87 protein-coding genes, 1 tRNA gene and 2 pseudogenes (1 of these 90 cut by a window edge) are annotated in these 98,605 nt (G+C 70.2%); 50 read left to right on the forward strand and 40 right to left on the reverse strand.

Annotated elements, in window-relative coordinates; translation table 11 throughout:
• Window positions 1–691 carry the 3' portion of a cytochrome P450 gene (locus tag K4B79_RS20500; RefSeq protein WP_232028241.1) on the forward strand. 551 nt of this gene lie to the left of the window's left edge, so only the last 691 of its 1,242 coding nucleotides appear in the window; the start codon falls outside the window, past its left edge; its stop codon occupies window positions 689–691.
• 37 nt (window positions 692–728) lie between these two features.
• Here K4B79_RS20500 and K4B79_RS20505 read toward each other — a convergent pair whose 3' ends face one another.
• The 5 genes from K4B79_RS20505 to K4B79_RS20525 form a co-directional block, all read right to left on the reverse strand.
• Window positions 729–1,085 (reverse strand): hypothetical protein, encoded by a 357-nt coding sequence (locus K4B79_RS20505; RefSeq protein WP_232028242.1) that lies wholly within the window; start codon window positions 1,083–1,085, stop codon window positions 729–731.
• Window positions 1,086–1,393: 308 nt separating this feature from the next.
• On the reverse strand, window positions 1,394–4,042 hold the full coding sequence (locus K4B79_RS20510; RefSeq protein ID WP_232028243.1) for an RICIN domain-containing protein: 2,649 nt from the start codon (window positions 4,040–4,042) through the stop codon (window positions 1,394–1,396).
• Window positions 4,043–4,113: 71 nt separating this feature from the next.
• On the reverse strand, window positions 4,114–6,546 hold the full coding sequence (locus K4B79_RS20515) for a non-reducing end alpha-L-arabinofuranosidase family hydrolase (RefSeq protein WP_232028244.1): 2,433 nt from the start codon (window positions 6,544–6,546) through the stop codon (window positions 4,114–4,116).
• 235 nt (window positions 6,547–6,781) lie between these two features.
• On the reverse strand, window positions 6,782–8,329 hold the full coding sequence (locus K4B79_RS20520) for a sigma-70 family RNA polymerase sigma factor (RefSeq protein WP_232028245.1): 1,548 nt from the start codon (window positions 8,327–8,329) through the stop codon (window positions 6,782–6,784).
• A gap of 125 nt (window positions 8,330–8,454) precedes the next feature.
• Window positions 8,455–8,757 (reverse strand): helix-turn-helix domain-containing protein, encoded by a 303-nt coding sequence (locus K4B79_RS20525; RefSeq protein WP_232028246.1) that lies wholly within the window; start codon window positions 8,755–8,757, stop codon window positions 8,455–8,457.
• Window positions 8,758–9,072: 315 nt separating this feature from the next.
• Here K4B79_RS20525 and K4B79_RS20530 point away from each other — a divergent pair, with 315 nt between their 5' ends.
• The 9 genes from K4B79_RS20530 (at window position 9,073) to K4B79_RS20570 (ending at window position 20,316) form a co-directional block, all read left to right on the forward strand.
• Window positions 9,073–10,368 carry a heparan-alpha-glucosaminide N-acetyltransferase domain-containing protein gene (locus K4B79_RS20530; RefSeq protein ID WP_232028247.1) on the forward strand — a complete coding sequence of 432 codons (1,296 nt, stop codon included), beginning with the start codon at window positions 9,073–9,075 and terminating at the stop codon, window positions 10,366–10,368.
• A gap of 143 nt (window positions 10,369–10,511) precedes the next feature.
• Window positions 10,512–12,428 carry an ArnT family glycosyltransferase gene (locus K4B79_RS20535; RefSeq protein ID WP_232028248.1) on the forward strand — a complete coding sequence of 639 codons (1,917 nt, stop codon included), beginning with the start codon at window positions 10,512–10,514 and terminating at the stop codon, window positions 12,426–12,428.
• Window positions 12,429–12,752: 324 nt separating this feature from the next.
• Window positions 12,753–15,032, forward strand: a complete 2,280-nt coding sequence (locus K4B79_RS20540) for a HAMP domain-containing protein (protein WP_232028249.1) — start codon at window positions 12,753–12,755, stop codon at window positions 15,030–15,032.
• 6 nt (window positions 15,033–15,038) lie between these two features.
• The gene (pgsB, locus tag K4B79_RS20545) at window positions 15,039–16,310 is read left to right on the forward strand and encodes a poly-gamma-glutamate synthase PgsB (RefSeq protein WP_232028250.1); all 1,272 of its coding nucleotides are present in this window, start codon (window positions 15,039–15,041) and stop codon (window positions 16,308–16,310) included.
• The gene (locus K4B79_RS20550; protein ID WP_232028251.1) at window positions 16,307–16,789 is read left to right on the forward strand and encodes a poly-gamma-glutamate biosynthesis protein PgsC/CapC; all 483 of its coding nucleotides are present in this window, start codon (window positions 16,307–16,309) and stop codon (window positions 16,787–16,789) included. Before pgsB ends, K4B79_RS20550 begins: the two co-directional genes overlap by 4 nt.
• A gap of 69 nt (window positions 16,790–16,858) precedes the next feature.
• Window positions 16,859–17,962: an NlpC/P60 family protein gene (locus K4B79_RS20555; RefSeq protein WP_232028252.1), complete on the forward strand. Its 1,104-nt coding sequence runs from the start codon at window positions 16,859–16,861 to the stop codon at window positions 17,960–17,962.
• Between the two features lie 99 nt (window positions 17,963–18,061).
• Window positions 18,062–18,250 carry a hypothetical protein gene (locus tag K4B79_RS20560; protein ID WP_232028253.1) on the forward strand — a complete coding sequence of 63 codons (189 nt, stop codon included), beginning with the start codon at window positions 18,062–18,064 and terminating at the stop codon, window positions 18,248–18,250.
• A gap of 90 nt (window positions 18,251–18,340) precedes the next feature.
• The gene (locus K4B79_RS20565) at window positions 18,341–20,146 is read left to right on the forward strand and encodes an ABC transporter ATP-binding protein (RefSeq protein WP_232028254.1); all 1,806 of its coding nucleotides are present in this window, start codon (window positions 18,341–18,343) and stop codon (window positions 20,144–20,146) included.
• A gap of 26 nt (window positions 20,147–20,172) precedes the next feature.
• A complete protein-coding gene (locus tag K4B79_RS20570; RefSeq protein WP_232028255.1) occupies window positions 20,173–20,316 on the forward strand; it encodes a hypothetical protein in 144 nt (47 codons plus the stop codon).
• Window positions 20,317–20,991: 675 nt separating this feature from the next.
• On the opposite strand, the gene K4B79_RS20575 is transcribed toward K4B79_RS20570, so the two are convergent.
• Together K4B79_RS20575 and K4B79_RS20580 are read right to left on the reverse strand one after the other, a co-directional pair.
• Window positions 20,992–22,281: a DUF418 domain-containing protein gene (locus tag K4B79_RS20575; protein ID WP_232028256.1), complete on the reverse strand. Its 1,290-nt coding sequence runs from the start codon at window positions 22,279–22,281 to the stop codon at window positions 20,992–20,994.
• Between the two features lie 142 nt (window positions 22,282–22,423).
• Entirely contained in the window at window positions 22,424–22,951 is a 528-nt protein-coding gene (locus tag K4B79_RS20580) for a hypothetical protein (protein ID WP_232028257.1), read from the reverse strand.
• Window positions 22,952–23,289: 338 nt separating this feature from the next.
• Between K4B79_RS20580 and K4B79_RS20585 the strand changes: the two genes are divergently transcribed.
• The 4 genes from K4B79_RS20585 (at window position 23,290) to K4B79_RS20600 (ending at window position 26,126) form a co-directional block, all read left to right on the forward strand.
• The gene (locus tag K4B79_RS20585) at window positions 23,290–23,961 is read left to right on the forward strand and encodes a response regulator (RefSeq protein WP_232028360.1); all 672 of its coding nucleotides are present in this window, start codon (window positions 23,290–23,292) and stop codon (window positions 23,959–23,961) included.
• Window positions 23,958–25,094 (forward strand): sensor histidine kinase, encoded by a 1,137-nt coding sequence (locus K4B79_RS20590; RefSeq protein WP_232028258.1) that lies wholly within the window; start codon window positions 23,958–23,960, stop codon window positions 25,092–25,094. Before K4B79_RS20585 ends, K4B79_RS20590 begins: the two co-directional genes overlap by 4 nt.
• A gap of 403 nt (window positions 25,095–25,497) precedes the next feature.
• Window positions 25,498–25,719: a type II toxin-antitoxin system VapB family antitoxin gene (locus K4B79_RS20595; RefSeq protein ID WP_172629543.1), complete on the forward strand. Its 222-nt coding sequence runs from the start codon at window positions 25,498–25,500 to the stop codon at window positions 25,717–25,719.
• Window positions 25,716–26,126: a PIN domain-containing protein gene (locus K4B79_RS20600; protein ID WP_232028259.1), complete on the forward strand. Its 411-nt coding sequence runs from the start codon at window positions 25,716–25,718 to the stop codon at window positions 26,124–26,126. Before K4B79_RS20595 ends, K4B79_RS20600 begins: the two co-directional genes overlap by 4 nt.
• A 396-nt stretch (window positions 26,127–26,522) precedes the next feature.
• On the opposite strand, the gene K4B79_RS20605 is transcribed toward K4B79_RS20600, so the two are convergent.
• Window positions 26,523–26,708, reverse strand: a complete 186-nt coding sequence (locus K4B79_RS20605) for a hypothetical protein (protein WP_232028260.1) — start codon at window positions 26,706–26,708, stop codon at window positions 26,523–26,525.
• A gap of 119 nt (window positions 26,709–26,827) precedes the next feature.
• On the opposite strand from K4B79_RS20605, the gene K4B79_RS20610 reads away from it, so the two are divergent.
• A complete protein-coding gene (locus K4B79_RS20610; protein WP_232028261.1) occupies window positions 26,828–27,166 on the forward strand; it encodes an IclR family transcriptional regulator domain-containing protein in 339 nt (112 codons plus the stop codon).
• On the opposite strand, the pseudogene K4B79_RS48645 reads toward K4B79_RS20610, so the two are convergent.
• Window positions 27,111–27,292 (reverse strand): annotated as a pseudogene (locus K4B79_RS48645) (arsenite S-adenosylmethyltransferase); the annotation flags it as partial. The gene K4B79_RS20610 and the pseudogene K4B79_RS48645 sit on opposite strands and share 56 nt — an antisense overlap.
• A 332-nt stretch (window positions 27,293–27,624) precedes the next feature.
• Between K4B79_RS48645 and K4B79_RS20620 the strand changes: the two are divergent.
• The gene (locus K4B79_RS20620) at window positions 27,625–28,515 is read left to right on the forward strand and encodes a nitrite reductase (NAD(P)H) small subunit (protein WP_232028262.1); all 891 of its coding nucleotides are present in this window, start codon (window positions 27,625–27,627) and stop codon (window positions 28,513–28,515) included.
• Window positions 28,516–28,605: 90 nt separating this feature from the next.
• On the opposite strand, the gene K4B79_RS20625 is transcribed toward K4B79_RS20620, so the two are convergent.
• Both K4B79_RS20625 and K4B79_RS20630 read right to left on the reverse strand, forming a co-directional pair.
• A complete protein-coding gene (locus K4B79_RS20625) occupies window positions 28,606–32,304 on the reverse strand; it encodes an nSTAND1 domain-containing NTPase (RefSeq protein WP_445276263.1) in 3,699 nt (1,232 codons plus the stop codon).
• A gap of 299 nt (window positions 32,305–32,603) precedes the next feature.
• Entirely contained in the window at window positions 32,604–32,801 is a 198-nt protein-coding gene (locus K4B79_RS20630) for a hypothetical protein (protein WP_232028264.1), read from the reverse strand.
• Between the two features lie 328 nt (window positions 32,802–33,129).
• On the opposite strand from K4B79_RS20630, the gene K4B79_RS20635 reads away from it, so the two are divergent.
• The 4 genes from K4B79_RS20635 to K4B79_RS20650 all read left to right on the forward strand — a co-directional run bounded on the left by K4B79_RS20635 (window position 33,130) and on the right by K4B79_RS20650 (window position 38,016).
• Complete coding sequence (locus K4B79_RS20635) at window positions 33,130–33,390, forward strand: hypothetical protein (protein ID WP_232028265.1); 261 nt, start codon at window positions 33,130–33,132, stop codon at window positions 33,388–33,390.
• Window positions 33,391–33,486: 96 nt separating this feature from the next.
• On the forward strand, window positions 33,487–34,143 hold the full coding sequence (locus K4B79_RS20640; RefSeq protein ID WP_232028266.1) for a PadR family transcriptional regulator: 657 nt from the start codon (window positions 33,487–33,489) through the stop codon (window positions 34,141–34,143).
• A gap of 271 nt (window positions 34,144–34,414) precedes the next feature.
• Window positions 34,415–35,152, forward strand: coding sequence for an ABC transporter ATP-binding protein (locus K4B79_RS20645; protein WP_232028267.1), 738 nt, complete (start codon window positions 34,415–34,417; stop codon window positions 35,150–35,152).
• Complete coding sequence (locus tag K4B79_RS20650) at window positions 35,149–38,016, forward strand: ABC transporter permease (RefSeq protein ID WP_232028268.1); 2,868 nt, start codon at window positions 35,149–35,151, stop codon at window positions 38,014–38,016. The genes K4B79_RS20645 and K4B79_RS20650 overlap by 4 nt, the downstream gene beginning before the upstream one ends.
• Before the next feature lie 257 nt (window positions 38,017–38,273).
• On the opposite strand, the gene K4B79_RS20655 is transcribed toward K4B79_RS20650, so the two are convergent.
• Window positions 38,274–38,347 (reverse strand) — tRNA-Gly (locus K4B79_RS20655).
• Between the two features lie 521 nt (window positions 38,348–38,868).
• On the opposite strand from K4B79_RS20655, the gene dcd reads away from it, so the two are divergent.
• The 4 genes from dcd (at window position 38,869) to secD (ending at window position 43,069) form a co-directional block, all read left to right on the forward strand.
• Window positions 38,869–39,444: a dCTP deaminase gene (dcd, locus tag K4B79_RS20660; RefSeq protein WP_059194168.1), complete on the forward strand. Its 576-nt coding sequence runs from the start codon at window positions 38,869–38,871 to the stop codon at window positions 39,442–39,444.
• 5 nt (window positions 39,445–39,449) lie between these two features.
• Entirely contained in the window at window positions 39,450–39,959 is a 510-nt protein-coding gene (locus tag K4B79_RS20665; protein ID WP_232028269.1) for a phosphoribosyltransferase, read from the forward strand.
• 168 nt (window positions 39,960–40,127) lie between these two features.
• Window positions 40,128–40,550, forward strand: a complete 423-nt coding sequence (locus K4B79_RS20670; protein ID WP_232028270.1) for a hypothetical protein — start codon at window positions 40,128–40,130, stop codon at window positions 40,548–40,550.
• A gap of 122 nt (window positions 40,551–40,672) precedes the next feature.
• Window positions 40,673–43,069: a protein translocase subunit SecD gene (gene secD, locus K4B79_RS20675; protein WP_232028271.1), complete on the forward strand. Its 2,397-nt coding sequence runs from the start codon at window positions 40,673–40,675 to the stop codon at window positions 43,067–43,069.
• Window positions 43,070–43,184: 115 nt separating this feature from the next.
• Here the strand turns inward: secD and K4B79_RS20680 are convergent, their stop codons facing one another.
• Both K4B79_RS20680 and K4B79_RS20685 read right to left on the reverse strand, forming a co-directional pair.
• Window positions 43,185–44,231 carry a Yip1 family protein gene (locus K4B79_RS20680; protein ID WP_232028272.1) on the reverse strand — a complete coding sequence of 349 codons (1,047 nt, stop codon included), beginning with the start codon at window positions 44,229–44,231 and terminating at the stop codon, window positions 43,185–43,187.
• An 85-nt stretch (window positions 44,232–44,316) separates the two neighbouring features.
• Entirely contained in the window at window positions 44,317–45,792 is a 1,476-nt protein-coding gene (locus K4B79_RS20685) for a VCBS repeat-containing protein (RefSeq protein WP_232028273.1), read from the reverse strand.
• A gap of 145 nt (window positions 45,793–45,937) precedes the next feature.
• On the opposite strand from K4B79_RS20685, the gene K4B79_RS20690 reads away from it, so the two are divergent.
• Window positions 45,938–46,429, forward strand: a complete 492-nt coding sequence (locus tag K4B79_RS20690; protein ID WP_232028274.1) for a nucleotidyltransferase domain-containing protein — start codon at window positions 45,938–45,940, stop codon at window positions 46,427–46,429.
• Window positions 46,430–46,488: 59 nt separating this feature from the next.
• Here the strand turns inward: K4B79_RS20690 and K4B79_RS20695 are convergent, their stop codons facing one another.
• On the reverse strand, window positions 46,489–48,771 hold the full coding sequence (locus K4B79_RS20695; RefSeq protein WP_232028275.1) for a heterodisulfide reductase-related iron-sulfur binding cluster: 2,283 nt from the start codon (window positions 48,769–48,771) through the stop codon (window positions 46,489–46,491).
• Between the two features lie 215 nt (window positions 48,772–48,986).
• Here K4B79_RS20695 and K4B79_RS20700 point away from each other — a divergent pair, with 215 nt between their 5' ends.
• The 5 genes from K4B79_RS20700 to K4B79_RS20720 all read left to right on the forward strand — a co-directional run bounded on the left by K4B79_RS20700 (window position 48,987) and on the right by K4B79_RS20720 (window position 54,316).
• Window positions 48,987–50,030, forward strand: a complete 1,044-nt coding sequence (locus K4B79_RS20700) for an undecaprenyl/decaprenyl-phosphate alpha-N-acetylglucosaminyl 1-phosphate transferase (protein ID WP_232028276.1) — start codon at window positions 48,987–48,989, stop codon at window positions 50,028–50,030.
• Between the two features lie 94 nt (window positions 50,031–50,124).
• A complete protein-coding gene (dnaK, locus tag K4B79_RS20705) occupies window positions 50,125–51,975 on the forward strand; it encodes a molecular chaperone DnaK (RefSeq protein ID WP_232028277.1) in 1,851 nt (616 codons plus the stop codon).
• The gene (grpE, locus tag K4B79_RS20710) at window positions 51,972–52,640 is read left to right on the forward strand and encodes a nucleotide exchange factor GrpE (RefSeq protein WP_232028278.1); all 669 of its coding nucleotides are present in this window, start codon (window positions 51,972–51,974) and stop codon (window positions 52,638–52,640) included. The genes dnaK and grpE overlap by 4 nt, the downstream gene beginning before the upstream one ends.
• 45 nt (window positions 52,641–52,685) lie before the next feature.
• Window positions 52,686–53,864 carry a molecular chaperone DnaJ gene (gene dnaJ, locus K4B79_RS20715; protein ID WP_232028279.1) on the forward strand — a complete coding sequence of 393 codons (1,179 nt, stop codon included), beginning with the start codon at window positions 52,686–52,688 and terminating at the stop codon, window positions 53,862–53,864.
• A gap of 5 nt (window positions 53,865–53,869) precedes the next feature.
• On the forward strand, window positions 53,870–54,316 hold the full coding sequence (locus K4B79_RS20720; protein WP_232028280.1) for a heat shock protein transcriptional repressor HspR: 447 nt from the start codon (window positions 53,870–53,872) through the stop codon (window positions 54,314–54,316).
• 53 nt (window positions 54,317–54,369) lie between these two features.
• On the opposite strand, the gene K4B79_RS20725 is transcribed toward K4B79_RS20720, so the two are convergent.
• The 4 genes from K4B79_RS20725 to K4B79_RS20740 form a co-directional block, all read right to left on the reverse strand.
• Window positions 54,370–56,028: a fibronectin type III domain-containing protein gene (locus tag K4B79_RS20725; RefSeq protein WP_232028281.1), complete on the reverse strand. Its 1,659-nt coding sequence runs from the start codon at window positions 56,026–56,028 to the stop codon at window positions 54,370–54,372.
• A gap of 4 nt (window positions 56,029–56,032) precedes the next feature.
• Entirely contained in the window at window positions 56,033–58,069 is a 2,037-nt protein-coding gene (locus K4B79_RS20730; protein WP_232028282.1) for a fibronectin type III domain-containing protein, read from the reverse strand.
• Between the two features lie 105 nt (window positions 58,070–58,174).
• Entirely contained in the window at window positions 58,175–58,354 is a 180-nt protein-coding gene (locus K4B79_RS20735) for a DUF397 domain-containing protein (protein ID WP_232028283.1), read from the reverse strand.
• Between the two features lie 10 nt (window positions 58,355–58,364).
• Entirely contained in the window at window positions 58,365–59,246 is an 882-nt protein-coding gene (locus K4B79_RS20740) for a helix-turn-helix domain-containing protein (RefSeq protein WP_232028284.1), read from the reverse strand.
• 236 nt (window positions 59,247–59,482) lie between these two features.
• Here K4B79_RS20740 and K4B79_RS20745 point away from each other — a divergent pair, with 236 nt between their 5' ends.
• A complete protein-coding gene (locus tag K4B79_RS20745; protein ID WP_232028285.1) occupies window positions 59,483–59,950 on the forward strand; it encodes an ATP-binding protein in 468 nt (155 codons plus the stop codon).
• 137 nt (window positions 59,951–60,087) lie between these two features.
• Window positions 60,088–60,708 carry a Uma2 family endonuclease gene (locus K4B79_RS20750; protein WP_232028286.1) on the forward strand — a complete coding sequence of 207 codons (621 nt, stop codon included), beginning with the start codon at window positions 60,088–60,090 and terminating at the stop codon, window positions 60,706–60,708.
• A 30-nt stretch (window positions 60,709–60,738) separates the two neighbouring features.
• Here K4B79_RS20750 and K4B79_RS20755 read toward each other — a convergent pair whose 3' ends face one another.
• Entirely contained in the window at window positions 60,739–62,460 is a 1,722-nt protein-coding gene (locus tag K4B79_RS20755; RefSeq protein WP_232028287.1) for a fibronectin type III domain-containing protein, read from the reverse strand.
• A 56-nt stretch (window positions 62,461–62,516) separates the two neighbouring features.
• Entirely contained in the window at window positions 62,517–64,547 is a 2,031-nt protein-coding gene (locus K4B79_RS20760; protein ID WP_232028288.1) for a PA14 domain-containing protein, read from the reverse strand.
• A 309-nt stretch (window positions 64,548–64,856) separates the two neighbouring features.
• Between K4B79_RS20760 and K4B79_RS20765 the strand changes: the two genes are divergently transcribed.
• Together K4B79_RS20765 and K4B79_RS20770 are read left to right on the forward strand one after the other, a co-directional pair.
• Window positions 64,857–65,924 (forward strand): sugar ABC transporter substrate-binding protein, encoded by a 1,068-nt coding sequence (locus K4B79_RS20765; protein WP_232028289.1) that lies wholly within the window; start codon window positions 64,857–64,859, stop codon window positions 65,922–65,924.
• A 90-nt stretch (window positions 65,925–66,014) separates the two neighbouring features.
• Window positions 66,015–66,434, forward strand: coding sequence for an SRPBCC family protein (locus K4B79_RS20770; RefSeq protein WP_232028290.1), 420 nt, complete (start codon window positions 66,015–66,017; stop codon window positions 66,432–66,434).
• Here K4B79_RS20770 and K4B79_RS20775 read toward each other — a convergent pair.
• The 7 genes from K4B79_RS20775 to K4B79_RS20805 form a co-directional block, all read right to left on the reverse strand.
• The gene (locus tag K4B79_RS20775) at window positions 66,418–67,260 is read right to left on the reverse strand and encodes a transglutaminase family protein (RefSeq protein ID WP_232028291.1); all 843 of its coding nucleotides are present in this window, start codon (window positions 67,258–67,260) and stop codon (window positions 66,418–66,420) included. The genes K4B79_RS20770 and K4B79_RS20775 overlap by 17 nt on opposite strands.
• A 1-nt stretch (window position 67,261) precedes the next feature.
• Entirely contained in the window at window positions 67,262–68,194 is a 933-nt protein-coding gene (locus tag K4B79_RS20780; protein WP_232028292.1) for an alpha-E domain-containing protein, read from the reverse strand.
• Window positions 68,191–69,741, reverse strand: coding sequence for a circularly permuted type 2 ATP-grasp protein (locus K4B79_RS20785; RefSeq protein ID WP_232028293.1), 1,551 nt, complete (start codon window positions 69,739–69,741; stop codon window positions 68,191–68,193). The genes K4B79_RS20780 and K4B79_RS20785 overlap by 4 nt, the downstream gene beginning before the upstream one ends.
• A 68-nt stretch (window positions 69,742–69,809) precedes the next feature.
• On the reverse strand, window positions 69,810–70,991 hold the full coding sequence (locus K4B79_RS20790) for a DUF418 domain-containing protein (protein ID WP_232028294.1): 1,182 nt from the start codon (window positions 70,989–70,991) through the stop codon (window positions 69,810–69,812).
• A 29-nt stretch (window positions 70,992–71,020) separates the two neighbouring features.
• On the reverse strand, window positions 71,021–71,275 hold the full coding sequence (locus K4B79_RS20795; RefSeq protein WP_232028295.1) for a type II toxin-antitoxin system RelE family toxin: 255 nt from the start codon (window positions 71,273–71,275) through the stop codon (window positions 71,021–71,023).
• The gene (locus tag K4B79_RS20800; protein WP_232028296.1) at window positions 71,272–71,619 is read right to left on the reverse strand and encodes a hypothetical protein; all 348 of its coding nucleotides are present in this window, start codon (window positions 71,617–71,619) and stop codon (window positions 71,272–71,274) included. Before K4B79_RS20800 ends, K4B79_RS20795 begins: the two co-directional genes overlap by 4 nt.
• Window positions 71,620–71,683: 64 nt before the next feature.
• Window positions 71,684–72,130 (reverse strand): ATP-binding protein, encoded by a 447-nt coding sequence (locus tag K4B79_RS20805; protein WP_232028297.1) that lies wholly within the window; start codon window positions 72,128–72,130, stop codon window positions 71,684–71,686.
• A gap of 264 nt (window positions 72,131–72,394) precedes the next feature.
• Between K4B79_RS20805 and K4B79_RS20810 the strand changes: the two genes are divergently transcribed.
• Window positions 72,395–73,276, forward strand: a complete 882-nt coding sequence (locus K4B79_RS20810) for a helix-turn-helix domain-containing protein (protein ID WP_232028298.1) — start codon at window positions 72,395–72,397, stop codon at window positions 73,274–73,276.
• A 4-nt stretch (window positions 73,277–73,280) separates the two neighbouring features.
• Window positions 73,281–73,466 (forward strand): DUF397 domain-containing protein, encoded by a 186-nt coding sequence (locus K4B79_RS20815; RefSeq protein ID WP_232028299.1) that lies wholly within the window; start codon window positions 73,281–73,283, stop codon window positions 73,464–73,466.
• A gap of 21 nt (window positions 73,467–73,487) precedes the next feature.
• Here K4B79_RS20815 and K4B79_RS20820 read toward each other — a convergent pair.
• The 7 genes and pseudogenes from K4B79_RS20820 to K4B79_RS20850 all read right to left on the reverse strand — a co-directional run bounded on the left by K4B79_RS20820 (window position 73,488) and on the right by K4B79_RS20850 (window position 78,495).
• A pseudogene (locus K4B79_RS20820) lies at window positions 73,488–74,363 on the reverse strand (IS5 family transposase).
• 133 nt (window positions 74,364–74,496) lie between these two features.
• Window positions 74,497–74,916, reverse strand: a complete 420-nt coding sequence (locus K4B79_RS20825; RefSeq protein WP_308280451.1) for a Clp protease N-terminal domain-containing protein — start codon at window positions 74,914–74,916, stop codon at window positions 74,497–74,499.
• Window positions 74,917–74,986: 70 nt separating this feature from the next.
• Entirely contained in the window at window positions 74,987–75,613 is a 627-nt protein-coding gene (locus K4B79_RS20830) for a hypothetical protein (protein ID WP_232028301.1), read from the reverse strand.
• A complete protein-coding gene (locus K4B79_RS20835; RefSeq protein WP_232028302.1) occupies window positions 75,610–76,875 on the reverse strand; it encodes a hypothetical protein in 1,266 nt (421 codons plus the stop codon). Before K4B79_RS20835 ends, K4B79_RS20830 begins: the two co-directional genes overlap by 4 nt.
• Entirely contained in the window at window positions 76,872–77,651 is a 780-nt protein-coding gene (locus tag K4B79_RS20840; RefSeq protein ID WP_232028303.1) for an ATP-binding cassette domain-containing protein, read from the reverse strand. The genes K4B79_RS20835 and K4B79_RS20840 overlap by 4 nt, the downstream gene beginning before the upstream one ends.
• A 27-nt stretch (window positions 77,652–77,678) precedes the next feature.
• A complete protein-coding gene (locus K4B79_RS20845) occupies window positions 77,679–78,089 on the reverse strand; it encodes a hypothetical protein (protein ID WP_232028304.1) in 411 nt (136 codons plus the stop codon).
• A gap of 10 nt (window positions 78,090–78,099) precedes the next feature.
• On the reverse strand, window positions 78,100–78,495 hold the full coding sequence (locus K4B79_RS20850) for a hypothetical protein (RefSeq protein ID WP_232028305.1): 396 nt from the start codon (window positions 78,493–78,495) through the stop codon (window positions 78,100–78,102).
• Between the two features lie 378 nt (window positions 78,496–78,873).
• Between K4B79_RS20850 and K4B79_RS20855 the strand changes: the two genes are divergently transcribed.
• Window positions 78,874–79,917: a helix-turn-helix transcriptional regulator gene (locus K4B79_RS20855; RefSeq protein WP_232028361.1), complete on the forward strand. Its 1,044-nt coding sequence runs from the start codon at window positions 78,874–78,876 to the stop codon at window positions 79,915–79,917.
• Here K4B79_RS20855 and K4B79_RS20860 read toward each other — a convergent pair.
• The 3 genes from K4B79_RS20860 to K4B79_RS20870 are packed head-to-tail and all read right to left on the reverse strand — an operon-like array spanning window position 79,880 to window position 82,927.
• Complete coding sequence (locus K4B79_RS20860; RefSeq protein ID WP_232028306.1) at window positions 79,880–80,866, reverse strand: helix-turn-helix transcriptional regulator; 987 nt, start codon at window positions 80,864–80,866, stop codon at window positions 79,880–79,882. The genes K4B79_RS20855 and K4B79_RS20860 overlap by 38 nt on opposite strands.
• A 29-nt stretch (window positions 80,867–80,895) precedes the next feature.
• Entirely contained in the window at window positions 80,896–81,888 is a 993-nt protein-coding gene (locus tag K4B79_RS20865) for a helix-turn-helix transcriptional regulator (protein WP_232028307.1), read from the reverse strand.
• A 28-nt stretch (window positions 81,889–81,916) separates the two neighbouring features.
• The gene (locus K4B79_RS20870) at window positions 81,917–82,927 is read right to left on the reverse strand and encodes a helix-turn-helix transcriptional regulator (protein ID WP_232028308.1); all 1,011 of its coding nucleotides are present in this window, start codon (window positions 82,925–82,927) and stop codon (window positions 81,917–81,919) included.
• A gap of 104 nt (window positions 82,928–83,031) precedes the next feature.
• Here K4B79_RS20870 and K4B79_RS20875 point away from each other — a divergent pair, with 104 nt between their 5' ends.
• Window positions 83,032–83,223, forward strand: a complete 192-nt coding sequence (locus K4B79_RS20875) for a hypothetical protein (protein WP_232028309.1) — start codon at window positions 83,032–83,034, stop codon at window positions 83,221–83,223.
• Between the two features lie 4 nt (window positions 83,224–83,227).
• Window positions 83,228–83,560 (forward strand): hypothetical protein, encoded by a 333-nt coding sequence (locus tag K4B79_RS20880; protein ID WP_232028310.1) that lies wholly within the window; start codon window positions 83,228–83,230, stop codon window positions 83,558–83,560.
• A gap of 251 nt (window positions 83,561–83,811) precedes the next feature.
• On the opposite strand, the gene K4B79_RS20885 is transcribed toward K4B79_RS20880, so the two are convergent.
• Window positions 83,812–84,225, reverse strand: a complete 414-nt coding sequence (locus tag K4B79_RS20885; RefSeq protein WP_232028311.1) for a pyridoxamine 5'-phosphate oxidase family protein — start codon at window positions 84,223–84,225, stop codon at window positions 83,812–83,814.
• Between the two features lie 146 nt (window positions 84,226–84,371).
• On the opposite strand from K4B79_RS20885, the gene clpB reads away from it, so the two are divergent.
• The 3 genes from clpB to K4B79_RS20900 all read left to right on the forward strand — a co-directional run bounded on the left by clpB (window position 84,372) and on the right by K4B79_RS20900 (window position 88,526).
• On the forward strand, window positions 84,372–86,969 hold the full coding sequence (clpB, locus tag K4B79_RS20890) for an ATP-dependent chaperone ClpB (RefSeq protein ID WP_232028312.1): 2,598 nt from the start codon (window positions 84,372–84,374) through the stop codon (window positions 86,967–86,969).
• 358 nt (window positions 86,970–87,327) lie between these two features.
• Complete coding sequence (locus tag K4B79_RS20895) at window positions 87,328–87,855, forward strand: hypothetical protein (RefSeq protein WP_232028313.1); 528 nt, start codon at window positions 87,328–87,330, stop codon at window positions 87,853–87,855.
• Between the two features lie 134 nt (window positions 87,856–87,989).
• Window positions 87,990–88,526: a YbjN domain-containing protein gene (locus tag K4B79_RS20900; RefSeq protein ID WP_067437049.1), complete on the forward strand. Its 537-nt coding sequence runs from the start codon at window positions 87,990–87,992 to the stop codon at window positions 88,524–88,526.
• Between the two features lie 146 nt (window positions 88,527–88,672).
• Here K4B79_RS20900 and K4B79_RS20905 read toward each other — a convergent pair whose 3' ends face one another.
• A complete protein-coding gene (locus K4B79_RS20905) occupies window positions 88,673–89,875 on the reverse strand; it encodes a pyridoxal phosphate-dependent aminotransferase (protein WP_232028314.1) in 1,203 nt (400 codons plus the stop codon).
• A gap of 190 nt (window positions 89,876–90,065) precedes the next feature.
• On the opposite strand from K4B79_RS20905, the gene K4B79_RS20910 reads away from it, so the two are divergent.
• The 8 genes from K4B79_RS20910 to K4B79_RS20945 all read left to right on the forward strand — a co-directional run bounded on the left by K4B79_RS20910 (window position 90,066) and on the right by K4B79_RS20945 (window position 98,365).
• Complete coding sequence (locus K4B79_RS20910; protein WP_232028315.1) at window positions 90,066–90,353, forward strand: hypothetical protein; 288 nt, start codon at window positions 90,066–90,068, stop codon at window positions 90,351–90,353.
• Window positions 90,354–90,889: 536 nt separating this feature from the next.
• Window positions 90,890–91,447 carry a DUF2617 family protein gene (locus tag K4B79_RS20915; protein WP_232028316.1) on the forward strand — a complete coding sequence of 186 codons (558 nt, stop codon included), beginning with the start codon at window positions 90,890–90,892 and terminating at the stop codon, window positions 91,445–91,447.
• Window positions 91,448–91,607: 160 nt separating this feature from the next.
• Complete coding sequence (locus K4B79_RS20920) at window positions 91,608–93,209, forward strand: polyamine aminopropyltransferase (protein ID WP_232028317.1); 1,602 nt, start codon at window positions 91,608–91,610, stop codon at window positions 93,207–93,209.
• Window positions 93,210–93,396: 187 nt separating this feature from the next.
• The gene (locus tag K4B79_RS20925; protein ID WP_232028318.1) at window positions 93,397–94,197 is read left to right on the forward strand and encodes an SRPBCC domain-containing protein; all 801 of its coding nucleotides are present in this window, start codon (window positions 93,397–93,399) and stop codon (window positions 94,195–94,197) included.
• A gap of 73 nt (window positions 94,198–94,270) precedes the next feature.
• A complete protein-coding gene (locus K4B79_RS20930; RefSeq protein ID WP_232028319.1) occupies window positions 94,271–95,056 on the forward strand; it encodes an aldose epimerase family protein in 786 nt (261 codons plus the stop codon).
• Between the two features lie 19 nt (window positions 95,057–95,075).
• Window positions 95,076–95,624: an orotate phosphoribosyltransferase gene (pyrE, locus tag K4B79_RS20935; protein WP_232028320.1), complete on the forward strand. Its 549-nt coding sequence runs from the start codon at window positions 95,076–95,078 to the stop codon at window positions 95,622–95,624.
• Between the two features lie 156 nt (window positions 95,625–95,780).
• Window positions 95,781–96,812 (forward strand): class II fructose-bisphosphate aldolase, encoded by a 1,032-nt coding sequence (gene fbaA / locus K4B79_RS20940; protein ID WP_232028321.1) that lies wholly within the window; start codon window positions 95,781–95,783, stop codon window positions 96,810–96,812.
• Window positions 96,813–96,898: 86 nt separating this feature from the next.
• Window positions 96,899–98,365, forward strand: coding sequence for an MFS transporter (locus K4B79_RS20945; RefSeq protein WP_232028322.1), 1,467 nt, complete (start codon window positions 96,899–96,901; stop codon window positions 98,363–98,365).
• Window positions 98,366–98,605: the final 240 nt, after the last annotated feature.

The raw sequence follows: 98,605 nt of genomic DNA on the forward strand, positions 1-98,605 counted from the left end.
CGGCCACGAGCCGAGCCCCGACGGCACCGCGGCCTACGCCCAGCTACGAGCCGCGGTGGAGGCCACCATCGCCGCCCCGACCGGCACCTCGCTGCTGGCCTCCGCCGCAGGACGCCTGACACCGCCCGAGGTGGCGTCCAACGCCGCGGTCATGATGTTCGGAGGCATCGAGACCGTAGAAGCAATGATCACCAACGCCCTACTCCACCTACTGCAAAACCCCACCCAACTCGCCCTGCTCCAGCCCGACTTCGCCCTCCTGGACACCGCGATCGAGGAGTCCCTACGCCTGGAACCCGGCGCCGCCGTCGTAGACCGCTACGCCACCCGCGACACGGCCCTGGGCCCGGCCACCATCCACAAGGGCGACCTCGTCACCGTCTCCCTAGCAGCCGCCAACCGCGACCCGGCCACCTTCCCCGACCCCGACCGCTTCAACATCCACCGCGAAAACCCCCACCTCCACCTCACCTTCGCCCACGGCCCCCACCACTGCATCGCCGCCCACCTGGCCCGCCTCGAAACCCGCATAGCCCTCCACCGCCTGATCGACCGCCTCCCCACCCTCCGCCTCGACCCAACCCACCCCTCCACACCCCACGGCCTGATCTTCCGCAAGCCACCGACTCTGCACGTGCTGTGGGACAGCTCCACGCCTACGCCGAACAGCGAGTTGTCCGGGCCCAGTTGACGACCCAGACGTCGTCGTCCAAGGCCAGGGCTCGGTTTCATTCTTTGCAGGGGCGCAGTGGGCCATTGAACAGATGGCCGACGTTGTTCCACATGAAGCCCTCCCGCCAGTCAGCTCTTCCTGCCGCCCAGCCAAGGAGTGCCTGCAGGACTTTCTCCTGCGAGACCGTCTGTGTCTGGTAGTGCTCGGCGGCGACGCCGTCCCGGTACTCCAACTGGTAGGTGTTGTTGTCGCGGAGCAGGACCTGGATGTACCAGTCGCCCTCGCGGTCTTCGTTCTGTCGCTCAAGCACCATGTGCTCATTGCCTCGCCCCAGGTTGGCGAGCATGGTTCCGATCCGCGGTTTCGAGGGGCGCTTCACAGCCTGGCCTCGGGCGGTTGTCGCGATCAGCATGGGCAGATTCTGGTGGGTGGGTCTGACAGTCAGGTGGGGCGCTCGGGCGCGAGCTTCCAGAGCCCGGGGTTCTACGCGGGACGCGGTGACTGATCTCCCTGGCACAACCAAGAGGCCCAGATCCCTGACCTGGGCCTTCAGTATGGAGCGGGGTGACGAGAGTCGAACTCGCGCTCTCAGCTTGGGATGCGACGGCGCTGGACTGGCCCAGCTGCCTCTGACCTGACGCAGAGTTTCCCCCTGCCTTGGCGGGGCCGCAGGCCACAGTCCTGAGTTCTAGTGGGCTGCGGCCCCGCTCGGGCGTCAGGTCACGACGGGTCGCCGTACTGGAGGCCGCGTCCGTTGGTGCCGATGTAGACGCGGCCGTAGGTGTCGGGGTCGCCGGTGATGACGCCGGTGCCGCTGATGTTGCCCCACTGGTGGGCGTCGTCGTTGACGCGGAGCCAGGTGGCGCCCTTGTCGGTGGAGCGGAAGACGCCGGTGACGTCCTTGACGGTGCCGATCAGGTAGAGGGCCTGGTAGGAGGTGCCCGGCTTGGGCTTGCCGAGGCCGAGGGCGGAGGCGGACTTCACCGAGTTGAGCGTGGTGAAGGTGCGGCCGCCGTCGGTGGAGTGCAGGAGCCCCTTGTCGGCGCCGGCGATCCACAGGTCACCGGCGATGCCGGGGACGGCGGTGAGCCGTCCGGTGGGGAGGTTGCGGGCGCGGGCGGTGAAGGTCGCGCCGCCGTCGGTGCTGGCGTGGAGTGTGCCGCCGGACAGGGAGTAGAAGGTCCTGGCCGAGGAGCGGTCGGCGACGACTGCGGCGTCGTTGCCCAGGCCGCCCACCCTCGACCAGCTCGCCCCGTTGTCGGTCGAGCGGTACGGGGCCTGGCCGGCCTCGGTCCAGACGATGGTGGAGCCGTCCGCAGAGAGCGCGATACGGCCGTCCCGGGCACCGGCCACCGGCTCCGACTTGAAGCCGGTCCAGGTGCTGCCGCCGTCGGTGGAGTAGGCGCCGTCCTGCTCGCCGCCACGGCCGACGCGGACCATCATCGAGGGCTTGGACTGGGCGAAGTCGATGTCGGTGCTGTTGGCCATCAACGGGTTCTTCAGCCGCCCGGAGGGCACCTTGGTCAGGTCGTCGTGCCGGAAGCCGCCCTGGTCGCCCATGGAGGTGATGACGGTGGCGCCGCCGGGCGGGGCGATCGCGTCCAGAATCGCGGTCTCCTCCAGTCCCCGGGCGCCCATGGCCCAGTGGCTGGTGCCGCCGCTGTCGGAGGCGCCCGCGTCCTTGCTGCGCAGGATGCCGTTGCCGGTGCCGTACAGCACGTGCCCGGAGTCGAAGGGATCGATGGCCAGGGCGGTCATCCAGTGCCCGGTGTGGGTGCCGACGTAAGGAGCGGCGGAGGCGCTGCGCACCGACTTGTCGGCCAGTGCCTTCCAGGTCGTACCGCTGTCGGTGCTGCGGTAGATCTCGTCCTCGGGCCACCAGCGGCCGAGGGTGGTGACCATCACCGTGGACGGCTTGCGCGGGTCGACGGCCAGACCGGAGAAGCCGTAACCGCCCTGGGACGGGGAGACGTTCTTCCACGCCCCGCTGCCCGGCGTGTACTTCCACACCGAACCCCCGGTCACGCCGTTGGGTCCGAGGTTGTCGGTGTACGTCAGGTACAGCGAGCCGTCACCGGAGAGCACGCCGTGCTGCGGCATCTGGCCGGTGGGCTGCCCGGCGACGGCCTGCCAGGTGCCGCCGCCGTCGGTGGAGCGGTACAGGGAGGTGGACCTGTCGCCGACACCTACGTAGACGGTCTTGCTGCCGGCCTTGCCGTACGTCACGAAGGAGATGCCGCCGCCGCTGCTCGCCCCGTTCTTGACGGGGAACGAGGAGACCTGACTCCAGGTGACGCCGTGGTCGGTGCTGCGCCACAGGCCGTTCTTGCGGGTGCCGAGGAGCAGGTTGGCGTTGTTCGCGGGGTCGACCACCAGCCGCTCGCCCGCCCCGCGGCCGTCCTCGTTGGCGCCCAGCTTGAAGGGCAGGTCGGTCCGCTTGAAGGTGCGGCCCTTGTCGGTGGAGCGCAGGATCGCGCCGTTGCCGGCCCAGTCGTTGGTGTAGGTGCCCGCTCCGAGGTAGAGCCGGTTGGGGTCGACGGGGTCGGTCGCCAGCGAGTCGATGCCCAGCAGGTTCCAGTCCTTCTCGCCGACCCAGTCGGTCAGCGGGATCCACTGCTCGGCCGCGGGGTCCCAGCGGTAGGCGCCGCCCATGTCGGTACGGGCGTACAGCAGGCCCTTCTCCTTCTGGTTGAACACCAGGCCGGTGACGTAACCACCGCCCACCACCTGGGCGTTCTTCCACCGGTACGGTCCGGACGCGGTCGTGGTCTGCGCCGCGCCGGTCCCGGCCGCCGGGGCCTCGGCCGTCTTCACCAGCTTCCACTGCTGGTTGGTGCCGCCGTGGCCGGGATACTGCTGGACTGCCGCGCCCGCGGCCGTGGAGCCGCCGGAGACGTCCAGGACCAGGCCGCTTCTGCGGGACGTGAGGGTGACGGCGCCGCCGCTCACCTCGTCGATCCGCCACTCCTGGGAGGTGGAGGAGCTGTCGGTCTGCTGCTCGGCGGGGGCCTTCGCGGCGGTCGAACCGCCCGCTATGCCCAGCACCTTGCCGCTGTTGCGGTTCACCAGCTCGTAGTAGCCGTTGCCGGTGGCCTTCAGCTTCCACTGCTGGTTGGCGGTGTCCTGGTCGGTGTACTGCTGGATGCGGGTGCCGTCGGCGGTGGAGAAGCTGCTGACGTCCAGCACCTTGCCGCTGCGCACGGAGACCAACTGGTAGTAGGCGCCCGCGTCGACCGTCGCGGCCTGCGAGTCCTCCTGTACGAACAGGAAGTACGGCACGACGATGGCGGGTACGCCGAGCACCAGGCCGGTGGCGGTCCAGCGACGGCGATGACGCCCGCGGCGCCCGCCGTTCGTGGGGTTGTTCATGGGGGTGAGGTTCTCCTTGTGTGTCGCCGTGTCACCGTGGCGTGTCACCGTGGATCGGGCAGGTCAGCGCTTCAGCGCTTCAGGGTGAGGACACCCGGCCGGTACGGCAGCTTCACGTAGTCGGTGCCGTCCGAGGCGGGGTCCCTGCCCTGGTAGAGGAACTGCAGGTTGCAGGGGTCGACCGTCATGGTCTGGTCGGGGTTGGTGCGGACCAGGTCACCGTGGCTGATGTCGTTGGTCCAGGTGGCACCGCTGTTGGCCTTGCCCGCGAAGGGGCTGGACTCGCTGCCGGCCTGCTCGGCCCACGGGCCGTTCAGGCTGGAGGCCGTGAACGAGCGGAAGTAGCGTCCGCCCGCACCCATCGCCTCGACGATCATGAGGTACTGGTTCCGGCCCTGGACCTTGTAGACCTCCGGCGCCTCGAACAGCCTCGCCTTCGTGTCGCTCATGACCGTGGTGTACGAGGAGCCGAAGCTGCCCGGGAAGTTCCCCAGCGGCATGACCGACTTGTAGATCTTGCCGTTGTCATCGGCGAAGAACAGGTACATGTTCTGGCCGTCGGCGATCACGGTCGGGTCGATCGGGCCGCCTTCCGAGCCGGCGGGGAGGCTGCCGGTGAACAGCTCCTTCGGTGCGGACCAACTGCCCGGGTCGGTGGGGTCGTTGGACGTGCGGTAGCTGAAGGGCCAGGCGGTACCCCACCCGTTCGAGACCAGCACCCAGATCTTCTTGGGCGCGAAGTAGAACAGTTTGGGCGCCACCGCGGACCCGCTGATCCTGGTCTGGCCGGCCGTCGCCATGTCCGACCAGTTCGTGAACGGACGGAAGGTCATCGCGCCCCACGACGATCCGTCGGAGGTGGTCGCGTAGACCAGGTGCTTGCCGTTGTACGTCACGGTGGTGAAGTCCTTCAGCGCGACCGCCCCGTTCGCCGGCTGCGCCAGTGGGCCCGTCGAGGTCCACTTGTACGTCGACGGAAGCGCGCACGTGGCGCCGCCTGACGCGGACGACGCGGGCGACGCGGACGACCCGCTCGACCCGGACGACCCGGACGGGGCGGTCCACTTCTGGTTGTCGACGGACGCGCAGGAGTACAGCTGGATCTTGGTGCCGTTGGCCTTGGCCGCGCCCACGGCGTCGAGGCACAGCCCGGACTGTACGCCGGTGATCGTGCCGTCGGTGTTGATGTTCCACTGCTGGTTGGCGCCGCCGTTGCAGTCCCAGATGACCACCGCGGTGCCGTTGGCGGTGCCCTTGTTCTTGGCGTCCAGGCACTTGTCGCCGTAGATCTTCAGCTGCTTGCCGGAGGTGTGGGTCCAGCGCTGGTTGGTCTGTCCGTTGCAGTTCCACAGCTGCGCCTGGGTGCCGTTGGCGGTGGTGGAGTTGTTGATGTCGATGCAACGGCCGGAGGCAAGGCCCTTGATCTCCCCGGTACCGGTCCCGCCGGTCGTCCCGCCGGTCGTCCCGCCGGTGGTGGCAGCGGGGGCGGCGGCCTTGAAGGCGTCGACGACGGCGGTGTAGGCGGCCTTGGGCTTGCCGTTGTTGTCGAACAGCAGCGGGTTCTCGCCGGTGCGCCAGGAGTCGCTGTCCCGCACGCCCCACACCGTGATGCCGGTGCACCGGGCCACGGACAGACAGGCCTTGACCGCGTCGGCGTACTGGGTGGGCGATGCCTGGGCGATGTCCAGCTCGGTGATCTGGACGTCCACGCCCAGGGCGGCGAAGTTGGACAAGGTGGTCCGGAAGCCGGCCGGCGGGCCGCCGGTGCCGAAGTGGCTCTGGAACCCGACGCAGTCGATCGGCACGCCACGGGACTTGAAGTCCTTGACCATCCTGTAGACGCCCTGGGTCTTGGCGTCCGACCAGTTCTCGATGTTGTAGTCGTTGTAGCAGAGCTTGGCCGAGGAGTCGGCCGCGCGGGCCGTGCGGAACGCTTCCTCGATGAAGCCGTTGCCCAGCACCTTCTGGAACACCGAGCCGCGGAGCTGACCGCCGGGGCCGTCGGCGAACGCCTCGTTGACCACGTCCCAGGCGTAGACCTTGCCCTTGAAGTGGGTCATGGTGGTGGTGATGTGGCCGTTCATCACGCTGCGCAGCGTGTTCGCGTCGCCGATCGAGGAGACCCAGGACGGCAGCTGCGAGTGCCAGACCGTGGTGTGGCCGCGCACGCGCTGGCCGTTCGCCCTCGCACGGTCGACGATCCGGTCGGCGGCGCCGAAGGTGAAGTTGCCGCGGGACGGCTCGACGGCGTCCCACTTCATCTCGTTCTCCGGGGTGATCATGTTGAACTCCCGGTCGGCGATCGCGGTGTACGCCGAGTCGCCGAGCCTGCCTGCGGCCACAGCGGTGCCGAAGTACCGGCCCGAGGGGGCCGCCTCCGTACCCAGCGACGCGGCTCCGGCGGAGTTCGGGAGGACCGTCACGACACCGGCGACCACCGCCGCGGCCGAGAGTCCTGTCGCCCAGGTCCGGCGACGCCGGCCGAGCCGGTGCAGGCCCTTCATGAATCACCTCGAGGTTCGTGCGTGTGTCGCGTCATCAGAGGGGCTTTCTTCGGGGATACGTCAAAGGGGGAAGGGGAACCTGCCACGCGCCGGCACGTCATGTGAGCGGCGGGAAGAGCACCCCACGCATAGGAGGCCGCCGAAGGCGCGGCCTCGTAACGGAAAAGTCGCGCCGTCCGGCCGATCGCGAGGTGAGGCATCTCTCAGGCGAAAAGCGTTATGAGCGGGGCGGCAGTCAGGCCCAGGCCCTGCGCACGATGAAGGAGGCCTGGCCGGCGAAGGCCTTCGTGCCGTCGGAGCCGTCGAGGAAGATGCCACCGTCGCGGTGACGGATGACCGATCCGGGATAGTTGTGCGCGTGCAGGGTCACCGACCCGGCGGCCGCCCCGGGGCGCGCGCAGAAGGTGGCGTCCTCGCGGAACAGTTCGCTGCCGTCGTCGGTGCTCAGCCGTAGCCGCAGGTAGTGATGGCGCAGATAACGGCCGTCGGCGGCGCGGAAGGTGACGCACCGGGTGTCGGCCAGCCCCCGGACGACCGTGAAGGTGACCCGCTGCCGTGCCTGCGCACTGCTGGACGAGGAGACCGGGCCGAGCGTCGCGAAGTCGCCGGCATACGTGACGTACAGGGCGGGCTGATCCACGGACTCCAGCGCATGCGCGCCCAGCGGAACAGCGGCGGCGGTGGCGGACGGACTCGCCGGGGACGGCCCGGCCGGGGTGGTGCGCGACGGGGTGGGCGTGGAGTGGCCGGCCGTGGGAGCGGCGGTGACGCCGGGCACCCGGGGCGCCGGTTCGGGCCAGGCCACGTAGGAGGCGCCGCCGGCGATGAGCACGGCGCCGGTGGTGAGGCCCGCCACCGGGTGAGCAGCCGCCGCGTAGAGCTTGCCGATCAGCGAGGTGTGCACACCGGCTGCCTCCGTCGCCGTGCCGACGGCGACAGAGGCCATGGCCGGCCCGGCGGTGCTCGCGGCCGTACCCGACAGCAGGCCCTTGGCGGCCAGCGCGGAGATGAGTGCGGCAGGGACGGCCAGCGGTGTGAGGCTCACGAGCAGCCGTTCGGACGGAACCCGTTCCGCCGCCGTCGCCGTGCAGAGCGGGCAGTCGCGGGTGTGCCGTGCGATCCGCTTGCGCCACACCGATGCAGGCAGACCGTCCCAGCCGACGACGGTCTCGTCCAGTTGCGGACAGCGCGGGTCGGTCTCCAGCGCGGCGACGATCGTCCGGCTCACTTCCAGCTGCTCGCGCATGCGCTGCAGGCGGACTCCGACGTGGGCGACCGTGAGCCCCGTCGCGGCGGCGATGTCGGCGCGGCTCAGCGAGCCGGCGCATTCCTGCCACCACAGCGACAGCAGCATCCGATGATCCGGGTCGAGCCACCGGGCGGCTTCGACGGCCTGACGGCGCTCGTCCGACACATGCAGACGCAGGATCGTCACGTCCTCGGGTTCGGCGCGGAGATCCGGTATCTGGCGCGCCTCGTCGATGACCGTGGTCCGGTCGGCGAAGGTGCGTTGCCGGTGCCAGTGGGTGTTGATCTGGCGAAGCGTGATCGACACCAGCCAGGACCGGAAGCTCTCCGGGGCACGCAGCGCGGGCAGGTCGCGCACCACGCGCAACAGGGTTTCCTGGACCACGTCATCGACGTCGGCATGACCGCTCAGCGCCCGCCCGACGATGTTGTAGAGCAGCGGCAGGTACGCGGCGATCAGCTCCTCGCGCGCCCGATCGTCCCCGGCCTGCGCCGCGACGACCAGCCCCGCGTGGTCCCCATCCATGAACGCCATTCCACTTCCCTCTGAGGAAACGATCCGCCGAGCGCGGCGCCTCACCCTGACGTCGGCGAAATATGCGGACAAAGCCTGCGTCTCGGGTCGACGGCCGGCCCCGCTCCCTTGTCGCCACAGGCCCCTCACAGGGTTGCCTTGAACGCGGTGATGTCGTGCGGCAGATCGTTGCGCACAGGCGCGAGCGCGCCGGTGACGCTCGGCTGGGACTCGTCCTTGGCCCGCTCCCACACCTCACGCAGCGGCCTCGGGTCGCGCCCGGCCGCCTGGCACAGCGCGACCACTGTCGGCCAAGGCGGAACGGCCTGCCCGGAGAAGTACCGCGACAACGAGGAACTGCTCGCGCGCACATCACGGGCCAGTTCTCGCAGACTACGCCCGGTCAGATCACGCAACTGCCGTAACTGCCCCGCGAATTCCTCACGCACGCTTGCCAGCCCCCTCCAGCTTCACGCGAACGTCAGCTCGATCTTAGGGCGGGTGAACTTGATCTGCTGTGGCCGACATCCGAGATGAGGGCCCGGCCCCGGGAAGATGCCCATCATGGAGAGCAGGGGAAAGAAGAAGCCTCGCTGTGGCGCGGCCACCTGCGGAAGGCAGGCGCCTGAAAGCGTGGACGGAGCCGGACAGTCATCGAGGTGATCGTCCCCCGCCGGTCGGAGGGGGTCGGTCGGCCGACCGGCGGGGCACCTCCCGAAGTCCGGCGGATGGTCGACCGCCCCCGCCTCGGCGAGGTTGTTCCGGTGACCGAGAGCGACAGCGCCGAGAAGACGCCTCCCCAGCCCTTACCCTCACCCGAGTCCGCCACGGCGACGGAACGCCCTTCGTCGACGGCGCGGCTGGTCGGGGTGGACCTCGCCCGTGCACTGGCGGTGTTCGGAATGTTCGCCGTGCACACCGGCCCCTTCAACCCCTTCCCGACGTCCGGCAGCGGCGTTGGCGACTGGCTCGTCTGGCTGGCGAGCGGCCGGGCCTCGGCGCTGTTCGCCACCCTTGCCGGGTTCTCGTTGGTGCTGATCGCCGGCCGCCTGGAGCCGAAGACCGGACTGGCCGGCCGGCAGGCGAAGGCCAGGATCGTGATCCGGGCCGTGATCCTGCTCGTGGTGGGCACCGCGTTGACGATGACCGACTTCGGCGGCGCCACGATCCTCAACTTCTACGCGGTGTACTTCCTGCTGTCCCTGCCCCTGCTGCGGCTGCGGGCCAGGACGCTCGCGCTCATCGCGGTCGCGCTCGCGGTCGTCACGCCGCAGCTGGCGTACGCCCTTCGAGCGCTGCTCAGTGAGTCGATCGTGAACACCATCGACTCGTACGACCCGATCGCGCGCCTCTCCGGCGTGGGCGTGCTCGACTTCCTGCTCACCGGCTTCTATCCGGCGATCACCTGGATGACGTTCGTGGTCACCGGCATGGCGCTCGGCCGGCTGGACCTCGTCTCAGGCGCGGTGCGGCGGCGGCTGGCCGTGGTCGGTCCCGCGCTGATCGCGTTCGGATACGGCGTCTCGTGGCTGGCGCTCCGGTTGACCGGCGGCGCGGAGAAGATCATGGCCGGGATGCCTGACATGAAGGACTTCGGTGCCATGAAGGACCCCTCGGCCATGAAGGATCCCGGCATGGCAGCGGGATCCTTCGACCTGCCGGTCGGCAGTGGGCTGTGGGGGTCCGACGCATGGGGGCTGCTGGCGGCCGAACCGCACAGCGGTTCCACGTTCGACCTCGTCGGCTGCCTGGGGATCGCGATCACCGTGATCCTGGGCGCGACGGTGGCGTTGGACCGACTGCCGTGGCTGCGCCGGCCGGCAGCGCCGGTCATCGCCGTCGGCACCATGTCCCTGACCCTCTACGTGGGCCACATCCTGGCAATCCTCGCCCTGCCCGGCGAAGCAGCCACCCCGCCGCAGTCCGCCTCTTTCGGGCTGCTGCTCTGCTTCATCGTCGGGGCCACCGTGTTCGCGGCGGTCTGGTCCCGCTTCTTCCGCCGCGGCCCCCTGGAGCACCTGCTCAACGACGCCACGAAACTGGCACGTCGCGTCCGATGAGCCTCGGGTGGGCACCCCGGGAGGTCCGGGCGTGAGTCGGCCTCCGGCGGGCGGTCGCCGGAGGCCGTAGCCCTGCGGCTCCCGTGCAGCCGTCCGCCTCTCACCTGCCGTTTCGTCTGACTCTGACTCCAAGGACCTTCGCCGTGGCTGTCATCCCCACCGCCCGGAGTACCGGCTCCCATGGCCTACGCCAGGAGGCGCACCGCCTTGCCGACCGGCCCGAAGCTCCGGCGCGCTGGGAACGCCCGGCGCTGGCCGCGGTGCTGGGCGTCGCCGCACTGCTGTACGCCTGGGGCATGGGGCACGCCGCGATCCACCCCTACTACAGCTCGGCGGTACGGTCGATGGCCACCAGTTGGCGGGCCTTCTTCTTCGGCGGTCTCGACACCAGCGGTGCGATTACCCTGGACAAGTTGCCCGGCGCCTTCTGGCCCGATGCCGTCTCCGTATGGATCTTCGGGCCGCACACGTGGGCGGCCGCGCTGCCCCATGTGATCGAGGGTGTGCTCGCCGTATGGCTGCTGCACCGGATCGTACGGGCCTGGGCCGGGCCGTTCGCCGCCCTGATCGCCGCGCTGACGCTCACCTTCACTCCGGTCACCGTGGTACTGAACAGGGCCACCATCCCGGACACCGCCCTCACTCTCCTGCTGGTGGCGGCCGCCGGAGCCCTGCAGAAGGCGGCACGGACCGGGCGGCTGCTCCCGCTCATCACGTGTGGCGTCTGGGTCGGGCTCGCCTTCCAGACGAAGATGCTGCAGGCCTGGCTCGTCCTGCCGGTCTTCGCCGTGGTGTATCAACTCACCGCGCCCAACCCGCCGTTGCGGCGGGCTCTGCGCCTGCTGCTGAGTGGTGCGGTCACGCTGGCCGTCTCCTGCTCGTGGGCGCTCATCGCGTGGGCGACTCCCGCGGCCAACCGCCCGTATGTCGACGCCACGTCGAACAACAACCCCTTCAGCCTGGTCTTCGGCTACAACGGCCTGAGCCGCTTCAGCGACGACGACACCGCGTTCGGCGCCGTCCCGGCCACCGCAGCCAGCCGTCTGACCGGAAACACCGGCTGGGGGATGCTCGTCAACGACACCGTCGGCCCGCAGATCGCCTGGTTCCTGCCGCTCGCCGTGCTCACCGTCGTCACGGCCCTGGTCTGGCGCGCCCGTGAGCCGCGGACCGACCCGCTGCGTGCGGGTTTCCTCCTCTGGGGCGGTTGGCTCGCCGTCCATGCCGTGGTGTTCAGCGTCTCCAACGGCAATCACGTCTACTACACGGCCGTGCTGGCACCGGCGATCGCCGCGCTGGCCGGAGGCGGTCTCGCGCTCTTCCGCTCCGCGTACGAGGCGGGCGGCCGGCGACGGCTGTGGCTGCCGTCGGCGATCGTGCTGACGGTGGCCTGGGCGCTCGTACTCGACAGGCCGACCTGGTTCGCCTCCCGGCTGCTGGTGTTCGCCGTGATCTTCGCGGTGTGCGCGGCGTTCGGCCTGTGGCCCAGCGGGTCACGCGCCTCCCGGCGGCTGGTGCAGGGCTCTCTGGCCGCCGGAATCGCGGCCACTCTGCTCGTACCCGCCGCCTGGGCCGTCTCGTCCCTCGACCCGCGCTACGCGGGCGCCTCCACGTCCCCGACGGCCGGTCCGGTCGGCGAGTTCCACCACAGGGCTCTCCACCAACCGCGCGCCCTGCGCCGGGCCGAGCTCGGCCGGCCCAGCGCCCGCGACACCGCCCTGCTGGACTACCTCGTCGCGCACCGCAAGGGCGAGAAGTACCTGCTCGCGACCCAGGCCGCCTACCCCGCGGAACGTCTGCTGCGCGCTCAGGCCCAACCCGTGCTCGTCATGGGCGGATTCACCGGGAAGACCCCCTTCCCCAGCGCCCCGCAGCTCGGCAACCTGATCGCCACCCGCCAACTCCGCTACGTGCTGCTCACCCACCTGCGGCCCACCACCCCCGCCACGACGTGGGTGAAGTCCCACTGCGAGCGCATCCGCTCCGGGGCCTACGGCTGGCGCACCAGGGGCAACTTCGGCCTCTACGACTGCCGCACCCCCGCCGATCGGCGGGGGTGAAACAGCCGACTGCGGGATGGGCACGGCAGAATAAATGCAAAATAATCCCCGCGGGTAATTGTCGTCCCGTTCGCGGGGTGGTCCATCGCAATTGTTCGCATTTCGTGAAGCTTAAATTCACCATGCTCGCAGGTGTGTAAACCAGCAGGTCATGCAGGCTGTGGCATTCTTTAGGTGAGTACCGTCACACCTCGCCGATAAACCGGCGAAGCATTCCCGCCGTCAGACAGGTCGAGAACTTCTTTTTGAGCCTGGAAAGGATTCTTCTTGACCACCACTCGACCCCCGATATCCACGCAGCGCCCGCCGAGGCGTCGGGCGGACATGGCCGTGTTAGGAGGTGTGCGGCCGCCACTGGCGGCCCTGCCGGTTCTGTTGGCGCTCGTCGCGGGCCTGACGGTGTTCGCCGTCGGGGGCGATGCCGAACGCGGCGTTCCCGAGGCCGTCCTCAGCTCCCAGCAGCACATCGCCGAGGACGGGGCGGTCGCGCTGCAGGGCGCCGTCGACCAGAGCGTCACCGATCTGCGGACAGCGGCCGCGGACTTCGCGGGCTCCAAGTCCGTACCGGCGGACGGAATGCTGACCCGCCTCAACCGGACCTACCCCAAGTGGCGCGGTACCGCCGTCGTCGACCAGTCCACCGGCCGGCTGCTCGCCGCGCAGGGCGAGGCACTGCCGCTCGGGAAGGTGAACCTTCGGGGACTGCCGGCGAACCCGCCACCGAGACTGGTGCGGGACGACTCGGGCGTCACCCGGCTGCTGGCCTTCGCGACGCTGTCCCGAGGCGGCAGGCAGGAGGTGCTCGTCGCCTCCCAGAGCGTGAAGCTGCCGGGCATCTCCGTCGGCAGGAAACACACGCTCAACGTCGTGGACCGTGCCGGGGCCACCCTCACCTCGGCCGGGCCGGGTTCCGGCACCGACCGGGCCAAGGCGCTGGCCGGCACCGCCGCCCGCGAGGCGCAGACCAAGGCACCGTCGGACACCGCCGCCACCGGCGGCTTCGACGGTCCGAGCGGCAGTCTTGTCCGGGCAGCGGACGGCGACACCCGTACCGCCGTCGGATACGCCGCAGTCGCCCGAGGAACTGCCGCGAAGGAGAGTCCGAGCAGCGGACTCGGACTGACGGTCGTCACGACGGTGCAGACCGAGCGTCATGGGGCCGGGACCGGTCACCTTCGTCTCGCCCTGCTCGCCGCGGCCGTGCTCCTGGCCCTCGCGGCCGGGGCCACCGCCGCCCTGCACCTGCTGGTGCAGCGGCCTGTGCTGCGGTTGTATCGCGAAGCGAAGAGGCTCGGCTCGGGTGACCTCACTGCTCCGGTCCGCGTGCCCCGCTTCGGGGAACCCGCCCGGGTCGGCGCCGCGCTGGAGGCACTGCGCCTTCAACTCCGCGGCAGGGGCGGGTCGTCGCAGGAGACGGTCGCGCGGCCGGCGGCCAAGGGGCGTGTTCCGCGCGGGACGGTCAGGGGCCGGCGCCGGCTCGGACTGCGCACCGTCCTCGTGGTGTGCGCGTTCGCTCTGCTGGCCTGGCCCGCGTCGATGCTGCTGACGCTCGGCAGCACCCTGCCGCGCGCGGCCGCGGTCGTACCGCGGGTGATCTCCGACGATCAGCGGCAACGCACCGAGACGACGGCGGATCGCATGCGCAGGGGGATCAACGACGGATACGCCGATCTCGCCCGTCTCGCCACCGTGATCGACGCTTCCCGGTCGGAGGAGGCGCGCAAGGTCCTCGACCGTTCCCTGGAGCAGCACGGCCGGTATCGGTCGCTGTACGTCGTCGACGGCACCGGCAGGATCCTGGCCCGCGCCGGTGGTGAACCCCGTACGCCGGACAAGGCCCGTGTCAGGACCGGGGTCACGCAGACGAACACCTCCGGCAGGGAACCGGTGCTGGCCGCCGTGGCCGCCCAGCCGGTCAAGGGTGCGCCGGCGAAGGCCGGACGCCACTATGTCGTGGGTGAGTTCAAGGTCCAGTACCTGACCGGCATCCTCAACCGGCCCGGTCTCGGCTCGGTGTGGCTGGTGGACTCCGCGCATCGGGTCATCGCGTCCAACAAGGGGTTCGTGGCCTTCGGGCGGGTCTCCGACAGCCGGCTGCGGGCCCAGATGAAGGACGACCGCACGACCAAGGGCTCCGCCGAACTGCTGCTCGGCTGGAGGAACCCGGCGGTCGCCGCGGTGGCACCGTTCAACGCCAGGCTGGGCGTCGCGGGAGCACTCGGCTGGAAGGTCGCCTCCATCAAGCCGGTGTTCTGGATCGGGCTGCCCGAGTACGAGGCACAGCGGCGGATCATGCTCGTCGGTCTGCTGGGGCTGACGGCGGGCGCCCTCTGCGTCGGCTGGCTGTATCTCGTCGTCGTACGTCCGCTGCGTGACGTCGCCCAGGGCGCCGAGGCGTTGGCAGCCGGGGACCGCACCACGGTGCTCTACCCGCGCTACCACGACGAGGTGGGAGCCGTCGCCCGCGGCCTGGAACTGATCCGACAGCGACTCCCGCGCACCGGCGCACCGCACGCGCCCAATTCCCCGGACAGCGCGCCCGGTTCCCCGGACAGCGCGCCCACCTTCTCCACTTCCCCTTCCGGCCCCGGTCCCAGGAGCTGACCCGCCGTGCTCTTCCTGTACTGCGTCCTCGCGACGTGCTGCGCGGGCCTGCTCGTCGCAGGCATCGTCGAACAGCGCCGCCATGACGCGAATCTGTCCGCCATACCCACCCGAGTGCTGGTCAACGGCATTCGCGGCAAGTCCTCCATCACCCGGCTGTGCGCGGGCGCGCTGCGCGGCAGCGGCCTGGTGACCGTCGCCAAGACCACGGGCACCGCGGCCCGGTTCATCCACCCCGACGCCACCGAGGAGCCCGTCTACCGCAAGTTCGGCATCGCCAACGTCGTGGAGCAGATCGGCATCGTCCGGCGGGCCGCCGCCTACCGGCCCGATGTCCTGGTCATGGAGTGCATGGCCGTCATGCCGGCGCTCCAGGAGATCAACCAGTCCAAGCTGATCCGCTCCACCATCGGCGTGCTCTGCAACGTCCGCGAGGACCATCTCGCCGAGATGGGCCCGACGCTGGACGACGTGGCCCGCTCCCTGTGCCGGTCCCTGCCGGAGGGCGGCATCTGTGTCACCGCGGAGAAGGAGCGCTTCCACATCCTCCAGGAGGAGGCCGCCGCCCGGAACTGCCGGCTGGTCTACGCCGACCCGGAAACCGTCACCGACGAGGAACTGCGCGGCTTCAGCTGGTTCACCTTCAAGGAGAACGTCGCCATCGCACTCGCGGTCGCCGAACTGCTCGGCGTCGACCGTGCGGCCGCGCTGAAGGGCATGTACGAGGCGCCGCCGGACCCGGGTGTGCTGTCCGTCGAGCGGTACCGCGCGCCGGACGGAAAGCGGCTGCGCTTCGCGAACGTCTTCGCCGCCAACGACCCCGAGTCGACGCTGATGAACATCAATCAGCTGCTCGAACTGGGCGCGATCCACCGCCCGTTGCACGTCGTCGTCAACTGCCGTCCCGACCGCGTGGAGCGCAACGGGCAGATGGGCGCACTCATCCCCCAGCTCGACCCGGAGACGGTGTTCCTCATCGGCCACCCCACCAAGTCGGCCGCCGACGCCATACCCGCCCACTGGACCGGGAACGTCGTCGATCTCGGCGGCGACCGCCGCGACCCCGACCAGCTCACCACGGAGCTGCTGGCTCACCTGGGGCCCGACTCCTCGCTCGTCGCCATCGGCAACATCCACGGCCAGGGCGAACTCTTCCTGGAGCGGCTCGCGGCACTCACGCCCGACCACCGCGACGCCGCCGCCGACCCCGCCAACCCGAGCGACGCCCCCACCTCACTCGTCGCCCACCACAACTCCTCGCATGGAGAATCCCGTTGATCCCCGCAGTAGTCACACCCCAGATCGCGGCCATCGGCATCGCCCTCGGTCTGGTCTTCTCCCTCCTGTGCTACCTGACCACGAACCTCTCACCGGGCGGAATGATCACCCCCGGCTGGCTCGCCCTCACTCTCGTCGAGGATCTGCGGCGCGCCGCCATAGTCGCGGCCGTGGCAGGCCTGACCTACCTGCTGACCAAGCTGCTGCAGCGCTTCGTCATCCTCTACGGCAAGCGGCTGTTCGCCTCCGTCGTGCTCATCGGCGTCCTGCTCCAGGCCGGACTCTCCCTCGTGCTCCAACAGCAGTTCCCCACGCTGTTCGCCCATCAGGCCCTCGGGTTCATCGTCCCCGGTCTCATCGCCTACCAGTTGGAGAGGCAGCCCAAGACAGCGACGGTCCTCTCCACCGGCGCGGTCACTTTCGCCACCTACGTGATCTTGGTGTCCGGGCTGCTGCTGGGCGCCCTGCCCACGACATGAGCCGCCCTCTCACCGACCTGCGGCGCCATCTCTCCTTCCCCTCATCGGAGTTGACCAGTGAAACGCCTCTTGCCCAGAACCCGTAGGTTCTCCCTGACCAGGAACGCGGTCCTGTTCCTGGTGACAGCTGTCCTGCTCGCGGCGAGCTGCGCGCTGTCCCTGCAGCTCAGGCACCTTATCGACAAGCCGACGGCAGCGCCGGTACCGCCCGTGTCACAGGTGTCACGGGCATCACTGGCGTCACCGGGTGCCGAAATCCGGGTCAGGAGCGGCCTGCTGCGCTTCGAGCGGATCGACAACCCCGCCCGCACGGTCGCCCGCGACCCGCGCGGCACCGTCATAGCCACGTTCACCGACGGCGCCCGTACGGCCGTACTGACAGGGCCCGGCAGGACCTTCGCGGAGCCGCGTACGGCGGGTGCCGAGGTCGTCACCAAGAGCTGGGTGCGGCTGCTGCCCAAGCCATGGGCCCGTGGCGCGGAGAAGAGCGGCTGGTTCAAGACCTGGCTCGGGCCCCGGCTCGGCAGCCGCGCCCCCGACATCCTCGCCACGGCCTTCGACTACGTCGCCGGTGCCCCGGTCCGGACGACGGCAGCGGGAGTCACATACAGCGGTGCCGCCCGCTACACACCCGACACCGCCGGCGATGCCAGGCGTGCCGCGCGAGGGAAGCCGAAACCGCGCACGGGCTCGGACTTCTACGACTACCTGGGCATCCCCTGGACCTTCCCCGACACGGTCACCCGCCGCCCCGAGAAGGACCGCGCGCGCTCCGTCGACAGCTCCGGCTATGTCCGGCTGGTGTACGGATACCGCTCGGGGTTCCCGCTGAACAGCAGGGACAGCGCGGCGGGCAACGGGCTGCAGCGGACCCCCGACGCGATCGCCCGCGGGCGGCTCGGCGTACCCGTGATCCCCCTCACCGACCGCCGCCCCGCTGTCATCCAGCAGCTCCAGCCCGGCGACCTGGTCTTCTTCAGAACAAAGGAACTGCCCGGCGGACGGATCGGCCACATCGGTATCTACCTCGGCCAGGACACCGCCGACCACCCGCGCTTCATCTCCAGCCGGAAGAACGCGGGCGGCCCCACCATGGGCGACAAGGGCGGCACCTCACGGCTCGACGGTGACGGCTACTACGCACAGGGGCTGCGAGGGGCCCGACGCCTCTGACCCGCCGCCCCTCATGCGGGCGGCTCCAGCCACTCGGCGGGGGTGCACCCGACGATCGCCGGATGGCCGACGGCAGGCCGGGGCTTCCAGGCTGGTGGCATGACACAGCGTGCGCATGAGAGGGAGCTCGCGGGCCGTGGTGACGCCGGGCGACGCAGGAGCGAGCTCCGGGAGTTCCTCGGCTTGGCGTTGGTGGCGGGCGGCCTCTGTCTGGCCGTCGTACGCCCAGAACTCGGCGACGAAGTTGTGCACACGCTCGCCACGAGGGCCGTCGAACTGTCCCGTTGAGCCGCCCCCCAAGGCCCCCGCGCGGGCCGGCGCCCGCATTCGCCGACGCGGTGCGCGGCCGACCACGTAGACACCCGGGAAAGGAATCCTGTGAACACCGCATCCGCCCCAGAGGCGACGGATGTCGAGTCCCTGCGCGCCCGCGAGACGCTCAAGGCGTTGTACGGGTACGTCCGTCCGCACCGGTGGGCCGTCGCGCTCGGTCTGCTGTTGTCGCTGGTCGGGGCCGCCGGGGGGCTGCTGCAGCCGCTGGCGACGAAGACGCTGGTCGACCGGCTCTCGTCCGGTGGCACGATCGGCACCATCCTGCTGGCCATGACCGTTCTGGTCCTGCTGAGCATGGTGGCCGAGGCGTTCGGTGCCTATGTGCTGGAGCGGACGGCGGAGTCGGTGGTGCTCGCCGCCCGCCGCAGCCTCATCGGACGGTTGCTGCGGCTGCGCCTCACGGAGGTGGACCGGATGCAGCCGGGCGATCTGATGTCCCGGGTGACCTCCGACACCACGCTGTTGCGGGCGGTCAGCACCCAGGCGGTGGTCTCCGCGGCGACGGGGGCGGTGACGCTGGTCGCGGCGGTCGTGGTGATGGCGTTCCTCGATGCCGTCCTGCTGGGCGTCACGCTGGGCGTGGTCGCGGTCGTCGGTGTGGCTGCCGTCCTGGTGCTGCCGAGGATCGGGCAGGCCGCCGAGCGCGCGCAGGCGGCTGTCGGGGAGATGTCCACGGGCCTGGAGCGGGTCTTCGGCGCGTTCCGTACGGTGAAGGCGTCCGGCGCCGAGCAGCGGGAGACCGCTCGCGTCGAGGCGGCGGCCCGCAGGGCGTGGCGCCACGGCGTGCGCGGCGCGAAGTGGGAGGCCGTGCTGGGTTCGGCGGACGACCTCGCCGTCGAGCTGGCGTTCCTCGCGGTACTCGCCGTCGGCGGGGCTCGCGTGGCGTCCGGGGACATGCCCGTGTCCACGTTGATCGCGTTCCTGCTGTACCTCTTCTTCCTGATGGAGCCGGTGTACAAGCTGGTCGAGGCAGCGTCCCACTACCAGGAGGGCGCGGCCGCGATCGCCCGGATCGCGCAGGTGGACGGCCTGGCGACGGAGCCGCAGGACCGGCACCGGTCGGTGCGGCCCGCGGCGACCCCGGTGGTGCGGCCGCGTCCGGCGTCGGTTCGCTTCGAGGAGGTGTCCTTCCGCTACGGGCCCGGGTTGCCGGACATCCACCGGCGGGTGGACTTCGAGGTGCCGGGCGGCGGGATGACGGCGTTCGTCGGTCCCTCCGGCGCGGGCAAGTCGACGGTCTTCGCGCTCGTCGAGCGGTTCCACGAAGCGACGGGCGGCCGCGTCCTGGTCGACGGCAAGGACGTGACCGAGTGGCCGCTGTCCGAGCTGCGGTCCGTCATCGGGTACGTCGAGCAGGACGCGCCGGTGCTGGCCGGCACGTTGCGGGAGAACCTGGTCTTCGCCGCGCCCGGCGCGACCGACGACGACATACGCGAGGTCCTCGCCCGGACCAGGCTCGACGCCCTCGTCGAGCGTCTCCCGCACGGCCTGGACACCCCGGTCGGGCATCGCGGCACGAAACTGTCCGGCGGCGAGCGCCAGCGCATCGCGATCGCCCGCGCGCTGCTGCGCAGGCCCCGGCTGCTGCTCCTGGACGAGGCGACCTCGCAGCTCGACGCCGTCAACGAGCTGGCACTGCGGGACGTCATCGCCGAGACGGCACGCGAGACCACCGTGCTGGTGGTGGCCCACCGCCTGTCGACCGTCACGGACGCCGACCGCATCGTCGTCATGGACGCGGGCAAGGTCCGCGCGGTCGGCACCCACGAGGAGCTGGTGGCCGAGGACGAGCTGTACGCGCAGCTCGCGGCGACGCAGCTCCTGACCTCGGCGGGACGCCCCCGCGGGTGAGACGGGCCTGACCTGTGGGCTCGCCGGTGCCGTCGGCCGTCATCCACCGGCTGCCCCCGCCGCGCAGCCGGCAGCCGGCCGGCTGCGGCGGTTCGCTGCCCGCCCAGTCCGTCCCTCACCCGGGAGTCCCCATGCCCGTGCTCATGGCCAAGGGCGAGCGGGCCCGCTGAGCAGGCCGGACGTCCGCCCGCTCGACCTGATGCGCACGGCATCGGCCGGCAGCCCACTCCGCGCGCCCCGGTACGCCCTTCCGACCGCGGGCTCCCACGGCGCTGACCATGGCGGCGGTGACCGCGCAGCCGACGCGTGGATCACGACGGTCATCGGGGAACCGGCGACCCGCACCACCTTCGCGGACCTCCGCCAGGCCAGCGAGCGCCATGCCTGAGCACGCGCGCACGATCCCCGCACCACTCGGCGCCGCCGACACCCGGCACACCGGCCAACGGGTCACAGCACACGAGGATTTCGGGGAGTACGCACGCCTGCGCCGCGACGCCCTGGCCGCGGCCCGATACCCACAGGGCAGCCCCCGGCCGCGCACGGACGGGAGTCTGCGGGTGTCCCGACTGCCGATTCACGTTCGCCTGGGCGTTCGCTTGTGGAGCTCCCCTGGACGGCTGGTCATCCACCGCACCGCGTCCGAGGCCGGTCGCCTTTTGAACAGGCCCACGCATGTCCCGCAGCTGTCCGGACCGCGTCCGTGGACGACCGGTTGGCGCCAGGCGGAGCTGGGATCAGTCGGCCAGGGACCACAGCCGAGGCCCGCAAGGGTGGTCCCCTTGCGGGCCTCGGACGGCCGACCGGGCCGGGATGGGCAGGAAGCGGGCCGCCCCGGCCTGACCTCACCGGATGTACTTGGCGGGCTTGGTGGCTGCGTTGAGCAGGTACTCCAGGGGGCCGCGGCGGAAGAAGCGGGACCAGATCGCGGCGAACACGATCGCCCCCAGGATGTACGTGAGCACGGGCACCCAGGACGTCGTGGTGCCGGCGCCGGAAGCGGGCCACGCGGACTGTGCGAGGAAGTGGCCGACGTAGGCCGTCAGGGACATCGTGCCCACGGCGATGACCGGTTTCGCCAGGCGGCGCAGTCGCGGCAGGCGGTCGATCGCCACCGTCGCGCCCACGATCACGAGGATCGCGACACCCAGGCAGCCGATGGTGTCGAGGGTGGTGCCGGTGTGCGACACGGCACCCAGCAGGTCCGAGGCCGACTGCACGGGCCCGCCGGACCCGCTGCCCATGGACCCGCTGCCCATGGACCCTGCCCCGGGACCGCTGCCCATGGACCCCGCTCCGGAGCCACTGGGCGGCCCTTTGCCTCCCCCGAAACTCAACACCGCGCTCGTGCCCCCCAGCAGCGCGGCCAGGCCGTAGGCGCCCGCGGTGAGGCTTGCACCGAGCGCCGCCAGGCGCCGCTGGACGGTGGCGGCGGTCAGGTCGAGGCGGGCCAGCGCCATGCCGGCGATCACGAACGCCATCCACGTGATCGTCGGGTAGAGGCCCGTGAGCAGCAGATCGAGCACTCCCACGGTGCTGAGCTTCTCGAGCGGGTCGTGGGCGTTGATGCTCTGCTGGACGGAGTCGCTCAGCCACATCTTCACCACGAACGCGAGCTGCGGCATGACGAGCGCGATCCCCGCCGCGATGATCGCCAGCGTCTTGGCGCTCAGTCGTACCAGGAGCAGCGCGAGGAGGAAGTAGACGCCGTAGTAGGCGAGGATGATGATGTCCCCGTACTCCATCGCCAGCACGGTGCCCAGCGCCAGCAGGATCACGGCGCGGATGGCGATCCGGGCCTTCGCCTGCCGGCCCGCCAGGCCGGTCCTGGGCTCGAGGCGGCCGGCGATCAGCATCAGCGAGAACCCGGCGAGAGTGGCGAACAGGGCCGACGAGCGCCCCTCCGCCAGGGAGTACACCCAGCTGCCGAGGTCGTTCCCGGCCGACGGCATCGGGGCGATGTGCACGATGTACATGCCGAACACCGCCAGCGCGCGGGCCAGATCCAACCCGACCAGGCGTCCCATCGAGGGGCCGGCCGAGACCTGCCCGGCGGACTCGGACGAGGTTCGGGGCCGTGGAGGCGAGTTCTCCTGCCGAGCCGGTGTCTCCTGGGGCGGCTGTATCTGTGTCATACGGAAGATGCTTCGGTGCCGCCGCGCGGCGGACCATCCGGCAGGCTTCGGTGACACCCCCGCCGACCGGCCGGGACCGCCCCGCCGACCGGCGGAACAGCCCCGTGTGGGCCGGTCGGCGGGCCCCGGACGGTCAACTGCCCTACTTGATGAGGGCGTTGGCCACCACGACCGCGAGTCCGAGCAACGCGTCCACCGTGCCGATCTTCAAGGCGGAGCCCCACGTGCGACCGGCGGCGCGGGCCGCGAGCAGGCCCCAGGCGAACAGCAGCACCACGTTCACGGCGAAGGCCACGTACTCGATGCCGGCCGAGGGCCACCACCCCCAGCCCGCGCCGAGCAGCAGGAGCAGTGTCGGCACCGTCGCCACCACCAACGGCCACTCGGACAGCAACAGCCGCAACCCGTCGCGCACACCGTGACGGGTCCGGTCGCCGCGCAGGGCGATCAGATGTGCGTAACCGTGTGCCAAGGCCGATGCGACGGCCGTGACCAGGAGCCACTGGGCGCTGCTGAACCGGTCGGCGGGCGCCGTCTCACCCTGTTCCGTCAGGGCGGCCACCATGGAGCTGGCCAGTACCGCCCCGTACACGCCCCCGAACAGCACATGGGGCCGCGCCGCACAGCGGCGCAGAGCACGGACAGGCTGACGAAGGTACAACTCGGGCATGGCTGGGTGATCCTCGAACGGTTCGGAAATGCACTGTGGCCGGCAGACCCGGTCGGGCCCACGGACCGATCCCACCGGACGAGAACCACGGACACCATCCGCCGAGCCACGCTCACCAGCCCGCCGATGGGCCGGAGCGCTCCCCCCGACCGGCTGGAACCGGCCTGCCGGGTGGTGGGAGTCCACAGCGGCCGCACCGTCGCGCGCCCGGCCGCACATACTGTCGACAGCGAGCGATCACCGTACGAGAACGTGGACGCCCCGATGCGGGGCGTACGGGTCGCCGAGAAGCTGGACAGAGCAGACGAGTGTGAGGCGGAACGCCGGTGATCCGGGTAGTGGTGGTGGACGACGAGGCGCTGGTGCGGTCCGGGTTCGAGCTGATCCTGAACGCCTCCGAAGACATCCAGGTCGTGGCGACCGCGGAGGGAGCACGGGCCATCGACGCCATCCGGCGCGAGCGTCCGGACGTCGTGCTCCTCGACATCCGCATGCCGGACGTGGACGGCCTGACCGTCCTCAGTCAGATCCAGACGCTGCCCGAGCCGCCGACGGTGGCCATGCTGACCACGTTCGACACCGACGAGTACATCCTGACCGCGCTGCGCTCGGGAGCCGCGGGCTTCCTGCTCAAGGACACCGAGCCCGAACAACTCGCCCAGCTCGTCCGCACCCTGGCCGCGGGCGGGGTGGTGATGTCCCCGAAAGCCTCGCGGACGCTGCTGCGCGGCCATCCGGGGGCGGACGCGCCCGAGGTCGCGGAGGACGTGGCGCGCGTGAACCTGCTCACCGACCGCGAACGTGACGTCCTCGTCCTGATCGCGGAAGGACTGTCCAACGCCGACATCGGCACCCGCATCCATCTGAGCGCGGGCACCGTCAAGGACCACGTCAGCTCGATCCTGACCAAGCTCCGGGTCGCCGGCCGAGTCCAGGCGGCGCTCCTCGCGGAGCGGGCCGGACTGCTCGGCGTCGACGGCGCCGACACGGCCCGGGGCAACGCGGGATGAGTGCGGGTCGGGCACTGTGGCGGCGGGTGCCGTCCTGGGCCGTCGACGCGGGCCTCGTCGTGCTCGCCGCGCTCGACGCCTGGATCAACCTCGACGACGAGGCGACACCCCTCATGTGGGCCTGCGCCGCCCTCGGCAGCGCCGGACTGCTCCTGCGCAGGCGCTTTCCGCTCGCCGTCTTCCTGCTGACACTGCCCATGCTGCTGTTCATGGACGTGGGAGTCGCGCCGATCGCCGCGCTGTACACACTGGCCGCGCACACCCGCAACCGCCCGCTGCTGGCCGGCAGCGCCCTGCTGAACGCGGCGGCGACCACCCTCGCCTGGCCCCTGTCCGACACGTTTTCCGGCGACCCGTTTCCCGGCGACCGGACCTGGACGCTCATCGAGTTCGTCTACACGCTGGCCATGGCCTTCGCTCCGATCCTGTGCGGCCAGCTCGTGCAGGCCAGACGCGACGTGGCCCGCCAACTCGTCGAGGTCCAGGTGGCCCGCGAACACGAACGCGCCCTGTACGCCCAGTCCGTCCTCGCCCGCGAACGCGCCCAACTGGCCCGCGAGATGCACGACGTCGTCTCCCACCAGGTCAGCCTCATCGCCGTACAGGCCGGAGCCCTGCAGGTCGCCGCCAAGGACCCCGATGCCCGCGACGCCGCCCGCACCATCCGCACCCTGAGCGTGAACACCCTCGACGAACTCCGTCACATGGTCACCCTGCTGCGCGCCTCCGGCGGCAAGGAAACCGAACTCACCCCCCAGCCCACCCTCGCCGACCTCCAGCAGCTGATCGCCAACAGCGGCATCGAGACCACCCTGACCGGGGAGCTCCCGCCCGGCATCAGCACAACCGCCCAACGCACCGTCTACCGCACGGTCCAAGAAGCCCTGACGAACGTCCGCAAGCACGCCCCGGGCGCCCGCGCCGAGGTACGCCTGTGGCACGACACACAGCACTTCGGCGTCACCGTCACCAACACCGCCCCCACCCGCCCGACCGTCGCCCTGCCCAGCGCCCGGCACGGCCTGATCGGCCTGAGAGAACGCGCCGAACTGCTGGGCGGCACCCTCACCGCCGAACCCACCCCACAGGGCGGATACGAGATCGAACTACGGGCCTCCACCCGGCCCGCCTGAGCACAACCCGCCCGACACGGACCGGCGCTCCTTCGCGGAACGCGACTTGGCCCCGTACCTCTCGGCCAAGGCGCTGACGCTGGTCACGGCCCACGGACAGCAAAAAGGCCCGGGTCTCTGACCTGCACAGATGTCCTTCTTCAGGAGCGGTCGTGAGGGTGGGGTCGCGCCGTTGTTGACCGTGGTTGTCCGCTCTTACGGGCACGCTGTGGGCACGGATGCCACCAGCAGCCGGCCATGCGTTCGCGCGACGCCTGCGCCGACCGGACCGCATCGCCTCTGAGGCTGATCTGGAATGTCCGTCGCGACTGCACATGCCGGGAGCCGACACTCCGCCGTGGACCCGGGAATGTTGGTGACGTATTCTTCTACATACATCACCAACATTGAGAGGAGGTGTCGTATGTCTGTGACCCAGATCGACATCGACGACGACGCCCTGGAACGCGCCATGGCTCTGTCCAAGGTCAGGACCAAGAAGGAGGCCGTCAATCTCGCTCTGCACTTCTACGCCGAGCAGCAGGAGCGCGCGGCGCGCATCAGCCGTCACTTCGAGCGCGCGCGTGAGTGGGGTGCCGTCGAGGACGCCGAGCGTCTGCACAGGGCGGAGAAGCACAGCAGGTGATCTACTTGCTCGACACGTCCGGCCTGGTCCGGCTGCTCCGGGACCCAGAACTGCAATCGGCCTGGTATGACGCGATCGACGCCGGGGCCATCGCATCCTGTTACGTGCAGCGAGCCGAGTTCCTGTACAGCGCCCGGAACGGCCGTGAGTACGACGAGATCGCGGAGATGTTCACCGACCTTTGTCCCGATGCGGCGGTGCCGAAGAACGCGGGGCGTTGGATCAGCGCGGTGCAGCACCGTATGGCCCAGGCTGGGGCGCATCGCAGCGCCTCGGCGGTGGACCTCGTCATCGCCGCCACCGCCGCCCACCACGGCCTGGCTGTCCTCCACGACGATGCCGACTACCGTGCCATTGCCCGGCACGCATCCGACCTGCTCGAGCACAACGTCCACGACATCGCCTGAGGTGCTTTCCCCACTCCACTTGTTGACCGTGGTTGTCCCCTCTGAAGGGCACGCTATGGGCACGGCGCTCGACGACGGGCGGGTGCCGCGCTGAAGTGGCCCACTTTCCGCACGGGGTCGGTCCGTGCCGGTACCGACTGCGCGGAGCCGTTGCGTGTGCACATGGATGGCTGACCCCCGCCATACCTGGGAGCGACGCCGACTCCGCAGCCCGCCGACGGCTCGGCCGGCCGCTACTGACCTTGTTCAAGCAGCATGTCGACCATCGTCCGGCTCACACCACCGGTCTCGTCGGCGGCACCGGTGATCGGGACGGGATCGCGCTCCGGCATCAAGGTGTCCTCTGTCTGGCGGAAGTGGGACGGCTGTTCGGAAAGCCCAGGCGGCGCCTGCGCGTCAGCCCGGCAGCTGGTTCATCTTGCGGATCTGCTTGTCGAAGACCCCGGTGGGAGCGAGACGGCGCAGTACGCGTGCGCGCCCGGCCCGGGCGGCTTCGCCCTCGGCCGCTGCGCGGCCCGCCTGTGTGTCCCCGCACCTGCCGCCGGCCGCCCGCGCCGTCCTGGACCACCTTCGGGCCCGCATCCGCTGGGGTGTGCATCTGGCGTCCTTCACCACCGACCGCCCGCTGATGACCGACCCGGACCCCGACCACCCACCCTCCGAGGAAGCCCTCCTCGCCCGATCTCCCACGCCTCCGCGCTGTGCAAGCTCCTCCTGCCGACCAGCACGACTGGCACGCCCTCACCCACGACCTGCGCCGCTTCACCCCGTCCACGATCACCGACGGCGCCGAACTGACCGCCGAACTCAAGCAGATCGCCGAGACCGGCCCCGCCCGCCAGCGCGACCAACTCCGTGCGGACCGAGGCTGCCTCGCCGTACCCATCCGCCACCCCGCCACCGGCATCGTGGTCGCCGGCCTCGCCCTGTCCGGCCCACCGGCCCGAGTGGCCCAGCCGAACACCGAGCACGGCTGGCACCCCTACTGGCCTGAGCGGCGTCGGCGAGGGCGAGGGCCGGGGTGGTCTCGACGTCGGTGAAGCCCGCGGCCTCCAGACCCGCCGGTACTCGGTGAACGACAGCGCGCCGGCGATGCAGCCGGCGCAGTCACCGCGCGCGGCCCGCTGCCCCGGCGTGAAGGCGTCGTCCGCGACCATGTCCCGAACGGCCGCCGTTCGCACGGCAGTTCGTGAGGGTGACGACGCCGGCAGCCGCCAGGAGGCGCTCGCTGCTGGCCGGGCGCTGCTCGCCGTCGCTTCCGCATCCCGCCTGAAACAGGATCGACGGCCGGAGTACGTCCCGCCGACCTGTGCGCGGGGTTGTTTGCCCTGGTGGAGGGGGGTGCCGAACAACACTCGGGCGGCCAGCCTTGGTCATGCTGTCGGGCTGACGTCCCGCGACCACGGGATTTCGAGCACCGTCGCGGCGCCTACGGAGACGACCGCACAGCCCGCCCGGCAGCAGCCACCTGACCAACGGTCATCGAAGAAAGTCCTCCATGAAGAGCAACAGAAAACTGGTGCAGGCCTCCCTCTCCCTGATCGCCACGGGCCTGCTCGTCGGCGCGTCGGCCTTCACCGCGAACGCGGCATCGAATTCCGGGGCGTCGTTCCCGAAGCAGGATCCGGCGCAGTGCACGGCTTTCGGCAAGAAGGCCGACGCGCGGAAGGCGGCCGACACCGGCCAGGAGGTGATCGGGCTGTGGACCGACATCTTCGACATGCCCGAAGCCCAGAAGCTGTACGAGACCTACCTCACTCCTGGCCCGGTGACGCACGAGCGGACCAAGGTCGGCGGCAAGCAGGTCCTCGCCGACTTCCGGAACGCCGACGAGACGAAGAAGGCCGTCAGCGGGATCGTCGACAGCCTCAAGGGCAAGCTCGCCACCGACTCGCCCGTGGTCGGGCAGAACTACAGCCTCAAGCAGGCGGGCCTGGGAACGGATCTTCCGATCGCCTGGAGCGACCTGGAAACCACCCCGGGATTCGTCGCGGGCGGTCTCAGCGGCGTGGAACTCGCCGACGGGACCTTCGTACCGGACCAGCGGAAGATCACCGGGACGTACTCACTGGCCCGGACGACCGTGAACGGCAAGGCGAAGGTCACCCTCGACGTGCGCGGGCTGACCCTCACCGTGCGCGACGCGATCGACTTCTGCCCGGGCAACCTCGGCAGCGGCATGATCCGCGACGTGTCGCTGGGTATGAGCCGCCTGGAGCGGACTCCGTACCGGGACACGAAGACGTGCGACGCCGAGGCGAAGTGCTTCTACGCGAAGCCGGTGCTCTTCAAGGTCACCGTGCCGTTGAACAACGTCTCCGTCGATGTGACGGACGCGTTGTCGGGTAAGGCCGGTACCGGTGAGGCCGGTACCGGTACGACCCGGTGACCTGGTCCCCGTGAAGGACGGGGCACCGGAGATCCGGAGAGGCCCTTCCCCGCGCCGCTGGATCTCCGGTGCCCTCAGGACCTGCCTCCCTCAGTCCGAGCAGAGCTTGCGGTACGGCACGTCCGGGAGGTAAGTGCGCCACGCGTCCCGGGTGAGGTCCGCGCCGCCGACCCGCTCGCAGACCCGTGTCACGGCACGCTCGGTGTTCACGGTGTACCGCTGGAGCGGGACGTGGGCGCTCCCGGCGTAGAGGGTGTCGCTGTCACTGCTGAACGCGAGGGTGTCGATGCTCTCGCCGGCTGTGGTCAGGGGCCCGCCGAGGAACTGCTGGGTGGCGGTGTCCCAGAGCTGGAGGCTGCCCCCCGTACCGCCCACGGCCAGGGTGCGGCCGTCGGGGCTGAGGGCGAGGGCGCTGACCGCTTCCGGGAGGCCGTCGAGCGGGGCGGGGAAGACGTTCGGCAGGATGCCCGCACGGTGGCGGAGCGTGCCGTCCCACAGGGCCACGCGGCCCGTCAGATCGCCGGCCGCCAGACGGGAGCCGTCGGGGGCGAAGGCGAGGGCGCCGATCAGGTCGCCCTGGACCAGGTCGTGGGCGACGGCCGTGCCCGCACGAACGGTTCGGTCGTCGGTGACGAGGAGACGGCCGTCGGGGTGGACGGCCAGGTGGGAGCCGGCCCGGCCGGGCAGGACCGCGGTTCTGCGGTGACGGGCGACGTCCCATGCCTCGTCGCGCAGTTGGCCGATGCGCGGTGCGCGGGCGGCGTAGAGGGTACGGCCGCCAGGGCCCAGGGCGACTGCGACCGTGCCCGCGGCGGATGCCCGGATCGCCACGTCCAGGGTGGTGCGGGCGCGGTCGTGCGGCACGTCCCAGACCGTGAAGCGTTGTGACACGGACTTCACGAGGGGAGTGGAGACGCCGTAGACGAGCGCGGTGCTGTCGGGACCGAACGCCATCAGAGCCGCTCTGTCCTGCGGGACGAGCGGCGGCGTACGGTCCCCGGCGACCGGCGGCGGCGGGGCCGGCAGGGTCCGCAGGACGCGGCCGTCGCGGGTGTCGCGGAGCTGGAAACGGTAACGGGCGCCGTCGCCGGAGAGTTCGGCGGTGGCGAGCGTACGGCCGTCCGGGCTGAGCACCTCTACGGACAGGGGGTGGGCGCGCCAGGCGGAGGTGACCGCCGCGGTGAGGTCGAGGGAGTGGACGGTCCCGCCTTCGAGGTAGCGCAGGACGGGGCGGGCGGGGTCCCAGGCGAGGCCGCCGTACGTCAGTCGCCGGCTGTTCAGGGCGTACCGGAAGACCGGGGCGCCGGGCGCCGACAGTCGCCACACCTTGATCTCACGGCTGTCGGCGGTGGCGAGGAAGTCGCTGTCCTTGCTGAAGGCGGCGTACTGCACGCCCGGGTCGGCCAGATCGGCGACCCGGCGTCCGGAAGCGGTGTCCCAGACACGCACCTCCTTCGCGGACAGGGCCGCGAGCCGGGCACCGTCGAACACGAGGGTGTCGGGGGCGTCGTCACAGGCGCCGCGGGCTTCTTCCCAGGCACCGGGCAGAGCACGCCGACTGCCGGTGTCCCAGACCTGCGGGGTCCTTCCGGTGGGGCAGACGGCCACCAGCCGGTCGTCGGGACCGGGGGCCACCCTTCCCTGAGCGGCGCCCCGGGTCTCGAAGAGCACCCTGCCGTCCGTGGCGGAAAGCAGCCGTACGCGGGCGTCATCGATGCCGATCGCCAGGTAACTGCGGCCACTGGCCCCGAGTTCCACGATGGCGGACGCCACCTTCGGGGCGCCGGTCCAGCGGCCGTCGACCGTGTCCCAGAGGCGTACGCCGTCTCCCGCGTCGATGGCGACCAGCCGGGAGTCCGGACCGGCCCCCAGCACACTGCCCTCCGGCAGCCGCCCCGAGGCGGCAAGGCGGCCGGTGTCGACGTCCCACCTGCGCCAGGTACGACCGTCGACGCTGAGCAGGGTGCGGCCGGAGTCGGCGAGGAAACGCGTGGAACTCTCGCCCGGTGAGGGGTCGGTGAACATACCCGCCTCGGGCTGGGCGAGGGAGCCGAGCAGGGCACGGCGGGACTCGGGCAGCGGGGAGGTGCGCCAGGCGGCGACACCGAGGAGCATGGCGGTCCGTGGGTCGGTGGTGCGCAGGCCGTCGGCGACGGCGGCGACGCGGCGTGCCGCCGTGTCGGTGCGCTGCCGCTCATTGTCGCGGTGCTGCCGCCAGGCGGTCAGGCCGGCCACGAGCGCCACCGCCAGTACGGCGGACAGCGTGGTGAGCAGCAGCCGCGAGCGCCGCGCACTGCGGACGGCGGCCCGTTCCTCCGCCTCGCGGGCCTCCAGCGCGGCCCGCAGGAACGACCGCTCGGAGACGGTCAGCGAGTCGTCGTCCGCGAAGGACTCCTCCGCGCGGGCCAGGCGCGTGCCCCGGTACAGGTCGCCGGGGTCGCGGTCGTGCTCCAGCCAGGTGCGGGCGGCTTCGGTCAGACTCCGGTGGTGCCGCAGCCGTTCCCGGTCCTCGTCGAGCCAGCCCCGCAACCTGGGCCAGCCGGTGATCAGTGCCTCGTGCGCGAGGTGGACGCCGTCCTCGTCCAGGGTGAGCAGCCGGGCCTCCGTCAGCCGCGCCACCACGGCCGGCACCTCGGGGTCCGTGAAGCCGTCCAACTCGGCCCGGGTCAGGGGGCGCCGGGTGTCCGGGGTGCCCCGGCCGGGCTCGATCAGCCGCAGCAGCAGCTGCCGGGCGGTACGCCTGCGGCCGGGGGACAGCTGGGCGTACGCCTCCTCGGCGGTGGCCGCGATCGCGCCGCGTATCCCGCCGGCCGCCTCGTACGCGGAGAGGCTGAGCAGTCGCCCCTTGCGGCGTCGCCAGGTCTCCAGCAGCGCGTGCGAGAGCATCGGCAGGGCGCCGGGCTCGTCCAGCACCTCCTCGACGATCCGCGCGGTCAGTTCCCGTTCCACCTGGAGCCCGACCGCCTGCGCCGGCCTGACGACCACCTCGCGCAGTTCGTCCGCGCTCATCGGCCCGACCGGCAGTCCCACGCCGCGCAGGGAGTCCGCCAGGCCCCGGTGTTCGGTGCACCGGGCGTAGAAGTCGGCGCGTACGGCGATGAGCACCCGCAGCCTGCTGTCCGGCTCGCGGGAGGCGAGCAGCAGGTCGATGAACCGGTCCCGTTCGGCACGGTCCCGGCACAGGGTGAAGACCTCCTCGAACTGGTCCACCACCACCCAGCTCTCCGGCTCGCCCTCCGCCGGTGCCAGCAGGTGCCCGTACGTCGTCGCGGGCCTGGCCCCGGGAGTCAGGATCCGCAGCACCGCCGGGCGGTCGCGGCGCGCGATCTCCTCCTGGACACGGGGGATCAAACCGGCGCGCAGCAGCGACGACTTGCCGCTGCCGGACGCCCCGAACAACACCGCGAACCGGTGCCCGGACACCAGCTCGCACAATTCGTCGACCAACCGGTCCCGGCCGAAGAACAGCTCACGGTCGGCCGGCTCGAACCGGGCCAGCCCCAGGTACGGCGGCGAAGCGTCCCCCGCGCCGCGCACCGACACCCGCGCCGCCTCGTCCGCCGCCTTCCACCGCGGCTCCCACTCCGCCGGATCACCACCGCACGCCCGCACATACCCCTGGAGGACGGCCAGTGACGGCAGCCGCTCCCCTCCCGCCGCCTGGGACAGGGTTGTCACCGAAAAGCCCGCCACCCGGGCCATGCTCCGGTACGGCGGGCTGCCGGCGGCCCGGCGCAACTCGCGCAGCTCATGGGCGAGGCGCTGCACAGGACCGTCATCGGGATCCACCGGTCTTTCGGGACGCCCCACAGATCAGCTCATTCCCCACAGAGGACAACGCTCGGCAGCCACCCTACGACCCGGCGGCCGACACGGAATCGCCTGGTCGCCGAAGCCGCGGCCCCCTGCCACGAGACGCCCACCGCACCCCACAGACGCACCGGCGCTCAAGCCCAACCGGAGCGGGTGACGAGAATCGAACCCGCGCTCTCAGCTCGGGAAGCGACGGCGCTTGCGCGGCTATGACGGCAGCCGAGTGATGCCGTCGCGACTGCGCACATGGCGTCATTCGGATGCAGTGGCGCGCATCAAGCATCCTGCTGCGAGTCGAGGACTCCTTGGACCTCGATGCGCACGAGGGCGAGGGGCACGAGGGCGAGGGGCACGAGGGCGAGGGGCACGAGGGCGAGGGGCACGAGGGCGAGGGCCGCGCCCCGCGCCGTGCGGAGCGCCGGCGCATTCGCGCCGGAGGCCGCCGCCGTGAGGCACCCCTCCGGGCCGCCCACCGTCCCGACCGTCCCGCGCCCGCCGGCGCCCTCGCGCCCGGCCTCGACGACGGACGCCCCTGCACCGCCCGCTCAGGCCCCCGCCCCGAACGGTTCCGCGGCCACGAACGCCGCACCCACCCCGCCCGATCGCCCGTCCACCCCGTCGGCGTCGCCTTCCTCCGGACCCGCCGGCCCTCTCCCGCCGGCGGCCCCCGAGCCGTCGGGGCCGCCCGACGCGCCCGCGCCCAGCGACTCCGCCTCCCTCGCGGGGCGGCCGGCGGGGGAGGGCCGGGAGCGGCCCGGCCGACCGGCCGACCCCTCCGGCTCGCCGTCCTCCACGAGCCCGGTGGAGCCCGCTCGTACCAAAACGGCAACGGAGGCGGAGCCCGCCGAGGAGCCGGACGAGGGGGTCGACGTGGTACCCGAGACGGACGCCCCGGCCGTCGAGAGCTCGCCGGCCAAGCTGTCGGCGGCCGCTCACCGGACCGGCACCGAGGCCCCCCTCGACCTCTCCGACCGGCGGATTCCCGTGTTCACACTGGGCGTGGGGCCGGCTCTGGTGGGCCTCGGCATCGGCTTCCTCGGGGTGCGGACGCGCCGCCGCTGAGCGGCTCGCGACGGCCCGGGTCCCCCTTGAGTCGGACCTCCGGCGTCCGCCTCAGGACGCTTGTCCACGCGGACTTACTCGGTATACATACTCGGTATGTCCATCCGCCACGGGCTTCTCGCCCTTCTCGAACGCGGCCCGCGCTACGGCTCACAGCTCCGTACGGAGTTCGAGTCCCGCACCGGCTCCACCTGGCCGCTCAACGTGGGGCAGGTCTACACCACGCTCAGCCGGCTTGAACGCGACGGCATGGTCCTGCAGGACGGCGAGGACGAGGCCGGCCACCCGCTCTACGCGATCACCGACAGCGGTCGCGTCGAACTGCGCAGCTGGTTCGAGAACCCCGTCGACCGCACCAGCCCGGCCCGTGACGAGCTGGCCATCAAGCTGGCCATGGCTATCGAGGCGCCCGGGGTCGACATCCGTGACGTCATCCAGTCCCAGCGCCGGCACACCGTGAAGGCCATGCAGGACTACACCCGGCTGAAGGCGCAGGCCCTCACCGCCGTGGAGAAGAACGGGGCCCGGGAGCGGGACGACATCGCCTGGCTCCTCGTCCTGGAGCAGCTGATCTTCCAGATCGAGGCCGAGGCGCGCTGGCTCGACCACTGCGAGTCCCGGCTGATCCGCCTCTCGTCGACCACCCCGCCGGCGGGGCCGGAGCCGGCCTCGCCTGGGGCGGCGGCGGGAGCGGCGGGGACGGGGTCGCGGGCGGGGGCCGGGGCAGAGGAGGCCGCACGCCACCGCCTGTGACGTCCGCCCTGCACGACCGGCCCTGAGCGCCCGAACGACGGATCCACAGGGCCGACCGGGCCGACCGAGTCCACCGGATCCACCGGATCCACCTGACCCACCTGACCCACCGGATCCATCCGACCCACCGGATCCACCCGTACCACCGGATCCACTCGTACCACCTGAAGACTCCGAAGACCCGACCAGACCATACGTACGCACGGCGCCGCCAACGACCGTCCGCCGCACGACGTCCGGCCGTTCGCCGGCGTACGCCCGAGGGGGAACCATGTCCACACAGCAGCAGCCCGTGCTGCGTCTGCAGAACCTGACCCGCGTCCACGGCTCCGGCGCCACCGAGGTGCACGCCCTGCGCGGCATCGACCTCGACGTCCACCCCGGTGAATTCGTCGCCGTCATGGGCCCGTCGGGCTCCGGCAAGTCCACCCTGCTCACCATCGCCGGCGGCCTCGACACCCCCACCTCCGGGCAGGTCTTCGTCGAGGGCACCGACATCACCGCCCTCGGCATCAAGGGACTCGCCGCCCTGCGCCGCCGCAGCATCGGCTACGTCTTCCAGGACTACAACCTCATCCCGGCCCTCACCGCCGCCGAGAACGTGGCCCTGCCCCGCGAACTGGACGGCATATCGGCCCGCAAGGCCCGCACCGAGGCCCTCGCCGCCCTCGCCGAGATGGACCTCGGCCATCTCGCCGACCGGTTCCCCGACGAGATGTCCGGCGGTCAGCAGCAGCGCGTGGCCATCGCCCGCGCCCTCGTCGGCGACCGCCGACTCGTCCTCGCCGACGAGCCCACCGGCGCCCTCGACTCCGAGACAGGCGAGTCCGTGCTGGCCCTGCTGCGCTCCCGCTGCGACGCCGGAGCCGCCGGCATCATGGTCACCCACGAGCCGCGGTTCGCCGCCTGGGCCGACCGGGTCGTCTTCCTGCGGGACGGCGCCGTCGTCGACCAGACCCTACGCAGCGACGCCGACTCGCTCCTGACCGGCCGGGCGGCCCAGCGGTGACGACCTGGTTCCACTCCTGGCGGGCCGCGGTCCGCATCGCCCGCCGCGACGCCTGGCGCTCCAAGGGCCGCAGCTTCCTCGTCCTCGCCATGATCGCGCTGCCGATCCTGGGCGTGAGCGCCCTGGATCTGACCCTCCGCAGCGCCGAACTCACCCCCGCGCAGCGGATGGAGCGCACCCTGGGTGCCGCCGACGCCCGCTTCTCCGACGCCCGAACGGCCGGCGTGGCCATCCTGCAGGACCCCAAGGGCGAGCAGCACACCCCGGCCGGGGACTACGACTCGCCGGGCAAGTCCTGGCCCGACGGCCCGACCGATGTCACCAAGACCATCCCGGCCGGTTCGACGGTGCTGACCGACAGCAGCGGCAGCGCCAAGCTGACCACCAGGCACGGTCTGCTCCAGGCCGAGGTCCGTGAGCTTGCCGCCGCCGATCCCGTCGCCCGGGGCATCATGCGGCTGCAGGAGGGCCGCTTCCCCGAGAAGAACGACGAGATCGCCGCGACCACCCGGTTCCTGGAGAGCAGCGGGCTGTCCGTCGGCTCCACCCTCACCGCCCGCGGCTTCGACCGCACCTATGTGATCAGCGGCTCGTACGAGCTGCCCAGCGACCTCACGGCACAGCAGGTCAACGCCCTGCCGGGGGCCTTCCTCGCGCCGTACGCCAAGGCGGTCGAGAAGGCCGGACTGCCGAAGCCCGAGGACTCCACCACCTACCTGGTGAAGAAGTCCGGTGGTTTCACGTGGAACACGGTCCAGGCGATCAACGCCAAGGGCGTCCTGGTCACCTCGCGCGCCGTGGCCCTCGACCCGCCCGCCGACTCCGAGGTGCCGCTCTACCAGAAGGAAGGCTGGGCCAACTACGAGAGCAGCGGGGCCGCCGACGCCGCCGCGCTCGCCGCCGTGGGCACGGTCGTCGGCCTGGCGATGCTGGAGATCTGCCTGCTCGCCGGTCCCGCCTTCGCCGTCGGTGCCCGTCGTTCCCGCCGCCAGCTGGGCCTCGTCGGCGCCAACGGCGGTGCCCGCAGCCACATCCGGGCCATCATGCTGAGCGGCGGCCTCGTCATCGGCGCTGCGGCGGCCCTGGTCGGCACGGTCCTCGCCCTGATCCTGACCTTCGCCCTCCGGCCGCTCATCGAGGACTACATGGGGCAGCGGTTCGGCGGCTTCACCGTCAAGCCGCTGGAACTGCTCGCCATCGCCGCGCTCGCCGTCCTCACCGGCCTGCTCTCCGCGATCGTCCCGGCCGTCACCGCCTCCCGGCAGACCGTCCTGGCCTCCCTCACCGGCCGTCGCGGCGTGCGCCGCAGCAGCCGCGTGCTGCCGCTGATCGGCCTCGGTGCCGTCCTGCTCGGCGCGGCCATCGCCCTGTACGGCTCGGTCGTCTCCGACCAGTTCGTCCTGGTCGCGGGTGGCTCGGCCATCGCCGAGCTGGGTGTGGTCGCCATGACGCCCGCCCTGGTCGGCCTGTTCGGCCGGGCCAGCCGCTGGCTGCCCCTCTCGCCGCGCCTCGCCCTGCGGGACGCCGTCCGCAACCGGGGCCGTACGGCACCCGCTGTCGCCGCCGTCCTGGCTGCCGTCGCGGGCACCGTCGCCGTCTCGACGTACGCCGCGAGCAGCGACGCCCAGAGTCTGGCCGAGTACCGGGCCGGCCTGCCGCACGGGGCCGTCGCCGCGCTCGTCACCGAGGAGGGCGGCCGGGACGTCCCCGAGGTCCGCGACGCCGTGCAGCGGACGCTGCCCGTCGACGTCCGCGCCGATGTGTTCCGGATCGCCGTCGGCAAGCCCGGCTGCGCCCCGTACGGCGAGGGCGAGGGCTGTGGCCGCTTCGAGGTCGTCATCCCGCCGGCCAACGAGTGCCCGCTGTGGGTCAGCACCCCCGACGGCTCCGACCCCGCGGAGAAGTACACCAAGGAGCAGCGGCGCGCGCTCGCCAAGGACTGGCGCTGCCTCTCGCCCGACGGCAACGGCATCTACGTCGACGGCGGTCTCCTCATCGCCGACGCCCCGCTCCTGAAGGTCCTCGGCATCGACGACCCGGGCGCGGCCAAGGCCCTCGCCGACGGAAAGCTCCTCAGCTTCCACAAGCCCCAGGTCGACCGGAACGGCACCGTCGGTATCAAGCTGATCGCCGACCCGGAGGCCGCCGACCGCGCCGCCGAGCAGAACAAGCCGGTCCCGGGCGAGCTGAAGTCCTTCCCCGCCTACCAGGTGCCGGGCTCGCCCGACTCCTACGGGGTGCAGAGCGTGCTCAGCCCCGCCGCCGCCAAGGCCGCCGGACTGACCACCGTCCCCCTCGGCGCCTTCTTCAGCACCGACCGGTTGCCCAGCACCGAGGAGCGGCAGAAGCTCGACGCCGAGATCGCCAAGCTCGGCAGCGACGTAGAGCTGACCGTGGAGCGGGGCTGGGTCGAAGAGAACGGGCTCGTCCTGCTCGCGCTGACCGTCTTCGCCGGCCTGGTCACCATCGGTGCGGCCGGCATCGCCACCGGTCTCGCCCAGGCCGACGCCGAGGCCGATCTCAAGACGCTCGCCGCGGTCGGCGCCCCGCCCCGGGTGCGCCGCACGCTCAGTGGCTTCCAGTGCGGTGTGATCGCCGCGATGGGTGTGGTCCTCGGCTCGGCGGCCGGTGTCCTGCCCGCGGTCGGGCTGCGGCTCACCGAGGGGCGCCAGCAGATGCGCTCCTACCAGGAGGCTCTCGACAACGGCTGGGGCGGCGCCGGTGACGCCCCGCCGTACGTGCCGATCGTCGTCCCCTGGGAGACGCTCGCCGCCCTCCTGGTGGCCGTGCCCCTCGGCGCCGCCCTGCTGGCCGCGCTGGTGACCCGCTCGCGCGGGGCGCTGGCCCGCCGCGAAGCGCACTGAGCCTCGGTTGCCGGACCGTGTCCCCTGGACGAGGGTGATCCACCCTCGTCCAGGGGCACACCGTGTGGGAAAGCATGTGTGCGAGAGATCGTCATGCCGATGTGATAGGCGAACGACTGCTGAGCGCGACGACCGCGTGAGCAGCGGCACTGGCGCGCCCGGCAACTGCTGTTTCGCTTACGCGACTTGGTCGACCTTTGCGCACCTAACGAGCCAGACAACAACAAACCCCAGGCCACTGACCTGGGGTTTCTCTCTGGAGCGGGTGACGAGAATCGAACTCGCGCTCTCAGCTTGGGAAGCTGATGTTCTACCATTAAACTACACCCGCGTAAGACGCCGGTCGGAACCGGTGTCGGAACGCGGAATTACCTTACCTCATGTCGGGCCCCCGGTGCTGAAGCCGTGGGGCCCGAGGGTGTTTCGGGGGTGGGACGGGGCTGCGAGGGGCGGGAGTTGGGGCGTACGGTGGAGGCGTGGGAGAGGGTCCGGGCGGGACCGGAGTGCCGCCTGGAGGGTCGTCCCACCCATCCCGTAATGTGGCATTTGTCGTCAGGCGAGCAGCAGCCGGACGCGGCTCTTGGGGAAGGGACTCTTGGACTTGATGGAGCGCACCGTCGTCCGATGTGCCGATGGGCACGTGTTCAGTACCGCTTCGTTCCCGATGCAGCAGGCCGAGCGGCTCGGCCCCGGTCGGCTTGTTCGATGTCCACGGTGTGCCCGGCTCCGCAGTGTGGTGCCGGTGAGCCTGGAGAAGCGGTAGAAGCGGTAGAAGCCGTAGGAGTAGGTGAGCGCAGGCGCGCGGGTCCGTCCGATTGTGGTCGGTCCGCGCGCCTTGCGTATCCTCGGGGCGTGCTTCTCTCAGACAAGGACATCCGGGCCGAGATCGACGCCGGGCGGGTACGGATCGATCCCTACGACGAATCCATGGTGCAGCCGTCGAGCGTTGACGTACGGCTCGACCGGTACTTCCGGGTGTTCGAGAACCACCGGTACCCCCACATCGACCCCTCCATCGAGCAGGCGGATCTGACGCGGCTCGTCGAGCCGGAGGGGGACGAGCCGTTCATCCTCCACCCCGGGGAGTTCGTCCTCGCCTCGACCTACGAGGTCATCACGCTGCCCGACGATCTCGCCTCCCGACTGGAGGGCAAGTCCTCCCTGGGGCGGCTCGGGCTGGTCACCCACTCCACCGCCGGGTTCATCGACCCCGGCTTCAGCGGACACGTGACCCTCGAACTCTCCAACCTGGCCACGCTCCCCATCAAGCTCTGGCCGGGCATGAAGATCGGCCAGCTGTGCATGTTCCGGCTCAGCTCACCGGCCGAGTTCCCCTACGGCAGCGAGCGCTACGGCTCCCGCTACCAGGGCCAGCGCGGCCCCACCGCCTCCCGCTCCTTCCTCAACTTCCACCGGACCCAGGTGTGAGCGCCATGAGCGACGTACGGGAGAACCTGACCTACGAGGCGTTCGGCACCGCCGTCCGCGAACTCGCGCAGACCATCGCCGACGACGGCTACGAGCCCGACATCGTGCTCTCCATCGCCCGCGGGGGCGTCTTCGTCGCCGGCGGGCTCGCCTACGCCCTCGACTGCAAGAACATCCACCTGGTGAACGTCGAGTTCTACACCGGCGTCGGCACCACCCTCGACATGCCCGTCATGCTCGCGCCCGTCCCCAACGCCATCGACTTCTCCTCCAAGAAGGTCCTCATCACCGACGACGTCGCCGACACCGGCAAGACGCTCAAGCTGGTGCGCGACTTCTGCGTCGACACCGTCGCCGAGGTCCGTAGCGCCGTCATCTACGAGAAGTCCCAGTCCCTGGTGAAGTGCGAGTACGTCTGGAAGCGTACCGACGACTGGATCAACTTCCCCTGGAGTGTCCTGCCTCCCGTGCACAAGTCCGGTGAGGCGCCCAAGGAGAACAAGGAAGCGGTCTGATCGGTCTCGTCGGCCGTCACCGGTCGGCAGCGGTGATATTCCTGCCGTGAGTCGGGAACCTTCGGGCGTCCGGCCGCGTTCGTGTGTCTGACGGCGGACGAGCCGGGCTGTCGGCTCGCAGGGCCGGCCGCTGATGGCGTACGACGACTTGACCGGGGGGCAAGAGGCGTGCAGCGGCACTGGGTGCATCGCGCGCGTCCGGCCGCCGTCGTGCTCTCCGCGCTGCTCGCGGTCCTGACCTTCTTCCTGCCGATGTCGGCCAAGTCGGCGCCGGTGTCCCGCCCGTCCTCGACGGGTACGGCCACGGCGGCGCCCGCGACCGCGCAGGCATCCCCGGCCGTCGACGCGCAGCGGCCCGTCACCGGGGCGCACCCCGTGCTCGGCCGCGCCCACGCGGACGTCGTGCCGTACCCGGTCCACGGTTTCCTGGGCCCTGGTGCCGGGGATGTGGCCCCGCACCGCGCTGTCGGTGGGCCCGCCGTCGCCGTGGCGGGCGAGGTGCCGGGAGCGGGCCGGGGTGGCCAGGCGTACCGCCCGCGCGGGCCGCCGTCCCGATGGAGCACCGGCACCGAAGTCCGTATCGACGCCTGACCGTTCGCCTCCGCGCCCGGCGCAGACGTCGAATCCGTCTGCCTGCCCATCGTGGAGAACCCATGTCTCGTGAGCCTCTGTCTCATGCGCCCACGCCTCGCACGCCCACGCCTCGCGCGTCCATGTCCCGCGCGTCCAAGTCACAAGCCCCCAAGCCACAAGCACCCACATCTCGCGCGCCCATCTGGCGGGCGATCGTCGCCCTGGGTGTGATCGCCGCCTCGCTCTTCTTCGCCCTCACCCAGTCCCCCCGCCTCGGCCTCGACCTGCGCGGCGGTACCCAGATCGTCCTGGAGACCAGAGACTCACCCGTCGTCGAGGCCGATGCCGAATCGACCCAGCGGGCCCTGGAGGTGCTCCGCCAGCGGGTCGACGCGCTCGGGGTGTCCGAGCCGAGCCTGTACCGGTCCGGACAGCAGCGGATCTTCGTCGAGCTGCCCGGGGTGCAGGACCCGCGGGAGGCGGCCGAAGTCATCGGCCGTACCGCGCAGTTGACCGTCCACCCGGTGCGGGGCGTGACGGACACGCGGGACGGGAACAAGGGGGAGCCGGCCAAGGACGGCTCGCGCACCCTGGCCGACCCCGATCAGACGGGGGCGTACCTCGAACTCGGGCCCCCCGCCCTCACCGGCGACGGCGTCAAGGACGCCGAGGCGGTGCTCGACCAGCAGACGATGTCGGGCTGGACGGTCAACCTCGGCTTCCGCGGGCAGGCGGGCAAGGACTGGGCGCGGATCACCGGGGCGGCGGCCTGTGCCCCGCAGGGCGCCCCCGAGCGGCGCGTCGCGATCGTCCTGGACGGCAAGATCCTCTCGGCGCCCGGTGTCAACGCGGACGTGGCGTGCGAGGTCGGCATCTCCGGCGGCTCCACGCAGATCACCGGCGGCTTCGGCCGGGAAGAGGCCCGCGAGCTGGCCGCGCTCGTCAAGGGCGGTGCGCTGCCGGTGCCCGTGGAGGTCGTGGAGCAGCGCACCGTCGGCCCCACGCTCGGCGCCGACGCCATCGCCGCCAGCACCCAGGCCGCGATCATCGGGCTCGCCCTGACGGGGCTGTTCATCCTCGTCGTCTACCGGCTGCTCGGCGCCCTGGCCACCCTCGCGCTCGCGCTGTACGGACTGATCTCCTACGCCGCACTGGTCGCCCTGGGCGCGACTCTGACCCTGCCCGGACTCGCCGGTTTCGTGCTGGCGATCGGCATGGCGGTGGACGCCAACGTGCTGGTCTTCGAGCGGGCCCGCGAGGAGTATCTGGCGGCCCGCGTCCTGAAGTCGGCCTCGGGCCGGCTGGACACACCGCTGCGCACCGGCTTCGGCAAGGCCTTCAGCGCGGTCGTCGACTCGAACGTGACCACGCTGCTCGCGGCCGGGCTGCTCTTCTTCTTCGCGACCGGACCCGTCAAGGGCTTCGGCATCACGCTCTCCATCGGCGTCCTGGTCTCGATGATCTCGGCGCTGGTGATCACCCGGGTCCTCGCCGACTTCGCGATCCGGCGCCGTTTCGTGCGTGAGCGGCCCGGCCTGACCGGGATCGCCTCCACCGGCCGGGTGCGCACCTGGCTCGCGCGGCGCGACCCCCGCCCGGTGCGCCACCGGCGCCGTTGGCTCGGCGTCAGCGGGCTGCTGATCCTGGTCGCCGTCGCCGGAATCGGGCTGCGGGGCCTGGACCTCGGGGTGGAGTTCACCGGCGGGCGCCTGGTGGAGTACAGCACCAGCAGGCCCGTGGACATCGACGCGGCGCGCACGGCGGTCACGGACGCCGGATTCCCGCGCGCGGTGGTGCAGGAGTCGGGGGACGGGGACATCTCGGTCCGAACCGGTGAGCTGAGCAACGACCAGCAGCACACGATCAGAACGGCGCTGGCGGAGGAGGGCGGCGAGGTCACCGTCGAGCGGGACGAGCTGATCGGCCCGAGCCTCGGCGACGAGCTGCGCCGGAACGCGCTCATCGCGCTCGGCATCGCCGTCGCGGCCCAGCTGATCTACCTCAGCGTGCGGTTCCGGTGGACGTTCGCCGCCGCCGCGGTGGCGGCCATGGTGCACGACGTGCTGCTCGTGGTGGGCCTGTTCGCCTGGCTCGGCAAGCCCGTCGACAGCGTCTTCCTGGCGGCCCTGCTCACCGTCATCGGGTACTCCGTCAATGACACCGTCGTCGTCTTCGACCGGGTGCGCGAGGGGCGTCGCCGCGATCCGGCGGTGGATCTGGAGACCACCGCGAACAAGGCCGTCGTCCAGACGCTGCCGCGCACGGTCAACACCGGTATGGGCGCGCTGTTCATCCTGGCGGCCCTGGCCGTGCTCGGCGGTGACTCGCTCGCGGACTTCTCGGTGGCGCTGATCGCGGGCGTGGTGATCGGCATGGCGTCGACGGTGTTCACCGCCGTGCCGATCGCCGTGCAGCTGGAGGGCGGCCACCCGGCACCGCCGGTGCGCCCCAAGCGCAGCGGGAACAGGGGGGACAGCGGGGCCCGCGGTCCGCTGGAGCGACGCGACGGGGCGCGGGATTCGGGCGCCGTGGTCTGAGGACGCGCGGAGATTCGCCTCAGAGGCACGCGGAGATTCGCCTAAGAGACCCCGGAGACAGAGGGAGGGCCCCGGTGGTCACCGGGGCCCTCCCTCGTCGTAGGTGCGCGGAAACTCAGAACGTGCCCAGCTTCACGATCGACAGCAACGCGATCAGCTGGATCGCCGACGCGCCCAGCGCCTTCGGCCACGGCAGGTCGTGGGACTTGGAGACCATGAGGGTGAGCAGGGCGCCGGCCACCACCCAGGTGGCCCAGCCGAGGATCTGGACGAAGGGGGCGTCGCCGCCGAGGAACATGGCGAAGACGAGGCGGGGGGCGTCCGTGAGGGACATGATCAGCATGGAGAGGCCGACCGTGGGCTGCCAGGCGCCGTCGCCGCCGAGCTGGCGGGCCAGGCTGTGGGTGACCACGCCCAGGACGAAGGACGACAGCACCATCGCCACCGCGGTGACCAGGACGATCGGGACCGCGTTCGAGAGGGTCGCGTTGATCGCGTCCTCGCGGGCGCCGTCGAAGCCGAAGACCGCGAGCAGGCCGTAGAGGAAGGACACGACGAGGGCCGGGCCCCACATCGTGTAGTCCCGCATCTGGAGGAAGGTCTGGTTGGGGGACAGGAAGATGCCCCGCAGCAGTTGCTTCCAGTGCAGGCGCGGGCCGATCGGGCCGGCCGGGGCCGAGCCCGCCTGGTAGGTCGCGCCCTGGGTGTACGGGTCCTCGCCGACCGAGAACGCCTGCGTGTGGCCGGGGTTGTTGGCCGCGTACGGGTCGGGGCCGCCCTGGGGGGCGTGGTGTGCGGGGTCGTCGCCGAAGTACTCCGGCTCGCCGTGCCCGCCCTGAGCCGCGTGTCCGCCGTGTGCGCCGTAGCCGCCGGGCCCCGGGTGACCGCCGTTCGTCTGCGGCCACGGGCTGCCGCCGCCGCGGCCGTACGACGGCTGCTGTTGCGGGTACGGCTGAGGCGCCGCCGGCGGGTAGCCGTACGACGGTCCCTGGGGCGCCTGCTGTCCGTGCGGGGGTTGTTGCGGTCGCGCTTGCGGGGCGCGGTTGTCCCGGCCGCCGCGTCCGATCCTGAATCCAGCCACGTCTTCGAACGTACCTGGTCCCGGAGAATGACGTGCCGGGCCCGGTGGATCGGGCCCGGCTTTGCGGCCGAGCTGTGACATCCCCTAAGGGACATCCAAGAGAGCGGAGGGAGTCCGCTCAGGGGAATGCCGTAGGGGCCGCCGTCAGGGGACGCGCCACGCCGGGTCAGTCCGCGAAGTTCGCCCCGAAGAACGGCGATCCCGTCGTCGAGACGCCCGAGGTGCTCGGGGAGAGCGTGCGGGAGCCGGAGGTGGTGATCTTCGTGCCGTTGGAGGGCAGGTAGGTCACCGCGCCGTTGCCGGCGTTCTCGGCGGAGCCGACGAGGAGATCGGCGCGGCCGTCGCCGGTGACGTCGTCGAGCTTGACGTCGAGGCCGAACCAGTCCTCGTGCTCGTCGGCGCCGGGCACGCCCGCGGTGTTCTGCGCGAAGGACTGGATGCCGGAGGTGGTGTCCAGGCCGTTCGCGGTGCCGTAGAGGACGGCGACCGAGCCGGTGTCGGCGGCGCCGCCGAGGTCCTCTCCGGCCACGCCGACGACGAGGTCGAGGTAGGTGTCGCCGTTGACGTCACCGAGGTCGAGCTCGTAGCCGAACCAGTCGTCGGTCTCGGAGGAGCCGGGGACGTTGCCGGTCTCCTGGGTGATGCCGGTGACCGTGGCGGGGCCGCTCGCCGAGCCGTTGGTCACCCAGACCTTGCCGCCCTTGGCGGCGTCGGGCATCGTCTGGCCGTCCTCGGTGGTCGAGTTCCAGTACGCGCCGGTGACGATGTCGCCGTAGCCGTCGGCGTTGATGTCGCCGATCGCGGTGATCACGCCGGGCTTGAGGGTCTGGGACGAAGCCATGCTCAGGCCGCTCGCGGTGCCGGGGACGAACCAGTTGCGGTTCCAGCCGTTCTCGGTGACGGTCTCGTAGCCGTCGACGACGAGGTCGGTGCGGCGGTCGCCGTTGACGTCGCCGGCGGTCAGGTTGATCGGTCCGTCGCCGTTCGTGCCCGCGATCGGGGGCTTGATGGTGTAGCGGCCGCCCGCGGTGCCGGCGGTGGTGAAGCCGCCCTTGAAGACATGGATGGTGGCGCCGGTGCTGCCGACGGCCAGGTCGGCCCTGCCGTCGCCGTCGAAGTCGCCGGCGGCGATGGTGCTGCCCCAGAAGTCGTGCGAGGTGGGGGCCGGGTCGTTGACGGGGACGGCCTTGCCGGTGATGCCGGAGGCCGAGCCCCACAGGATGGCGACCGCGCCGGCGTCCACGTCCTTGCCGAGGTCCTCGCCGGCGGAGCTCACCGCGAGGTCGTCGTAGCCGTCGCCGTTGAAGTCTGCGTACGCCAGGTCGTTGGCGAAGTGGTCGCCGGCCTCGGCGTCGCCGGGGACGCCGGCGGTGTTCTGGCTGATCGTGTGGCGCTTGGCGGAGGACACGCCGGTGCTGGTGCCGTAGACGGCGACGAACTGGCCGGCGTCCTTCTTGCCCGCCACGTAGGCGGTCGACGCGTGGAAGGCCACGTCGCCCTTGCCGTCGCCGTTGAAGTCGGCCTGCGGGACCGTCGTGGAGTCCGCGGCGGTCGCGGTCACGGCCGAGAAGGTGAGCAGCCCGCCCGTCAGCGCGGCGGCGGTGGCCGTGGCGAGTGCGAGGCGGAGGTGGTGCTGGTGCATGCGGGTTCTCCTGCGGCATGCGGGGGATGCGTGGCGGGCATCCGGTGTCTGTGGGCGATCAGGAGACCCCTGTTGTTCAGTAAGGGTTGTACGTGAGTTCGGTAAACCTTTGATGCGGCTGTGATGAGGAGGAGTTCGTCCCGTGATGACGGCTGACGACGTGTTGTCCGTCCTGGCCCTGCTGCGACAGGCGGGGGCCGATGTCTGGATCGGTGGCGGCTGGGGGATCGACGCCCTGGTGGGGGAGCAGACCCGGGAGCATCGGGACCTGGACCTCGTGCACCGGCAGGAACAGGAGCCTGCTGTGGTGGCGGCTCTCGCCGGGGCGGGGTTCGTGGAGACACTGGAGTGGAGGCCGATTCGGTTCGTCGTGACGGCCGCGGACGGGCGGGAGATCGATCTGCACCCGCTGGTCTTCGCCGACGACGGCTCCGCGCTCCAGGTCTCGCCCGATCCGGAACGCCCCTTCGCCTACCCCGCCTCGTGTTTCGTGACCGGCACCATCGGTGGGACGACGGTTCCGTGTCTGTCCGCCGAGCAGCAGGTCCGCTTCCATCAGGGCTACGAGCCGTCCGAGCGCGACCGGCACGACATGGCCCAACTCCGCCGGGCGTTCGGGATCGCCACACACTTCTGAACGCCGACGCCCCCTGCCCGGGAAGGACAGGGGGCGTCTCAACGCGCTTACAGCGGCGGCTACTTCACCGGCTCCGGCTCCGGCGCACTCTCCGACTCCGCCGCGTCCTGCGGATCCACCGGCGTCTTCACCGACTCCAGCAGCAGCTGGGCCACGTCGACGACCTGGATGGACTCCTTGGCCTTGCCATCGTTCTTCTTGCCGTTGACCGAGTCGGTCAGCATGACCAGGCAGAACGGGCAGGCCGTGGAGACGATGTCGGGGTTCACCGACAGAGCCTCGTCCACACGCTCGTTGTTGATGCGCTTGCCGATCCGCTCCTCCATCCACATCCGCGCGCCACCGGCGCCGCAGCAGAAGCCGCGTTCCTTGTGGCGGTGCATCTCCTGCTGACGCAGGCCGGGGACGGCGGTCATGATCTCGCGCGGGGGCGTGTAGATCTTGTTGTGGCGGCCCAGGTAGCAGGGGTCGTGGTAGGTGATGATGCCCTCGACCGGGGTCACCGGGACCAGCTTGCCCTCGTCCACCAGGTGCTGGAGGAGCTGGGTGTGGTGGATGACCTCGTAGTCGCCGCCGAGCTGCGGGTACTCGTTGCCGAGGGTGTTCAGGCAGTGCGGGCAGGTGGCGACGATCTTCTTGGCCGACTTGGGCTTCGCCGACTCGGGGATCACCTTGCCCTCGTCGTCGGTCTCCTCGCCGAACGCCATGTTCAGTGCCATGACGTTCTCCATGCCGAGCTCCTGGAACAGGGGCTCGTTGCCCAGCCTCCGCGCCGAGTCACCCGTGCACTTCTCGTCGCCGCCCATGATGGCGAACTTGACGCCCGCCATGTGGAGGAGTTCCGCGAAGGCCTTGGTGGTCTTCTTCGCGCGGTCCTCCAGGGCGCCGGCGCAGCCGACCCAGTACAGGTACTCGACCTCGGAGAGGTCCTCGATGTCCTTGCCGACGACCGGGACCTCGAAGTCGACCTCCTTGAGCCACTCCAGGCGCTGCTTCTTCGCCAGGCCCCAGGGGTTGCCCTTCTTCTCCAGGTTCTTGAGCATCGTGCCCGCCTCGGACGGGAACGCGGACTCGATCATCACCTGGTAGCGGCGCATGTCGACGATGTGGTCGACGTGCTCGATGTCGACGGGGCACTGCTCGACGCAGGCGCCGCAGGTGGTGCAGGACCACAGGACGTCCGGGTCGATGACGCCGTTCTCCTCGGCGGTGCCGATCAGCGGGCGCTCGGCCTCCGCCAGAGCCGCGGCCGGGACACCGGCCAGCTGCTCCTCCGACGCCTTCTCCTCGCCCTCCATGGTCTTGCCGCCACCGGCCAGCAGATACGGCGCCTTGGCGTGCGCGTGGTCGCGCAGCGACATGATCAGGAGCTTGGGGGAGAGGGGCTTGCCGGTGTTCCAGGCCGGGCACTGCGACTGGCAGCGGCCGCACTCGGTGCAGGTGGAGAAGTCCAGCAGGCCCTTCCAGGAGAACTGCTCGACCTGGGAGACGCCGAAGACGTCGTCGTCACCGGGGTCGGTGAAGTCGATCGGCTTGCCGCCCGAGGTCATCGGCTGGAGTCCGCCGAGGGCCGTCTCACCGGTGGCGTTGCGCTTGAACCAGATGTTCGGGAAGGCCAGGAAACGGTGCCAGGCCACACCCATGTTGGTGTTCAGCGAGACCGTGATCATCCAGATCATGGTCGTGCCCAGCTTGATCATGGCGGTGAGGTAGATCAGGTTCTGCAGCGCGCCGACGCTCAGGCCCTTGAAGGCCAGGACCAGCGGGTACGAGGCGAAGTACGCGGCCTCGTAGTGCTCCACGTGGTGGATCGCGCCCTCCAGGCCGCGCAGCACGTAGATGGCGAGGCCGATGGTGAGGATGACGTACTCGACGAAGTACGCCTGACCCATCTTGGAGCCCGCGAAGCGGGACTTGCGGCCGGGTCGCGAGGGCAGGTTCAGCAGCCGGATGACCATCAGGACCGCGATGCCGACGGTCGTCATCGCCGCGATGAACTCGATGTACAGCTCGTACGGCAGGAAGCCGCCGATCACCGGGAGCGTCCAGTCGGCCTGGAAGAGCTGGCCGTAGGCGGTGATGATGGTCGGCGGCAGCGTCAGGAAGCCGATCGCCACGAACCAGTGGGCGAAGCCGACGATGCCCCACCGGTTCATCCGGGTGTGACCGAGGAACTCCCGCACCAGCGTCACGCTGCGCGCGTAGGGGTTGTCGGTGCGGGCGCCGGCGGGCAGCGGCTGGCCCAGTTTGAAGTACCGGACGAACTGGCCGATGGCGCGTGCCAGCAGCGCCACGCCGACCACGGTCAGTACCAGCGACACGATGATCGCGGCGAGTTGCATTTCGGGGCTCCTCGGGCCTGCGAGGGGTTTCGGGGGGACCCAACCTAGGATTCCCCGAGATTACTAAGCGGTAACTTATGCAGTCCGTCTGAGACTACCCCCATCCTCCGCCGCACTGTAGCCGGGTGCGGAGTGATCTGAATCGCTGAGGGTTACCTTAAAACCCGATCGTGTTATTCGTGTCGAATTGGTACAAACGGCGCTAGCTTAGGCCCGTGCTCTACGGGATCACCGCCGCCACCTCCGCCCTGTTCCTCGCCGCCGTCCTGGCGACCGCCCTGCGGTCGCTCGCGCTGCGCCTCGGCATCGTCGACCGACGGTGGCGACGGCCGCTGCCACTCTCCGGTGGCGTGGCCGTCGTGCTCGCCGTCGGCGCCGTCGCCGGGGTGGGGCAGTGGACCGGGACCGCCCGCCTCGGGGAGGGCGTCGGGCGGCTGCTGGCCGGCGCGGTGGCCGTCGCCGTCCTCGGGTTCGTCGCGGACGTACGGCGGGTCAAGATGCGCTTCCTCGTCGGCGGTACGGCCCTGGCGGCGGCCTGTGTGGTCCCGTACGCGGAGACCGGGCCGCTCGCGGGGTCGCTCGCCGTCGGCTGGATCGTCTTCGGCGCCCTCGGCTTCAAGGCGCTGGACCATGCCGACGGGCTTGCCGGGACCGTCGGGGTCGTCACCGCCTTCGGGGTGGGGATCTGCGCGGCGGCCGAGGTGATGGACGGGCTCGCCGTGCTCCTGAGCGTGCTCGCCGCCGCGCTGACCGGGTTCCTGATGTCCAACTGGCATCCCGCGCGCGTGGGGCTCGGGGCGGGCGGGGCGCTGTTCGGCGGGTTCCTGCTCGCGGCGGCGGCCGTGACGACCCAGGCCGGGCGGGGGGCCGGCTCCGGTGCGGGGGTGCTGTTCGCGCTGACGGCGGTCGTGGCCGCCGACGTCCTCCTCGTCGTCCTCGCCCGACGGCCCCTGCTGCGGGGCGGCCCCGACCATCTCGCGCACCGGCTCGGGCGCCTCGGGCTCACCGCGCGCGGGGCGACCGTCGTGCTGGGTGTCGGGGCGTCCTGCGGGGTACTCGTCGCCGTCCTCGTGCATCTGGGCCGGGTCGACGGATCCGGGGTGCTCTGGGTGGCGGCGGGAGCCCTGATCGTCGTACTCGCACTGCTCCGCAGCAAGCCGCACAACAGGCCCCACATCAAGCCCCACGTCAAGCCCCAGAGCTCTCGGCGATCCATGAATGCGCAGGTCAGGGCCCAGTTGCGTGTAAGGAACGGATAAGAGTTGAGTCTGCATGACTCAGGTCTGTTGACCCATCGGCGGCCGTCGTGCACACTTGAGTCTGTTCCACTCAAGTCAGCTGGAGGAAATCACCATGGCACGTGCGGTCGGCATCGACCTGGGCACGACTAACTCCGTCGTCAGCGTTCTGGAGGGCGGCGAGCCCACCGTCATCACCAACGCCGAGGGCGCCAGGACCACGCCGTCCGTCGTCGCCTTCGCCAAGAACGGCGAGGTGCTGGTCGGCGAGGTGGCCAAGCGCCAGGCGGTCACGAACGTGGACCGGACCATCCGCTCCGTCAAGCGCCACATGGGCACGGACTGGAAGATCGAGCTCGACGGGAAGCCCTTCAACCCGCAGCAGATCTCCGCGTTCATCCTCCAGAAGCTGAAGCGGGACGCCGAGGCCTACCTGGGCGAGAAGGTGACCGACGCGGTCATCACCGTTCCGGCGTACTTCAACGACTCCGAGCGCCAGGCGACCAAGGAGGCCGGCGAGATCGCCGGCCTGAACGTCCTGCGGATCGTCAACGAGCCCACCGCCGCCGCCCTGGCGTACGGCCTCGACAAGGACGACCAGACGATCCTCGTCTTCGACCTCGGTGGCGGCACCTTCGACGTGTCCCTGCTGGAGATCGGCGACGGCGTCGTCGAGGTGAAGGCCACCAACGGTGACAACCACCTCGGTGGTGACGACTGGGACCAGCGCGTCGTCGACTACCTGGTCCAGCAGTTCCAGTCCGGCCACGGCGTGGACCTGGGCAAGGACAAGATGGCCCTCCAGCGCCTGCGTGAGGCCGCCGAGAAGGCCAAGATCGAGCTGTCCTCCTCCACCGAGACCTCGATCAACCTGCCCTACATCACGGCGTCCGCCGAGGGCCCGCTGCACCTGGACGAGAAGCTCACCCGCGCCCAGTTCCAGCAGCTGACCGCGGACCTCCTGGAGCGCTGCAAGACGCCGTTCCACAACGTGATCAAGGACGCCGGGATCGCCCTCTCCGAGATCGACCACGTCGTTCTCGTCGGTGGCTCCACCCGTATGCCCGCCGTCGCCGAGCTCGTCAAGGAGCTGACCGGTGGCAACGAGGCCAACAAGGGCGTGAACCCGGACGAGGTCGTCGCCATCGGCGCCGCCCTCCAGGCCGGTGTCCTCAAGGGCGAGGTCAAGGACGTCCTGCTCCTCGACGTCACCCCGCTGTCCCTCGGTATCGAGACCAAGGGCGGCATCATGACCAAGCTCATCGAGCGGAACACGACGATCCCGACCAAGCGGTCCGAGATCTTCACCACCGCCGAGGACAACCAGCCCTCCGTGCAGATCCAGGTCTACCAGGGCGAGCGCGAGATCGCGGCGTACAACAAGAAGCTCGGGATGTTCGAGCTCACGGGCCTTCCGCCGGCCCCGCGCGGCGTCCCGCAGATCGAGGTCGCCTTCGACATCGACGCCAACGGCATCATGCACGTGACCGCGAAGGACCTGGGCACGGGCAAGGAGCAGAAGATGACCGTCACCGGCGGCTCCTCGCTGCCGAAGGACGAGGTCGACCGCATGCGCCAGGAGGCCGAGCAGTACGCGGAGGAGGACCACAAGCGCCGCGAGGCCGCCGAGACCCGCAACCAGGGCGAGCAGCTCGTCTACCAGACCGAGAAGTTCCTCAAGGACAACGAGGACAAGGTCCCCGGCGACATCAAGACCGAGGTCGAGGCCTCCGTCGAGGAGCTGAAGGCCGCGCTCAAGGGCGAGGACACCGCCGAGATCCGCACCGCCACCGAGAAGGTCGCCGCGGTCTCGCAGAAGCTCGGCCAGGCCATGTACGCCGACGCCCAGGGCGCGCAGGCCGCGGGCGGTGCCTCCGAGGGCGCCGCGGCCGGTGACACCAAGGCCGACGACGACGTCGTGGACGCCGAGATCGTGGACGACGAGCGCAAGGACGGTGCCGCGTGACGGAGGAGACCCCGGGCTTCGACGAGAAGCCCGACGTCCCCTCCGGCGCCACCCCCGACGACGCCGAGCCGCAGGCCGCCGCCCCCTCTTCGGAGGCGGGGGCGGCCCCGGCCGGGGACGCTAACGCTCAGATCGCCGGTCTGACGGCCCAGCTGGACCAGTCGCGCAAGGCGCTCGAAGAGCGCACCGCCGACCTCCAGCGGCTCCAGGCCGAGTTCCAGAACTACCGCCGCCGGGTCGAGCGGGACCGGATCACGGTCAAGGAGATCGCCATCGCGAACCTCCTCACCGAGCTCCTGCCCGTGCTCGACGACATCGGCCGCGCGCGGGAACACGGCGAACTGCTCGGCGGCTTCAAGTCCGTCGCGGAGTCGTTGGAGACCGTGGCCGCGAAGATGGGACTCCAGCAGTTCGGCAAGGAGGGCGAGCCCTTCGACCCGACCATCCACGAGGCCCTGATGCACAGCTACGCGCCCGACGTCACCGAGACGACGTGCGTGGCGATTCTCCAGCCCGGGTATCGCTTCGGCGAGCGCACCATCCGCCCCGCGCGGGTGGCGGTGGCCGAACCCCAGCCGGGGGCGCAGACGGTCAAGGCCGAGGGGTCCGACGAGGCCCCGGCGGCCGGCGACGACAAGGAGAGCGGTGGCCCGGACGAGGGCTGAGCGTGAACCGAACGCTGTACCGCTGAGAGAGGAGGGACGTCGAGGATGAGCACCAAGGACTTCATCGAGAAGGACTACTACAAGGTCCTCGGCGTTCCCAAGGACGCCACCGAGGCCGAGATCAAGAAGGCGTACCGGAAACTCGCCCGCGAGTACCACCCGGACGCCAACAAGGGCAACGCCAAGGCCGAGGAGCGCTTCAAGGAGATCTCCGAGGCGAACGACATCCTCGGCGACCCCAAGAAGCGCAAGGAGTACGACGAGGCGCGCGCCCTGTTCGGAAGCGGTGGCTTCCGTCCCGGGCCCGGCGCGAGCGGCGGTTCCTTCAACTTCGACCTGGGCGACCTCTTCGGAGGCGCCCCCCAGGGCGGTCAGGCCGGCGGCGGCTTCGGCGGCGGTCTCGGTGACGTCTTCGGGGGCCTGTTCAACCGGGGCGGCACGGGCACGACCCGTACCCAGCCCCGTCGCGGCCAGGACATCGACACCGAGGTCAACCTCAGCTTCACCGAGGCGATCGAGGGGGCGACGGTCCCGCTGCGGATGTCCTCGCAGCAGCCCTGCAAGGCCTGCTCCGGCACCGGCGACAAGAACGGCAACCCGCGGGTCTGCCCGACCTGCGTCGGCACCGGCCAGGTGGCCAGGGGCTCGGGCGGCGGATTCTCGCTCACCGACCCCTGCCCCGACTGCAAGGGCCGCGGCCTGATCGCCGAGGAGGCCTGCGAGGTCTGCCACGGCAGCGGACGCGCCAAGTCGTCGCGGACCATGCAGGTCCGCATCCCCGCCGGGGTCAACGACGGCCAGCGCATCCGGCTGCGCGGCAAGGGGGCGCCGGGCGAGCGCGGCGGCCCGGCCGGCGACCTGTACGTCACCGTGCATGTCGACGCCCACCCGGTCTTCGGCCGCAAGGACGACAACCTCACGGTGACCGTCCCGGTGACCTTCAGCGAGGCGGCCCTCGGCGGCGAGGTGCGGGTCCCGACCCTCGGCGGCCCCTCGGTCACGCTGAAGCTGCCGCCGGGCACGCCCAACGGCCGCACCATGCGCGCCCGTGGCAAGGGCGCGGTCCGCAAGGACGGCACCCGCGGCGACCTCCTGGTCACCGTCGAGGTGAGTGTTCCGGCGGACCTGACGGGGAAGGCTCGTGACGCACTTGAGGCGTATCGCGAGGCGACCGCGGGCGAGGACCCGCGGGCGGAGCTGTTCCAGGCCGCGAAGGGAGCATGAGGCAGATGGACGGTCGTCGACGCAACCCGTATGAACTGACCGAGGAGACTCCGGTCTACGTCATCTCGGTGGCTGCCCAGCTCTCCGGCCTGCACCCGCAGACCCTGCGCCAGTACGACCGTCTGGGCCTGGTCTCCCCCGACCGCACGGCAGGCCGGGGCCGCCGCTACTCGGCCCGTGACATCGAACTGCTGCGTACCGTCCAGCAGTTGTCGCAGGACGAGGGCATCAACCTGGCCGGCATCAAGCGCATCATCGAGCTGGAGAACCAGGTCGCCGCGCTCCAGCAGCGCGTCGCCGAACTCCAGTCGGCACTCGACGGCGCCGCGGCGGCCATGCAGCAACGCGAGGCCGCGGTCCACGCCTCCTACCGCCGCGACCTGGTCCCGTACCAGGAGGTCCAGCAGACCAGCGCGTTGGTGGTGTGGCGGCCGAAGAAGGCCAAGGACTAGCAGCCAGGCACGAGGAAGGGGCCCGGAGGAGACTCCGGGCCCCTTCGTGCGTGTCAGCGCCCGACGTAGAAGTCCAGCGACGAACTCTGCTCGCCCACACGCCCGTAGGCGTCCACGGAGTACACCGTGGCCGTGCACGGACCGTTGTAGGGCGCCGTCCAGGAGATCTCTCCTGTCGTGGACAGCCGGTCGCCGCTGAAGCCGCAGGCGCCGCTGATCTCCCAGGAGTAGCCCTTCAGCACCCGACCCTCGTCACCCGTGCCGGGCGCGGCCGTCACCTGGGTGGGGGTCTGCGCGAGAACTCCCGAGGGGATCCCCGGGTGCACCAGCGTCAGCTTGGGCGCGGCGGGGCCGGTCGCGGTGGCCGGGGTGAGCCGGTCGACGACGGCCCCGGCGGACGGCACGGAGTCGGTGTTCTGGGCGTCCACGGCGGCGACGTAGTAGTACGCCTTGCCCTTCGGGGCGGAGGTGTCCTCGTACGCCGTGCCGGAGGCGGTGCCCAGGAGGCTCCAGGCGCCGTTGGCGTCGATCCGCCGGTAGACCCGGTACCCGGAGGCGTCACTTTCGGACGGGGTCCAGGTCAGCCGGGTGGAGGCGTCCGAGGGCGTGCCCTGGAGCGCGGTGGGCGCGGGCACGGCGGATGCCACGGGACGGGTGACCAACGCAGGGTCGGAGAGCGGGGCGATGTTCCCGGCGGCGTCGACGGCCACCACCGCGTAGTCGTAGAGCACCCCCGCCGGTGCCACCGGGTCCGTCCACGACGTACCGAAGACGGTGTCCGGACCGTCCATGTCCGAATTCCCGGGTGTCGCGCCCCACACCTCGTAGTGGTGGACGTCGTTCGACCAAGGTGCCTTCCACGAGAGGGAGTTGCCCGCGGTCGTGCCCAGCGCCGACACCGTCTCGACCCGAGCCGGAGCCGTCCGGTCGACCGTGCCCACCGCCAGATCGGCAGTGCCCGACGAGGAGTTGCCCGCCTTGTCGTAGGCACGGACCTCGTAGTAATACGTGTCGCCGGTCACCGGCAGGGTCGCGTCGGTGTACGTGGTGGAGGTGGTCGTGGCGAGTGGTGTGGCGCTGAAGGAGGCTCCCTTCAGGCGGCGGTACACCCGGTACCCGGCGAGGTCCATCTCCTTGTTCTTGGACCAGGTGAGCTTGGCCTTGCCGGTGGCGGTGTCGTAGGAGACCGAAGCGCCCGTGGGCGCGAGGGGCTTGACCTTGTCGACCGTTGCCGAAGTGCGGGGTGTGTAGCCGAACTTGAGGCGTGCGCTGCCGGTCCAGTTGACGTAGTCGACGCGGAGGGTGTGCTTGCCCGAGGGGATGGTGACGTTGACCGTCTTGGAGACCGTGGTGGAGGTGTTCTTCCACAGGTCGATCTTGCGGACGCCGTCGAGGTAGACGCGGATGCCGTCGAGTCCGGAGGCGGAGAGCGAGAACGGCCCGCCGGAGCCGAAGTCGCGGGTGACGGCGTAGCGGACGCCGAAGTTGTCCTTCGGCAGGCCGGAGACGGGTGCGCCCGTCCAGGTCTGGTCGATGGCGTTGTCGCAGTCGGTCTTCTTGGGCGTACCCGAGAAGGTGGTGTTGGCGAAGAACTGCCGCTTGTAGACGGGGGACGTGCAGGTCGTCGCGGCGGACGCGGGTGCCGTGACGGCGGTGAGGAGGCCGGCCGCGGTGGCGAGTACGACGGCGGTGGCGGGGACGGTGGTACGCACGGGCTCAGGCTCCGCTCGGCAGGGACACGCTGGAGTCCACGTTGCTGAAGGTCTCCGAGCCGTCGGGCGCGACGACGGAGAGCGTGTAGTAGACGGTCGTGCCGGTGGGGATGGTGGTGTCGGTGTAGTTGGTGGCGGTCGGCGCCAGCGGGACGTCCGTCACCTTGACGTAGGTGCTCGTCGCGCGGTCCCAGCGGTGGACGTTGATGCCGGCGGCCTCCGTGGCCACCGAGTCGGCGCACTCGATGTACATGCCGCCGTGGTCGCCGTAGGTCGTGTAGGTGATCAGGGTGCAGGGCGCCGTCTTCTCGGGGACGGTCGTCGGCCTGAGGTCCTGCTCGGTGACGGTGACCTTGGAGATGGAGCCGCTCCAGTCGTCGATGTCCACCTCGTCCTCGTACGTGAGGGAGTTGCCGTACTTGTCGACGGCCACGACCATGTACGTCCTCGTCTCGCCGTCCGCCACGGACGGGCCCACGACGAACTCGGAGGTGCCCGCGGCGACCGTGCCGAGGTACTCCGGCTCGCAGCAGGACAGGTCCTCGTAGACCCAGTACTTCTCCAGGTCCGCCGCCGTGCTGTCGTCCCAGTCCAGCTGGACGCCGTACTCCAGCGGCTGGGCGGTCAGGTTCGCCACGGGAGGGGGCGGGATCTCGTCGCCGGGGCGGGTGACGGTGAGCTCGGCGGAACCGGTGGACCAGCGGCCGGCCGTGTTCTTCCGGGTCATCACGTACTTGTACGTGGCGCCCTGGTCGCCGTCGTAGTCGGTGCAGCTGCGGACCGTGTTGCCGGACGCGTCCGTGCCGACCTTGCGGCTGCGGCAGTCGGTGAGGTTGTCGTAGGTGAGGGCGACCGGCGAGGTCTTCGAGCGGTAGACCTCGTAGTCGGCGGTGTCGCCGCCGGCCGGCTCGGTCCAGGTGAACACCGCGCCCCAGCCGGGCGTCGTCGCGGTCACGTTCTGCGGCGGGGCGATGGTCCGGGCGGTCCGCACGACGTTGGAGGTCGCCGTGTTCCCGGCCGCGTCGATCGCGAAGACCTTGTAGTCGTAGGCGCGGCCGTAGGAGGCCGAGGTGTCCGAGTACGTGGCCGTCGTGGTCGTGCCGAGCACGCTGTACGACGTCGCCGAGTCCGACTTGCGCAGCACCCGGTAGGAGGCCGCGTCCGCCGACGCCGTCCACGACAGGTCGTTGGAGGCCTCCCCGCTCGTCGCACTCAGCACGGGTGCGGCGGGCGCGGTGTAGTCCGCCGTCGGGGACGGGCCCTGGTCGGCGGTCCCCGACGACTCGTTGCCCGCCTTGTCGTAGGCCCGGATCTCGTAGTAGTACTTCTGTCCCGTCTGCGGCGGCACATCGGTGAACGTCACATTGGTGGTCGTGCCCACCCGCGTCCACGTGGACGTGCCCTGCACCCGCCGGTAGACCCGGTACCCGGCGAGGTCCATCTCCTTGTTCCGCGCCCAGTCGAGCACGGCGCTCACGCCCTCCTCCATACCGGGGAAGTAGTCCCACGCCATACCCGTCGGGGTGAGGGGCTTGACCTTGTCGACGGTGGCGGAGGTGCGGGGTGTGTAGCCGAACTTGAGGCGTGCGCTGCCGGTCCAGTTGACGTAGTCGACGCGGAGGGTGTGCTTGCCCGAGGGGATGGTGACGTTGACCGTCTTGGAGACCGTGGTGGAGGTGTTCTTCCAGAGGTCGATCTTGCGGACGCCGTCGAGGTAGACGCGGATGCCGTCGAGACCGGAGGCGGCGAGCGTGAACGGCCCGCCGGAGCCGAAGTCCCTCGTCACGGCGTAGCGGACGCCGAAGTTGTCCTTCGGCAGCCCTGTGGCGGGCGCGCCCGTCCAGGTCTGGTCGATGGCGTTGTCGCAGTCGGTCTTCTTGGGCGTACCGGAGAAGGTGGTGTTCGCGAAGAACTGCCGCTTGTAGACCGGCGAGGTGCAGGTCGTCGCGGCGGCCGCGGGCAGGGCGGTGAGCAGGGTGCCCGCGGTGGTGAGCACGACGGCGGCGGCAACCGCGCCGGTCGTGCGTCTGGCTGGGTTCATGGATCCTCGGTCGTGATCGTCGTTAGGCCGGGGAAGGGGTGGCGACGATCACGACTCGCGGAGTGGGCCGTGGGTTGTACGGGGCTGCCCGTGACCTGGGGACTGTTATACGTCCTTGACCTGCTGCAGGAGCGCGGCGAGGCCTTCGGGGGCGGCGGCCAGGATGACGTCCGGGGTGTCGCTCTCGCGGAGGCGGATCGTTCCGTCGGGGGCGGTGGCGATGTAGAGGCAGTTGCCTTCGGGGCCGCCGCTGTACGACGACTTCTGCCAGTGCAGTTCGGGCATCGGGGCCTCCTCAGAGGGTGTAGAGCACATGCTGGACGAGGGCCAGCGAGTCCTTCACCGAGTGTGTTTCAGGGGCCAACGATACGTCGATGGGTGCGAGGGCCTTTTCCGCGATGCGGTCGAACAGGCAGTCGTACTCCTTGAGCTGGCTCGGCAGTGTCAAGTAGTGGGATCCCAGGAGGTGTTCGACCACTACGGTGCCCAGTCGCGGGTTGGCCGGAACGATGTGCGCGAAGTTGCCGGTGAGGGCGGCGTCGGCCTGAGCGGTGAATGGATAGACCTGGATGGTCACGTTCGGCAGGCGGGCCAGTTCGATCAGGTGCAGCAGTTGCTCCCGGACGACCTCAGTGTCGCCGAACCGCATGTGCAGCGCGGACTCGTGGATGATGGCGTGTACCGACGGCGGGGTCTGCCGGGTGAGGATGTGCTGCCGTTCCATGCGGAACCTCAAGCCCGCATCGATGTTCGCGAAGCCAAGGTCGGGGCTGGTGAAGATGGCTCGCGTGTAGTCGGCGGTCTGGAACAGGCCGGGGATGAACAGGGGCTCGTGCGTCCGGATGGCCACGGCTTCCGATTCGAGCTCGGCCAGATTCAGAGGGTCGGGCCCCATGTGCTTCCTGTACGCACGCCACCAGCCTCTACCGGTGGACTCGGACATGGAGACCAGTGCCTCGATGTAGGGCTCCTCCGTGCAACCGTAAGCCCGGCAGAGGTCGAGTAGCCGCTCGGTGAGGATCGAGGTCCGGCCGGCCTCGATGTGGCCCAACTGGCCGCGCGTCATGTTGATCCGCTCGGCGGCCTCGCTGGTGGTCAACCCAGCCTGTTCGCGCAGTTGTTTGAGTTCGAGGCCGAGTCGCCGCTGCCGTTCACTGATGCTGGTGCGCAGTCCCACGGGTTCTCCTTGGTGATCGGCCCAAAGTCTGCCGTGTCCGACGGAGTTAGTCCATCGACTGAAGTGAATAGGTTGCTCGCGAGAAACCTTTATCGCTACCTTGAGTGTGGTTCCGGTGACATACCGAAACCGCCCAACCTCCCCTGCCCATAAGCCGACAGAGCACCCGCGCACCCGCGTACGGGCGACGCCATCGCCGGGCAGCAGGAACCCCCACTCGACAGGAGCCGACACCCGTGGACCCAGCCCGCCGCGCCCCGCACCGCCCCACCCAACTCACCCACGAATACAGCCTCTTCGCCCCCGCCGACGCCACCGCTCCCCGCCTCTGCCGGGACTTCGTCCGTGCCGTTCTGTTCACCCACGACCGGGAACACCTCGTCATGCCCGCCGCCCTGTGCACCTCGGAACTGGTCACCAACGTCCACCTGCACACCAAGGGCACCGCCATGCTCCGTATCCGGCTCACCCCGGCCCGCTTCCGGGTCAGCGTCTTCGACGAGAGCCCCGACCCGCCGGTCGTCGCGTATCCGGCGCGCGGGGTGGCCGCCTGTTGGGGGAGGGGGCTCGCGTTGGTCGAGGAGATGGCGGACGGGTGGGGTGTCGCCGACGAGAGGGCGGGGCGGTTCGCCAAGGGGGTGTGGTTCGAGCTGGGCGGCGGGGGCGGACGCGGTGGACCGTTCCGGCTTCGTCCGAACGGCTGAACCAGGGGTATCTCACCTGGTCAGCCCTATTGCCGTACCTACCGTGATCGCGTCGCTTGTGCCCCGAGGGACGCCAAGCCCACACTTGAGGAGGTGATGCCGCCATGACCGCTCTTGCGCACGAGAGGCCTGAGACCATGACTGAGTTCAGGACCGAGCCCGTCTTCGAGAACGGACCTGGCCTCGACGAGGTCGTGTGGCAGGCATGGAAGGCCATGGAACTCCCCGAGGGCTACCGCGCTGAGATCATCGAGGGAGCCATCGAGGTGTCGCCCACCGGTCGCTACTCACACAGCCAGGCCATCTTCCTGTTGAAGGAGGCGCTGGGGGACTTCCTGAAGGGTTCGGACTTCGCTGCCCGGCAGGACACGAACGTCATTCACGAGGGCTCCGCGTGGATCCCCGATCTGCTCGTCGTCGCGAGGGACCCTGAGCGTTACGTGACCGATGACGGGCTCGGTCTCACCGCCGCCGCAGTTCGGATCGCCTTCGAGGTCACCTCCCCCGGCAAGCGCGGTCTGGACCGGGACCGGAGCCAGAAGCGCCGCGAATACGCCCGTGCCGGCATCCCGATGTACGTCCTCATCGACGACTACGACGACCAGGGCGCCGTCACCCTCTTCGCCGGGCCGCAGCCCGAGAAGGCCGACTGGGAGGACATCCACCGCGTGCCCTACGGCACCGATGTCACCATCCCCAAAGGCCCCGCCAAGGGCTTCGTGATCGGTGAGGGGATCACGGGCCCGAAGCGGGGCTGAGGCTCTACGAGGAGGTTCCCGGCGGTCGGGTCAGGAGGTCGGTGCGGTGACCGCCCAGCCTCCGGCGGGCAGGGATTCCGTGCCGTCCGCGGACACGGCCGTCACCCAGTAGTACGAGGTCGTGCCGTGCTTCACGCCGGTGTCCTCGAACTCGTCGACTCCGTCGCCCGCTGTGAGGATCTTCTCGTAGCTGTCGGTGACGGGGTTCCAGCGGTAGACGCGGAAGCCGCCCGCGGTCTCGGGGGTGCCTTCGAGGAGCCCCTGCCAGAACAGCCTGTTCCCCTCCTCGGCCCCTAGTGCGCGGTCCACCGTGAGGTGCAGCGGCGACCCTTCCGGCGTCGGCACGCTCGGCGTCATGTCGAGTTCGGTCGAGGTGACGATGTTCGGCGAACGGGTCCACTTGTAGTGGGAGTTCCAGGAACTGTCGACGGCGTCGACGAAGAGGCAGCGCTCCTCGCCGTCCGGCAAGGTGGTGTAGTCGTACGACGTGGTCTCGGCGTCCAGCCACTCCACCTCGTGGACGGAGCAGACCTGCTCCTCCTCGTCGCCGACGAGCTCACCCGCGTAGACCACGTACCGGAACAGGTCGGGCGCCGGGTTCGCGTCCCAGTTCAGCGCGAAGCCGTACTCGGTCGGCGTGGCCGTCAGGCCGGTGACGGCAGGCGGCGGGGTCTCGTCCCGACGGGCGCCCTTGACGATGACGGACCGCGCCGACTCGTTGCCCGCCGCGTCCAGCGCGGTCACCCGGTAGTAGTAGCTGGTACGCACCTGGGCCGTGGCGTCCCGGTAGGAGGGCTGGTCCGTGGTGCCGACACGGCTGTACGTGCCGTTCTCGGTCGCCGCCCGGTACACGCGGTACGAGGCCGCCCCTTCCACCGGGCTCCAGCCGATCCGCAGCCCACCCGTCTCGGAGGCGTCGGTGATGTCCAGGCCGGCCGGGGTAGCGGGTGCGGTCCGGTCCACCGTGGTCACACCCAGATCGGCTGTGCCCGACGAGGAGTTGCCCGCCTTGTCGTGGGCGCGGACCTCGTAGTAGTACGCGGCGCCGGTCACCGGCAGGGTCGCGTCCGTGTACGACGTCCCCGTCGTCGTCACGAGCGGCGTGGCGCCGAATGTCGTCCCCTTCAGGCGGCGGTACAGCCGGTACCCGGCGAGGTCCATCTCCTTGTTCTTCGCCCAGGTGAGCTTCGCCTTGCCGGTCGCGGTGTCGTACGAGACCGAAGCACTCGTGGGGGTGAGAGGCTTTACCGCGTCGACCGTTGCCGAAGTCCTGGGCGTGTAGCCGAACTTGACCCTCGCGCTGCCGGTCCAGTTCACGTAGTCGACGCGGACGGTGTGCTTGCCCGACGGGATCGTGACGTTGACCGTCTTCGAGACCGTCGTCGAGACGTTTTTCCACAGGTCGATCTTGCGGACGCCGTCGACGTAGACGCGGATGCCGTCCAGGCCGGAGGCCGCCAGCGCGAACGGCCCGCCGGAGCCGAAGTCCCTCGTCACGGCGTACCGGACGCCGAAGTTGTCCTTCGGCAGGCCCGTGGCGGGGGATCCGGTCCAGGTCTGGTCGATCGCGTTGTCGCAGTCGGTCTTCTTCGGGGTGCCGGAGAAGCTCGTGTTCGCGAAGAACTGCCGTTTGTAGACCGGCGAGGTGCAGGTCGTCGCGGCGGACGCGGGCAATGCGGTGAGGAGGGTGCCCGCGGTGGTGAGTACGACGGCGGCGGCGACCGCGGTGGTCGTACGTCTTGCCGGGTTCAATGCGGTCCTTCGGTTCAGGTTCAGGTTCAGGTTCAGGTGCAAGTTCAGGTTCGGGTTCAGGCGGGTGGGACGACGACCGGGGCCAGGCCGGAGAAGGACTCCGTGCCGTCGGCGGCGACGACCGAGAGGACGTAGTGGCTGGTGGTCGCGGACGGGGTCGCCGGGTCGGTCCAGGTGCGGGTGTCGGCGGCCAGGGGGACGTCGGTGAGGCGGACGTACTGGTCGCTCGTGCGGTCGTAGCGGTACACGTGGAAGCCGGACGCGGGCACGCAGCCGGTCGCGCAGGTCCAGGTGAGGGACGCGCTGCCGGCGTCGTTCGTGGCGGACAGGGTCCAGGCCGCGGTGTTCGCGGGGGCGTGGTTCGGGGTGAGGTGGAACTCGTTGACGCTGACGTTGGCGACGACCTCGGCGGGGTTGCCGGACAGCGTGTAGAGGGAGTTGTTCCGCTTGTCCACCGCGTCCACGAAGTAGACCCAGTTCTCGTCGTCCGGCACCTGCACGTCGACGTACCGGGTCGTCCCGGGCGGGAGGGTGGCGAGCGACTCGTAGGTGCTGGTGTCACGGGGGTCGGTGGCCCGGAGCACGTGGTAAAGGGCGAGGTCAGTGGCGGGGCTCTCGTCCCACTGGAGGACCGTGCCGTACTCCGTGCTCGTGTGGGCGAGGCCGGTGACGGCCGGTGGCGGGGTCGTGTCCCGCAGGCCCGTGTGGACCGTGGCCGAGGGCGCCGATTCGCGGCCCGCGCTGTCGACGCTGGTGACGTAGTAGGCGTAGGCGACGTGCGGCACGGCCGAGTAGTCGGTGCAGCCGTACTGCGGGTAGTAGTCGGACTCGTGGCCCGTGCGGTACGTCTCGCAGGTGATCCGCACCGGGACGGCGTCCGGGTCGGACGGCTCCCAGCGGTAGGCGCGGTACTGCGTCGGCGCCGCCTTCGACGTCGTCCAGCGCAGCTCGACCCCGGTCTCCGCCGCGTTGGTGCCCGGGGTCTCCATGGTGGGCACGGCCAGCGGGCGGGCGAGGGAGAGGATCTGGGAGGAGGCGGTGTTGCCGGCGGGGTCCCTCGCGACGACCTTGTAGTACGAGGTCTCCCCGTAGGGCGCGGTCTCGTCGGTGCGGCTCGAACCGTAGGAGATGCCGAGCTTCTCGAACGGGCCGGTGGCGGAGACGGCCCGGTAGACGTCGTACCTGATGTCGAAGAGATCGTCCTGCCAGTCCAGCTCGACCCCGCGCACCGGGTCGTCCGTCGCGGTCACGACCGGCGTCAGCGGGGCCGTCCGGTCGACCGTGGTGACGAGCTGGTCCGTGCTGCCCGCCGACTCGTTGCCGGCCCGGTCCACCGCCCGGACCTCGTAGTAGTACGCGGCACCGGTGGGCCGCAGGCCCTCGGTGAACGAGGTGCCGGTGAGCGGGTCGCCGCCGCTGACCCGGAAGTACTCGGTGCGGCCCTTGTCCCGGCGGTAGACGCGGTATCCGGCGAGGTCCATCTCCTTGTTCTTCGCCCAGGTGACCTTCGCCTTGCCGGTGGCGGGGTCGTACGTGACGGCGGCGCCCGTGGGTGTGAGGGGCTTGACCTTGTCGACCGTTGCCGAAGTCCTGGGCGTGTAGCCGAACTTGACCCTCGCGCTGCCGGTCCAGTTCACGTAGTCCACGCGGAGGGTGTGCTTGCCCGACGGGATCGTGACGTTGACCGTCTTGGAGACCGTGGTGGAGGTGTTCTTCCACAGGTCGATCTTGCGGACGCCGTCGAGGTAGACGCGGATGCCGTCGAGACCGGAGGCGGCGAGCGTGAACGGCCCGCCGGAGCCGAAGTCCCTCGTCACGGCGTACCGGACGCCGAAGTTGTTCGTCGGCAGGCCGGAGACGGGCGCGCCGGCCCACGTCTGGTCGATCGCGTTGTCGCAGTCCGTCTTCTTCGGGGTGCCGGAAAACGTCGTATTCGCGAAGAACTGCCGCTTGTAGACCGGGGATGTGCAGGTCGTCGCGGCGGAGGCGGGTGCGGCGGTGACGGCGAGCAGGCCGCCTGCGGTGGCGAGGGCGACGGCGGTCGCTGTCGTGGCAGTCGCGGCGGTCGTGCGTCTGGCTGGATTCATGCGTCCTTCAGTCCTGATCGTCAACGGCGGGCAAAGCCGTTGACGATCAGGACCGACGAGCCCGCGGATTGGTTGTACGGGACTTTTGGGCTTGTTCGCCGTCCTTCGTCGCCCCTGGGGGCGGCGACCTTCACAGAAGCCGCACGTATTAACGTTGCTATCTCAATAAGTGATTGCTCCTTGACGGCTCGGTGAAGGCCGCGTTGGCTTCCCTTCACCTGGGTCGCGATACGCACCCTCGTCCGGAAGGCAAGCGCAGTGAACACCCGTACCCGTCGTACCGCCATAGCAGTGGCCGCAGGATCCCTCATGCTCTCGCTGACCGCTTGTGGCGCACTGGGCGTGAGCGGGACCAGCAGCGAGGCGAGCCCGACCAAGGGCAATGACATCACCGTCGGCGTACTGATGCCGGAGAAGACGAACACGCGGTACGAGGAGTTCGACTACCCGATCATTCAGCAGAAGGTCAAGTCCCTCACCGACGGTCAGGGCAAGACCGTCTACGCCAACGGCGAGGCCGACGCGAAGAAGCAGATCCAGCAGATGGAACAGATGATCGCCGACAAGGTCGACGTGATCCTGCTGGACGCGGTCGACGCCAAGACCATCGCGGACACCGTGCGGAAGGCCAAGGACGCGGGTATCCCGGTCATCGCCTACGACCGGCTGGCCGAGGGCCCGATCGACGCGTACGTCTCCTTCGACAACGAGCTCGTCGGCGAGGTCCAGGGCCGCTCCATCATGGAGGCCCTGGGTGGCGACACCGACACCTCCACCAAGATCGTCATGGTGAACGGCTCGCCCACCGACCCCAACGCCGGGCAGTTCAAGGCGGGCGCGCTCTCCGAGCTCAACGGCAAGGTGACGATCGCCAAGACCTACGACGTGGACGGCTGGAAGCCGGAGATCGCCGAGTCCGACATGGCCAAGGCGATCGAGGCGATCGGCAAGGGCAACATCGCCGCCGTCTACTCCGCCAACGACGCCATGGCGGGCGGTGTCATCAAGGCCCTGGAGGCCGCGGGCGTGACCGAGCTGCCGCCGATCACCGGCCAGGACGCGGAACTCACCGCCGTGCAGCGGATCGTCGCGGGCGAGCAGTACATGAGCGTCTACAAGCCGTACCCGCAGGAGGCCGAGGCCGCCGCGGAGATGGCGGTGGCGCGGGTGCAGGGCAAGGGCATCCAGTTCGACGCCCTCGCCTCCGACCGCGTCGACAGCCCCACCGACAAGGACATCCCGGCCCAGCTGGTCCCCGTGGTGGCCCTGACGAAGGACAACATCAAGTCCACCGTGATCGCCGACGGCATCTACAAGGTGTCCGACATCTGCACCGCGAAGTACGAGAGCGCGTGCCAGTCGGCGAAGCTGAAGTAGGCCGGGGCGCGGGTCCGCCGCAGGGCTGTCGTAGCGCCGTGTCCGATTCGTTCAAGACGGCACCGGTGGCGGCTTCGTAGCGTCGGCCCCATGGAGACTTCCGCTTCCCGGCACATCGCCGTCCACATCGGCCGTCCCGCCGAGGACGTCTACGACTACGCGGCCCAGCCCTCCCGCTGGCCCGAGTGGGCCAGGGGACTGGGGCACTCCATGGAGAGGGCCGAGGGGGGATGGATCGCCGAGTCGTCGGTTCTGGGACGGGTCGGGGTCGTCTTCACGCCACGGAACGACTTCGGCGTACTCGACCACGACGTGACCCTGCCCTCCGGTGAGGTCGTCCACAACCCGGTGCGGGTGATCGTGGACGGCGACGGGTGCGAGGTGGTGTTCACGCTGCGCAGGCGGCAGGGGATGAGTGACGAGGAGTTCCGGGGCGACGAGGAGGCGGTGTTCGCCGACCTCGTCGCCCTCAAGCGGGTGATGGAGCGGGGGCTCACCCCACGCGCGTGAACTCCACCGTCACCTCGGGCGGGCCGCCCGCGACGCCGCGGTAGACGCCCTTGTGCGGGGTGACGTCGTCGTAGTCGCGGCCGCGGCCCACGACGACGTGGGACTCGTCGGCGCGGGTGCGGTTGGTGGGGTCGTAGCCGCACCAGTCGCCCGCCCAGTACTCGACCCAGGCGTGGCTCTGGCCGGCGACGGGGCGGTGCAGTTCCGCCTCGCGCTCGGGGTGGAGGTAGCCGGAGACGTACCGGGCCGGCAGCCCGAGGCCGCGCAGCAGGGCGAGGGTGACGTGGGCGATCTCCTGGCAGACGCCCGCGCCCTGCTCCCAGGCCTCGGCGGCGGAGGTGTTCACCGTGCTGGTGCCCGGCAGGTAGGACACCCGGTCCGCGACCATCGAGGAGACGGTGACGACGGTCTCGTGCGGGTCGAGGCCCGCCGCAGCCTGCCGCGCCCGCTCCACGAGCTCCGCCGGCATCGTCGTACGAGGGGTCGGGCTCGCGAACTCCGACAGGCGGGAACGGGCGGTCTGTTCGGCGATCTCCGCCCAGGAGGGTGCCGTCGGGAGCCCGCCCGGGGGGTGGGTCTCGACCAGGCTCGACGCGGTGATGGTGAGGTCGGCGTGCGGGTCCATCAGGTCGAAGCCGGTGACCTGGGTGCCCCAGTAGTCCCAGTACGACCAGGTGGTGGCCGTCGGGCTGACAGTGACCCGGGCGTCCAGGGTGGTCTGGCCGGGCAGGGTCAGCGGGGTCATGCGGACCTCGTTGTGGGAGGAGACCGCGGCCTGGGCGTACGCGACCCGCGTGATGTGCCGGATGCGGAGGCGACGAGCCATCTCAGGCTCCTTCCTGGGCCCACTCGACGGGCCCCTGGTTGGGGAAGAACCGCTGCTCCACCGCGTCCGCGGACGCCATGCAGGCCTGCTGCAAGTCCCGAAGGAGAAGGGGCAGTTGGTCTTCCAGGGCCTGGGAGTCGAGGTACTCCAGGCGGGTGCGCAGCCGGCCGATCGGGCGGCGGGCCGGGTCCTGGCGGGGGCGGCCGAGCGCGGACAGGCACTCCTCGGCCGTGGTCAGCGCGTGCAGCGCCGAGCGCGGGAAGTCCCGGTCCAGGAGCAGGAACTGGGCGACCCGCGGGGTGTCGCCGAAGCCGCTGTGCACGCGCGCGTACGCCTCGTCGGCACCGGACGCGCTCAGCAGCGTCGGCCAGTCCGGCGCGTGCGCGGCGTCCAGCACGCGCACCGACAGCAGTCGTACGGTCATGTCCACCCGCTCCAGGCTGCGGCCCAGCACCACGAAACGCCAGCTGTCGTCGCGGCTCATGGTGGAGTCGGCCAGGCCGAAGAAGAGCGCGGCCCGGCGCCGGACCAGTTCCAGGTAGGCGTAGGGGCCGGTGCGGCGGGCCGCCAGGCGCTGGTCGGCGAGGGCGTGCCAGGTCGAGTTCAGGCACTCCCACATCTCCGAGGAGACCGCCTCGCGGGCGCTGCGGGCGTTCAGCCGGGCCGCGCCGAGCGCGCCCTCGATGGAGCAGGTGGAGTGCGCGTCGAAGGCCAGCTGGTCCAGCACCTGCTGCATGTCGACGCGCTCGTCACCGGCGTCGACGCCGAGGATCGCGTACAACGACCGGCAGGCCACGTCCTCGTCGCGCCAGGGGTCCTCCAGCAGGCGGTGCAGATAGGCGTCGAGGATGCGGCCGGTGGCGTCCGCCCGCTCGACGTACCGGCCGGTCCAGGTCAGCGCCTCGGCTATCCGGGAGAGGATCACGTCGCTCACTGCTGCTGCGCCCCTTCCTGTACGACGGTGGGGGTGCCGTCGGGTCCGAGCTGGCGCGGTGCCACCTCGGGCAGGCCGCCCTCGCCCTCGGCGGCGGGGGCCGGTGGCTCGGCAGGGCCTTCGGCCAGTACCCAGGTGTCCTTGGAGCCGCCGCCCTGGCTGGAGTTGACGATCAGGTTGCCCTCCTGGAGGGCGACCCGGGTCAGGCCGCCGGGCAGGACCCAGACATCGTTGCCGTCGTTGACGGCGAAGGGGCGCAGGTCGATGTGGCGCGGAGCCATGCGTTCGCCCGCGAGGGTGGGGGAGGTGGACAGGGCGACCGGCCGCTGGGCGATGAAGCCGCGCGGATCGGCGATGACGGCCTTCCGGGTCCGATCCAGGGTGGCCGCGTCGGCCTTGGGGCCGATGACGATGCCCTGCCCGCCGGCCCCGTCGACGGGCTTGACGACCAGCTGGTCGATCTGGTCGAGGACGGCCTCCAGCTGGCCCGGCTCGTCCGGCCGGAACGACTCCACGTTGGGAAGAATCGGTTCCTCGGAGAGGTAGTACCGGATCAGGTCGGGGACGTAGGTGTAGAGCAGCTTGTCGTCCGCGATGCCGTTGCCGACCGCGTTGGCGAGGGTGACGTGTCCGGCCAGGGCCGCGCTCATGATGCCGGGGCAGCCGATCACCGAGTCGGGGCGGAAGTGGAGCGGATCGAGGAAGTCGTCGTCCAGGCGCCGGTATACGACATGGACGGGCACCTCGCCGCGGGTGGTCCGCATCCACACGCGATTGCCGCGGCACACCAGGTCGTGCCCCTCCACCAGCTGCACGCCCATCAGCCGCGCGAGCAGGGCGTGTTCGAAGTAGGCCGCGTTGCTGGGGCCGGGGGTCAGCACGACCACCCGCGGGTCCTGGGTGCCGTCGGGCGCGGCGGCGCGCAGGGCGGCGAGCAGCCGCTGGGCGTACCCGTCGACGGGCAGGACGTGCTGCTCGGCGAAGAGGGAGGGGAAGATCCGGGTCATCGCGCGCCGGTTCTCGATGACGTACGACACCCCGCTGGGCACCCGGACGTTGTCCTCCAGGACCCGGAAGTCCCCGGCCTCGTCGCGGACGAGGTCGATGCCGGCGACATGGATGCGGACGCCGCCCGGTGGCTCGACGCCGTGGGCCGCGCGATGGAAGTGCGGGGAGTGCAGGAGCAGCCGCCAGGGCACGACACCGTCCTCGAAGGCACGGGCGGGTCCGTAGGCGTCGGCGAGGTAGGCCTCCAGGGCCCTGACTCTCTGGCTCACCCCGCGTTGTATGAGATCCCATTCGAGGGCGTCGAGGATCCTGGGCACGAGATCCAGCGGCCAGGGCCGCTCCTCGCCCGCGAAGGCGTAGGTCACGCCGCGGTCCGTGAAGGCGCGGGCCATCTGGTCGGCCCGGAACCTCAGTTCGCTCGGCTCGATCGGCTGAAGCGCAGCCAGTACCGGCTCATAGGCGGTCCTGACCTCACCTGGCCGCTCAAACATCTCGTCCCACGCGTCGGCCAACGCGTACGCGTCAAATATGTCCGCCATGGGGGGACGTTAGAGGCGGTACGTAACGTACCGATCACCCGGCGGTTTCGTGCGCTTGACGTGATCCGTCAGCGGTCCGCGCGCTCCCGTGGCCGCCCCGCCAGGGTGACCGCCCGCAGCAGCCACTCGGCGGGCCCGTACCGAAAGCGCCCCAACCACAGGGAAGAGAGGGCGAGTTGGGCGGCGAGCACGGCGCCCACGAGCACCATCAGGGTGGCGGTGCCCAGCCGGCCGTAGAGCGAGAGACCGTATGCGGTGGCCAGCACGGTCATGATCACGGACTGCGCCAGGTAGTTCGTCAGCGCCATCCGGCCCGCCGGGGCGAGCAGCCGCACGGCCCCCTCTCCGGCCGGCGAGCGCAGCAGGAGCAGGAAGAGGCAGACGTACGCGGCCGACAGCGCGGGTGCCGTGAGCATGCCTACGGCGATCCCCAGGAACTGCCAGCGTTCGCCCAGGGGGCCCTGGGAGGCGGAGGCGTAGAAGACGGCTCCGGGGACGCCGACGGCCAGGCCGAGGGCGGTGATCCGGACCAACCGGGAGCGGCTCGTACGGTCGTGGCCGAGCAGGTCCCGCCTGCCCGCGGCCAGGCCGACGAGGAAGGCGGCGAGAATCCCGGGGGCCATGACGACGATGCCGAGGACGGCGTCGGGGAACCGGTCCAGGTTCGCCTGGACGACGGTGGCCGCGTCGCCGCGATAGGCCGCCACGGCCGCCGCGATCGTCCCCGGCTCCGTGCCGCCCTCCTCCGGCACCCCCAGCGCGAGGACGCCCAGCCCGGTCAGGAGCGCGCCGAAGACGCCGTAGATCCAGCAGGCGGTGCGCACCGCGGTCCTCGGCGAGATCCGCCGGGCCCACAGCAGGACGAGCCCCAGCAGGCCGTACGCCATGAGGATGTCGCCGGTGTACAGCAGCACGGCGTGCGCCACGCCCAGCACCAGCAGGCCCAGCGACCGCCGCAGGAACCGGGCCGTGAACCGCGCTCCGGCCCGCTCGGCGGAGGCCTCCTGGAGGGTGAAGCTGTAGCCGAACAGGAAGGAGAACAGCAGATAGAACTTGGCGGTCGCCACCGCCTTCACCAGCCACAGCGCGACCTCGTCCACCACGGCGGCACCGGGCTCGCGAACCCCCTCCGCCGCATAGGGGTCCATGATCTGCGTGCTGTTCACCACGAGGATGCCGAGCAGCGCGAAACCCCGTAACGCGTCGACGGCCGGCAGCCGCCGGACGGCCGCCGTGGTGTCCGGGTTCATGGTGCCTCCCTCCACTTCCCTTGCTGTGGTCATAGAGGTGTGCTGCCGACCATGAGGATCTTGATCGATACTCTGGAGCCGTCGATCTCGTACGTGGCCCGGTAGGTACCAACGCGTAGCCGCCGCAGGCTGGTGGAGCCGAGCTTGCTGCTCGCAGCGGGCTCCGGATCGTCGGCGAGCGCATTGATCGCTTTGAGGAGTGGCTTTACGGCATTGCCGTCACGGGCCTTGAGCCGTTTGAGGCCTTCGGAAGCGGGCCTTTCCCAGATGATGGTGTAGCTCAACAGGCTTCCGCTCCGGTGATGAGGGCTTCGATCTCGGCCTGGGTGGACGTGGGGCCGCCCATGGCTCGTGCGTACAGGGACACGGCCACGTCGGCGAAGTCGATCGCTTGCTCGCGTGCTTCCCCGCCGGCCGCCGAGTCGGCGAGTGCCTGGGTCCACCAGTGGTTGAGGAACGCGTCGAAGCCGCCGGAGTCGGCCAGGGCGCCCAGCTCCGTGTAGAAGGCGGCGCGGTGGTCGAGTCGCAGGGCAGCGCCGATTCCGTCGACGGTGCGCTGGACGACCTCGCCCGTGAAGCCGGTGACTCCCTGAGCCTCGGCCACCGCGTCCTGCCACTTGATCGCCATGTGCGTCTCCTTTCGCCGTGCGGCCAAGGTACCGCCGCGGCACCTTCGCAGACGGCCGAGCAGACTACGCATCCGCTGCTCCCCCGACGACCAACTCCGCCCACACCGTCTTGCCCACAGTGAGCTTCTCCACGGACCAGCGGTCGGCGAGCGTGCGGACGATGAGCAGGCCCCGGCCGAACTGGTCGTCGGAGGTGGAGGGGCGGGGGTTCGGGAGCCGTTCGCCTCGGGGGTCGGTGACGGCGATGCGCAGGGCGGTGCCGGTGAGGGACGTCTCCATGCGGAACAGGCGGCCCCGCAGACACCCGTGCAGCAGGGCGTTCGTGCACAACTCGCTTGCCAGCAGCGCGGCGTCGTCGGCGGCGTAGGGGTGTCCCCAGTCGATGGTGAGTCGGACGACGTGTTTACGGGCGAGAGCGACGCTGCGGGGGAACGGGGTGTAGCTGACGGCGTCGTAACGGTCGTACGTCTTGGGGCCTTTGGGGTGAGGGGGAGGACAGGAATCAGTCACTGGAGCGCACCTCCTTGTGCAAGGGGGAGTGCCCGGGGCGGACGCCAGGTGGGTGGGGGGAGGTGGCTCCGTCGTACGGCCCTGGCTTGGGAGGCACGGTGCACTTCCGCCAACTGATTCCGCTGAGTGGGCGATTGAGTACTGACGGTAGCCTCATGATCTCGGGACATCAAGTTTAGGGACAGAAATATTTATCAGTACGTGCTTGCGCACGGTAGGGTGGCGCCACGGACTGTGACTGACTCGGGTGGAAGGTAAAGCGCCATGGCAGGCAGGGATCCTGATCGCGGCAGGACGGTGTCAACGGTGCTGGCGCGCAGGCTTGGTGGCGAACTGTTGCGCATGCGTGAGGCGTGCGGAATGCGACAGCCTCACGCGGCCGAGGTGCTGTCAGCTTCAGTCGCCAAGGTCGCCAAGATGGAGCGGGGAGGGGTGCCGATACGCGACCCCGACATCCGTGCCCTGTGCCACTTGTACGGCGTGACCGACGAGGCGGCGACCGAAAGGCTGTTGACTCTGGCGCGGACGGACCGCGAAAGGCGCAAGGCCAAGGGGTGGTGGAACCAGTACCCACAGCTCCTCGCCATGGTCGAGTACGTCGCCTTGGAGGACATCGCCACGAGCATCCGCACATGGCAACTCGCCTTCATTCCCGGCTTGTTGCAGACACCCGACTATGCGCGCGCTGTGGCGGTCGGATCCGGCTCATGGGAGGACCCGAGCGAGATCGAGCCCTTTGTCGAAGCGCGGCTGGCCCGTCAGGCGCGCCTGCAGCGGGAACGTCCGCTGGAGTTGTGGGCCGTGCTCCACGAGGGAGCGCTGCGCCAACTCGTTGGCGGCCGTGATGTGATGAGGGAGCAACTGGGGCATTTGCTCGACGTGGCCGCCTTGGGCACGGTCCAGGTGCAGGTGGTGCCCTTCCTGGCGGGGGCCAGCCCCGGCATGATCGGCGCGTTCAGCATCGTCTCCTTCGCCGAGCCCGGGGCGCTGGATGTCGTACACATGGACGTACCGTCTTCTACGCTCTGGTTGGAGAGCGAGGAGGACGCCGCCAGGCACCGTCGGATCTTCGATCGCATCGCACGGGTCGGGCTGGCGGAGCGCAAGGCCCTCGACCTGATCGACGCCATTCGCAAGGAGATGTAGACCAGTGACCGAGTTCGAGTTCGTCAAGTCCAGTTACAGCGGCGGCGACGCCGGCCAGGAATGCGTTGAGGTCGCCAGCAACATCCCCGGCACGATAGCCGTCCGGGACTCCAAGAACCCGGACGGTCCGATACTCCGGCTCGCTACGGAGACGTGGGTGGGGTTCGCCGTGTACGCAGGGAGGCTCTAGGGTCTGTTGCGAAAATGCTGGTCACAGCCACTCGTTGATGGCTGCGACCAGCACGGTTGCTTCGTAGCGGACGGCGAGTTTGTCGTATCGCGTGGCGACGACCCGGTGGCGCTTGAGGCGATTGATCCCGCATTCGACTGCGTGCCGCTGCTGGTAGTCGTCCTTGTCGAACTTCGGCGGACGCCCGCCGCGAGAGCCGCGCTTGAGCCGGTTGCGGACACGGTCCGCTGGGACCGGAATGGTGGCCTTGATCTCGCGTCTGCGCAGGTAGGAACGGTTGCGGCGGGAGTCGTACGCCTTGTCGGCCCGCACCCGGTCCGGGCGCTTGCGCGGCCTGCCCAGTCCGACTCTGGGGACTCGGATCGCTTCCAGAACCGGCTCGAACTGCGGGGAGTCACCCCTGTGACCAGCCGTGATCACCACCGACAGCGGCTTTTGCCCCCTGCTCGACGGCGAGGTGGATTTTGCTGGTCAGACCGCCCCGGGAGCGTCCCAGTCCGTGGTCGGCCGGCTCGACGGCGACTCCGCCGGGCGGTTCCTTCTGGAGGTCCCCCTTTTCGCCGCCCCGCCGGCGTGCTGGTGGGCCCGGCAGACGGCTTAGTCGACGTTCACCTCCCAGGTGATCAGGCTCTTCGCGTCCGCTTCTGCCTGGAGCTGGGTGAGGATCCGGGCTCAGGTTCCGTCCCGCTGCCAGCGTCGGAACAGGTCATAGACCCTGTCCCACGGGCCATACCCGTCGGGCACGTCCCGCTACGGGGCACCGGTCCGGGTCCGCCACCGTATGCCGTCAATCAGCTGCCGCCGCGTCCACACCTGCGGACGGCCCGGCTTGATGCCCTGCGGCAACAACACTTCCAGCCGGGCCCACTGGCCGTTCGTCAGATCACCTCGTCCCACGAGAGATGAACATCAACGAACAAGATCCACTTTCGCAACAGACCCTAGCCCGAGGGCCTGCTCGCGCCGTCGAAATGCGATAAGGGCAGATCGAGGCACTTCTCCTGACGGGCAACGCCCATGGCCCGGCGGTTCAGGCGTCACCCAGATGTTGAGCGAGTGTGGCTCGGAATTCTGGGACGTTCAGGCCGCACTCGCGCAGCAGCGTGACGCTGTCCTCGTCGTTGTCCAGGATCAGGGCCAGCAAGTGGCCCGAGGTGAAGTACTTCTTGGTGTAGCTCTGGGAGAGCTGGAGGATGTGCTCCATGGAGATGGACCACGAGAGCTCTCGCTTGGTGCTCGGCTTGCCGGCCGGTTGACGGGCCGCCAGTGCCGCGTGCAGGGCCGGGTACTCGGCTCCCGCCGCCGCCAGCAGGCTGCTCGCATCGCTCTCGTGGTGAGCGATGCAGAGGAGCACGTGTACGGGGAAGACTTCGTGGTGGTGCAAGGACCGTGCTTCGCCCGCGCACCGTGCGAGGTCTCGAATCGCGTCCTCTGACATCAATTCGGGCATGTGATCAGTATCCCGTCGCGTCGAGTTCGTCGTCCACAGGTCTGTGAACAATGGCTGAGGTCTGCCGACATCATTCCCCTGCGTCTGTCTCCCGCTCGCGTGTTCCCTGTGCGATGACGACCCCTGCACCCACCGCGAACAACGTGAGAGCTACGAGAGCCGCGGTGACGTTGCCGTCGGCGGTCAGTGGCCATACGAGCGCGGCGCCACGGGACTGTCCGCTGGAACTGGCCAAGGTCAGCGCGGCGATCGCCATGCTGATCGGCGCGATCCACGCTAGCCGACCGCCGATGATGCGGCTGGCGATCAGTCCCAGTCCTGTGAATCCGACGACGTTGCGGACTGCAGCAATGTCCCCGGGCGAGTTGGGAAGTGTCGGTTGGGCGATTGCCGCCCATGCCACGGCCCACAGGACCATCCCGAGGAGCAGTGCGGCGCGGGGGACCCACAAGTTTCTGCAGGCCAACTGCTCCTGTCCGAACAAGCCACTGCGGGCAGAGGCCGCGATCAGACTTCCCGACATGGCCGGCGCGAGTGTGGCATAGGGGACTCCCGCGCCGCTTCCGACGCTGAGATCGATGAGGTTTTCGCCGGCCAGCAGTGAGACGGCACTCACCGCAGCGATGACGGCGAGAGACGTTCCGACGCTACGTGCCCGGAGAAAGGACAGGTAGCTGCGTGAGGCGAGGCGGGTCACGAAACTGTGTCAAAACTCTGGGAGGACAGTCCGCACGTTCTGAAGTCGTTGACGTGCTGGCCGAACCACTCGCGTCGTTTCTCCTCGGTCGCGTTGCGGAATTTCTGCTCGGCGTCCCGGAAACGGGAAGGGAGTCGTATTTGAGTGTCGAGAAGCCAAGCGCTCACGACTTCTGTGTAGGCCCGTCCCTCGATGTCCTTCCTGCGACTGCAAGCTGCCTGATCGACCAAGTCTGTCACGAAGTAGTTGCGGGCGAGGTCCGTGTAGCCGGGTGCCTCGTCATCGAGTGTGACTCTGAGGGTTCCCTTGGGGAGGGGAGAGAAGTCCCCTGTGGCCCTCTGCTCCAAGCGGTCGAAGGCCAGCGGAGACGTACCGAAGCGTGCGGCCAGTTGGTGAAATGCGTTGCTCACGGGTTGAGCCGAGTTCTTGAATGCGGGGTGCACGCAGACCGTTGGACTTTGGCCCTTGCATACGGGTTTAGGGCGCGCGAACCCACCGGCGAAGACGTGTCCGTCATAGGACTGCATTATCAGGCCGAAACAGAGGGCCAGCGCCAAGCTGGTGCCGCCCGCCGCAAGGTAGATCTTCCTGGGCATGCTGGAGATAGCGCATAGTGCAGCGAGAAGGATCAGGACACATGCGAGCCAGGCGCCTTGCGCGAGGAAGATGTTGGGCTGCCACTCGACGAAGACGCTGGGACGCTCGCTTGTGACCGGTGCGAGAAGGTAGAACCAGGAACCCGGGTAGTCCAGGTTGAGCACGATGTACAGGTAGGCGACCAGCGCGACGACTGGTGCGACGACAGTTCGGGGGATGAGCCAACCGGCCAAGTATCCGAAGGCTGCGTGGACTGCTGCGCCCATGCAGGCCGAGAAGAGGGCGCTCGCTGAAATACTGCCGTATCCGCCGACGTAGATCGTCTGAATCGCGAGTGCCGCGTAGACGAAGAGCACGGCTCCGACGGTCCACGTAACGGCAGAGGCCAGCTGGATGACCGGCACGAGACCGTTTCGTTCATCGGAGAGTATTCGGAGATACGCGAGGCGCCGCTGCCGCTCGCGTTGCGAGATCCAGCAGGAGATGCCGGCGGCGACGGGGCCGAGAAGTTGTATGCCGCTGAGGATCGCCAGGGAGTTGGCGTCCCAGGTGTTGACTCCGGGGATAAGCGAGCGCCATGCGGCCATTCCGCAAAGGAAGATGAGGATCGGAAGGGCGTAGAGCATTGGGCTGCGTCGAACCTCGGTGAAGAACGCGCTTTTCACGACGGATCGCCCTCTCCCATCAGGGCTGCATAGCCGCGTTCGAGGGGGGACTGTCCTTCGCCTGTCACGTCGCCCAATTGCGCAAGTTCCTCGGTGTCGCCGCTGAACATGACCGCTCCATCTTGAATCACCAGAACGTCCTTGCAGGTGGCGGCGATGTCCTCGATGAGGTGGGTGCTCAGGAGGACAGTGCTCGTCTCTCCCAATCCCTTTAGCACGTTGCGGAAGTCAAGGCGCTGCCGTGGGTCCAGCCCGACGGTCGGCTCGTCGAGAATGAGGACCTCAGGGGAGTTGACGAGGGCGGAGGCGATACCGGCTCGTCGGATCATCCCGCCGGACAGACGTCCCATCGGCTGGTCAGCCTTCTCGGTCAGCGAGACGTGGTCGATGGCGTCACTGACTGCTTGATCCATCCGGGCGGATGGTATTCCTTTGAGCCACCCTGCGTATCCTACGAATTCCTTCACTGTGAATTTCGGGATGTATCCGAACGATTGCGGAAGGAACGAGCTGCGTCGGCGTATCTCCTTCCGCTCCTGACGACGGGTGGGGTTCAGGCCAATGATGGACATCTCCCCACCCGCCGGCTGCATCAGGGTAGCCACGGTGGAAAGTAGCGTGGTCTTTCCTGCACCGTTCGGTCCGACGATCCCGGTGACCCCTTTACTGCGCACCGCCAGGTCTAAATTTCTCAGCACAACCTTGCGGCCGTATCGCTGGACCAAGCCTTTCGCCGAAACTGCAGGTTCCACTACTCTCCAACTACCCTTCTGCATGGTGGTCCGATTTACGCCCCTGTGTTACTAGCAGGCGCGAATGTCCCGTGGAGCCGAGTCGTGGTAATCACTTCCCGTAGTCCAGAAGGTCCTTCCGTAGTACCCCCTGGTGTTGCCGTTGTCGCAGGTGGCCACGTATCCGTGCCAGTTCGTCCTGCCGGACACAGTCCTCGAAGCCACAAGCGGGTCCGGCGAAAATGCCTTGTCCCACTTCACTTCGGCTCGGAAGTAGCGAAGTGCCGTGATGTCGCACGAGCCGAAGCCTTCACCGTAGACCCGGCCGTTGTCCGTGAGGCCTACCGTTGTCTTGGTTGCTTCGCAGCCGGCCGGGTCCGCCGCCGCGACGGTTGCGGCCGCGATGCTCAGGCCGAACGATGCGACAGACAGCGCCACGACGCTGGCTATCTTTCGTGTGCCTCTCATGAACTTCTCCTTCACGGGTTCCGGACTAGCATCCGACGGTCAGGTCACGGTGAGCTGAGTCGTGATAGTCCGAGCCGGATGTGAAGAAGCCGCGGGAGTAGTACTTGCGCGTGTTCTGGTTGTCGCAGGTGCGGTGACCTGCGTCGTACAGTTTGTAGTCATGGTCGGTGTAGCTCGACGTGAGTGGATCCGGGGCGAAGTTCTTGTCCCACTTTATTTCGCCACGGTAGTATCTGCTTTTGCTGACGCTGCAGAACGCCGAAATTCCGGCGGAAAGTCTCGCGTCGCTCGACAGTGTGATTGTTGGCGTGGTACCGGTGCAGTCGGCTGGATCTGCTACCGCTTGCGGCGCCGTGAAAATGCTGGCGCCCAAGGCCGTGCTGGCGACAAGTAGCCAGCCTGCCTTCCGCTTTACTCCCATTCTGGGAGTCTCCTTTCGTGGGAGTGATCAGTCCTGCTTCAGGTGTCGCCAACTCGGTAATTCCCGAGCGGGTGACGCGGGGCAGTGCGCCCTCAATGAACAATGCCGTGGTATGTGCACGTGGAGGTAGCCTCATCATGTTGCATATGTCTGATGTGCAGGGGGGATGAAAGGTGCAAAGATTTATATATGGGTATATTTATTGCGCATAAAGTCGGGTGACCGGTCAGGGAGACCCAGACCGTGTTGCGGAGGCAAGCCCCTCCGCGCATAGTTGCGCTGCGGAAGCTAAGTCATGGGCCGTTGCCCATGAACGCGCTGCGCAGAGCGCGGCACTGCAGGATCTGGTGCAGCAAGGACGGCAGCCAGGGGTGGGAGATGGGCGGGAGGGGGAGGGACGAGCACCCTCACGGTGCCGACCGGCTGTGCGCGGCCGGGGACCGGGTGTACTCCCGGGCCGTACGCCGCGGACGCGTACCGCGCGGTGAGGCGGAACAGGTGCCCTGTCTACTGGAGTTGGCCCTGCTCCACCCCGACCCCGACGACATGGACTGGCTGGTGCCCACAGCACCGCAGGAGGTCATGACCCGGCTGCTGCGCGGGGTGTACGACGAGGTCAGCGCCAGCCAGCGCCGGGTGGGCTCGGCGGTGGCGGCCTTCGAGTGGTACGCCGGTCTCGGCGGCCGGAGCCCGCTCGCGGCCGTCGGGGAGGGCTCCGCGATCCGGGTCCTGGACGGGCTCTCCCGCATCCAGGCCGCGATGGACGAGGCGACCGAGGCGTGCACCACGGAGGTCCTCACCGTCCAGCCCGGCGGGATCCGCCCCGAGGACGAACTCACCGAGGGGCTGCACCGGGCGCTCGCGCTGCGCGGCCGTGGCGTTCGCATGCGCGATCTCTACACCCACGTGGCCCGGCACGGCCAGGGCCTGCTCAACTACCTGGAGCTGATGGGCGGCACGGTGCAGGCCCGCACTCTGGACGAGGTCATCGACCGGCTCATCCTCTTCGACCGCACGGTCGCCTTCATACCGGCCAACGCCGACCGCACCCTCGCGCTGGAGCTGCGTCACCCGGCGCTGGTCGAGTACCTGGTCACCGTCTTCGAGCGGCTGTGGCGCCTCGCGATCCCGGTGACCGCCCCGCTCCCCGACACCGGCATCGAGGGCATCTCCCACCGCGAGCAGTCCATCGCCGCGCTGCTGGCCGAGGGGCACCAGGACGCGGTCATCGCGGAACGGCTCGGCATAAGCGTCCGCACCTGCCGTGCCCACATCGCCCGCCTGTCGGAGACCCTCGGCGCGTCGAGCCGCACGCAGCTGGGGGTGCGGATCGCCCAAGTGGGACTGGTCGGACCGCCACGCCCGGCCGACGGCAGCCGCCCCCTCAGTCTTCCTGGTTCAGGATCCCCGACTGCGCGATGAGGTAGCCGAGTTGGGCCCGGCTCTCGCTGCCGAGGGTCGCCGCGAGTTTGGCGACGTGCACGCGGGCGGTGCGGATGTTCATCCCGAGCCGCTCGGCTATCGCGGCGTCAGTGTGGCCTTCGATGAGGAGGGTGGCGATGGCGTGCTGGCGAGGGGTGATGCCGTTGAGGGTGGGGCGCTGGACTGCCTGGGGGTACATGGGGGTGGCGAGGCGCCAGAGGCGGTCGAACGCCGTGGCCAGGAAGCCGACCATGGCGGGGTGGCGGACCTCCAGGGCGACTGAGCGGTCCTTGCTGGCCGGGATGAAGGCGACTCTGCGGTCGGTGACGAGGAGCCGGTCGGTTACCTCGTCCAGGGTGCGGGCCTCCACGTCTCCGCGCAGTTGTTCGTAGCGGGCGACGATGGAGGGCGCGTTGCGCAGGGTGTGCTGGTAGAGGGTGCGCATGCGGCCACCGCGGTCGAGGAAGTCCTGGTCGCGGAGCAGGGCTTCGCGATGGCGGTCGGAGGATTTACGGATGTGCGTGGGGTGGGGCTGGATGGTGAGCACTTCTTCGGATGCCTCGGACACAGCCTCGGTGATGGCATTGTTGATCTGGTCGAACCCGCTCAGGACGTGGATACCCGGGGAGTCGTCGGTGCCGGTGAGCCGTGCGTCGATCCGCATGAGTGGTTCGAACGCTTCCGCCAGCCGGGCTTCGCGGCGGCGCTCCTCGGCGATACGGTCCCCCGTACCGCGCAGCATTCGGTGAAGGGCCGCCACAGGCGCGATCGGCTTCAACCTGCTCAGGTCCATGGCCGTGGGGTACAGCAGGCCGAAGTCGACCAGGCAGGGTGCCGTCTCGGCGTCGGCGCCGCTCACATGTCCCTCGCGCAGGGCGCGTTCGTACAACTGCATCCCTGCCGCGCACAGGTCTTCCGCGCAGTGCTCCGGATGTGGTGCCGAGGTCACTGTGCCCCCTCTCCTTGGGACCCTTGGTGTCAGCCTTCCTGGTTCAGGATCCCCGACTGCGCGATGAGGTAGCCGAGCTGGGCCCGGCTCTCGCTGCCGAGGGTCGCCGCGAGTTTGGCGACGTGCACGCGGGCGGTGCGGATGTTCATCCCGAGCCGCTCGGCTATCGCGGCGTCAGTGTGGCCCTCGATGAGGAGGGTGGCGATGGCTCGTTGGCGGGGGGTGATGCCGTTGAGGGTGGGGCGTTGGACAGCTTGGGGGTGCATGGGGGTGGCGAGGCGCCAGAGGCGGTCGAAGGCGGTGGCGAGAAAGCCGACCATGGCCGGGTGGCGGATTTCCAGGGCGAGCGAGCGGTCCTTGCTGGCGGGGATGAAGGCGACGGTGCGGTCGGTGACGATGAGACGGTCGGTCACCTCGTCGAGGGTGCGGGCCTCCACGTCTCCGCGCAGTTGTTCGTAGCGGGCGGCGATGGACGGTGCGTTGCGCAGGGTGTGCTGGTAGAGGGTGCGGATACGGCCGCCTCGGTCGAGAAAGTCCTGGTCGCGGGCGAGTGCTTCGGTATGGATGGCGGGGAGCACGTGGGCGAGCCGGTGCCCGGTGTGCGGCTGGATGGTGAGAACCTCGCTGGAGCTCTCGGCCATTGCCTGGCCGATGGCCTGCCCGATGCGGTCGTAGCCGCTGAGCACACTGACCATGGGGGCGCCCTCGGTGCCCGAACGCCGGCCGCCGATCCGCATGAGCGGTTCGAACACCTCCGCGAGACGGGCCTCGCGTCGCCGCTCGTCGGCGATCCGCTCGCCGCTGTCGCGCAGCATCTGCTGGAGGGCGACGACGGGGGTGAGCGGTTCCAGCCTGGTCACATCCGTGATCGCGGGATACAGCAGGCCGAGGTCGAGCAGGCAGGGTGCCGTCTCGGCGTCGGAACTGGTCACATGCCCCTCGCGCAGAGCATGTTCGTACAGCTGTATCCCTGCCGCGCACAGGTCTTCCGCGCCGTGTTCCGGGTGTGGTGCCGGGGTCACTGTGCCCCTCCCCTTGGGACCTTTGGTGTCAGTCTTCCTGGTTCAGGATCCCGGACTGCGCGATGAGGTAGCCGAGCTGGGCCCGGCTTCCGCTGCCCAGCGCCGTGGCGAGCTTGGCTATATGGGCGCGGCAGGTGCGCACGTTCATGCCCAGGCGGCGGGCTATGGCTTCGTCGACATGGCCCTCGACCAGGAGCTTGGCGATGGAGTGCTGGATCTCGGTGATGCCGTCGGGAGCGGTCTCGTAGGGGGCGCCCGCGGTGAGCTGGACGGCCCGGCCCCACATGAACTCGAACACCCTGATCAGATAGCGAACGAGCCCGGGGTGCCGGATCTCCATGGCCACCTGCTGGTCGTCCCGTATCGGGATGAAGGCGACGGTCTCGTCGCAGATGATGAGGCGCTCGACCAGTTCGTCGATGGTGCGGTACTCCACCTTGCCGGCGGAGAGCTGCTCCACGTAGGCCAGCCGCTCGGCGTCGTAGCGGACCGTGTGTTGGTACAGGGTCCGGATGCGGACCCCGCGCTCGATCAGAGGCCTGTCCCGCTCCAGGCCCTGGACGATGCTGCGCTCGGAGAAGCGGTTGGTCGGCTGGATGGTGAGCATCTCGCTCTGGCACTGGCCCGTGGCCAAGTTGAGGGCCGCGTTGATGCGGTCACCGCCCTCCAGGACCGAGATCGAGTGGGCGGACGCCGTCAGCTGGGTGCCCAGGGTCATGAACGGCTCAAAAGCTTCGGACAGTTCGATTGACCGGCGCCTGCGTTCGGCTATCTCCCGTTCGATGGGATCAAGCCGTTGGGTCAACGCGAGCGCCGGGGGGATGGGGCGCAACCAGTCGGGATCGTCCGGATCGGGGAGCAGTAGATCCAGTTCTGCCAGACAGGGAGCCGCTTCCGCGTCCGCACGGGATATGCGTCCCTTGCGTAGAGCCTCCGCGTAAAGTCGGCCACCTTCCTCACACAGTTCGGTTACCGCATGGGGATGTGTCACCTTCACCCGATTCGCCACTAAATCTCCACCCCCCAGGGTCCTGAACATGCAGGAACATGATGCACCGATTGTGTGGCCATGACGTGCCTGAATGAGCCATCGTCGTACTCGACGGGGGAAGAGGGGACCTTCAAGTGAGGACGAAGCCGACTATGAGTAAGAGATTGCTTCGCTCGGTACTTGTCGCCGCCTTCTCCACCGTTGTTGCCATCGGAACGCTGAGTGGCATCTCTGGTACGAAGGGCGACGTCGAGGCGGACAGCAAGTGGCCGGCGGTGGTCGTTTCCACCGTGGACGGCGGGAGCGACGCGGCGGTCGGCACCGACGACAGCGCCGGGAGCTGACGACGTGACCACTCCACCCGACGACCGCTCCTTCCGCCGCGAAATGGCAACCGCCTACCGCTCCGGCTGGCACTTCATCGACCTGGTCACCGCGATCCCCCACGCCGGTGACTCACTGATGGTGACGGTCTTCGGAGAGCCGGTCGTCGTGACGCGGGACGAGGACGAGGACGTACGGGCCTACCGGTGCCTGCGGCGGCCGCGCGGGGCGCCCCAGCCCGTGCGGTGTGCCATCCGGTACGGAATGATCTTTGTGAATCTGGACCAGCGTGACCATCGCCTGGTGGAGCCGGACGCCCCGGCCCCCCGGACCATAGCCACCCCCCGCAGTGCCTGACGCGATTCCCCCGTCGTAACAGATCGCTCAGGTGCTTCCCCCCGCAGCGGCGTCACCGTGACCTGAACACGGTGACGCCGCTGCAGTTTGTGGGAAATATGCGGACATCGGCACCGCCGGGCCGTACCGGGTCGTGGCTCAAAGCAATCGATCATGGTTCGGTTTTACCGACCGCTCGTGCTTTTTCCGGTGCCCGCGCGGGGTGCGCGCGTTCTCGGCCACCTTGTCCCATCCTGCACCGGGTCGTCGGCTCAGCCGTTCCCCATGGCCCGCGTCAGTTCGATCTCGATCACCACGCGGTCCGGGTTCGGCGAGGGTGTGCGCTCGTAGCGCTCGGCGTAGCGCCGCACCGCCTCCGCCACCCGCTCCGGTTCGGTGCGGACGAAGGCGCGGCCCTCCAGGGTCGCCCAGCGCCGCCCCGCCACCTGGCAGACCGCCACCCGTGCGCCCTCGGGGCCGGCGGCCAACACATTGGCCACCTTCGTACTGGATTTGTTGGCGATCACCCGAGCCGTCCGGGCCCGAGGGTCGTATGTCACCCCGACGGGCACCACGTGCGGACTGCCGTCCGGGCGTGGTGTCGTCAGCGTGCACAGGTGCCGTTCCCGCCAGAAGCTGAGATACGGCGCGTCGGGGGCACCCGGATCCTGGGAGTGTCTGCTCATGGCCCGGAACCTAGCTTCCCCCGGCCTCCCGGACTCCGCCTTGAGTGGAATAGACTCAACTTTGTGTACGTTGACCGAGTCAGCACTGGGAGTTGCGGCAGACCGCTGACGGAGACGTGACGGAGACGTAGGAGGAGAACGCGAACGTGGACGCCGAGCTGACCAACCGGAGCCGGGACGCCATCAACGCGGCCGGGAATCGGGCCGTGTCCGAGGGGCACCCGGACCTCACCCCCGCCCATCTGCTCCTGGCGCTGCTCCAGGGCCAGGACAACGAGAACATCGTGGACCTGCTGGCCGCCGTCGACGCCGACCAGGCGGCCGTGCGCGCCAGCGCCGAGAAGGCCCTCGCCGCGCTGCCCAGCGTGACCGGGTCCACCGTCGCGCCCCCGCAGCCCAACCGCGAACTGCTCGCCGTGATCGCCGACGCGCAGGCCCGCGCCCAGGACCTCGGCGACGAATACCTCTCCACCGAGCACCTGCTCCTCGGGATCGCCGCGAAGGGCGGCCCGGCCGGGGACGTACTCTCCGGGCAGGGGGCCACCGCCAAGAAGCTTCAGGAGGCCTTCCAGCGAGCGAGGGGAGGACGCCGGGTGACCACAGCCGATCCGGAGGGCCAGTACAAGGCCCTGGAGAAGTTCGGGACCGACTTCACGGCCGCCGCACGGGAGGGCAAGCTCGACCCGGTCATCGGGCGGGACCAGGAGATCCGCCGGGTCGTCCAGGTGCTGTCCCGTCGTACGAAGAACAACCCCGTCCTCATCGGCGAGCCGGGCGTGGGCAAGACCGCCGTGGTCGAGGGGCTGGCGCAACGGATCGTGAAGGGCGACGTGCCCGAGTCCCTCAAGGACAAGCGGCTCGTCGCGCTCGACCTCGGGGCCATGGTCGCCGGCGCCAAGTACCGGGGCGAGTTCGAGGAGCGGCTGAAGACGGTCCTCGCGGAGATCAAGGACTCCGACGGGCAGATCATCACCTTCATCGACGAGCTGCACACCGTCGTGGGCGCGGGCGCCGGCGGGGACTCCGCCATGGACGCCGGGAACATGCTCAAGCCCATGCTCGCGCGCGGCGAGCTGCGCATGGTGGGCGCGACCACGCTGGACGAGTACCGGGAGCGGATCGAGAAGGACCCCGCCCTGGAGCGCCGTTTCCAGCAGGTGCTGGTCGCGGAGCCGACCGTCGAGGACACCATCGCGATCCTGCGCGGCCTCAAGGGGCGCTACGAGGCGCACCACAAGGTCGTGATCGCGGACAGCGCGCTCGTCGCGGCCGCCACGCTCTCCGACCGGTACATCACCTCCCGCTTCCTGCCCGACAAGGCCATCGACCTGGTCGACGAGGCGGCCTCCCGCCTCCGTATGGAGATCGACTCCTCGCCCGTGGAGATCGACGAACTCCAGCGTGCCGTCGACCGGTTGAAGATGGAGGAGCTGGCGCTGGAGAAGGAGACCGACCCGGCTTCCCGCGAGCGCCTGGAACGACTGCGCCGCGACCTCGCCGACAAGGAGGAGGAGCTGCGCGGCCTGACCGCCCGCTGGGAGAAGGAGAAGCAGTCCCTCAACCGCGTGGGCGAACTGAAGGAGAAGCTGGACGAGTTGCGCGGCCAGGCCGAACGGGCCCAGCGCGACGGCGACTTCGACACCGCCTCCAAGCTGCTCTACGGCGAGATCCCCACCCTGGAACGGGACCTGGAGGCCGCCTCGCAGGCCGAGGAGGAGGCCGCCAAGGACACCATGGTCAAGGAGGAGGTCGGCCCCGACGACATCGCCGACACGGTCGCCGCCTGGACCGGTATCCCCGCGGGGCGCCTCCTGGAGGGCGAGACGCAGAAACTCCTGCGCATGGAGGAGGAGTTGGGCAAGCGGCTCATCGGTCAGAGCGAGGCCGTGCAGGCCGTCTCGGACGCCGTACGGCGGACCCGGGCCGGGATCGCGGACCCCGACCGCCCGACCGGCTCCTTCCTCTTCCTGGGCCCGACGGGCGTCGGCAAGACCGAACTGGCCAAGGCGCTGGCCGACTTCCTCTTCGACGACGAGCGGGCGATGGTCCGCATCGACATGTCGGAGTACGGCGAGAAGCACAGCGTCGCCCGGCTCGTCGGCGCGCCCCCCGGCTACATCGGCTACGAGGAGGGCGGCCAGCTGACCGAGGCGGTGCGCAGGCGGCCGTACAGCGTGGTGCTCCTGGACGAGGTGGAGAAGGCGCACCCGGAGGTCTTCGACATCCTGCTCCAGGTGCTGGACGACGGCCGCCTGACGGACGGTCAGGGCCGCACGGTGGACTTCCGCAACGCGATCCTGGTGCTGACGTCCAACCTGGGCAGCCAGTTCCTGGTGGACCCGATCACCAGTGAGCAGGAGAAGAAGGAACAGGTCCTGGAGGTGGTCCGCACCGCCTTCAAGCCGGAGTTCCTCAACCGCCTGGACGACCTGGTCGTCTTCTCCGCGCTGACCAAGGACGAGCTGGCCCGGATCGCCCGGCTCCAGATCGACCGGCTCGCCAAGCGGCTGGCCGAGCGGCGCCTCACGCTGGAGATCAGCGAGGAGGCCCTGACCTGGCTCGCCGACGAGGGCAACGACCCGGCCTACGGCGCCCGCCCGCTGCGCCGGCTCGTCCAGACCGCCATCGGCGACCGCCTCGCCAAGGAGATCCTCTCCGGCGAGGTCAAGGACGGCGACACGGTCCGCGTGGACGCCTTCGGCGACGGCCTGATCGTGGGACCGGCGACCGGCAAGACGCTCTGACGGGGGCGGAATCCTCCGTCTTCCTCAGTCCGCGGGTGATCGTTTTCGGCCAACCACACGAGTCACTCGCACACCTTCCGGCCCTCCGCTTCACGGAAACTTCATAGATCGCGGAGCGGGCGGCAAGGCCCGGGAAGCGTGAGCCGCCGTTCCGGTTCGGGACGGCGGTTCCCGGCCACGGCCATAAATCCTCTGTGGGCATGTCCATGCGGTGCTTACAGTGACCGGGCGTCTTGAGGCGGACCTGATCACTCCGGCCCGGGCGCGTGCTTCACGGGGGAACGTCCACGCACATCACCTTGCGCCGCCGCGCGCCCCCGCATGCCTGTTGCGACACTTCAGCAGAGAAGGAATGTGCATGCGCAAGCTCCTGACCGCAGCCGGTCTCGCGTCGTCCGCCGTCGCCCTGGGCGTCCTGATGGCCTCCCCGGCGGCCGCCTGGTCCGCGACGTCCCAGTTCGACGTCACCTTCCCCGGCGCGAAGCCGAAGACGACGTACATCGTCGACAACAACGGCGCGGCCAACCTCGACCAGGGCGGCTTCCAGGCCAAGTCGGTCGTCTACTGGAAGCTGGCCGTCGACCAGATCGGCGACCACTCGACCCGCTTCACCAGCTTCAAGATCACGACGCGTTCCGAGGCGCGGCTCGGCCCGAACGAGCCGGACGAGGTCATCACCAAGAAGACCTGCGACCTGACCGCGAAGGTCAACGACAACCCCTTCTGGTCCTACGACACCGCGTCGAACACCTGCGTCGCCCCGTCCCAGGTCTACGACGGCGAGCTGTACTGGTCCGCGGACGCCACGATCGTCTACGACATCGTGGGCGACGACAAGGGAGCCATCACCCAGGAGCTCCAGGGCACCGCGCTGGTCCACGGCTGACCCGGCCGGGTACGACCGGTCGGGTATGAGGGGCCAGATCCTGTCAGCCCTGGGCTGACAGGATCTGTCGGGGCTTGCCACCCCCCTCCCCGGATGGGGGAGGATGGCGGGATCCGTACGAAGGGAAATTCACGGTGACCATCGACCCGTCCTCGATTCCGAACTTCGGGGGCCAGCCCGAGCCGCAGCCCCAAGGACCGGCGGGCCCCGTCGTCCCGGATCAGGATCTTGTGAAGCAGCTCCTCGACCAGATGGAGCTGAAGTATGTCGTCGACGACGAGGGTGACCTCGCGGCGCCGTGGGAGCAGTTCCGTACGTACTTCATGTTCCGTGGTGAGGGAGACCAGCAGGTCTTCTCGGTGCGCACGTTCTACGACCGCCCCCACAAGATCGACGAGAAGCCGCTGCTGCTGGAGTCCATCGACGACTGGAACCGGCGGACCCTGTGGCCCAAGGTCTACAGCCACACCCATGACGACGGCACCGTCCGCCTGATCGGCGAGGCGCAGATGCTGATCGGCACCGGCGTCAGCCTGGAGCACTTCGTCTCCTCCACCGTCAGCTGGGTGCGCGCCGCCATCGAGTTCGACAAGTGGCTCGTCGAGCAGCTCGGCCTCGAGCAGGAGGTCAACGACGCGGAGAAGCCCGAGGACTCCGGCGACGAGGAGTAGGCCCGCGGACGCACGAGAGCCCGGCCAGGGCACCGGCCATCACGGTCGGGTGCCGGGGCCGGGCTCTCGCGCGTCCGGCGTTCGAGCGGCGCGGGCGAGGGCGCTCGGGCGAGGGTGTTCCGGCGGGGGCGTCCGGGCGGGTGCGCTCAGGCGAGTGCCTTGAGACGCTTGACCGCTTCCTCCAGCACCTCGGTCCGCTTGCAGAAGGCGAACCGTACGAAGGGGGCGCCGGCGTCGCGGTGGTCGTAGAAGACCGCGTTGGGGATCGCGACCACACCGGCCCGCTCCGGCAGGGCGCGGCAGAAGGCGAAGCCGTCGCCCTCCTGGGAGAGGGCGGTGCCGAGGGGGCGGATGTCGGTGGTGACGAAGTACGTGCCGGCGGGGCGGAAGACCTTGAAGCCCGCTTCGGCGAGACCGGTCGCGAGCAGGTCGCGCTTGGCGAGCATGTCGTCGCGGAACGCGGTGAAGTAGCTGTCGGGGAGAGCGAGCGCTTCGGCGACCGCGTACTGGAACGGTCCCGAGGAGACGTAGGTCAGGAACTGCTTCGCCGAGCGGACCGCCGCGACCAGTTCCGGGGCCGCCGTCACCCAGCCGACCTTCCAGCCGGTGAAGGAGAAGGTCTTGCCGGCGGAACCGATGGTCACCGTCCGCTCGCGCATCCCCGGGAAGCCGGCGAGGGGCAGGTGCTCGGCCTCGCCGAAGACCAGGTGCTCGTAGACCTCGTCCGTGACGACGAGCAGGTCCCGCTCGACGGCGAGCTCGGCGATCGCGGTCAGTTCCTCGCGGGTGAGGACGGTGCCCGTCGGGTTGTGCGGCGTGTTGACCAGCAGCAGGCGGGTGCGGTCGGTGACGGCGGCGCGCAGCTCGTCGAGGTCCAGGCGGAAGGAGTCCTCGTGCGGGCGCAGGGTCACCGGGACCCGCTTGCCGCCCGCCATGGCGATGCAGGCCGCGTAGGAGTCGTAGTACGGCTCCAGGGCGACGACCTCGTCGCCGGGCTCCAGCAGGGCGAGCAGCGAGGCGGCGATGGCCTCCGTGGCCCCCGCCGTGACCAGGACCTCGGTGTCCGGGTCGAAGGACAGGCCGTAGCGGCGCTGCTGGTGCGCGCTGATCGCGGTGCGCAGCTCGGGGATGCCGGGGCCGGGCGGGTACTGGTTGCCGTGGCCCGCGCGCAGCGCGCGGACGGCGGCCTCCCTGACCTCCTCGGGGCCGTCCGTGTCGGGAAAGCCCTGGCCCAGGTTGATCGCGCCGGTCCGCACGGCCAGGGCGGACATCTCGGCGAAGATCGTCGTCCCGAACTCGGCGAGACGGCGATTGAGGTGGGGACGTGTGCTGGAGGTCATGCCGGTCATCCTGCGCCCAAGCTCCGGGCTTCCTCAACTCGCCGTGCGTCCCGCCCCGCGCCGCCCCGGTACTCACAGCTCAGAAGTTCCTCAACTCTGCTTTGGGCCGTGAGCGGGCCGGGCATCCCCCGTTCACGCAGCTGGTGAGGCGCCCACGGGGGGCCGCTTCGGGGGAGCTGCACGAAAGGAGGGTGACGTCATGCCCATGGCAATCGGCATCATCCTGCTGGTCCTGTTCATGGCTCTGCTCGTGCTGGGAATCGTGGGTTCCGGGCGCCGGCAGCGGTCCCAGCGGTACGCGCGGTCGCACAGCCGCGGCAGCCACAACGGCAGCGGAAGCAGCGACAGCCACAACAGCTGGTGGGCCGGCGGCGGCGACAGCGGCGGCGGCTCGTCCTGCGGCTCCTCGGGCCACTCCTGCGGGGGCGGCTCGTCGTCCTGCGGAGGGGGAGGTGGCGGCGGGGGCGGATGCGGGGGAGGCAGCTGACACGGGGCAGCTGAGCTCCCGGAAGGGGGAACCGCATCCGGAACGGGGGACGGGGGACGGGGGACGGGGGAGCGGGGGGAACGGGGGAGCGGGGGCGTGGTCAACGGATCTGGAGCCGGGTGTGGACCCGGGACCGGACCGGTGACCACGCCCCCGCCATATGCCGCGCGGGTGAGCGCGCTCATCGGTTCATACGCCCGCCGGCAACGGCTTGTGACGACCCCGGCACCGCTCCGGCGCACGCTCCGGCCGCCCCGGCGCACGCCATGGTTGAACAGTTGAGCTGTGGAGCCCTCTGAGGGATGGAAACCCCACGAAGTTGGGTAAAAACGCTGTGGTGGCGCCACTGTTCATGATTCCCTCTAAATCACCAACGCGGCCCCTCGGACGTCCCACCGACGCCCTCCCTGACCCTTGAGGGTGCCGGTGACGCCTCCGACTGGGCCGACCGGGCCGAACTCCCCGGTGCCGACCGGGGTGCGCCGGATCCACCACTCCCTTCCTCCCTTTTCTTTGCGTGCTTGCGGAGCCGACCCATGCTCACGACCCTGAACACCGCTTACACCGACACGCGCGCGGCCGACCTCGCCTGGGCCCTGGGGCGCGAGCCGCTGCCCGCCCTCGCCACGCTCGACCTCGAACTGACATGTGCCAAGCTTCAGTTGAGACTGCTCGGCGCGTCCCACCAGGTGCTCCTGGAGGAGGAACAGGGCAGTTGTTCGGAGACGGTGGCCTGCATCCCGGGTAGCAGCACACCGCTGCCGCTGGGTGTGGCCAAGCGGGTCGGCGACTGGGAGTACGAGTTCGCCGCCCGTGTCGAGGTCCTCTCCCCGGGCCAGTTCGCGGGCCGCGCCCAGGAGTTGCTGGCCCTGGTCTCCGACCATCCCCACGGCCTGGCCGGCGTCTTCCCCGGCAGCCCGCACGCCTTCACCGCGATGCTCGCCCAGCGTCACGAGGGCCAGGTCCACTGGCGCACCTGGCACGCGTACCCGCAGGACGGCCAACTGGTGGCCACCCGGTCCCGGGTGGGCGTACGGACAGCGGCGGCACGCCACCTCCCGCGGCCGGTGTCCCTCAGCCCGTCCGGGGTGTGAGGGGCGTGCGCGGTGTGAGGGCCGTTCCGGGTGGGAGGTCCGTCCCGGATGTGAGAGCCGTCCCGGGTGTGAGGGGGTTAAACGCGGGGTGCCCAACTGACCGACAGTTCCACACGTGTGGGTGACGAAGCGTGCCGTCGCAGTGACGTAACGTCGCAGCGTGATCGAACCGCACGCGCCCGCCCCACCCGGCACCACGCCGCCCTGGGCGGGCCCCGCGCGGCTGCCCGTCGGCCCCGGCACGGGCCGGTTCCTCGTCCTCGCCTGCGTCTTCGTCTGCGCCGCCTGCGGACTGGTGTACGAACTCGAACTGGTCGCCCTGGCCACGTACTTGATCGGCGACTCGGTCACCCAGGCCTCCGTCGTGCTGTCGGTCATGGTCTTCGCGATGGGCATCGGCTCGCTCGCCGCGAAACGGCTGCGGTGGCGGGCGGCGGCCGCCTTCGGCGCGCTGGAGGCGGCCCTGGCCCTCGTCGGCGGCTGCAGCGCGATGACCCTGTACGCCGTCTTCGCGTGGACCGGCGCCTGGGGCGGGGTGTGGGAGAGCGCCCCGCGCTGCCTCCTGGTCGCCTTCTCCCTCGCCATCGGCCTGCTCATCGGCGCCGAGGTCCCGCTGCTGATGGAGCTCATCCAGCGCATCCGGCGACAGGACGCGGGCGGTGCGGTGGCCGACCTGTTCGCCGCGGACTACGTCGGCGCGCTGGTCGGCGGCCTGGCGTTCCCCTTCCTCCTGCTGCCCTGGCTCGGCCAGCTGACCGGTGCGCTGCTCACCGGCACGGTCAACGTGATGGCCGGCGGCGCCCTCGTCCTCGGCCTGTTCCGCGGCGACCTCACCCGCCGCGCCCGCCGCCTGCTGCTCCTCGCCAACGTCACCGTCCTGGCCCTCCTCGCCACGGCCGCCGTCCTCGTCGACGACTTCGAACGGGCCGCGCGGCACGCGGTGTACGGCGAGGACGTACGGGTGGCGGTCCAGAGCGAGGTCCAGGAGATCGTCCTCACCGGTGGCACCGACGGCCGCTCCCTCGACCTCTTCCTCGACGGCCGGCTCCGGGTCAGCGGACGCGACGAGCACCGCTACCACGAGGCCCTGGTCCACCCCGCGATGAACGGCCCCCACGCGCGCGTGCTCATCCTCGGCGGCGGCGACGGCCTCGCCGCGCGCGAGGTCCTGCGCCACCCGGGCGTCGACCACGTCGACATCGTCGAACTCGACGAGGAGGTCGTCCGGCTCGCCCGCAGCGACCCGGCCCTCGCCGCGCTGAACGGCCATGTCTACGGCGACGCGCGCGTCCACGTGACCACGGCGGACGCCTTCGGCGCACTGCGCCGGATGCCGTCGGCGACGTACGACGTGGTCGTCGCCGACCTGCCCGACCCGGGCATCACCGCGAGCACGAAGCTGTACTCGCGGGAGTTCTACGGGCTGGTCCGACGGGTCCTGACCGACCACGGGCGGATCCTCGTGCACGCCGGGCCCGTCGCCTCCCGCCCACGGGTCTTCTGGACCGTGGACGCCACCATGCGCGCCGCCGGGCTCCACACCGTCCCCTTCCGCGTCGGCGGCCGCGCCTCCGCCTTCGCGGCGGGCCCCGACCGCACGACGGGCGCGTCCCGGGCCGCCCACGACTGGGGCTTCGTCCTCGCGTCCCCCGCCCCCTGCCCCGCCCTGCACCAGGCACGCCTGACGGCCGACGCGCGGGCGGCGGCGCGGACGCGGGTGGTGGGGGTGCCGGTGTCGACGCTGGCGCATCCGCGGTATTGAGGGTGGTGCGGACGGCAGCTTTCAACGCCGGTCCAGGCACCCTCAGCCTGTCCGGCGATTGAGGACGAGGCCCCTTCAGGGCCGACAGCGGGGGTCTGGGGGCGGCAGCCCCCAGCCACCCAGACGCGCGGTCACTTTGCACCAACGGGGGGTGCACGACCGCCCCCACTGGGTAGGCTCCGTCGACATGGAGCATGAGGTGTTCGTTCCGGTTCCGGCCGAGCGGCTCAGGGAGGCGCTGGCCGACCCCGCACAGGTCGCCCGGGCGGTCCCCGGGCTCCAACAGGACGTCGGCGCCGAGCCCGTCACCGGGCGGCTCAAGGTCCGCGTCGGCAGTCACTCGATCACCTACCGCGGCTCGGTACGGGTCTCCGGGCAGGACGACGGGTCGTACGCCGTCGAAGGGGACGCCGTGGAGGCGCGCGGCACCGGGGTCGTGAAGCTGGCGCTCACGCTGCGGCTGCGGGACGCGGAGGGCGGGACCGCGCTCACGTTCGAGGGGACGGCCTCCGCGGACGGACGGGTCACCGAGCTGCCGGCGGACGCGGTCGCGTCGGCCGCGAGCCGCCTGCTGACCCGTTTCGCGGAGCATCTGGGGGCGGGGGCGGGAGCGCAGGTCGAGGCTACGGAAACCGAGGCCGCGCCGGAAACCGAGGCTGCGGCGGAGGCCGAACCCGAGCCGGTCGCGCCGGACCCCGACCCCGCCCCCGTCTTCGACGCCGAGGCGCCCCCGGCCCCGCTCGAAGACCTCACCGAAGACTTCACCGCCTCCGCCGGACCCGCCGCGGAGGCCGCGCACGCGCGGCGGACGATGATCGGGCGCAGCGCGGAGGAGGTCGACCACGCACCCCCGAGGGGGCGGTACGCGCCCGTGCCCGCGCCGCAGACGTCCGTCCCGAACCAGACACTGCGGTGGGCGGCGCCCGCCGCGGCGGTGGTGCTGGCGTCGGCGATCGTGGTGGGACGCGCGCTGCGTCGGCGGCGCTGAGTCCCCCGCCCCGCCGTGCCGTCCCAACCCCCGCCCCCCACCACCCCTTTGATCGCCGCAGTAGGGTCGTCCCGTGAGTGACGACATCGTGCTGACCGCGGGTGACGCGGAAGTGATCGTGCAGCCGGGGAACGGCGGGCGGATCGGCGGGCTTCGGGTCGGGGGGACGCAGCTGCTGCGGCAGGGGGAGCGGTTCGGCTGCTTCCCGATGGTGCCGTGGTGCGGGCGGATCCGGGAGGGACGGTTCCGGGACGGGACCACCGTGCGCCAGATGCCGCTGAACTCGCCGCCGCACGCCATCCACGGCACCGCCCGGGACGGCGCCTGGCGCACGGCCCGGGTGACGGCGGACGAGGCGGTGATCACGTACGACCTGGTCGAGCCGTGGCCCCACCCCGGCCGGGTCACGCAGGTCGTCGCGCTCACCGGGGACACGCTGACGCTCACCATGGCCGTGGAGACGTACGACTCCTCCTTCCCGGCCCAGATCGGCTGGCACCCCTGGTTCAACCGGACCGTCGAGGGGGCCGACGTAGAACTCGACTTCTCGCCCGCCTGGCAGGAGGAGCGCGGGGAGGACCACCTGCCCACCGGCAACCGGCTCGACCCGAAGCCGGGGCCCTGGGACGACTGCTTCGGAATGCCCGGCGGCGTCGACGTCACCCTCACCTGGCCGGAGCGGCTTGAGCTGAAGGTGGCCAGCCGCGAGGAGTGGGTCGTCGTCTACGACGAGCAGGAGGCCGCGGTGTGCGTGGAGCCGCAGACCGGGCCGCCGAACGGACTGAACACGCTGCCGCGCCTGGTCACGCCCCTGGAGCCGCTGGAGGCCACCACGACCTGGTCCTGGCGCCGTCTCTGAGCGCCTCTAAGCTGGCCGCATGACTGACGTCCGCGGCGCGCTGCTGCAACAGATCAAGGACAAGGCCGTGGTGCACGGCAAGGTGACCCTGTCGTCGGGTCTGGAGGCCGACTACTACGTCGACCTGCGCCGCATCACCCTCGACGGCGAGGCCGCCCCGCTCGTCGGTCAGGTGCTGCTCGACCTGACCGCGGAGCTGGACTTCGACGCGGTCGGTGGGCTCACCATGGGCGCCGACCCCGTCGCCGGCGCCATGCTGCACGCGGCCGCCGCGCGCGGGCAGCGCCTGGACGCCTTCGTCGTACGCAAGGCCGCCAAGGCGCACGGGCTGCAGCGGCGGGTCGAGGGCCCGGACATCGCCGGGCGGCGCGTGCTCGTCGTCGAGGACACCTCCACCACCGGCGGCTCCCCGCTCACCGCGGTCGAGGCCGTGCGCGAGGCCGGCGCCGAGGTCGTCGCCGTGGCGACGATCGTGGACCGGGCCACCGGCGCCGCCGAGAAGATCCAGCAGGGCGCGGGTGTGCCGTACCTGTTCGCCTTCTCGAAGGATGAACTGGGGCTGGACTGACGGACCACTTTGACCTGGACTTGACCGGCGCGTGGACCATCCGCGCATGTCTGGAAAGATGGGGACGACGATGACGTCGCATCCCCAGGTCTAGGTCAGGGCCGTAAGAAGAAGCCGTACGCAGTACGCCCACCCGCACATACAAGGAGCGGACACATGCCGATCGCAACCCCCGAGGTCTACAACGAGATGCTCGACCGGGCGAAGGCAGGCAAGTTCGCCTACCCGGCCATCAACGTGACCTCGACCCAGACCCTGCACGCTGCGCTGCGCGGCTTCGCGGAGGCCGAGAGCGACGGCATCATCCAGATCTCCACCGGTGGTGCCGAGTTCCTGGGCGGCCAGTACAGCAAGGAGATGGTCACGGGTTCCGTGGCCCTCGCCGAGTTCGCGCACATCGTCGCCGAGAAGTACCCGGTCACCGTCGCCCTGCACACCGACCACTGCCCGAAGGACAAGCTCGACGGGTACGTACGGCCGCTGCTCGCCGTCTCCGAGGAGCGCGTCAAGGCCGGCGGCAACCCGCTGTTCCAGTCCCACATGTGGGACGGTTCCGCCGAGACCCTCGCCGACAACCTCTCCATCGCCCAGGAGCTCCTGGAGCGCGCCCGCGCCGCCAGGATCATCCTCGAGGTCGAGATCACCCCGACCGGTGGCGAGGAGGACGGCGTCTCCCACGAGATCAACGACTCTCTGTACACCACGGTCGACGACGCCGTGCGTACGGTCGAGGCGCTCGGGCTCGGTGAGAAGGGGCGCTACCTGCTCGCCGCCTCCTTCGGCAACGTCCACGGTGTCTACAAGCCGGGCAACGTCGTCCTGCGGCCCGACCTGCTCAAGGAGCTGAACGACGGCGTCGCCGCCAAGTACGGCAAGCCGGCCGGGTCCCAGCCGTTCGACTTCGTCTTCCACGGCGGCTCCGGCTCCACCGAGGAGGAGATCCGCACCGCCCTGGAGAACGGCGTCGTCAAGATGAACATCGACACGGACACGCAGTACGCCTTCACGCGTCCCGTCGCCGACCACATGTTCAAGAACTACGACGGTGTCCTCAAGGTCGACGGCGAGGTCGGCTCCAAGAAGACCTACGACCCCCGCACCTGGGGCAAGCTGGCCGAGGCGTCGATGGCCGCGCGCGTCGTCGAGGCCACGCAGAACCTGCGGTCGGCGGGCACGAAGATCAAGTAGCCGTCACGTGTGTACGTCACGCGTGTAGTCGTTCTGTTTCGGGTGAGCCCGGTGCTACGGCACCGGGCTCGCTGTATACCTGGGGCATGTCCGATGTCCGGTTGGCCTCGTCGCGGGGCAAATGGATCCTGCTGACCACCATCCTCGGCTCCAGCATGGCGCTGCTGGACTCGACCGTCGTCAATGTCGCCCTGCCGCGGATCGGACGGGATCTCGACGCGGACCTGGCCGCTCTCCAGTGGACCGTCAACGCGTACATGCTCACGCTGGCCGGGCTGATCCTGCTCGGCGGGTCCCTGGGGGACCGGTACGGGCGCCGCAAGGTCTTCGTGGTGGGCGTGGTGTGGTTCGCGGTCGCCTCCCTGCTGTGCGGGCTCGCGCCGAACGCCGAGGTGCTGATCGCCGCGCGGGCCTTGCAGGGGGTGGGGGGCGCGCTGCTCACTCCCGGGTCGCTGGCGCTGATCCAGGCGTCCTTTCATCCCGACGATCGGGGGCGGGCCGTCGGGCTGTGGTCCGGGTTCGGCGGGGTCGGGGCGGCCGTCGGGCCGTTCGTGGGCGGCTGGCTGGTGGACGGGCCCGGCTGGCGGTGGGTGTTCCTGCTGAACGTGCCACTCGCGCTGGTGTGCGTGCCGGTCGCCCTGCGGCACGTTCCCGAGTCGGGGGACGGGCGGGCGCACACCCGCTTCGACGTCCTGGGCGCCGGGCTGGGGGCGGTGGCCCTCGCGCTGATCACGTACGCGCTGATCGAGGCCCGCGCGGGCACGGTGGCCGTCGCGCTCACGGCCGTCGCGGGGCTGGGCGCCGCCGTGGCCTTCGTGTACGTCGAGAAGCGGCAGGCCGATCCGATGATGCCGCCCGACATCTTCGCGTCCCGGCAGTTCACTGCGGTGAACCTGGTGACGCTGTGCGTGTATGCCGCTCTCGGTGGGTTCTTCTTCCTCGCCGCGCTCCAGTTGCAGGTCGTGGTCGGGTACTCCGCCCTCGGCGCCGGAGTGGCCCTGCTGCCGACGACCGTCCTGATGCTGCTGCTCTCCGCCCGCTCCGGCGAGCTGGGGGAGCGGATCGGACCGCGGATCCCGCTGACCGTGGGGCCGCTGCTGGCCGCCGCCGGGATGCTGCTGATGCTGCGGGTCGGGCCGGGCGCGTCGTACGTCGTGGACGTGCTGCCCGCGCTGCTGGTTCTGGGGCTCGGCCTGGTCACGCTGGTCGCGCCGCTGACCGCGACCGTGCTGGGCTCCGTGAGCACGGCTCGGGCGGGGCTGGCCAGCGGCATCAACAACGCGGCGGCCCGCGCGGCCGGCCTGATCGCGGTGGCCGCGCTGCCGTTGCTCACCGGGATGGGCGAGGAGGCGTACCGGTCGCCCACGGCCTTCGACGAGGCGTTCGGGCGGGCGATGGCGCTGTGCGCGGGTGTGCTGGTCGTGGGGGCCGTGGTGGCCTTCTTGACCGTACGGCGGCCTCCGGAGGACTGCCGGCGCCCCGAGTGCCGGACACACGGGAGCGTCCTGGCTCCGCCGCTGGAGGGCGAGCGGGCCCGGAAGCGGCTGTCGTAGCCCGGGGGTACCTGCGGCGCGCTGTGCGGGTCCGGTGGGGGTGCGCGTAGCGCCTACGGTCCGGTGGGTGGGTGGGTCGGGGCCGGGTCGGGGGGTGTCCGTCCTCGGTCCGGCGGAACTGTGGCTTTTAGCTGTGCTGCGTGTCGGACGCCGGCCGCTGCGGGCGGACACCCCCCGCCCCGTCCCCTCACCGCCGTGGGCGGCCACGACGCCCACGGCTGGGGTGCCTCATGTCGCCGG

Source organism: Streptomyces lincolnensis (genome assembly GCF_021173675.1).
In the GTDB taxonomy this organism is placed as follows: Bacteria; Actinomycetota; Actinomycetes; order Streptomycetales; family Streptomycetaceae; genus Streptomyces; species Streptomyces lincolnensis_B.

Excerpts from the sequence above, each read along its gene's own strand:
- K4B79_RS20925 (WP_232028318.1), top strand. The coding sequence starts at position 93,397 with ATGGAGCATGAGGTGTTCGTTCCGGTTCCGGCCGAGCGGCTCAGGGAG.
- K4B79_RS20590 (WP_232028258.1), top strand. The coding sequence starts at position 23,958 with ATGAGTGCGGGTCGGGCACTGTGGCGGCGGGTGCCGTCCTGGGCCGTC.
- K4B79_RS20695 (WP_232028275.1), bottom strand. The coding sequence starts at position 48,771 with ATGCAACTCGCCGCGATCATCGTGTCGCTGGTACTGACCGTGGTCGGC.
- K4B79_RS20875 (WP_232028309.1), top strand. The coding sequence starts at position 83,032 with ATGAGTAAGAGATTGCTTCGCTCGGTACTTGTCGCCGCCTTCTCCACC.
- K4B79_RS20850 (WP_232028305.1), bottom strand. The coding sequence starts at position 78,495 with ATGGGAGTAAAGCGGAAGGCAGGCTGGCTACTTGTCGCCAGCACGGCC.
- K4B79_RS20905 (WP_232028314.1), bottom strand. The coding sequence starts at position 89,875 with ATGACCGGCATGACCTCCAGCACACGTCCCCACCTCAATCGCCGTCTC.
- K4B79_RS20870 (WP_232028308.1), bottom strand. The coding sequence starts at position 82,927 with ATGTTCAGGACCCTGGGGGGTGGAGATTTAGTGGCGAATCGGGTGAAG.
- K4B79_RS20730 (WP_232028282.1), bottom strand. The coding sequence starts at position 58,069 with ATGAACCCAGCCAGACGCACGACCGGCGCGGTTGCCGCCGCCGTCGTG.
- K4B79_RS20735 (WP_232028283.1), bottom strand. The coding sequence starts at position 58,354 with ATGCCCGAACTGCACTGGCAGAAGTCGTCGTACAGCGGCGGCCCCGAA.
- K4B79_RS20770 (WP_232028290.1), top strand. The coding sequence starts at position 66,015 with ATGGAGACTTCCGCTTCCCGGCACATCGCCGTCCACATCGGCCGTCCC.
- K4B79_RS20765 (WP_232028289.1), top strand. The coding sequence starts at position 64,857 with ATGCTCTCGCTGACCGCTTGTGGCGCACTGGGCGTGAGCGGGACCAGC.
- K4B79_RS20560 (WP_232028253.1), top strand. The coding sequence starts at position 18,062 with ATGACACAGCGTGCGCATGAGAGGGAGCTCGCGGGCCGTGGTGACGCC.
- K4B79_RS20540 (WP_232028249.1), top strand. The coding sequence starts at position 12,753 with ATGGCCGTGTTAGGAGGTGTGCGGCCGCCACTGGCGGCCCTGCCGGTT.
- K4B79_RS20760 (WP_232028288.1), bottom strand. The coding sequence starts at position 64,547 with ATGAATCCAGCCAGACGCACGACCGCCGCGACTGCCACGACAGCGACC.
- K4B79_RS20775 (WP_232028291.1), bottom strand. The coding sequence starts at position 67,260 with ATGGCTCGTCGCCTCCGCATCCGGCACATCACGCGGGTCGCGTACGCC.
- K4B79_RS20690 (WP_232028274.1), top strand. The coding sequence starts at position 45,938 with ATGACGGCTGACGACGTGTTGTCCGTCCTGGCCCTGCTGCGACAGGCG.
- dnaJ (WP_232028279.1), top strand. The coding sequence starts at position 52,686 with ATGAGCACCAAGGACTTCATCGAGAAGGACTACTACAAGGTCCTCGGC.
- K4B79_RS20825 (WP_308280451.1), bottom strand. The coding sequence starts at position 74,916 with ATGCCCGAATTGATGTCAGAGGACGCGATTCGAGACCTCGCACGGTGC.
- K4B79_RS20895 (WP_232028313.1), top strand. The coding sequence starts at position 87,328 with ATGCGCAAGCTCCTGACCGCAGCCGGTCTCGCGTCGTCCGCCGTCGCC.
- K4B79_RS20785 (WP_232028293.1), bottom strand. The coding sequence starts at position 69,741 with ATGGCGGACATATTTGACGCGTACGCGTTGGCCGACGCGTGGGACGAG.
- K4B79_RS20510 (WP_232028243.1), bottom strand. The coding sequence starts at position 4,042 with ATGAACAACCCCACGAACGGCGGGCGCCGCGGGCGTCATCGCCGTCGC.
- K4B79_RS20645 (WP_232028267.1), top strand. The coding sequence starts at position 34,415 with ATGTCCACACAGCAGCAGCCCGTGCTGCGTCTGCAGAACCTGACCCGC.
- K4B79_RS20520 (WP_232028245.1), bottom strand. The coding sequence starts at position 8,329 with ATGGCGTTCATGGATGGGGACCACGCGGGGCTGGTCGTCGCGGCGCAG.
- K4B79_RS20665 (WP_232028269.1), top strand. The coding sequence starts at position 39,450 with ATGAGCGACGTACGGGAGAACCTGACCTACGAGGCGTTCGGCACCGCC.
- K4B79_RS20605 (WP_232028260.1), bottom strand. The coding sequence starts at position 26,708 with ATGCGGGCCCGAAGGTGGTCCAGGACGGCGCGGGCGGCCGGCGGCAGG.
- K4B79_RS20840 (WP_232028303.1), bottom strand. The coding sequence starts at position 77,651 with ATGCAGAAGGGTAGTTGGAGAGTAGTGGAACCTGCAGTTTCGGCGAAA.
- K4B79_RS20750 (WP_232028286.1), top strand. The coding sequence starts at position 60,088 with ATGACTGAGTTCAGGACCGAGCCCGTCTTCGAGAACGGACCTGGCCTC.
- K4B79_RS20720 (WP_232028280.1), top strand. The coding sequence starts at position 53,870 with ATGGACGGTCGTCGACGCAACCCGTATGAACTGACCGAGGAGACTCCG.
- K4B79_RS20580 (WP_232028257.1), bottom strand. The coding sequence starts at position 22,951 with ATGCCCGAGTTGTACCTTCGTCAGCCTGTCCGTGCTCTGCGCCGCTGT.
- K4B79_RS20885 (WP_232028311.1), bottom strand. The coding sequence starts at position 84,225 with ATGAGCAGACACTCCCAGGATCCGGGTGCCCCCGACGCGCCGTATCTC.
- K4B79_RS20620 (WP_232028262.1), top strand. The coding sequence starts at position 27,625 with ATGAAGAGCAACAGAAAACTGGTGCAGGCCTCCCTCTCCCTGATCGCC.
- K4B79_RS20810 (WP_232028298.1), top strand. The coding sequence starts at position 72,395 with ATGGCAGGCAGGGATCCTGATCGCGGCAGGACGGTGTCAACGGTGCTG.
- fbaA (WP_232028321.1), top strand. The coding sequence starts at position 95,781 with ATGCCGATCGCAACCCCCGAGGTCTACAACGAGATGCTCGACCGGGCG.
- pyrE (WP_232028320.1), top strand. The coding sequence starts at position 95,076 with ATGACTGACGTCCGCGGCGCGCTGCTGCAACAGATCAAGGACAAGGCC.
- K4B79_RS20640 (WP_232028266.1), top strand. The coding sequence starts at position 33,487 with ATGTCCATCCGCCACGGGCTTCTCGCCCTTCTCGAACGCGGCCCGCGC.
- K4B79_RS20595 (WP_172629543.1), top strand. The coding sequence starts at position 25,498 with ATGTCTGTGACCCAGATCGACATCGACGACGACGCCCTGGAACGCGCC.
- K4B79_RS20915 (WP_232028316.1), top strand. The coding sequence starts at position 90,890 with ATGCTCACGACCCTGAACACCGCTTACACCGACACGCGCGCGGCCGAC.
- K4B79_RS20680 (WP_232028272.1), bottom strand. The coding sequence starts at position 44,231 with ATGTCACAGCTCGGCCGCAAAGCCGGGCCCGATCCACCGGGCCCGGCA.
- K4B79_RS20685 (WP_232028273.1), bottom strand. The coding sequence starts at position 45,792 with ATGCACCAGCACCACCTCCGCCTCGCACTCGCCACGGCCACCGCCGCC.
- K4B79_RS20505 (WP_232028242.1), bottom strand. The coding sequence starts at position 1,085 with ATGCTGATCGCGACAACCGCCCGAGGCCAGGCTGTGAAGCGCCCCTCG.
- dnaK (WP_232028277.1), top strand. The coding sequence starts at position 50,125 with ATGGCACGTGCGGTCGGCATCGACCTGGGCACGACTAACTCCGTCGTC.
- K4B79_RS20515 (WP_232028244.1), bottom strand. The coding sequence starts at position 6,546 with ATGAAGGGCCTGCACCGGCTCGGCCGGCGTCGCCGGACCTGGGCGACA.
- K4B79_RS20945 (WP_232028322.1), top strand. The coding sequence starts at position 96,899 with ATGTCCGATGTCCGGTTGGCCTCGTCGCGGGGCAAATGGATCCTGCTG.
- K4B79_RS20790 (WP_232028294.1), bottom strand. The coding sequence starts at position 70,991 with ATGAACCCGGACACCACGGCGGCCGTCCGGCGGCTGCCGGCCGTCGAC.
- K4B79_RS20575 (WP_232028256.1), bottom strand. The coding sequence starts at position 22,281 with ATGACACAGATACAGCCGCCCCAGGAGACACCGGCTCGGCAGGAGAAC.
- secD (WP_232028271.1), top strand. The coding sequence starts at position 40,673 with ATGTCCCGCGCGTCCAAGTCACAAGCCCCCAAGCCACAAGCACCCACA.
- K4B79_RS20855 (WP_232028361.1), top strand. The coding sequence starts at position 78,874 with ATGGGCGGGAGGGGGAGGGACGAGCACCCTCACGGTGCCGACCGGCTG.
- K4B79_RS20800 (WP_232028296.1), bottom strand. The coding sequence starts at position 71,619 with ATGGCGATCAAGTGGCAGGACGCGGTGGCCGAGGCTCAGGGAGTCACC.
- K4B79_RS20910 (WP_232028315.1), top strand. The coding sequence starts at position 90,066 with ATGCCCATGGCAATCGGCATCATCCTGCTGGTCCTGTTCATGGCTCTG.